This is a genomic window from Paenibacillus sp. 32O-W, from assembly GCF_007679495.1.
GTDB classification, from domain to species: Bacteria; Bacillota; Bacilli; order Paenibacillales; family NBRC-103111; genus Paenibacillus_L; species Paenibacillus_L residui.
The window spans coordinates 1-115,343 of sequence record NZ_VEGP01000008.1; the positions used below are offsets into that span (position 1 = coordinate 1).

A 115,343-nucleotide genomic window follows, 5' to 3' on the forward strand; every position below is an offset into this window, starting at 1 on the left:
TAGACGAAACGAACACAACCGAAGGTTTTGGCAAGGAGTTTCTCTTGTTCTTGCGTGGGATACAGACGGAACTTATATGCTTTGTTTGCCATATCGAATCACCTCACTTTACACCTTGATTTTCTATATATTTTTTTATCACTTCAATGGGAGCATCACCTGTTGTAAGCAAACAAAAACTCCTTGACCAAAAATTCTCTTTCCACAGTTTCTTTTTCACCTGTGGAAAATGCTTTTTGATAAGTCGTGAACTTGCACTTTTATAGGCATTGATGAACTTTGACATTTCAGTATTCGGATGTGCTTTGAACAAAATATGCACATGGTCAATATCGTGATTCCATTCGACTAAGGAAATATTGTAACGTTCGCCCAATCGAACAAACATATTTTTTGCATAGTCAGATATGGTATCATCCATCACTTTTCTGCGATATTTTATGACCAGAACAAGATGAAAATACAATAGGAATACTGAATGATTATTATTGTCTAATTTCATTTACATAACAGCCTTTCTTTCATCTAAGACTGATTATATCATGGTACAAAAAAAGAGACAACTTTAGGCTACGCCTAACCTGTAATTCATCTCCCACTTTCACTGGTGCTAAAAGCACCTTCACGTTTAGAAGTGGGAGACTTCTTTCGGAGGAAGGTTAAAATATAGTACCTGATAGATTCCCGGAACGCAACGAGCCGAATAGGGAGAAAACCCTCTGGTAAAGGAGAATAATCGGACCGAAAGCTGTTTTTTAGACAAATTTCGCAAAAAAAATAGCGCGGCAAAAGCGGCGCGTGGGCGGCATTCGTTTTCGTGCCGCTTATCCTTATTGGGGATGTGGATTCGTAGCTTCGTACCATGCTACCGGCTGTTCATCGCTTTAACGACGTCTACGTTCCTTCCGCGCAGCGTGTCCACAATCAATTCGATAAATTCCTTGGACGTGTTGGCTGCCACAGCCTGCCGGTAAATATTCAGCAATTCTTTGCTGTCCAGCGTTTCCAAAGCCGATGGCCTTGGAGAACGATTATAGTGATTCCTGATGACCTCCACCCAATCATATGACTTAACGGCATGGAAATGATTCGTTATATTTTTCCAAGATGCTTGTATCGTTTTCTTGGAGGCTTCGGCAACATCGGTCATGATGTCTTCCTCCCCGACGTTCCCTGCGGTCTCTCTCTCGTTATCCGGCGTCTGAACATACTTTCCACCAGACACTTAACCCCTCTCCCTTCGGGAAATTTCTTTCTGGTATCTTTTACTTAGTCCTAGCATAACATGAGCCCATCGTCCCGTCTTTACCGTTTCGCGCTCCAAAAAAACCTTTACATATTGTGGAAAATATGCAATAATATTTCCTTTGCTTTCGAAAAAAATCAAACAGCGCCAATGAGAAAAACTCGTATCGGAGTATTTCATGGATGAGCGACCGCGTTTAAAGGATGTTTTTATCGCCAAATAGAATTTGAAGTTATTCAGGACGCATAACTTATAAATTCTATTATGGTAAAAAAAGCTCCTAACGGAGCCTCTTCGAAGACGAATAACCCGGTTTTAAAGGAGACCTGAGGGAAAACCAACATCGCATCCGGGTCGGTAAAGACATCGCAAAGACGAGCAAAAATACATTAAAATCGTGCCCTTTTCCAAAAAGAAGGCGAAAGACGCTCAAATGTGCAGGTCTTTTTCAAAAAATGGGGCCATTTCGCAAAAAATCGCTCCAAAGACCTGCATTATCGCTTTAGAATCAGGTATGTGGCGACTTTTCTCCAAAAAGACGTGCATTATCGCTTTAGAATAGGGGGAAAATTCCGGTGCTAGCGGTGCTGAAAAATCGCAAACTGGATTTTGGGGCAGCCCCTTGATTGAAAGAAGAGCTATCCGCCAAAACGTTCGGTTTTAAATAAGGAACTAAATAAGCTCTCGAAACTTATACTTTCTTTTATTTTTAAAAAAGAGCCCGACCTGTTTCAGGTCGAGCTCTTCTTGTTTTCCTCCATATATCTTTTGATCCGCTTTTCATTCGATTCGGAAACGGTTGCGAAGGTACCGGCTCCCTCGAAGCTGACGATCTTTCGCTCGGAATCGTAACCGGACACATTCTTGAGATTAACGACGTTGGAGCGATCCAATCTCTCAAAACCGCTCGAATGATAGGCGGCATAAAGATCGGAGAGAGTGGTGGGGACGACAAATTCGCCTTCTTTAGTATGGACGTATATTGTATTTTTATGATTGGAGAAATACAATATTTCTTCCTCCTGGATTTCACAAGAAGAACCGTCATTTTTCAGAACACGCATGTACTCCCCACCTTACTATCCTTTACTGCTTTTTCATAAGCTCTTTAGGCGCTTGCGGGCTGTGAAACATCGGTTTAAGGATTGCTGCAAACACGACTGCGCAAGAAGCCAGGACGGAAGACGCGCACCGGGCTGCCATTTGTCTCATAGCGTTCCCCCCTTTCTCCATGGTATAACTGTTAAGGACTGGACCAGAAAGGCCAATCCAATAACATGCGAGCCAATAATGAAGTTGGAGCCGACCAAACCTATGGAAATCCATTTTAATAAAGGGTACATCTTGGCGGGAATAGCGACGTTAGCATCCGGACGCGGGGCAAAAGTGATCATAACGGTCAGATTCGTGAGATTAATCAGGAAGAGCAGCGTTTCCGGATAGACGGGCACATGCGGAATTCCGGCACACAGCAGCACCGAGACGATATTGCAAGCCCACACCGACTTGAAGTGGGTGCCGCCCGACGCCATTCTTAGACTGCCTAAACCGATCAGGACCAGCAGTGTAGATGCCAACTCGCCGGTAGACCATCCGATTAACAACGAAGTTGCGACAATCAATCCGGTATTAAGCAGAATGCCTAACGAATACTGCATGACCTCAATGGAGTGAGTGCGGTCCGGATCGGCCTTCTTGATCGCCACGGCAATTCTATATGCTAAAGTGTTCATCTTCGCCTCTATCCTTTTTATAAGAAACGTATAAGTACCCATATAGAATGACTGCATTGGCAGTTGGCACTAGAAAAAACAAACCCGATAGGTAGTTGGCAAAATACATCGTCAGCAGAACGATCACGACGGAAGGAATGTTCAATATTAACAAAACCTTTTCCCATGTCTTAACCGCTATTTTCCCGCTGGGCTTGTCCGGCACGAAATCGAAGCCTTTGCGCTTCACCGATAGGATATAACCCGCTCCGATAGCCGTGGCCGCAGAAAGCGCCTGCAAAATAAACGTGCTTATGCTTAAAATATAAGGAATAGTACCGCTATCAAACAGTCCGGCGCTATCCATAATGAAATAATAGAGTGTTTGAATCAGCATGTAAGCCTGATACGCCATTCCCGTCAAAATAACAGCATAAAAAACATGAATTTTAAAGAGCAGCCATATAAAAGAAAACATGAGAAGAACTTGCACGACAACATCCGCTTGCGGCAACTCATAAACTGTTCTTAATACGTAAGAAATGAACGACATAATGATACTCGCGAAGATCATTTCTTTAGGGAATAAATCAATTTTAAACAGTTTAAAAATCAGATAAAACATGGCATAAGTTTCCAGCATGGAGAAACCGATATACAGCCATAAGTCCATCAACCTGAAACACTCCCGCTGCCGACAAAGTTCGACTTTTTTCTATATCCAATATACTAGATGGAAGATGTTTCTACAATAGCCTTTCCCGTTCTTTCAGTGTAAAACCGCCTTTTTCTGCCTCTTTTCCGACATTTCGGTTAGTAGTATAATCCTATTATGCTATGGAGTGACGATTTTCCTATAAAAACCGTCTATGGAATGGATAGAAAGCGGGTAAAAAGATGACTTTGGATGAAGTTATGGATCAGCTCAAGCTTCTCGGAACCGAGCAAACCAAGAAGACATTCTCCCGGCATGGGGCGAAGGAACCTCTCTTCGGCGTTAAAATAGGGGATTTAAAGCCGTTGGTCAAGCAGGTCAAGAAAGATCAGGCTCTGGCCTTGGCCCTATACGATACTGGAAATCATGATGCTATGTATCTCGCAGGGCTTTCCGTCGATCCGAAAGCCATGACCCGGGAACAGCTGCAAAATTGGGTAGAGCGAGCATACTGGCATATGCTTGCCGAATGCACGGTGGCCAACGTAGCTGCCGAGAGCCATTATGCGCTGGATCTGGCCAGGGAATGGATGGCGTCAACGGAGGAAACCGTCGCCTCCTGCGGCTGGAGCACCTATACGTCTTACTTGTCCGTTACTCCTGACGAACAGCTTGATTTCGCTGAAATCCGCCGTCTATTAAAGCAGGTGGAGAAGACGATTCATCAGGAAAGGAACCGTGTCCGATATACGATGAACAACTTTGTCATTGCCGTCGGAAGCTTTGTGGCGGGGCTTCATGAAGAGGCTCTGGAGGTCTCCGGGAACATAGGGAAGGTTCATGTCGATGTCGGACAGACCGCGTGTAAAGTGCCTTTGGCTGCGGATTATATCGAAAAGGTGAAAGCCAAGGGAAGGATCGGAGTCAAGAAAAAAACCTGTATCTGTTAAACGGGACTTTGCTCAAAGGAAGGCCAGCCAACCTTAAACGGTCGGCCGGCCTTTATCAAATTGCTCGATCATCCGGTTGCCGGCCAGGGTGACTGTTCTGCGAGCATGTCATCCCCAGCCGAGGCATCGGCAAGATCCTCCAAATCTTATTTTACATAAGATTGCAGCGGCCGTTACTCCACCGCCAATTTTCCTCTGTTAATCAGTTCGAGCTGCTCCTCCGAATAGCGGCCGATTTTATTTTTGGCCTGCACTCCGCTTAAGGTAATATCATAATTCTTCTTGATATATTGATGAAGCTTCTCCATGTCCTTCTCCGAAAGCTCTGCCAGTTCGCTCTTGCCGTCGATCTGGCCGAGAATAATCCCGATCACTTCCCCGGCCAGCGAAGTATTCGGCTGGATTCGGGCGCTTCCATAAGCTACTGCGGATGCCCCGACATTCTTCCCGGCCGTGAGCACGTTGGAATAGCCTTTTAACTGGAATGCCCGCAGCGGCATCCCATATTTATCGGGCTTGCCCGTGCTTGTCCCCCATGGATTCGCCTGGTTGCCCTGAAGATCAATCGGATAGCCCGCTATGCTTACGTTATCCCAAAACATGGCTCCGCCCAACAGATCCGTCGCCTGCAGAACATATTCCGTTTCGTAGCGGGTCGAATCACGAATATAGAGGTAATCGGGATAGCCATTGACCTCGGCCTTCTCCCATCCCGGCAGCTGCTGCCGCAGGTGCTTGACCACCCGGTCCGTTTCGGTCTTCCCGGCTTCCAGCGCCTCCTGAATCCGCCGATCATCGGACGGGTCTACATTGAAAACAAGAAGGGCGTTAATCAGCGCTTCCCCATCCCGCTGATTAATGATGTTTAATCCGCGCAGGAACACATCCTTCTGGCTGGATGAATAGCTTTTCCCAATATTTCCGAATCCGTAAGCAAACGTCCCGGTGAGATAGGTGTTCGAACCGTAGATTTCTTCCTTCTTATCCTGGCTCAGACTATTTATTTCTCCGGCAAACTTCTCCCAATCCACCTGGCGGAATTTCATCATGATGGATGCGGCCATATAATCCGTCGCTTCCCCGCCGAACACCGTCTCGATTCCTGGAATCCGCGTCGTCTCCAATCGGCTGGACAGGGCGCCGAAATCCGTATTCTCCACCCAATACTTGGCAGACACCGTCCTCTCTTCCCCGCCTGCAGTCCGGTAGGTGAGCGATTTGATTGTTTGCTTGGAATGGGCATCCGGCTCGCTATCGATTTTCACAATCTGGATTCCCGATTCGATCGGTATCCCTTCGGCAATCGATTGGAAATAGTCCACGAACTCTTCTTTCTTGCGGATTTCCCCTTGTTTATAACGATCAAAGAGCTCCTTGACGCGCCCTTGCAGCAGCGATTGGCCGGCATCATCGAAGGGCTCGTCCAAATACAGCATCTCTCCCTGAATCAGCTGTCCGCCCGGCTGCTTCCGCGGATCGAGAACCATCACGTTAAGCCCTTCATCCGCAGCCGCCCGGGCCAGATACATCCCTTCTATTTCGGAACCGATCAGCACGATATCCGGGTCCGAGCCCCGGTCTTTGCCCCCAGGCTTCTTCTCTCCTTCACAACCGGCAACAAGCAGTACGACAAGCGACAACAGCCACACGACACGTTTCACTCCAAATCCCCTCTCCCTGTTCACTCTCTCTTGGTACAACTATGCAAAAGGATAGCAAATCCGGCGCCTGATTTCCAGCGAACGATCCGGCCTGGGCGAGCGGTCTCCCTCCCCGCCGTTTTCAACAGGGACCGCAATCCGGTTCCATTCGTTGTGCAAGCATATTCGAAGAATATTTTTTTCCACTTGAACAAGAACGTATATTCGCCATATAATAATCATAAAATAGAAACATATGTTCTGTAAAAGGGGAGAGTTTGTTATGGCCATTAACCCACCTGCGGGTCATTGTGACTTTTATCTCCTGACTTCTGTCCTAAGGAGGGTCCCTCGATGAATAAGGCGACTCTGGAGACAGAAGAAGAGCTTCAATTAATCAAAGAATACACCCTGCTGCCCATCCTTCTGGACGTACTGGAAAGGGACGTTGCCGTGCTGGAGAAGGCCCGGCTCAAGATGTCCCCTGTCTATGTCAGAAAGTTAAAGCAGGCCCAGGATCAGATATCGATCCATCTTGCGCACATCCGCAAGGCATTGCGCCGCCGGGGAATCAAAGTTTACGAGCTGCAGCGCACCCGCTTGGGAATCGAAGCCCATTACCTATGCAAAGGGTACAATCATACTTTTTCCATGCTTTGGAGCCTGGTGAAAGCCGAGCTGTACAAGGAGTTAAGCAGCCTTTTGGAGAGGAAACAAGGATAAACGGCTATCGCCGTCCTTTGGACAGGCGCGTTTACCGATGAAATATAAGAACAGGAGTATAAAGGGGGAATGAGACCGCGTTTTAAAGGAGGCTTTACCCACACTAGAAAGTACTTCGCTAAGCTATGGAAGTGATATCCTTATGCAACTGCTGTTTAGCCAGGCTTCGTGCAGAAGCTTGTGTTCTACTACCAGGTACAGACATCAAGAGATAAGGAGTATCCTATGAACAAACAAAACCGAGTCGTTATGTTGGCAGACTGTCAATCCTTCTACGCCAGCGTGGAGAAAGCGGCGCATCCCGAATACAAAGACCGGCCTGTCGTTGTGGCGGGGGACCCGGCACGCAGGTCCGGAATCATTCTGGCCGCGTGTCCGCTTGCCAAGCGGTACGGCGTCACTACGGCCGAACGGCTGGGAGAAGCCATCGGGAAGTGCCCCGATCTGGTGGTCATTCGCCCGCGAATGCAGGAATACATTGATACGTCGCTGATGATTACAAGGATTTATGAAGAGTTTACGGATCTGGTCGAGGTTTTTAGCATTGACGAGCAATTTCTCGACGTTACGGCGAGCCTCCCTCTCTTCGGAGACCCCGAGACCATCGCCAGGTCCATCCAACAGAAGGTTCTGAAGCAAACCGGAGTATGGGTCAGGATAGGAATCAGCTCCAATAAAATACTGGCCAAAATCGCCACCGATATCTGGGCGAAAAAAAATGAAAGTGGCATCTTCACTCTGCCTCGGGACCGCATTGAAGACAAGCTGTGGCCTCAGCCGGTTCACCAAATGTTCGGGGTCGGTTCGCGGATGACCGCTCACTTCGCCCGGCTCGGCATCCGGACTATCGGCCAGATTGCGCAGACCCCGCTGCCCAGGCTCCAGCAGATGTTCCGGGTCCGTTTCGGCAAGCAGTCGGATATCCATGCCGAGGTCTTGTGGCGAACCGCCAATGGGCTGGATGAGAGTCCGGTAACCCCGGGAACCTTCAACGCCGCTCCCAAGTCCGTAGGCCACATGATGACCTTGCCCAGAGACTACACGGATTCCTGGGAAGTGGATACCATCTTGCTGGAGTTGGCGGAGGAGGTGTGCCGCGACTGCCGCCGCAAGGGATACATGGGCTCCGTCGTCACGGTTAGCTGCATGTGCAGCCCTTACGAATCCCCGACCGGATTTTCCCGCCAGATGAAGATGCCGGACCCTACCAACCACACCAATACTGTATTTGAAATCGCCAAAAAGATTTTTTATAAATTTTGGAACACGATGCCGGTTCGCCGGGTCGGAGTCACCTTAAGCCAACTGACGGATGATCAGTCTTATCAGCTCACCTTTTTCGAGGACCAGGTCAAAAATAGAGCCTTAGAGTTAGCAACCGATCGCATTAAGGACCGGTACGGCAGTTCTGCCATCGTGAGAGCCTCCTCCCTGACAACGGCCGGGCAGGCGGCGGAGAGATCACTGAAAATCGGGGGCCATTATAAATGAGCAAGAAGCTGCAAGGAAACGGGTTGTTTGAATCCTCAAGAATGATGCTCCCGGAGCACAAGGAAGCCTACCTGCGGCAGCGGCAAGACTTAAGCAAAAAGACACGCCCCCAATTGGATGAGCAGGAAGTCGAACGAATTTCGATGATCCTCGCCGAATCCATGCAGCTCCGGAAAGAAGTGATACTGGTATTGTTCGGGGAATTGGATAGGCGGGAATTGTCAGGGAAAGTCACACGAATGGACCAACAGCAGAAAAGAGTGCAATTCACTCACGGGGATGATTCTGTGTGGGTCCAAGTAGCGGATATTGTAGATGTAATCTGTTAGTTTTCGTATTGACCATTCCCAAACAACAAATCCTCGAATTTGCGGTGGATTCCGATGGTGCCCTGAGCATCGTAGTTGGATAAAATCACCAATGTATAACCGCTAAGCATATACATGTTCAAAAGCGCGCTAACACCGGGAAATCCGCCGTTATGACCGACGATCCGCTCTCCGTGCTTCCGGATATCCATAAAGCCATACCCATAGTGCTTCTGCATATCCGGTCCGTAAGACTGAAATTTGTCTGTTATGGCCAGAGCGGTCCATTCCGGGCTCAGCAGCTTATTCCCGCGAAGGGCGATGTCGAACCGCAGCAAATCCTCCACAGTGGAATATCCCCCTCCGGCCGGGCCTCCCTTAACGGCATGGAGGAACCAGTTATTGCGCCGAGGCTCCCCCTCCTTCGTTCCTTCGCGAGTATAACCCGCAGCCAGATTGGGGACATCGTACTCCAGATCATAACAATCTGTATCGGGCATATTGGCCGGTCCATAAACGTTTTCTTTGACAAATGTAAAGTAATCCTTCCCTGAAACCGACTCAATGATGGCACCCAGAATGATATACCCTGAATTACTATAAAACCATTGGGTGCCCGGTTCGAACAACAGAGGATCTTCGATAAAAAGCGGAAGGTAATCCTCCACGGTTTTGAGTTTCGTGAAGCTGGCCTCATATTCATCATTCCAGTAAAGTCCGGTTCCCGACGTATGCGTCAGCAGATGGTGGATCGTAATTTTGTTAGCCGGCTCCGGCGGAAAATGAGGCAAATATTTTCCAATCAAATCATGGACATGCAGCAGGCCGTCTTCAGCCAGCCTCAGGATGGCAACGGCAGTAAACATCTTGTTCACCGAGCCGAGATTAAATTTGGTATCCGTTCGGTTGGGAATGCCGTATCCCTTGTTCGCCAGGCCGAAAGCATTTTTGTAAACCGGTTCTCCATGCTTTGCCACCAATACCGCCCCCGAGAATTGATCCTCGGCAACCAGGCTTTCAATATGAGCATTAAATTTGGCCAGGTCCATATCCGTTAATGTCATGGTCATCCATTGTTCCTCCCCTATGAGTTTGTCCGACAACGGTTCCCGGATTTACCTGCACATTCGCATGTCTTTGGCTCATTTTAATCAAAATCCCTGCAAAGACCTGCACAATCGCCGGTTCTTGCCGCTCTTTAACGAGGGGTTGGCTTTCTGTGATGCTTTATCGTTGGACAGGTAAATTATTACATTTTTCATTTTATCAAAAATTGCTTCCGCTGAAAACAAATGGTTTTCCTTTTTAAATGCTTTTTTACGACGGGCTGCTCCCATAAACAGAAGGCGGAGTTTCCTCTGCATCGGAAACTCCGCACTTGTATATTTCATCCTGCTTCTATAGTCAGGAGGTCACCTTCAATTGCATGTATCGGGCAAATTCCACCGCGGGTAGCGGCTTGCCGATCAAATATCCTTGAACCTCGTCACAATGATGCCTGGTTAGAAACTTAAGCTGCTCCTCCTCCTCTACGCCTTCCGCAATCACCCGCAAATTCAAGGCATGTGCCATATAGATGATCGCCTTGATGATCGCCGCATTATTCTCTTCTCCCAGTGACTGGATGAAGGATTGATCAATTTTCAGCGTATCAATCGGGAAACGGCGCAAATACCCTAATGAGGAGTAGCCTGTCCCGAAATCGTCAATGGAAATCGATATACCGAGCTGCTTGAGCTCCTTGAGCACATCCAGGGAATGCTTCGTATTCCGCAGCATAATGTTTTCCGTAATTTCCAGCTCCAAATACTTCGGCTCAAGCCCGGTTTCCTCCAGAATTTCCTTCACTTTTCGGGCAAAACCGGCTTGCTGGAAATGGATTGCGGAAATGTTCACCGCCACACGCATCGGCGGAAATCCCGCTTCCTGCCATTGCTTGTTCTGGCGACAGGCTGCCCTCAATGTCCAATAGCCCAGAATGGAGATTAGTCCCCGCTCCTCCGCCAAAGGAATAAACTGGCTGGGAGGAATGGAGCCGAGCTCGGGATCGGTCCAGCGTACAAGAGCCTCCATGCTGTAGATATTCTCCTGCAGCATGTCCATCTTCGGCTGATAATGGAGCTCCAGGCCTTCGGACTCGATAGCTTTGCGCAGCTTCGTTTCCATCAGCAGCAGGGATGCGTAGTCCTTATTCATGGCAGTCTGGTAAACGGTCACCATGCTTTCGCCATACTCCTTCGCCCGGTACATAGCAACGTCCGCATGCCGCACCAGTGAGTCCATATCATCGCCATGATCCGGATAGAAACTGACGCCGAGGCTGACCGTCACGAAAAATTCGTGGCCCTGAATAATAAAACTCCCTTCAAACAGCCTCAAAATATCGGCGCTCTTCTGTAGCGCCTCATCATTATTGTGCACCGGAAGCAAAATAGTGAACTCATCCCCGCCCCAACGAAACAGCCGCGAACGGACAAAAGACAGCGTCTCCAGCCGCTCTGCGACTTCGATTAACAGCATGTCTCCTACGGTATGCCCCAAGCTGTCGTTCAAGGTTTTGAACCGGTCTATATCCAAAAACAAGAGAGCCAATTTCTGGTCCTGTTCTTTAGCCTTATCGATCTCCTCGGTCAGACGCTCCTGAAACATTCTTCGGTTAGGCAGATTAGTAAGCGAATCATGATACGCCATATGCCGGATCGTCTCTTGAGCATGCTTCAATTCACTTATTTCGTTTCGGATAGCGATAAACTGATAGGGAATGCCTTTGTCATCAAGCAGAGGAACAATTGTTGTCTTTACCCAGTACAGGCTGCCATCCTTGGCCCGGTTGCAAATTTCTCCATGCCATACCCGACCGCTGCGGATCGTCCTCCACAGCTTAGTGAAGAACTCCTTGGGGTGATACCCCGAATTAACTATCCGATGGTCTTGTCCAAGCAGTTCCTCTTTAGAGTACTTGGAAATCAGGCAAAATTGATCGTTCACCGAAATAATTTTGCCCTTCCGGTCGGTCACCGCCAGAATAGACGATTGATCCAGAGCATATTTAATATCCTGCAGCTCTTTGACCGTTCTTTTTAATTCAAATTGATAGTCCTTCTGATTCTCTTGACTGTTCATGAGTTCCTCCCCCCTAACCTGCTTCAGGGAACGGGCATTCCCTTCATCTCCCTTTATATACGCAGCAAAGCTTTAATTGGTTTCGATGCAAAAAAATAATATACCCCCTTTTTTCTTATAGATTTTAAAGGATATTACGAAGACTTTATACTTTCTCCATGAATCTGTTGATTTGTTATATAAAAAAAGTGATAATAAACACGTAAGGCAAAATCAGAGATTACCAGTTAACCGCTGGTTCTCTTATAGCTAATACTACTTACCATTTTTTAAAAAGAGGAGGTTATTACATTGGCTTTCGTTATCACCTCTCCATGTATCGGAGAAAAAGCCGCAGACTGCGTGACATCCTGTCCGGTAGACTGCATTCATGAAGGCGAAGATCAATACTACATTGATCCGGATACCTGTATCGAATGCGGTGCTTGTGAAGCCGTTTGCCCAGTAGCCGCTATTTTCCATGAAGATGATGTACCGGATGACGAGAAGGAATTCATCGAGAAAAACCGACTATTTTTTCAAAATAATTAATAGTATCGTACACATAAACAAACTGCACAGATTCACAAGTCTGTGCAGTTTGTCATCTTACCCGTTAATGCGTTCCTCTGGATATGGCGGTCGCTCCGGTACAGGTCAGCTCGACAATGCCATATGGCCTCATTAGCTCCGTCATCGCCTGGACTTTGTCCGCATCTCCCACTATCTCGATAACCATCGTATCCGATGATACGTCGATAACGGAACCGCGGAACGTCTCGACAACCCCGAGGATCTCCGGACGGTCAGCCGGCTGCACGTTCACTTTGAGAAGAGCGAGCTCCCGCGACACCATCGGCTTCGCGCTAAGCAGCCTTACTTCCAGGACGTCAATCAGCTTCAGCAGCTGCTGCCTGATTTGCTCCAGCGTCCGTTCATCCCCTGTGGTCACCACAATCATCCGCGACAAACCGGGCTCTTCGGATGTGCCTACGGTAATGCTCTCGATGTTAAAACCTCTGCGCCCGAACAGTCCGGCCACGCGCTGCAGTACCCCTGGCAAATCATTGACTAGAATGGATACCGTATGCTTGTTCACTGTTCTCCCCCCAATATCATTTCGTTAATGGCTTTGCCCTGAGGAACCATCGGGAATACGAATTCTTCCTGGGAGACAACAAAGTCAATGAGCACCGGCCCCGGGATTTCCATCGCTTCCTGCCATGCCCTCCGCGCTTCCTCTTTGCTTGTCGCCCGCAGTCCCTTGATCCCATAAGCTTCCGCCAGCTTGACGAAGTCCGGACTTCCTGCCAGATCGCAATGGCTTAACCGGCCTTCATATACGATTTCCTGCCATTGCCGGATCATTCCCAGCACCCCATTGTTAATAACGACAATTTTAACAGGGATCTGATGAATCGCGCAGACTGCCAGCTCCTGGGCACACATCTGCATTCCTCCATCTCCGTTGATGGAGATGACCAGTTTATCCGGATTACCGATCTGGGCCCCCATGGCCGAAGGCAGGCCAAATCCCATAGTTCCAAGGCCTCCGGATGTAATCAGTGAGCGAGCTCTCCGAAACGGGAAATATTGAGCGGCCCACATTTGGTGCTGTCCAACATCGGTTGTGACAATCGCTTCTCCTCCGGTCATTTCTCCAATCATTTGAATCACATATTGAGGCTTCAGTTCTTGCTCCGAATCTTTGTAGACGAGAGGATATTCGATCTTCATCTGCTGGATGCGGCGGAGCCACGATTCCGCTCTTGCCGCCCGCTTCGCCTTCCGGTTCGCTAGGTTCAATACGGCCTTAATGTCGCCGACCACCGGATACTGCGTCTTTACATTCTTGCCGATTTCAGCCGGATCAATATCGATATGGGCAATCGCTGCGTGTGGTGCGAACCCGTCCAATTTCATCGTTACCCGGTCGTCGAACCGGGCTCCGATCGAAATGATCAAATCGGCCTCCGTCATTGCCATATTGGCGGTGTAAGTCCCATGCATCCCGGGCATTCCCATCGACAGCTCATGCCCGCTCGGGAAGCCTCCCAAGCCCAGGAGCGTCGTCGTCACCGGAATCTCCGTCCGGCTGACGAATTCCAGCAGCTCGGCGGAGGCGTCGGCGTATACTACCCCTCCGCCCGCGAGAATGACCGGGCGCTCCGCCTGTTCAATGGCATCCAGCAATGCATCGATCTGGGCCTCGTCCGCTTCTGCAACCGGCCGATAACCGCGGATGCTGACCGTCTCGGGATAGACAAATTCGGCAAGAGCGGCGGATACGTCCTTGGGAATATCAATGAGCACCGGTCCCTTCCGTCCTGTATTGGCAATGTAGAAGGCTTCCCGGACCGTCCGGGCCAGGTCCTCAACGTTCCGGACGAAATAGCTGTGCTTCGTAATAGGCATCGTAATACCCGTTATGTCCGCCTCCTGAAACGCATCCGAACCGATCAGCGGACTCGGAACATTACCCGTTATAACTACCAGAGGAACGGAGTCCATATAGGCCGTAGCGATTCCCGTGACCAGGTTGGTCGCCCCGGGGCCCGAAGTGGCGATGCAGACGCCCACCTTGCCGGTGGAACGGGCATAACCGTCAGCCGCATGGATCGCTCCTTGCTCATGCCGCGTCAGCAGATGCTTGAAATCCGGATTGCCGTGCATGGCATCATAAATGTAGAGAACGTTGCCCCCGGGATAGCCGAATACGCACTCGACCCCTTCAAGCAATAAAGACCTTAACAAAATTTCAGAACCGGAAATACGGTCGGGCTGCAGCAGCCGGTTGCGGAGATCCGCTGTCGAGCCTGCCTCGGAATAAACGATACTCATGAAACTCATCCTCCTCATTCATACTGTTTTTTATCGATAAAATGCCCCCACAAACATACACGACCTGTCGGTTAAATGTGGGACGTTGTGCCGAGAGGCGAAAGGGTGGCTTGATACGGAAATTGCTGTATTATCCCAGACTTTTCACTGGAGCGCTCGGGATCGATTCAAGATAGATGTATAATCGCAGGAATTTGTTCCCGCTTTAATACGTCTAAATCTTCCTCTGAGCGCTGCCGCTCTTGCCGACTTTCCAAATTATAAAAAAACCTTCCGTCCCCGCGCTCTAAAGCGCTGCGGGACGAAAGGATTGCTCGCTTCCGTGGTACCACCCGGATTTACCGGCACTTTCGCAAGTTCCGGCCTCCAAGGGTTGGAATCAGCCCCTGCCGGACGTCACGACAGGAATGAAGATTCCAACCCGGCACGGTAACGGGTGCCAACCGTCTTGCCCTACTACCTTCGGGCATGAAGCTCCGAGGTGACATCGTCGTAAAGGATTATGGCGCGGTCTCAGCTTCTCCGCCGCTCTCTGTACATAGAGCCTCTGCGACTTTATCCTCTTCACAGCTTGTTCTGCTATTCCTCTGTCCGGATCGAAATAAAGCCCCTCACAATGTGACATATGGCCATCTAAGCTTATTCCGTCCGACAACTGACAGGGCCGCCGTCTAAACTTCGGCCGCTCCTCCTGACATTACTTCGAAAGTGGTTTAATCGCTACATTGCAGGGAGCCCCCGGAATGGAATTACAAATTCTAAATGAATAAAAAAACCCTTCCGTCCGCACGCTTATTCAAGCGCAGCGGGACGAAAGGGGCTCTCTTCCGTGGTACCACCCGAATTCACCGTCATCTTGCGATGCCGGACTCGACAGGTCGAAGCTGCTCCCGGAGGTTAACCCGGTTTAAGCTTCTACCGATGCACGATAACGGGTGCCAATCGTTCCTTCCTACTGCACTTCGTTTCGGAAGGAAAGCTCCGAGGCGACATCGTCTAAAGGATTATGGCAGTGGTTTCAGCCGTTCCACCGCTCTCTGGCAACATAAGAGCCTTTAACACTATAACCTCTTCATAGCTGTCAATATGAATGAATAAAGCTATTATAAGAAAATTCCCTTAATTCGTCAATCCTATTCATTCCGCAAAGATCGTTAACGAAACATCCCCCATAATTTGATTAAATGAAAGGTGTTGTTGGGATCTATTTTCTGCGCCAGGACAAAATTAACAATTTGACTGGATTGTTTCTCGGACAAATTTTCGCCTAACACCTTGGCAATCCGGCTCAGCAGCCCTCTGACCTTCGCACGATCTTGAAGATCATGTTTATTAACTCCATGGAGCACGGCTTTAACACGCTCCTTGACCAACGGATTCTTCATCTTCATCTTGACGCGTTCCACCAATTCCCGGTCAATGCCATATTGCTGGTAGCTCATCTTCTCCCCTCCACAGAAAAGTCATTCTCTATTCTATGTCGGTTTTCCGTCGAATGTGCCTGTTACCCGCTATCTTGTTCGTCATTCTTCGCCCGCACTCCCGTTTTTCGACTGGCTAAGGAAGATGAACTTATATCATTACCATAAACAAACGTGCAACGACAACGGACACCAATAACTTTATTCTTTGGCCGCCAAGCTCATTTCGCTTGTTTTGACCCGAATAAGTGCATTGGTGTCCGTTAAATTGACGCATATTAGCTTCGGCCGAAAAAACAGATTTGACCTATACTTAGAGCCGGGAGCCGTCCCGCCGTTCTATCGAACCTGCCCTTCTAATCGAACGGGCGGCCGCCAAAGACCTGCTCCCGCTGCAAGTAATCGCGAAGCGGCAAGTAACGCGCAGCCGTCCAGAACTCCGACTGGGCGACAAGCTTGGCCGCGTCTTCTCGCGCATACTCCAGAATTTCATAGTCGCTCATCAGATCCGCCACCTTAAATTCGGGGAGGCCGCTTTGTTTCGTTCCGAAGAAATCGCCCGGCCCTCTGATTTCCAAATCCCGGTGCGCGATTTCGAAACCATCGTTAGTCTCCGTCATGACCTTGAGCCGTTCCCGGCTGACCTCGTTCTTCGGATCGGCAATCAGTATGCAATAAGACTGATGCTCGCCCCGCCCGACCCGGCCGCGGAGCTGGTGAAGCTGGGACAATCCGAACCTGACCGCATCGTATACCACCATCAGAGTGGCATTAGGGACATCGACTCCAACCTCTACGACCGTCGTAGATACCAGCACCTGAATCCGGTTATCGCTGAACTCAGCCATAACCTGTTCCTTCTCCTGATTGGACATTCTGCCGTGCAGAAGTCCAACCGACAAATCGGGAAAATGATAAGTAAGCTGTGCGTGAACATCAATCGCATTCTGCACGTCTAGCTTGTCCGATTCTTCGATTAATGGACAGATGACGTAGGCCTGACGGCCCGCGGCCGCTTCTTTCCGGATAAAGCGCAGTACGCGCTCCAGCATATCGTGGGGTACGGCGTAGGTTTTGATCGGCTTGCGGCCTTTGGGCAGCTCCTTGAGCGTAGATACGTCCATATCGCCAAAGGCAGTAATCGCCAGCGTGCGTGGGATAGGAGTTGCCGTCATCGTAAGAACATCTGGGTTCAGCCCCTTGCGGCGCAGAATGCTCCGCTGGTTGACCCCGAACCGGTGTTGCTCGTCGGTAATCACCAACCCGAGACGGCGAAAGACAACGTCCTCCTGAATCAGCGCATGGGTGCCAACGACAATGTCGGTCAGCCCCATCTGTATGGAGGCCAGTGCTTCCCGCCGCTGCTTCTCGGTAAGGCTTCCTGTAAGCAGCGTAACCTCGATGCCGTATGAGGCGAACATCTTCTCCAGCGACCGCTTATGCTGCTCGGCCAGGATTTCCGTCGGCACCATCAGCGCACCCTGAGCCCCCGCCTTCACCACGGCAAACAGAGCGACGGCCGCCACTACCGTTTTACCCGAGCCGACATCTCCCTGAAGAAGCCGGTTCATCGCATAGGATTGTTTAAGGTCCTGCAGGATTTCGGAAACTACCGTTTTCTGGGAATCGGTAAGCACGAAGGGCAGAGAGCGGACGAACTGCTTCACCGCCTGGGAATCTACTGGATGGGCGATCCCATCGGATTTCCCCCGGTTCAAGGCACGGAAAGCTTGCATTTTCAATTGAAAAAGAAACAACTCCTCATATACGATCCGTCTGCGCGCCTTCCTGCCCTCCTCCCAATCCTTCGGCTGGTGGATAAGAGAGAAGGCCTCACGGCGGGATATGAATCGATAGCGGGCGACCAGTTCCTCCGGCAAAATCTCCTCCACCCACTGCCCATATTCCGCCAAGACTTGACGGATAGCTTTGCGCAGCCAATTCTGGGTGATCGGCCCGGCCACCGAATAAACAGGCTGCAGCGTACCTGTTCGCGAAGCTCCGCCCCGATCTGGGAATTCGTGCTCCGAAACGGTTATCTGCAGCCTGGCCTGCTCCCACTTGCCGGTGAGAACAATCCTCGTACCGGACGTCAGCTGATCCTTGATAAAATGCCTGTTAAACCAGACCGCCGTAATCACCACCTGATCGACCAACACTTTACAGGCCAGGCGGGACTTCTTGCGGCCATACATCTGTAACAGGGGAACCCCATATACCGTCCCCTCAATCGTAATCTTCTCGCCGTCCTTGACCCCGGCCAAATCCCGGATATGGTAATCTTCATAGCGATAAGGAAAATATTCCAGAAGGTCGTATGCTGACTCTATGCCAAGCGCCTTAAGGTCTTCCGCTTTGCGGGGACCTACTCCACGTACTTGACGGACAGCCAATTCCCTGAGATCCATAACGGCTACACCGGCAGCATGAATACCGCTACCGTCCCCGGACCCGCATGCGTGCCAATGACCGGTCCAATCGACGTATAGGACAAATGCTTCACTTGGAAGTGGCTTTGAATGAGCGAGCTCAACTCCTCGGCCGCCGGCAGGGAGTTGGCATGAGCAATAATCGCCCGCACATCCTTCCCGGCAAATCCATTTTCCTTCAGCAGTTCGATAATCCGGGCCATCGCCTTCTTCTGTCCTCTGGCCTTCTCGATGGAAGTAACCTCGCCTTCGTCATCGATCGACAGAATCGGCTTGATATTTAATAGAGATCCCAGGAATGCCGCAGCTTTCCCGATTCGGCCGCCCTTCTGCAAATATTCCAGCGTATCGACCAGGAAGAACAAGCCCGTGCCTTCCCGCGTCTTGCGGATTAACTCCAGGCAGTCCTCCTTGCTCTTGCCGGCCTGAGCCGCTTCTGCCGCCGCAACAGCGAGCAGACCGAACCCGTAGGACGCGGACTTCGAATCGATAATCGTAATATCCGCCTGCTCCTCCAGCAGAGACTTGGCCAGAACCGCAGACTGGTAGGTTCCGCTCATTGCGGAAGACAGATGAATTGAAATAATCTGTGCTTCGGGGTCTTCGGCCAATATTTTCTTGTACATGTCGAGAAAATCGACGGGCGAAGGCTGGGAAGTCGTAGGCAGGGTATTCGATTGGGCCAGCAATTCATAAAACTGCTGCGATTGGATCGTTACCGCATCCACATAGGTATCATTCCCGAAATGCACTTTGAGAGGCACCATTTCTATTCCGAGTCTCTCCCGCTCCTCCACGGGAATATCCGCGGTGCTGTCTGTTACGATGCGAACTTTACTCAATCCGTTCACCTTCCCATTTATCGATATCAAACGTTCATTACTCTACGGAAAATAAATAGAAATAGAGCGGCTGTCCCCCGGAATGAATTTCAATCTCCACCTCCGGGTAGGCTTCCTCCAAGTAAGCTTGAATGGCGGATGTCAAATCGTCCGTTGCCTCTTCTCCGGCCAACAGCGTGACGATTTCTCCATCCTCGCTAAGCATCTCGTCCAACAGCTGCTTGCAGGTTTCCAGCAGATCGGGCTTGGAGCTGACAATTCTGCCATCGAGAATACCGAGGAAATCCCCTTCGTTAATCTCCATTCCGTCTATGGAGGAATTACGCACCGCATGGGTTACCTGGCCTGAGCGGACCCGACTCAAGGCATCTTCCATCGCCGCCGCGTTCGAATCGGCATCGGCTCTTTCCTGGAAGGCCAGCATCGCAGCCATTCCCTGCGGAATCGTCTTCGATGGTATCACAACGACTTGCTTGTCCTCCACCAGGTCTCTGGCCTGCTGGGCAGCCATCACAATATTGGAATTGTTGGGCAGAATAAATACCGTCTCCGCCGGCACCTTCCGGATAGCTTGAACGATATCCTCCGTACTCGGATTCATCGTCTGGCCGCCGGCAATAATCTCATCCGCCCCCAAGCTTTCGAAGATGTCGGATATTCCTTGCCCAACGGATACGGCGACGAAACCGTATGGACGGAGCTCTTCCGCCTCCACTTCTTCTTCCGCGGGTCTCTCCTCTTCTTCGGCTTTAGGCGAAGCATAGGTCGTGTCGGATTCGTCAGCGTGAAGGAGATGGGAATGCTGTTCGCGCATATTCTCAATTTTAATCCGGGTCAGATCGCCGTAATTCATGGCGTAATTCATTACTTCTCCCGGATATTCGGCATGAATATGAATTTTGACCAGATCGTCATCGGCCACAACGAGCAGGGAATCCCCGAATTTCTCCAGATCCCGGCGGAATTTGCTCTCCTCAAACTGATACCCGGGAACCTTCCCCGGCACAAGATTGACCATGAATTCGGTACAGTAACCAAACTCAATGTCTTCCGTGGCCAGCTTCGACTGGGCATTAGCCGCCTCGTGCAGCGATTGTCCTGCAGGCTGAACAGCCTTGTCCCTCGCTTCGGGTTCCGCATCGTAATCGAAATCCCCGGTAAGAGCGGCAAGCATTCCCTCATAGATCAAAACGAGACCTTTGCCCCCGGCATCTACAACTCCCACCTGTTTAAGCACCGGGAGCATGTCCGGAGTCCGGTTCAGCGTCTCCTCCGCCTTGTTCAGCACTTCTCGCATCAAATCTGCCAGATCATCGGTCCTCCGTGCATAAGACAAGGCATGTTTGGCTGCTTCACGGGCTACGGTCAGGACCGTGCCTTCCACAGGCTTGACCACCGCCTGATAAGCGGTATCCACCCCTTGCTGGAGAGCCTGGGCGAACTGCTGTGCGTTAACCGTGTCCAGATCGTGAACCGACTTGCCGAATCCGCGAAAAAGCTGGGAGAGGATGACGCCGGAATTCCCGCGCGCCCCCATCAGCAAGCCTTTGGAAAGGGCCTCGGCCGACTTGCCGACATGATCGCTCTTCCTTCTCTGCAGCTCTTCGATGCCCGATGACATCGTTAAATTCATATTGGTGCCGGTATCGCCGTCCGGCACAGGAAATACATTGAGTGCGTTTACCATGCTGACATTGCTCTGCAGCCGCGCAGCTCCGGACCTCATCATATGAATAAAATCCGTACCGTCTAGAAAATTAAAGCGCTTACTCAAACAAATTCTCCTTCCTGGGCTAGCGGGTTACACGAACTCCCTGTACAAATATATTAATATGATTAACCTGAAGCCCCACAATATCGTTCAGCACATACTTCACCCGGTTCTGGACGTTATGAGCGACTTCCGATATTTTAGTTCCATAGCTGACAATAATGTACAAGTCAATTTGCAGTTCGTCCTGATCCCGTCTCACTTCCACGCCTCGACTTAAATTCTCCTGGCCCAACAGCTCGGAGATACCATCCTTCAACTGCTTGCGGGAAGCCATGCCGACGAGACCATAGCAGTCCAGAGCAGCGGAACCCGCTATGACGGCAATTACTTGATCATCTACATTAATGCTGCCGTATTCGTTAGCTACTTTAATTGGCATGTGAACCACCCTTTTCCGAAAATATTAGGGACTAAGTCTCATTGTACTATAATAAATACAAGAAATAAATGCAAATCGGCGTTTTTCTGCCGTTGACTGACAACTTTCTGCTATGCTATCATATTGTAGTATGTTCATCTAACGAGATTGATGATTGTGGACGTTGTTTGAAGGCGTCAGAGGAGGTGGAATCATGGCTCGCAAATGCTTCATTACTGGTAAATCGCCGAAATCGGGACATCATGTATCCCATGCCAATAACAAAACCAAACGTACCTGGGGAGTTAACGTGCAGAAAGTAAGAATCCTCGTGGACGGCAAGCCGAAGCGTGTCTATGTCAGCACGCGCGCGTTGAAATCCGGCAAAGTTACCCGCGTATAATCAATAAGCTCTAATAGACAAAAAGCACCTTTTTACGAGGTGCTTTTTTTTCGCCCGAAAGAAGGTATGATTAATTTTTGCTGAAAGTATTCAGGATTGCTTTGACAAACCCTCCTAAAAACTTCGGGAGTTTGATCGTATAAAATTTCATTCCTACCCCTCCTAACCAGTTTGTCACCGAAACGGCTTCGAAACGATCCTTCTTACGGCACCGCCCGCTTCCATCCCCGTCTTCCTTGTGCCTAATCATTACTATTACTATATTCCGCCTACGACAAAAAGTGCCTGGCCGAACCTGAGTGCTCCAGTTTTTTTTGTGTCCCGCTGCGAGGATAACGGCTTCGCCGGGTATTCAATAGACGACAGCCCGTCGGTCAATCAAATTTCGGGGACCCCGGTCATACTCATGCTTTTTACAGCCATCCGAATAGAGACTCCTCTTCGCCCGCCATCAGCTTAGCTTCCGAATGGGCATAAAAAGGGGTTACAAAAGCCACCCGGCTTCTGTAACCCAGTATATTCCGCTATTCGACTCATGATTCCTGCTGTTTCACTGTACCCCTTCCAAAAATTGCGGCGGGACATACCATCCGTTGGCATAAGCAAATAATACGTAGGTAGGAGGCAGCAGGAAGGAAAATACCAATGTCAACAAAATAAAGGCTATCTTCGGTCCCTTCGTTTCATAGGATTTAAAGACATAAATCCCGATCAGGACAGCACCGAGCGAGAAAAAATGCTTATAAAACCCGGACATAAAGACAAAAACCGACATTAAGCAACCGGCAGCCAGACTGAGCAGAAACAGCAGCAATTTTCGCATCGTTAACGCTCCCCTGCCGAACGAATGCGGCGGATCGCCGCGGCGCGGTCCGGCATCCCGAATACCGCGCTGCCGGCCACCAGCACGTCGGCTCCCGCTTCAGTCACTAGCGGCGCCGTTTCCTCGTTGATCCCCCCGTCGACTTCGAGGGCGATCTCCCGTCCGGTCCGTTCAATCCTGCGGCGTAATTCACTGATTTTGGGCAGCATGGAATGAATAAAGCGCTGTCCGCCGAAGCCGGGGTTGACCGTCATAATCAATATAAGGTCCGCTTCCTCCAGAACATGGTCCAGAACAGACAGCGGAGTGGCCGGATTCAGCGCGATTCCCGCTTTGGCCCCTTCCTCCTTGATCATATGAAGAGTGCGGTGGAGGTGCGGACAGGTTTCGGCATGGACGGTTATGTAATCCGCCCCCGCTTTGGCGAAGGCGGAAATGTAGCGCTCCGGCTTCTCGATCATCAGATGGACGTCCAACGGCAGAGAGGTGCCCGGACGGATCGCTTCCACAATGAGGGGACCGAGCGTCAGATTAGGAACGAAGTGCCCGTCCATCACATCCACATGAATCCAGTCTGCCCCTCCCTTTTCCACTATGTCGATATCCTCTGCCAGCCGGCCGAAATCGGCGGAGAGAATGGATGGTGCAATTCGCAGCTTCCCCAACATCAATACCTCCGTTTTTTGTCCCTGATTTCCGTAAGGAAAGTCAGGTAATGATTGTATCGCGTAGAAGCGATTTCATCAGCATCGACCGCCTCGCGGACTTTGCAGCCCGGTTCATGCTGGTGCAAGCAGCCCCGGAACCGGCAGCCTTCGGAATAGCTGCGGAATTCCCGGAAGCAATCCGCCAATTGCTCCGCTTCCACATTCATGAAATCAAGCTGGCTGAAGCCGGGAGTATCCGCTACCCAGCCATCCGGCTCCAGTGCAATCAGCTCCACGTGGCGGGTAGTATGCCGGCCTCTTCCCAATCTGTGGCTGATTTCACTCGTCTCCAGACGAAGCTCCGGCACGAGCGCATTAAGCAGCGAGGACTTGCCCACACCCGACTGCCCGGCGAAGACGCTGATCCTCCCCTGCAGGCGGGTGCGGATCTCCTCCAGGCCGGACCCGGCCAGCGCGCTGGTCGTCACGATCGGATAGCCGATCGATTCGTACAGGCTTCGAATATCGCCGAAGCCCGAATCGGAATGAACCGTGCCGGCCGCAAGCAAATCGTGCTTGGTGAACACAAGCACCGTCTCCAGTCCGGCACTTTCCGTATGAACCAGAAATTTATCCAATAGCGGCAAGCTGATGGCGGGCTCGGCCACAGAGAAAACCAGAATGGCCAGTTCCACATTGGCTACCGGCGGCCGGATCAATTCCGTGGAACGGGGGAGGATTTCGTCTATCGTTCCTTCCCCGTTCTCCGTCAGCCCGTACACGACCCGATCCCCGACAAGAGGGCTTATATTCCTTTTCTTGAAGATCCCCCTTGCCCGGCATTGAATCCGGTCGCCCTCGCGGGCCGGACCGTCCGGCAGCACATAATAGTAGCCGCTCAGCGCCTTGACAATCATCCCTTGCGGCATCCTTATTGCCCCCCTTGTTCCGGCGGCTTGGCGGATTCGTTCGGCTGCGGTGTCGCCGCAGCGGATCGATCGCCGGCAGGGTCAGGCGTAGGAGTCGGGCTGGCCTCATTGGGCTTCATCCCTTCCTTCTGATGCAGATAGTCGTTATAAGTGACGGTTTTCGTGTCATAGTGCTCGTCGTTGCGGAACATCTTAATGACCGCATTTCGCTCCTTGGTCACGATCACCGGAACATTCAGCAACCCCGGCTTCGTTATATCGAAGGTCCGGTATTCGTAATTCTCATATTGGGCATCCGTAATAACGATCCTGAACGTGGAGGCAGTGCCCTCCTCAACCGGCTTGAGCTCCGGCAGGGTGACGAGCATCTGTCCCGCATCCTCCGGCGGGCCTGCGCTGACATAATAAATAATGTTGTTCGTTCCCGATTCGACCTCCTGCCCAGGCTTGTAGGGCCATTGATCGAATATTTTTCCCTTGGGCTGGAGGAAGGTATGCTGCTCGGTAATCCCTTCCTTCCCTTTCACCCTGCTCAGGTTCTTCTGGAGCAGAATGGCATCTGCCTCTTCTACTGTTTTTCCGGTTAAATCAGGCATCTTGTGCTTTTCCTTGCCCAAGCTGACTACGATCTTGACCTCTACCTTGGCCGGGTCGAATTCCTCGTCCGGCTTCGGGGACTGCTCCAGAATGGTGTCCTCCGGCTGATCGTCATACCTGGTGGTTACATCAATCTGCGAATCGTCAATCCCCATCTCCTTCAGCGTCTTCTGCACGTCCTTCCACTTCTTGCCGACGTAATCGTCCAAGGTTTTCAGTTCAACCCCGTGGCTTACGGTAAGCGTGACTTCACTTCCTTCGACCAGCTTGATATTTTTGTGGCTCTGGTCAATGACATGGTCCTTCTCTATCGTATCGCTATTTTCGTAAGTAATCTTTGGAGTGAGAGAGGCCTCTACTAACATTGCCTCGGCTTTTTCTACGTGCTCGCCTACTACATCCGGTACGAGAACTTCCTTGACGGCAAACTGACCCTTCACATAGTAAATCCCTGCCAGCAATCCCCCGACCACGACCAGGAAGACGATCGTCCATATCCAGGGGGCCGCCCTTCTGCGCTTCTTGCCCTCCGGCTCGGAATCCTCTTCGAAACGGTCGGAACGGATCGCCGGCACTACCTTGGTCTTCTCGTCATCGTCACCGTCATCCATGTCGGGATCGTCCAGCTTCGGTTCGTTCCTCCGCTCCGGAAGCAGGCATGTCTCGAGATCGCTCAGCATCTCCACCGCCGATTGATAGCGCTGCTCCGGCTTTTTGCGCATCGCCTTCAGAATGATATTCTCCACGCTTTGCGGAATGAGAGGATTCACCTTGCGCGGCTCTTCCACGTTCTCCTGCAGATGCTTGAGCGCCACGCTGATCGGACTGTCCGCGAGAAACGGAAGCTTCCCCGTCAGCATCTGGTACAATACTATGCCAAGCGAATACAAATCGGACTTCGCCCCGGCAGCTATCCCCTTGGCGTGCTCAGGAGAGAAATAATGAACTGATCCGACGACGGACCCGGTCTGGGTAATACTCGACGAAGTTCCTGCCTGGGCAATTCCGAAGTCGGTTACCTTCACCCGGCCGTTCTTTCCCATCAGAATGTTATGGGGTTTAATATCTCTATGAATAATTTCATTCGCATGAGCATGGTCCAGAGCATCGCAAATCTGGGAAGCGATGTGAACGGCTTCCTCAACCTGAAGCGGAGCTTTCTGCTTAATCAGATCGTTCAGCGTCATCCCTTCCACATATTCCATAACGATGTAGTGGACGTCCTCATCCTGCCCGACATCATAAATGCTGACGATGTTAGGATGAGACAGGGCCGCTGCCGACTGCGCTTCCCGGCCGAAGCGATGGATGAACTCTTCATCGTGAATATACTGCTGGCGAAGAACTTTAACGGCTACATGGCGATTGAGCAGCAGATCATGGGCTTTGTAGACGAGCGCCATTCCACCCCCGCCCACTCTCTCTAGGATTTCATATCTCCCACCGAGTATCTGACCTGTCACTTCTCAATCACCTCGCTTCCCCCGAAGGATTGGGGTCGTTGGCCATCAGAACCACGGTAATATTATCGTCTCCGCCGGCTTCCAGCGCCTTATGAACTAAGCGGTCAGCCTTCCCGTCCAAATCGGCATCCGATTTCAGAACGAGTTCAAGCTCCTCCTTGGGCACGGCTCCGCTCAATCCGTCCGTACAGATCAGGACAATATCTCCGTCGGACCATTCCGTCTGAATAATGTCCACATCCACCTCAAGCTCGGTCCCAAGCGCCCTCATCAAAATATTTCTGCGCGGATGCCGCTCGGCTTCCTCCTCCGTAATTTGGCCCGTTCTGATCAGGACGTTGACCAGCGAATGGTCCTCGGTCAATTGCCGGAAATGACCGCCCTGCAGCAAATACGCACGGCTGTCGCCGATATGCCCCAGAATCAGGCGCTCCCGGTCGGCCAGCGTAACGATGGCTGTCGTTCCCATACCGCTGTATTCCACCGTTCGCGATGCCGCTTCGAAAATCGTGCGATTGGCCTCAAGCACGGCTTTTTTGACCGTTTGCCCGCATTCCTCGGGGCCCGACCCCGGCTGCAGAGTACGGACGAGAGATTCCTGAATGGTCTCAATGGCCAACTGACTGGCGATATCTCCGGCTTTATGACCGCCCATGCCGTCAGCGACAACCGCCAGCGCATAACCGTTACAATCGGCCATCACCGCGGCGCGATCTTCATTCACCATCCGAATCCGGCCGACATCGCTTCGGTTAGCTATCCTCATTCTTCATCACCTCTTACTGGTCTCCAAATGCTTCGCGCGTAGCTGCCCGCAAGCGGCAGCAATATCGCTTCCCTGCTCCCTGCGAATCGTTGTGTTGATCTTATGCTTCTCCAGAATGCGCTGGAAAGCAAAGATGTCTTCCCGCGGCGTGCGGACAAATTTACGCTCCACGACATGGTTAACGGGAATGAGATTGACATGACAAAGCGGGATTTCCTGCAGAACCTGGGCCAATTCCTCCGCATGCTCCGGCTGGTCGTTGACACCGCCCATCAGAGCATATTCGAAAGTCAGCCTCCTGCCCGTTTTGTTCACATAATATTTGCAGGCCTCGATCAAATCTGCGAAAGGATACCGCCGATTGACGGGCATTAGCTTGGACCGCAGCGCATCATTCGGAGCGTGGATAGAGATTGCGAGACAGATTTGTGTCTCCTCATCGGCAAATCTGTAAATATGGGGGACAATGCCGCTGGTCGATACCGTAATATGTCGCTGTCCGATGTTCAAGCCTTTATTATGGGTCATGATGCGAAGGAAGGTCATCATCGCATCATAATTTTCGAACGGTTCCCCGATTCCCATAATGACGATGCTGCTCACTCTTTCTCCGACTGCATCCAGAAGCTGCTGAGCCTTGACGATTTGCGCCACGATCTCGCCCGGGGCGAGATTCCGCTTCAGTCCGCCCAGGGTGGAAGCACAGAAGGTACATCCGATCCGGCAGCCTACCTGCGTGGTCACACATACACTGTTGCCGTAACTATGCTTCATAATAACCGTCTCGATAGCATGCTTATCCCCAAGTTCGAACAGAAACTTGACCGTGCCATCTTTGGATTTCTGCTGGGCAATCTCCTTCAAGGTGACAAACTGGAATTCCTCTTCCAGCTTCTCCCGAAGGGCTTTGGGAAGATTGGTCATAGCCTCGAAGGACTCTACCCTCTTGACATACAGCCAGTCAAAAATTTGACCCGCACGAAAGGAAGGAAGCCCGTTCTCTTTCATCCACTGCTGCCAGCCTTCCCATGTTAAATCATATACAAATGGTTTCATTATAGGATCACAACCTGTTTTTTCAAATATTGTTGCTAATCCCGTCTATTTTATCATAAAAGTTGGGATGGAAACACTTTTGCTGTCTGATCTGTTCTTACAGCGATAAGGACCACCTTATCAAAGTCGGAACTGCGTCCGTCGGAATGCAATGGGGATGACACGGCGCAAGACATAGAGATAGAACAAGTGCACCTTTATTCAGGTACACTTGTATGAAGTGGTCAGGCCTTTTTTTGCAGTCGGGCAATAAAAAAACCGTCGCTGTTATAATCTTGGGGAAGCAATTGCAGCATGCCTTCCCGCCACCTGCTTTCCGGCAGGTGCAACGGCTCTTGGGAAGGCGTCCATGCCGCCACAGAAAATTTCGGATGACGCTCCAGGAAGGAACGGATCTGCCCTTCATTTTCATTATATTCGATCGTGCAGGTGCTGTAGACAAGAATTCCGCCCGGCTTCAAGAGCGGATGCACCGCCTCCAGCAGCTCCTTCTGAACCCGCGCTACAGCATCGGTCTCGGACTCGCTTTTGGCCCATTTCAGATCCGGCTTGCGGCGGATCACTCCCAGTCCCGAGCAGGGAGCGTCCAGCAGAATGCGGTCGAATGTGCCGGGCGGGAAACGTTCGCTCAGCTTTCTCGCATCCGTAACGACGGTATGAATGCAGGTAAGCTGCAGCCGCTCAGCCTGCTCACGAATCAGCTTTTCTTTATGCTCATGAACATCGCAGGCGATCACTTCCCCATCGTCGTTCATTCTTTCCGCCAGATGGGTCGTTTTGCCGCCGGGGGCTGCGCAGCAATCCAGCACCTTCATGCCCGGCGAAGGCGCCACCGCATCCGCCACGAGCATGGAGCTCTCGTCCTGGATGGTCAATTGGCCGCTTCTATACCATTCGGTATCGGCCATATTTCCGGCTTGCTCTACTACAATGCCGTCGCTGGCCAGCCGCGATGGCTCAGCCTTCACCCCGGCCTCCCTCAACCGCTCCACCATTTGGTCCCGGCTGCTGCGCAGGCTCTGGACGCGAACGCTGGAGCTGGGAGCGGAATTGTTGGCTTCACATATCCTCTCGGCGGTTTCTTCGCCATACTGCTTCACCCAGCGCGCCACCATCCATTCGGGATGGGAGGTCGTAAGCGCAATCCGCCGAACCGGGTCCTCCAGCTCAGGGAGAACAAGCCGGTCCGCCTGGCGCAGAACATTCCTCAATACGCCGTTAACCATCCCGGAAATGCCTCTGTGGCCTTTTTTCTTGGCTAGGTTGACCGCCTCGTTAACGACAGCATGCGATGGGACACGGTCCAGATAATACAGCTGATAGAAGCTGACTCTCAACAAATTCCGCACCCACGGCTCCAGCTTGTCCAGCCCTTTGCTGACAAATTGCCCGAGGAAGTAATCAATCGTAGACCGGTGCTGGATAGTCCCGTAGACGAGCTCTGTCGCAAAGGAAGCCTCCAGGCGGTCCGGCTTATGTTTGCGCAGCATCTGGTTGAGCAGCAGATTGCTGTAGGCCCTTTCCCGGTCTACGCGTGTAAGGATATCCAGAGCGAGCTCACGGGCGGTTGGCTTTGCATGGGCAGGATGGGTTGGTTTCACCCGCGACGCCTCCTTTTATTATCATTCGCCCAGAACGGTGCCGGGTAGCAGTTGTGTTCCCCTTAACACCTGAGCGACTTCCATCGCCTTCTTGCCTGCGGGCTGAATGACCGTCAGCCACAGGCTTCCCTGGCCGGTAGCCACCTCAATCCCTTCCGGAAGAGCCTGAAGTATAGTCCCGGGTGCGGCCGCCGATTGCTTCTCCTGCACATCAGAGGCAGGCTTGCGGCTGGCCCAGATCTTGAGCACCTCTCCGTTCCAGGTTGTGAACGCTCCGGGCATCGGATTCAGGCCGCGAATTTGATTGTACAATTCCGCAGCGGGACGGCTCCAATCGATCCGCTCATCCTCTCTGCGGATATTCGGGGCCAGAGTCGCCTGTCCATGATCCTGGGGCACAGCCTGAATGCGCCCGGCCAGCAAATCGGGAAGCGTGCGCTTCAGCAGATCGGCTCCGGCCAGACTAAGCTTATCGAATAACGTACCGGCGGTGTCCTCATCTTCTATCGGAACCTCCACCCGGCTGATCATATCCCCGGTATCCAGGCCCTCCGCCATATACATAATGGTGACCCCCGTTACCTTCTCTCCCCGCAGAATCGCATGCTGAATCGGCGCTCCCCCGCGATACTTGGGCAGCAAGGAGGCATGCACATTAATACAACCATGCCGCGGGAGCTCCAGCAGCGATTTGGGCACAATCTGTCCATAGGCCGCCGTTACAATCAGGTCCGGCTCGAGATCACGAATCTGCCCGACCGCCTCTGCCGCGCGGATTCGCTCCGGCTGCAGCACGGGAAGCCCATGGGCCAGGGCAACTTCCTTAACCGGAGGAGCGGTCAGCACCCGTTTGCGGCCCTTCGGCCGGTCCGGCTGGGTGACCACCGCCTTGACCGGATAATTATTTTCCAGCAGCATCTTTAAAGAAGGGACGGCGAAATCCGGCGTCCCCATAAATACGATATTCAAGTCAGCCTCAATCCCCCTCTTCCGATTCGCTGCGGTACGTCTTTTCAGCCAGATCGGTGAACAGGACCCCATTCAAATGATCGACCTCATGCTGGATGCAGCGGGCCAGCAAATCGGTTCCTTCCAGCTCGAATTCCTCTCCGTTCCGATTGAGCCCCTTCACCTTTACTCTCTGGGCGCGGCGAACATCGCCGGTCAGCCCCGGAATACTCAAGCACCCTTCCGGTCCGAACTGCTCTCCTTCTCTCTCAATAATTTCCGGATTGATCAGCTCGATCAAGCCGTTCTCATCCCCGACATCCATGACGATGACTCTCTTCAATATTCCGACCTGGGGAGCAGCCAGACCGACCCCTTGGGCGTCATACATCGTCTCGGCCATATCGTCCAGCAATTTGTGTATGTTCGGGGTTATTTTGGGAACCGGCTTAGCTTTTTCCCTCAGTACCGGATCCGGATCTTTAACTATGATGCGCAATGCCATAGGAGCACCATCCTTTATTCAAGTTCAAACATCGTATTCGCCCATCCGCCCGCTACATTAGTAAATACGGGTCGACATCCACGCTGATTTGCAGCCGTTCCTGCCTGACCAGATCGTCGAAGGAGGAGACCGCTTCGCGGACGCGTTCGGAAACAGACGTATCTTTCCGATATTTTATCAGACATTGAAACCGATATCTATCTTTGATGCGGGAAATGGGAGAGGCTACCGGCCCCAATACTTCCATATCCGACAGGACTCCGGTACGGGCCGCTTCCGCAGAGGCCATCTCCTTCACCCGGGCGGCGAACGTTTCCGCCGTTCTGACGAGCAGAGGAATCTGCTCATGCGACAATGTCACCAGGATCATCCGGCAGTACGGAGGATAATCCCTCAGCTTTCTCATCTCCAGCTCGGTGTGCACGAAGGAATGAAAGTCATGCCGACTGGCACATTGAACGCTGTAGTGCTCGGGAGTGTATGTCTGCACGAACACCTCTCCGGGCAGATGATGCCGGCCTGCCCTGCCCGCCACTTGAGTCATCAGCTGGAAGGTTCTTTCCGCCGCACGGAAATCCGGCAGATTGAGCATCGTATCCGCCGCAATCACTCCTACCAATGTCACGTTGGGGAAGTCAAGGCCTTTGGCTACCATCTGCGTGCCCAGTAGGACATCCGCCTGCTGGTTGGCAAATTGGGTCAGCCATTTCTCATGGGCTCCCTTCTCGCTGGTCGTATCAATATCCATCCGGATGACGCGGATTCCAGGGAACAGCTTGGCGAGCTCTTCCTCCACCCGCTGGGTTCCGGTCCCGAAGTAACGGATATGCTCGCTTGCGCAATTAGGGCAAACTTGGGCCTGCCTCTCGGCATAGCCGCAGTAATGGCAGCGAACCGCCTGCGAGCTTTGGTGATAGGTCAATGAAATATCGCAATGAGGGCAGCTTAGCGTATATCCGCAAGTGCGGCACATGACGAAAGTGGAATAACCTCTGCGGTTAAGCAGCAGAACCGTCTGTTCCTTGCGCTGCAGCCGCTGTTCGATAGCGTTGTATAACGGCCGGCTGAACATGGAACGATTGCCGTCCTTGAGTTCGCTTCTCATATCTACAATATGCACCGGAGGCAGGGGGCGTCCTTCCACCCGGTCCTTCATGACCAGCAGACGATACTTGCGGCTGGCCGCCAGGGCTTCCTCATCCGCATCCGGATGATCCGGCTTCTCTTCCGCCGCTCTCGCATAGCTCTCGAGCGAAGGGGTGGCGGAACCCAGCACCACCGCCGCACCGAAATAACGGGCCCTACGAATGGCCACTTCCCGTGCATGATACTTGGGACTGTCTTCCTGCTTATAGCTCGATTCGTGCTCCTCATCGAGAATGATCAAGCCAAGTCTGGTGAAAGGGGCAAAAACCGCAGAGCGCGCACCGATGGCCACCTTCACTTGACCAAGCGTAATTTTGCGCCACTCATCATATCTTTCTCCTTGTGACAGACGGCTGTGCAGAACGGCCACCTGATCGCCAAACCTTCCCTTGAACCTCTCCACCATCTGGGGAGTCAGAGAAATCTCCGGAACGAGCACGATGGCTTCCCTGCCGAGGTCAAGGCACTGCTGAATGGACTGCAAATAGACTTCCGTCTTGCCGCTTCCGGTAACCCCATGCAGCAGAAATACCCGGTGAACAGAGTTCGTCAGGGAACGCGAGATCGAGCCGAACACCTTCTCCTGTTCCGGTGTGAGAGGCAGCGGGGCCGTCCGCCGGAAGTCCCTGTCCGCATAGGGGTCGCGGAATACTTCCACCTCCCGGATCGAGATCCAGCCTTTATCCGCCAATCCTTTGACCGTGCCGGCCCCGACCCCGAGCTTCTTGGTCAATTCCGCGAGCGGCACCGGATGCGGGTTGCTTCGCAGATAGTCGAGCACATCCTTCTGCCGGGCCGCCCTGGCCGGAAGCTCTCCCGCATACTGCTCCAGCAGCTCCGGCGGTTCGGGAGGATATACTGTAAGCAGCTTCTTCCGGCCGACCCGGTCGCGAATCGAATTCGTCTCGCTGAACCGGCCTTTGCGTATCTGCTCCTTGATCCATTCTCCCTCTCCCGGATAGCGTTGGATGAGGTCATCCAGCGGCACACTGCCCTTCGCTTCCAAATACCGGATCAACTCGAGCTGCCGTGGAACAAGAAAAGCCAGCTCCGACTCCTCATACGGTTCCAGCCGTACCAGCCGCTCGTATTTCGCTTTCAGTGCACCCGGAATCATCGCTTGCAGCGCGGTAATTTCATGGCATAGATAGGTGCGGCTGATCCAGCGCCCCAGCTCCACCAGCTCCGGAGTCAGCGGAGGGTGGGCATCCAGAACACCCGCAATATCCTTCAGTTTGCCGGCGGCCACGTCGGGCCGTTTCGTCAAGTCGACGACAAAGCCCTGAACCGTGCGATTGCCGAATGGAACACCTACCCTGCTGCCTACTTCCACCCACGGAATCAGCGCAGGGGGAACGAAATAGTCATAAGGGCGGTTCGTCTGCCGGGAGGGCACATCGACAATAACCTTGGCATACATTTAACGCTTCCCTCCCGCAGATGGGAGGCGTTCCGCCGCGAGCTTCAGCAGATGCCGGGCGACCTCGCGCTTGGACAGAATCGGCAGCCGCTCCACATTCCCGTCCTTGTCCAGCAGAGTAACGATGTTCGTATCCGTACCGAAGCCGGCTCCTTCGAGAGTGACATCGTTGGCCACCATCAAATCGCAGTTTTTGCGACGCAGCTTGTCCAGACCGTTCGCCTCCAGATCATTCGTTTCCGCGGCGAAGCCGATGACGTACTGCTTGGTTTTCCGCTCTCCGATTTGTTGCAGAATATCCGGATTTTTGACCAGCCGGATGGTCATTTCCTCGTCTTTCTTCTTGATCTTGACGGGGGAGGCTTCAGCCGGACGATAATCGGCCACAGCGGCCGCCTTGATAACAATATCGACGTCTTTCAGCCTTTCCATAACAGCCGATAGCATATCCAATGCGGAAACAACCGGAACGAACTCCACTCCTTCCGGTCTGGGCAGAGAGGAAGGTGCGCTGATCAGAACGACCTCCGCCCCCATCCCCCGGGCCTCTTCGGCAACAGCATAGCCCATCTTGCCGGAGGAATCGTTCGACAGGTAACGAACCGGATCCAGCCTCTCCACTGTCCCGCCGGCCGTCACCAGCACCTTCTTGCCCTGCAGGGGAAGATCCGGCTGCAGCATAGCAACGATCGCTTCATAAATCTGCTCCGGCTCCGCCAAACGGCCTTTGCCCACATAGCCGCATGCTAACTGGCCTTCTCCGGGCTCGATAAAGCGTACCCCCCGTTCTCGAAGGGTTTCCATATTGTTAAGCACCGCCGGGTGCTCGTACATATGTACATTCATCGCGGGGGCGGCAAGAATGGGGGCCGTCGTAGCCAACAGTGTCGTGCTTAACATATCGTCCCCGATGCCCAGTGCCATCTTGGCTAATATATTGGCCGTAGCGGGAGCGATAACGACCAAATCCGCATGATCGGCCAAATCGATATGGGAAACAACGGACGGGTCCTTCTCCTCGAACGTATCCGTCATGACATGATGCCTGGAAAGAGTCTGAAACGTTAACGGCGCTACAAACTTCACAGCCGATTCGGTCATGATCACTCTGACATCGGCCCCAGCCTGCGCGAGCTTGCTGCACAGCGATACCGCTTTGTAGACAGCAATCCCGCCGCTTACGCCCAGCAGAATCGATTTCCCTTTCAAAATCATGCTTCTCATCCTTTCTCCACGTCCATTATAATCCGGCAAACCAGACAAGCTTCCTTCGTTATAAACATTATCTAGGCATTCCAGGCAGCAAGGATAAACGGCCGTCGCCGTCCTTAGGACAGGCGCGTTTACCGATGAAATATAAGAACAGGTATATGGCGAAACTTATACTTTTTTTAAATAAGCACCCAAAAAATGACGTGCCGCCTCCGAAGCATATTCTGTCCGCATCCTACCGGGGTTGGCGTTTAAACCATCCTCCAAGCTCCGTCACTTTATACAATTTCGACCTCACACCCATGCTTGCAGAAAAAAATAACAACCTCGAAGGGTTGTTCAAGCATTGCAGGCAGAAGATGCCGTTATTCGTTCTTATGATCTAGTTTCTCGTAATAAATATAATCGGCATATAATTCTTCCAGGGCGACTCCTACCGGCTTGTGTGATTTGGGATTCTCCAGCTCCGAGACGGCCCCCTCCCTCAGCATTCTGGCCCGCTTGGCCGCGGCCACCACCAGGGAATATTTACTGTCTACTTTGGTTAACAGCTTATCGATAGATGGATATAGCATTTACAGCACCTCTTCGATCCATTTTTTTATTTTGGGAAGATACCGCTCTTTCTTGCAGTGTTCGGCGACCATAATTGAGCGGATACGGTTGCAGGCAGCTTCGACCTTATCGTTGACAATGATGTAATCATAATGCTCGGATAAGCTGATCTCCTCCACTGCGGCCGTCATCCGCTTACGGATCGTCTCCTCCGATTCGGTGCCCCGGTTTGTAATGCGGTTCTGCAGTTCGTCTATCGAAGGAGGAAGCAGGAAGATAAAGACGCCTTCCGGGAACTTCTCTTTCACCTTAAGCGCTCCCTGTACCTCAATCTCCAGAATGATATCTTTGCCGGATGCCAAAGTCTGTTCTACAAATGCTTTAGGCGTTCCATAATAATTACCCACATATTCCGCCCACTCCAGAAGCTCCTCATTATCAATCATGGACAGAAATTGCTCCCGGGTCTTAAAAAAGTAATTGACCCCGTCGATTTCGCCTTCCCGAGGAAGCCTCGTGGTAGCGGAAACTGAATAAACGAGGTCTTTGGACATGGAGCGAAGAGCAGAGCAAACCGTCCCCTTCCCTACCCCGGAAGGTCCGGAAAGAACAATGAGAATCCCTCTTTCTTCGCCTCCCCACTGACATTCCTTATTCGTCATGATCATCTTCCTTGTTGGAGAGTCGGTGGGCCACCGTTTCCGGCTGAACTGCAGACAAGATGACGTGATCGCTATCCGTAATAATAACTGCCCGGGTACGCCTTCCATAAGTAGCGTCTATCAGCATATGACGGTCCCGCGCCTCCTGTATTATTCTTTTAATGGGTGCAGATTCCGGACTGACGATCGATATGATCCGGTTGGCGGAAACAATATTGCCGAACCCGATATTAATAAGTTTAATAGCCATTCTGTTCCTCCCAAAAGTTTTGCCCTGACATCGCCTTCTCAAACGTCTGTCTGGGTTCGTCAACAAGAAAACAAAGCATATCAACCGTTGAAAAAGCGGTTCGTGCCCCCTGCGCCGCAAGGATAAACGGCTATCGCCGTCCTTTGGACAGGCGCGTTTACCGATGAATTATAAGAACAGGTATAAGGTGAAACTTATATTTTCTTATATTTCAAGTAAACCCGGCAATGATAACCCTCTTATAAAGCTATTCCCTCTGCCGGGGGGGCCGGCTTTTCAATTATGCTAATCGCCATAAGCGCTATGCCTTCCGGATATCTATTTAAACGAGTGTGACAAGCAGCATATCTCTATTCTAAATTCTGAACCTGCTCGCGGATTTTCTCCATTTCCGCCTTCATTTCTACAACGAGTGCGGCAATTTCCGCCGAATTCGCTTTGGAGCCAATCGTATTGGCTTCCCTGTTCATTTCCTGCAGTAAGAAATCCAGCTTGCGGCCGGCAGGTTCCGACCCTTCTCCTATACGATCGAAATGATCGAAATGACTCTTCAATCTGGTGATTTCTTCCATAATATCGGCTTTATCCGCGATTAATGCCACTTCCAAAGCCAATCTTTGTTCATCTATCGAACGATCCTCTAATAAAGTGCTCAGTCGCTGCTTTAACTTGCGATGATAATCGTCAACGACTGCAGGCGCCAATTCCTCAAGAAGCGCAACCCGTCTTCTTAAGCTCAGTAATCGCTCTTTAATATCCGCATGCAAATGAGCCCCTTCTGTTTCTCTCATAGCAGCAAGCTGCTCCAGCGCTTCCTGAAGAGCATCCGTCATGGCCTCCTCGACCAGATGAATTTCGTCGGCGTCTTCCTTGAAAGCCAGCAGATCGGGAATGGACAGCAGGTCCTGGATCGCGAGCTTCCCATCCAGCGAATATTTGTCCGCCAATTGCCGCGATGCGGCCAAATAGGCATCTGCAAGAGGCCAGTTGATCTCCGCCTTCTGAACGGATGCGGAATCCCGCTCCATAAGAATGGACAATTCCAGCCGGCCGCGAGTAATCTTCCCCTGAATCAGCTTCTTCAAGCGCTCTTCCATATAGCTCCACTGCCGGGGAATACGGACTACAGTTTCCAGAAAACGATGGTTGACGGACTTGAGCTCCAACTGGATTCCGTACCCGCCCGCCTGACGCAAAGCTTGTCCGAATCCGGTCATACTGCGCAGCATCTGCATCACATCCATACCATATTTTAATTGATTTTACTTGCCGGTACAAGGGGGTGAGAACGATTGGTCTTGCTCCAGACGTACCTTGTCAGCTCCGCGGTCATTTCATAGTAAAGCATCGGCGTCATGAAGTAAAATCCTTTAAAATACTTTAACGCTGTATCGATAAGCTCCTTGGCTATTTCGACCCCTTCTCTTCTTCCTTCTTCCCGTTCCAGCCCCTTCATCCGCTGCCTTACCTCGTCGGAAATCCGGATTCCCGGCACCTCGTTATGCAGAAACTCGGCATTCCTTCCGCTGACGAGCGGCATAATTCCGATAAAGATCGGAACGCGGATGTGCTTCGTCGCTTCATACAGTCTTTCTATCATCTCGGGCTCATATACCGGCTGCGTCATGAAATAGTCGGCTCCGGCCTCGATTTTCTTCTCCATCCGCGCCACGGCTCTCTCGATATATTTCACATTCGGGTCGAATGCGGCGCCGATGACGAAATTGGATTTATGCTTGAGAGCCTTGCCGGAGTAGGCTATTCCTTCATTCAATTGCTTCGCCATCCGGATCAATCCGAACGAATTGAGATCATAGACGGAGCTTGAGCCCGGCAGGTCCCCGAATTTGGCCGGATCGCCGGTCAGACAGAGAATATGATCCATCCCCATGGCATGCAGACCCATCAAATGAGATTGCATTCCGATAGAGTTGCGGTCCCGGCAAGCTATATGAACAAGCGGCCGGATGCCCAGCTTCTCCTTGACCAAATACCCGGTAGACAGGTTGCTCATCCGGGTCATGGCCAGCGAGTTATCGGCCATCGTGATCGAATCGACCCCCGCTTCCGCAAGCGCCGCCGCTCCTTCCATAAATTTGTCAATGGACAGTCCTCTGGGCGGATCCAGCTCCACAATGATCGTATGCCGCTCGCGAACAAGATCGACGATCGTCGGTTCCGTCCCTCCCGGTTCTCCTGCGCTGACGGACGGATTCAGCCGATCTGCTGCCGGCTTGGCCTCCACCTTCAACCCGACCGCTTCAGGCCGTGCCCCTGTGCCTTCGGTCTCCAACGCTCCATCCTGGTTCCGGCCCAGCCGGTAACCGTCCAGCGCTTGGGCGATCGCGGCAATATGGTCCGGAGTCGTGCCGCAGCAACCTCCGATGATGCGCGCGCCGCGGTCCGCGAAGCGGAGCGCTGTGTCGGCCAGATATTGCGGAGTGGCGGTGTATGTGAACTGCCCGTCCACAAGCCCGGGCAATCCGGCATTGGGGAACACCGAGAACGGCAGTCCTTCTATCGGCCGCAGCTTATCCAGCGCGCGGAGAATGCCCATAGGCCCGCTGTGGCAATTGAATCCGACCACATCGGCTCCGGCTTCCTTGAGTTTGACGAAGGCCTCTTGCAGAGGTACGCCGTCCTTCGTTACGCCTCCGCCTTCGGTGGCGAATTGACAAATAACCGGAATCTGGCTCGCGCGGCGAATCCACTGCAGGGCCAGCAAGATTTCTTCCAACTCGTAGAAGGTTTCGAGCAGAATGCCGTCGACATTTTCCTCCAGCAAAGCTTCCAATTGTTCAACAAGGTCCGCTTCGATTTGCTCGCGGGTCAGGCTTTTGCGCTTGCCTCCCCGTACCGGGCCGACAGCCCCTACGACATATGCGTCTGTCCCGGCGGCCTGGCGTGCCAGAGCAACCCCTGCCCGGTTGATCGCCGACACTTCTTGCTCCAAACCGTATTTAGACAAATTTTCCCTATTCGCGGAGAAAGTATTCGTCTCTATCAAACGGGCACCGGCCTCGTAATACTTGCGGTGCACATCCTTAATAACCTCCGGCTTGGTCAGGTTGAACTCCTCGTAGGAGACACCAATGGGAAACCCAAGCTGATACAGATATGTCCCCATAGCCCCATCGCCGGTTATGATCTGCTCCTGAAGAGCCTGTTTTAAATTCGGCCTCATTCCTCATCCCACCCATTATGCATCTTATCCAGCAGTTTCTCTCTATCTGCATTGAACTCATTATAGCGAAGCCGATATCGGGGAACTCGATGGAGGCGGCTCCATCGGATTATAGCAGTCTATGTGCAAAGTTCTCCCTCCGATAAGGCACTGCCAAAACAACAGAACGGACCGGCGGCTTGCAGTCCGGACAACCGGGGACTGCTATCCGCCGGACCGGCCGGCTTGACTACTTCAATATTAAGACTAAATCCCGCTGGATACCGTGTTATTCACCGAAATTTATAGTTGTGCCACTATCATATCGTAAAAGATCGGGAATGCATAGCCTTTTCTGCCTAAAAGAATGGATCTCCCGGCATTAAAGCGGTTATTGCCGCTTCTGCCCGTTTCCTGCCCGCGATCCTAACGTTGCCGCGCCTTCCCGTGAAGTAATTATCTCGTAATCGGTCTCGAGGTGTAACGCGCTCCCTTCTTATTGGAACGACCGGACATAATGCTGCCGAGTCCCATCAGGAAGGTAGGTATGGAGGCCATAATCAGCACGAGCACCCAATCGGCGAAGTTCAGGCTGACCGTTTTGAAAATTGGCTGGAGTGCTTCAATATACACGACTCCGAGCAGCAGCACGATGGAGGATAGGACCGACAGCACCAGGTACTTGTTCTGCAGCGGATTGCGATGAAAGATTGAGCGGGAGCTGCGGCAGTCGAATACATGAATGAGCTGAGCCATCACCAGCGTGGCAAATGTAACGGTCTGCGCTTTCATCAGATGACCGGGATCACCGGGATTCTGGCGAAGCGTCAGCCAGAAGGCCGCAAGCGTACACAGACCGATCAATACTCCGCGGCTGATGATTTTCCATCCCAGCCGGCGTGCAAATATATTTTCTCTGGCCGGACGGGGCTTCTGCTGCATCAAATCCTTCTCGGCCTGATCGACGCCGAGCGCCATAGCCGGGAGCCCATCCGTAACCAGATTGACCCACAAGATTTGGATCGGCACGAGCGGCAGCGGCAGCCCTGCCATCATCGCCAGGAACATCGTCAAAATTTCCCCTACATTAGATGCAAGCAAATAGCGGATAAATTTCCGGATATTCTCATAAATTCCCCGTCCCTCTTCAATGGCGGCGACGATGGTGGCGAAATTGTCGTCGCTGAGAATAAGAGCAGAGGCTTCTTTGGAGACATCCGTGCCGGTAATGCCCATGGATATGCCGATATCGGCCGCCTTGATGGCCGGGGCATCGTTGACGCCATCTCCGGTCATGGCCACGACATGACCTTTCTTCTGCAGCGCTTTGACAATCCGCAGCTTATGCTCCGGAGATACCCTTGCATAAACGTAGATCTGCTCCACACTCTTATCAAGCTGCTGGTCCGACATAGAGCTGAGCTGCGCCCCGTTGACAACGAGTCCGTTGGCCGGAAGCATTCCCAATTGCTTGGCGATCGCCTCCGCCGTCGTTTGATGATCTCCCGTAATCATTACCGTGCGTATGCCGGCTTTCTTGCATTTATGAATCGCTTCACGCACTTCTTTGCGCGGCGGATCGATCATTCCCGCCAACCCGATAAAAACAAGATTCTTCTCGGCATCCTCTTCGCTCTGGCAAGAATCCGCGGACTTAAGCTCCCGGTATGCCATTCCCAGCACCCGCAGCGCAGACTTGGCCATTCCTTCGTTGGCGGCAAGCACCTTCTGCTTCATCGTATTGGTGAACGGGATGACCTTGTTGTCCCATAACACATAATTGCATCGCTCTATCAGCATATCCGGGGCACCCTTGGTGTAGATCACCCGGCCGCCTGAATCGCTGACCACGACGGACATCCGTTTGCGTTCGGAGTCGAAGGGAAATTCCTTAATCCGCTCCGTCTCCCCGGGCTCAGACGAGTTTAGTATTCCGGCCTTGGCACTCAGGACAACCAGCGCTCCTTCGGTGGGATCCCCGTTAATATTCCAAGTGGCGGCTTCCTCGCCCTTCGCTTTTTTGCCCTTGCTTTCCTGCGGGCGAATCTCTACCAGCCTGGCATTATTACAGTAGGCAGCCACTTTAAGAAAGCGGTCGAGCATCGGTTCCCGGGCCGCATCCAGCTTCTTGCCCTCATAGACGATTTCCCCCTTGGGCTCGTAGCCCTCTCCGGTCACCTCCAGCAGCCGCCCGCCAAGCCAAATGTGCGTGACGGTCATCTTGTTTTGGGTTAGCGTCCCTGTTTTGTCCGAGCAAATCACCGAGGCGCAGCCCAACGTTTCTACAGAGGGCAGCTTGCGTACGATCGCTTTGCGCTTGATCATCCTCTGCACTCCCATAGCGAGCGCTATCGTCACTATGGCTGGCAGGCCTTCGGGAATTGCCGCCACCGCGAGCGTAACTCCCGCCAGGAACATTCCGTAGGCAGGCTGGCCATGGGTCAACCCGGCAACGACCACCATAACGGTCAAGCCAAGGGCGACGAGAATGAGGATTTTCCCCAGCTGCTCCAGACGATACTGCAGAGGGGTCTGCATCTCCTCTGTATTCTGAATCAGGTCGGCAATTTTGCCCATTTCGGTCTCCATCCCGGTCCGGATGACGACTCCCCTGGCCGTGCCTCGGGTAATAAGCGTCCCCTTAAAGCCAAGATTACGCTGATCCCCTACCGGAAGCTCCTCGCCAACGAGCCGTTCCTCCATTTTGCTGACCGGAACGGATTCTCCTGTCAAGGCCGACTCTTCCACATATAATCCATTGGCGGCCAGCCAACGGACATCGGCCGGAACCCGGTCACCGCTTTCCAGCAGAACAATGTCGCCCGGAACCAATTCAACCGCCGCCAGATGCAGCAGGTTTCCATCCCGGATGACTTTGGCCGTCGGCGCCGAAAGCTCCTTCAATGCCTGAAGGGACCGTTCCGCTCTGAACTCCTGAATGAACCCCAGCACACCATTCATCAAAATAATGGCAATGATCGTGATGGCATCCAGGTATTCCCCCAGCAATCCGGAGATTAGCGTCGCCCCCATAAGCACAAGAACCATGAAATCTTTGAACTGGTTTAAGAATAACGTCACCGGCGATATTTTCTTCCCTTCCGCCAATACGTTATCCCCAACCGCCGCACGGCGTTTTTCCGCCTCGACTTGTGTCAGCCCTTGCCCGCTATCGGTCTCCAGCAGCTGCAGCGTTTCGTCCACGGACATCTGGTACCATTTTTTCTGACTCATCCGAATTTCCCTCCTACTGTTTTGCCCTGGCAAAGCTTCCTAGATCCTCTCGGACAGACTTCTAGAGTAAATCTATTCAGACGAGCTGCAAAATATCCCTGTTTGTCCCTTCTTAATAAGAATTTATAACTCAACTTTCGCAGTTTGAAATAGGCAAGTGAGCCTTGATATAGATGGGTAAACCAGCAATCCAATCGAGGAGTTGACGGATTACGTCTTGCTTGTTCCGTTTGGTTTTGGCTGCGGCAATCTCCATGAAAAATTGAAAAATGCCATCAGTTGCTGGAGCGCCGTAACTGAACGACTACCGGCTAAAGCCGGTAGTCGTTCAGTTCAATAGGCGTTTTCCGTAAAAAAAGATGCATGCTCTTTTGTGGTTTTGTGGGCAAAGGCCGGAGGTGGGCATGCATGGAGACGGACCAACCACCACGCGGGGGCCGGGAGCTTTCACATACAACGTACTATAACGCTTTCCTGGCGCTTTACGAAGAAAGCGGACAGAACCGGAGCGGGAGTGAGCTTTCCCGACACGTATTACGGAGAAAGCCCGACAGCCGGAGCAGATCGCGCTTTCCCGGCATGCATTGTAGTGAAGATATTTTTTGATTTCAGCTGTTCCAAGTAGGACTGGCGATAATGGCGCTTCTAACTGTATTTTGTATATTTTGTACAGTTAAATTCAAGCGAATGGGCGAAAATGATCAAACTACCTGAAAAAAACTACAGTTAAAATGGGCAACTTTGGGCGAAACGGCTGTTTTGGCGCAAACTAACTGTAGGTTTAAGGCTGTCGATGTGGAAAAGGTGTTCAACTGGATGATTGTAATAGTAAAAGCAAAATTGTGTAGCATCAATGAAACTAGTAATGGATAAAAGCGTAAACGGAACTGGGAGATCTTATTTCGTCAAAATAGGCGTTTTTTTTAGACTAACGGAACCAGACGCGCTTATTTCATAAAATTATCCTACTTTCGCCTGAATTTCTTGGGAATAAGGTCATCTAGTTCCGTTAAAATGACCGAAAGGCCCTCTTGGAGAGATTAAGGTCGTCTGGTTCCGTTAAAACCAAATCGTGCAGGTTTCCATGATCATAATCGTATACCATTAATCGACAGCCTCGGTTTTCCATTTAATATTTCTATTTCTCCCGAATGTAGAAATCTAACTGGATGAAAATGAAATCCATTTAGACCCCCATGCCTCTGGCAGCGACACCATCAGATGATGAAAAATAGACTGATTTTATAGGTAGTTGTGCCATTGCGCTTGCAACGTGCCAGCAGACGGTGAAATAGATGGATTTTCAAGGTAGTATTCAATTTTCACATAATGAAGGTAGCGTCAAGAAGTTTGTGTCAGCCGCAGGGTTATCCAGCCCCTGGACAGCCCGTCCGGAACGATGGATAAGAAATTTATTATGTTTAAGCTCGGTGGAGGACGCAGCCCAAGCGAAGGCGCGGGAAGCGGCTTTTTATTCTACTTTCGGGCCATCATCCATTTTTTTGGGATTTTCCTTTATCTATAAGGGATCCCGGTAATCTGAGTCTGCGAAAGTTGAATTATACGTTCCGGGGCTCCCCGAAAAGTAACCGGAATAAGCATCGAAAGCTATACGCCACACTCGGCGGTCTCATTACTGCAATAGGCGGGGGCGGTTGGTGGGTCGGGATCTCGCGAACGAGTACAATAAGTGAACGACCCTTAACCCGTTCATTTGGAGGGATTGCCGCTGGAGGAGTCGCGGTAAACGAAGTCGGCACAACGGTCACAATATCATCCCCGATGGTGACCGACAGGTCATGATGCTTGTGGGGTTATTTTAATTTGCAAGCCCGGGGCAAAAACAATATAATGATTCCCGGCCTTTCCTTCGGGGGCATAAGTGTGGCATCATTAGAGGTGCAGTCCGACATATTAATGGAGTGATAAATTATGGCATTAGACGGAATCGTCGTCCGCGCGATCGTTCACGAGCTGCAAGCCTGCGTCGGAGGCCGGATCGGGAAAATCCATCAGCCTTCCGCACATGACATCCTGCTGCATATCCGGTCGCACGGCAATAATTATAAATTGCTGCTGTCCGCCAACCCGACCTATCCCCGGGTACATCTGACGGAGGCCCCATTTACGAATCCGATGGAGGCCCCGATGTTCTGCATGTTGATGCGCAAATACTGCGAGAACGGAACGATCGAATCGATCACTCAGGACGATCTGGAAAGAGTGATCCGCATCCAAATCAAGCATCGGAACGAGTTAGGAGATTTGAGCTCCAAAACGATTCTGGTGGAGCTCATGGGCCGCCACAGCAACATTATTCTGCTCGATTCGGCGGCTGAAGTCATTCTGGACGGCATCCATCATGTCACGCCGGCCATAAGCAGTTACCGGGTTGTCCTGCCCGGCAGCAAATATACGGCCCCTCCCGCACAGAACAAAGCGAATCCGTTGAGGGAAAATGAAGCCTCCTTTCGCCTTAACATGGAGCGGATGGAAGCTAGCGGAGAGAAGCAGACTGACAAGCCCGAGCAGTTGCTGGTCCGTTCGTATAGCGGGCTCAGCCCGCTTCTGGCGAAAGAGATAGTCTACCGCGCAGGCGGCCGTCTCGATAGCGAGTCGCTGTGGGCGGAGTTCCACTCCTTGATGAGGAGCTTTAAGAAGAATGAGTACGAGCCTTCCATCGTGACGGAGGATTCCAGCGGCAAGCTGTTTTTCTCGGCTACCCGGCTCACTCATATTCAAGGGGAACGGCAAACATTCAGCTCCATCAGCCAATGCCTGGAGAGCTTCTATGGCAGCAAGGCGGAGCGGGATAACGTCCGTCAGAGAGCTTCCGATTTATTACGGTTTCTGCAGAATGAAAAAACGAAAAACGTCAAAAAGCTGGATAAGCTCCGGGAGACGCTGGAGGAGGCTAAAGAGGCCGACCGGTACCGGATTCTCGGAGAACTGCTGACGGCCTCCATGCACCTGTTTCAAAAAGGGGACAAAAAGGTCGAGGTTGTCAACTATTACGACGAAGAGCAAGGAACGGTCACCATCGAGCTCGATCCGATGCTTACCCCTTCGGAGAATGCCCAGAAATATTTTAGAAGATACACGAAGATGAAGAACAGCCTGACGGTCGTCCAGGAACAGATTGCCGGGACCCGAGAGGAAATCCGCTATCTGGACTCTTTGCTGCAGCAGCTGGATAACGCCGGATTGTCCGATATCGATGAAATCCGCGAGGAGCTCATGGAGCAAGGCTACATTCGGGATCGCGCCCGCAAAGCCCGCAAGAAGAAAAAAAACGGCAAGCCGGTGCTGACTTCATTCCTGTCCAGCGAAGGCGTACCGATTTATGTTGGCAAAAATAATACTCAGAACGAATATTTGACCAACCGCTTGGCGCATTCATCGGATACATGGCTGCATACGAAAGATATTCCCGGTTCGCACGTCGTCATCCGGGGACAATCCTTCGGGGAGGCGACGCTGCATGAAGCCGCAATGCTGGCTGCTTATTACAGCCAGGCAAGGGAATCGAGTCAGGTACCTGTCGATTATACACTCATACGGCATGTCCGTAAGCCGAACGGTGCCAAGCCGGGCTTTGTCATTTATGAACAGCAGAAGACCTTGTTTGTTACGCCGGATGAAGCTCTCATTAAGCAGCTTCCCAGCGGGCAGCAGCCCTAAGCCTGCACAGGGTAACCCGCCGACCTTCAAGCATGGCGTCTTGAAGGCCGGCCGGGGATCCCGGCAGTTACTCTTCTTCGGAATCCGTCTCCTCCAGATCCAAATTTAGGATAATGGTATAGTGGACAGAATCATGCTTGACAACCTGAACCACTTCCACATATTCCGACCCCAGCTCCTCCTCCGCCTGATTGACAAGCTGCTGAAGCCCATCGCTTAATGTTTCTCCTTCTCTCAGGGCCATCTCCGTAAAGTATTGTCTGAGCATCCTTTTTCCCTCCTTGTTTTTGAATTGCTGCTTCCGTCCGTTAATGTTTGCATTTTGCTGTTAAAACATCCAGTATCCCAATGGAATGAACCCTGTCAAATGAAAAAACGCCGGCACATGGCCAGCGCTGCTATGTTGTTTTCTTCTCCAGTTGATCGTTAAGCCATTGCTCTATTCGCTTGGTCGCTTGCTCGGGCGATTCCATATTGGCCCACAGCAAATTCAAATCTTGCCAGATGGCGTCCATCTCTTGCTGACTTAAGTTCAAGGAGCTCATCGGGACCGAGTATGGAAGGACTTCCCTGAACACGTTATAATTCCGGGGATGAATCCCGTCAGTCAACCACTGGTCGTCCTCCGCCACCGATCTCAGCATCGGAATCGTACAGCCCATCTGCTTGGCGGTCGTCTGTGCCTCCTTGGATGCCAGGAAATCAACAAATCGGCGGACCAAAGTCGGGTTGGCGCTGTGCCGGTTAATCCCTACGCCGCTTCCGAGCAGCAGAGAAACCTTCCTCCCTCCAGCCGGAACCGGCAGAACATTCCACGCAAAGTCCGATTGACGAAACTCATTCATATAATAGTAGGTAGTCAGCACCATCGCGACCCGGTCCATCAGAAATAAATGCTCCGCGCTGTTCCGGCTTCCGTGCAGATAGACGGGAGATACATGGTGCTTGTACATCAAATCCACACAAAATTTCAGCGCCTCCACCGTAGCAGGAGAAGAGAAGACCGAACGGCTCCGGTCCGGTTTCATGATGCTCCCGCCATTCTGCAGCATGAAAATCGGCCAACGGTTCGCGCTGGTGGAGAAGCAGAAGCCGAATCGATCGGTTTTACCGTCGTAATTCAGATCTTGCGTACAGCGCTTGGCCGTCTCCAGAAATGAATCCCAGCTTTCAACGGCCTGCCGCGGATCGAGGCCGGCCTCTTCAAACATTCTCTGGTTGTATGCGAGCACGACCGGTGAGAAAAACAGCGGAACGACCTTCTGCTCGCCGCCGTCCTTGAACATATCGAACAGAATCGGATAGCTGTCCCTCCCGGGATCAAGCGATTCCGGCAAATAAGGATCCAGCAAATCGGTTCGATTAAGTTGATGGAACTGCCGGAAATGGAAGTCGGAGACAACGAACAAATCGACGGGAAAGCCTTTGTCAATCATTTGAACTAGGGAGGAGGTATACTCCGATTGGGGCAGCAATGTCAGCTCCACTCGGATGAAAGGGTGAAGGGATTCGTATTGCCGGATCAAATGCTCGATAATCGGAATCTCGTAAGAGCCGGAAAACCAGTATAAATGAATAACGGTTCGCTCCACCTGATCCGACGGCGGCTTGACGCGGTTCCCCTTGCCCGCAATTTTTTCGATTAGCCCCTCTTCCACTAAAGCAGCCAGTACTTTTCGCACGGAAACCCTGCTTAGACCGTATTTCTGGCTTAGCGTATTTTCAGGCAGAATGAATTCGCCCGGCGGGATCGATCCGGTCAAGATCTCATTCCGCAGCTCGTTTTCAAATTTGGCGTAGCGCTCTTGAAACAGATTTCTTCTTCGTAGCAATATGAACCGCTCCTATTTCAACTTACTAATCAGCTCGCAGGTCAAACCGTACCTTCTTGGTTATGTATATATCTTTAATATCGTAAAAACAGGAGGAAGTGCGGATTTGCACGTCCCCCTGTTTATGATCACGTCAGAATTATCCGTATATTCTATTCTATACATATTTCACTTTGTTGACAAGACTAGCAGCCGCTTCCTTGATCCGCCCCTCCACGCAAGGGTGGAAGGCGGAGGGCAATCCGAAATAAACGGCGGACTCCCCGCCCTCATAGCCTCCCTCTTCGACCTGGATGGCTGTTGGAATGTAACCGATCATTCCATTGCAGTAGGCCAGAGGGAGTACTGTCCCGGAGGAAAATTGCTTAATGAATAAACCATATTCAACAACGATCTCCCCGTTCATCGTCAGGAAGGAAAGTCCGTCTGCGATCCTGACAATCTGGAGCGATAGCGGGATTGTCGGCTGATTCCGTCCGGGATGCTCCCTGAGCAGCCGGCTCCAATCGCCCCAGACTCCGCCCTCCGCCGCTTTGGCCGCCAGTTCTTCGGCATCCGGCAGCCGCCTGAACGGTAGTTCTACGATATGGGCGAAGCTCGCAAGGCTATATTGCTTAAGCGGGTTCATAGGTCTTCCGAGTACCCGGAAGACTTCATCGCTAAGCTGCCGGCCGAGCCTGCCTATATCCTCCTCGGTTCCCCTGTAGAACCTGTCTTCCTCGATCAGTGCGGGACGGATGTCCCCGCAGCAGCCCTGCAGGAAGGAGGCTATGGCGCCGTCCTCCAATTCTCTCTCGATATTTTCCATAGCGGCTCCCGGAAATTCGGAAGTCACCCGGTTATCTCCTGTTGTCGTTGAATGGCAAGTATAGTGGAACATGACGCCTTTAACCTTATTGTCCTCGGTCGTATAACGGATTACGGTTACCTCCGGATCGATAGGCCCTTGCGGATTGGGAGCCATAACTATCCTGCCGTCCACTTCTTTACGCCGATTGATCCCGATTCGGCAAGCTCCGCTGCCCTTTGCCGCCGTAACGGGCTCCAGGCCGGCATAGGCCTGCCCGATTCCAGCCAGCAACTGCTCCTCCATCCATTCCACATAGTCCGAATCCATTGGACCTAGCGCCGGAACAAAGAGCCGGGTCGTTTGCGGCCCTCCATGGGTATGACTTGCATGAAGAATGACCTCTTCGCGTTCGAGCCCCCAGCGTTCTTTCAGCTTGCGGTAAAGCGCGTCCATCCGTTCCGTACCCCACCAAATCAGATCGGCCTGGACCAGTAGGGATTGACGCTGCCGGCCTTCCCCGTCTGTCTGACGGAAAGCCCAAACTCTCAGGTATAAACGCCGCGCAATACCGTCAAAGTTCCCTTGACGGTGGGCAAAGCCGGATAGCGGAACCGGATGGGGCGGAGTGATGTCCGTCTTGGCTGTTCCCAGCAGAAGCTTCCCGGTCATATCCAGTCCTTGTCCCGGGTAATTTCTTTGCCCAGCCGGGAGGATTTGTAGATGGCTTCCACCAGCTCCACAGCTCTTAAGCCGTCCTTCCCGGGAACGGCCACCTCGCGGCCCGTCTCAAGCGCTTCAATGACATCGGTCAATTGTAATCGATGGTATAAGTTCGAAATGCTTTTCGGATCGGCTACCCCTCCGCCGGAGCCGGATTCCGTTATCTCCGACGGCTGATCCACCCCTTCTACGGTCCAATGCTTGATGGACGTTCCTTCGATTTGGATCGAGCCCCGATCGCCGTACAACGATAAGGCAGGCTGAAATCCAGGTTTGATGCTGGTGGATGCCATAATGGTGCCGAACGCCCCGTTCGCGAATTTGATGATGGCGAGACCCATGTCTTCCGCTTCCATTCGGTGCGTCTGGGTAGCTATCTGGCCGTAGACCGAGCTGACTTCACCCGCCATCCAAAGCATCAGGTCTATGGAATGAATTCCTTGGTTCATCAGCGCTCCGCCGTCCTCCGAGATCGTTCCCCGCCAATCCGCCGAATCGTAATATTCCTGAGTCCGGTAATAAGGGGCCGTAATTTGTACCAGGAGCAGTTTACCGAGTTTCCCTTCGGCCACTACCTGCTTCACCCATTGATGCTGAGGCTCGAACCGCCTCTGGGAAATGACTGACAATATTAACCCCTTGTCCTCCGCCAGCCGGACCAGTTCTTCGGCCTGTTGACTCGTCATCGCGATCGGCTTCTCCACGATCAGATGCTTGCCCGCCATCAGCACTTCCTTACCGATGGATGCATGGGTTCCGCTGCTTGTCGTCAAGCAGACTATGTCTACCCCCGGATGATCGAGGAGCTGTCTGTAATCGGTTGTCCAATCGCAGCCTTCCCGCTCCGCCACTTCCTTGGCCCGATGCTCCTTACGATCCGAAATAGCAATCAGTTCAGCTTGTTCGATCTCGCGTATGGCATTCATGTGAAAATCGGCGACACTTCCGCAGCCGATCAGTCCGAATCCCCAGCGTTTCAATCGATACCCGCCTCCTTCAAGAGCTTCTTAAGCGCTGCCAATGTCATCGCCGTGCCGTCCTTGGCCGTGCCTCCCTCGGGAACATAGTGTGTTTCGATAGTAAACAACCCGTCGTAGCCATCCCGCTGCAGAGCACGGAACTGCTCCAGGAAAGGAACCTTCCCCGATCCGATGGGAACACACTTCGATTGGCCTTCCGGAGTGATATAGGCATCCTTCAAATGAACATGCGCAAGCCCGTCCTTGACCGCATTATAGCCTTCCGGGAAAGATGGCCTGCCGCCGTATTCCTCATTCCCCGGATCCCATAGCACCTTCAAGCTGGGGGAATTAACCTTGGCCACGATGCTTCCAACCTCGCTGGCAAATCCTCCGTTACATGCCGGTTCGTTCTCCAGCAGCAGCATAATGCCTGCCTTGCCGGCAGTTTCCGCCGCTTTGCGCAGGTGGTCTACGATTTCCAGCTCGTAACGGGCAGGCTCCTCCTCCCGCCAGAAAGAGAAGATACGGATTTTATCGGTACCCAGCAGCCGGCAAATCTCGATCGCCCGATCCAGCTTGGCGAAATGGGCCTCCACTGTTTCCTCCTGCTGTCCGAAAGTGTCTCCGGATGCCACGGGCCGGGCCGGGTCCAGAGCACATTTGAAAAGGGGAGAGGCGATCGCAGATACGAACAGTCCGCGTTTCTCCACTTCCTCTTTAACTGTAGCCACTTGCTCGTCCGACAATTGGGAAACGTTCTTCCCGTCAACCATCCGGACCTCCACATGAACCAGCTTCTGCTCCGCTATCCAATCCAGAGCTTCGGTGAAATTAGCCGACACTTCGTCCGTCAATACTCCCAAACGGTTCAATACCATTGCTCTCACTCCTTATTCTCGGCGACCAGAAATCGTATCTGTGACCTATCGTATAGAGTCGCACGTTGTTCTAACCAAATAGTACCATGACCGTCAGCGCCTTGCCATATAAAGACTAAACAGACAGGCAGGACTGCATTACCTTCCGGACGCCATGGGCAATGTCCTGAATATCCTGTTCGTCACCGAGAAGCATATTCTGAACTATCCACAGCACTTCCTTCTCGCTGGCTTTCTCGCTGACCGGGCATGAGAACTCGCGCCGCTCTCCGGTCCACTTTTCAATTTCCGCCAGCACCGCTTTATTTTTGTTTAAAGGAACATAGCCGGCAGCTACCGGAATTCCTTCCGCATTAAGCTTGGCGATCACATCCTCTTTGGAGATGCGGTCGGTCAAGCCGGAAGCGATTTTGAACATATACAGATGGTGCGCATGGGTAGTGATCCTCGGGTCTCTCTTGAACACTTCCACACCTTCGATGTCCTGAAGCAGCTCCGTAAGCAGGGCGGCATTTTTCTCGCGGAGGGCAATTTGTTCATCCAATCGCGTCATCTGGCCCAGCAAAATCGCAGCCTGAAATTCGGTCATCCGCAAGTTCCAGCCGATATGCTCATGCTGATACCAGGCGCCATCGCGAACGCGCCCCACATTAGAGAGGGACCAGGCCATATCCGCAAGCTCCTCGCTATTGGTCAGAATAATACCGCCTTCGCCCGAATTGATATTTTTACTGGATTGGAAACTGAAGGTTCCCAAATCGCCGATCGCTCCTACCCCGACATTTTCCCATCGCGCTCCCACCGCCTGAGCGGCGTCCTCGATCAGCTTCAACCGATGCTTGTGCGCGATCTCCTTCAGCCGGGTCATGTTCGCCGGAGCTCCTGCAATATGAACCGCGATAATTGCTTTCGTCTTATCCGTAATCGCCTCTTCCACCTTATCGGGATCCAGCAGCAAGGTCTCCGGATCGACATCGACAAACACCGGAATTGCTCCGAACATCAATGCAGAGGAAGCGGTTGCAATAAAAGTGTACGGCGGCATGATGACCTCATCCCCCGGCTGCACCCCGGCCGCCTGCAGCGCCACAGTTATCGCTACGGTTCCGTTGACTACCGTAACCGCATGCTTGGCATCATGATAAGCCGCGAATTTCTCTTCCAGCTCGGGAAGCTTGATACGGCCGGTGCCCCCCCATTTGCCCGAGTGAAGCACCTCCAGCAGCAGCTGCTGTTCCAGCTCGCCATAAATAGGCCATTCGGCAAACGGCTTGGTTCTGACCGGAGTTCCTCCATCGATCGCTAATTTTTCCATTCCAATCCCTCTCTTCAGGAATTATAATAAGATATAGGTATGATACATGTAACTACATTAAAGCACAATAACATCCATATTTCCAGTATTTTTGTCGAAACGTTTCTAACATTTCTCCAAATGATCAACTTATCCAACCTGTATGTCATCTCATGCTATAATGAAGCCAAACCCATTTCTATAATAGAAGGAAGATCAGAGCGATGAGGAGAGAAAATGAATTTCTTTATTCGCAGTTAGCCAATATTTTACGGGAGCAGATTTGGTCGGGCTTCATTAAACCCGGACAATATCTGATGTCCGAGAACGAGCTGTGCAAATATTACGGAATGAGCCGCACTTCCGTGCGCAAATCGCTGGAGCAGCTCGCCAAGGAAGGGCTGGTTATCAAACGCGTCGGCCAGGGTACGATAGTGGCGCCCGACTTGAAAATTCCTGAGAGCAAGCAGAAGGTTCTGCGAATTTTAGCCACATCCCCTTCCCATTATATTGAGCACTGCATGCCCTATGTCCTAGAAGAATTCAAGAGACGCTACCCGAATGTGGAAGTCAAGCTGTTGAACTTCCCCACCCCCGATTTCTGGGAGTCGGTTCGTGCCAGCAGCGAGCTGGGAATGAAGCCCGATCTGTTTTTTGTCACCAACCGGCAATTGGCGGAGCTGGAAAACCCGGAGCTGGTCCTTGATCTGAGCGATGTGCTGAAGGACAGCCTGCCGTCCATTTATCCGAAGCTGATTGAAGCGTTCCGCACGGGAGACAGGCTGACGGCCGCGCCCGTCACTTTCTCAACGGTTTATTTGGCCTACAACCCGCAATTGTTCGAGCGTTACGGCGTCCCCGCACCCACCGCGAACTGGACCCGGGAAGACTTCATGCGGACAGCCCGACAACTGACGCTGGATACCGATGGAGACGGAATTGTCGATCAGTACGGCTTCTCTTTGTCTTCCTCCATAAGCCGTTGGCCGGTCATTGCCATGCAAAACGGGGTATTCTTCAACGAGGAAACCACTAAGGAAGGGCTCCTGCGGACACTCCAATTTCTGCACGATATCCTGTTCCGCAACCGTTCCGCTTCACTGTACCAGTTTTCCCGGCTGTTGAATTCCGAGGCTTTCGCCATGCAGAAAGCGGCAATGATTCTGGCCACCTCGATTGAACTGGCCGGGCTGCGCAGTCTTCCGCTCCCGTTCGAGCCGTTGGTCGCACCGCTGCCGTTCGGAGAATGCAAGTCTACGCTTCTGGTGTCCAACTCCCTGCTTATTCCGGCGGATGCCGGAGACAAGGAGCTTGCCGTCGAATTTTTGAAAACCGTTTATTCAGCCGAGCTTCAAGAGCAAGTAGGCCGCAGCACCGGATTTCTATCGGTCTTCGAGCCGGTTAATCGCAAGCTGTGGGACAAGTCCTATCTGGAATCTTTGAATATGACCGGTGACCAAATCAATCACTCATACTTTTTGCACGAGCTGTTCGCGGATTATAACCTGATTGAAGAGCTCGAAGCCGAGATGGAGATGTTCTGGGCGGGAATGGAATCCGCCTCCTCTTTCGCGGCAAGGCTGTATGAAATGATCAAAACCCGGGATCACGAGCTGTAGGGCTGCAGCAGACTAGCTCTGCCGCAGCCACCGGTCCAGAAAGCGGTAAGCCAGCAGGCGGATTTCGTCCGGGAAATCATGTCCGGAATTCCCCATTAACGAGACAAACCGCTCCTTCGCCCCCAGCCAAGTATAGAGCTGATCCAGCTCGCCCATCGCCTCCAGGATCGGCTTCCAGTGAGGGAAGATTCGGTCCTGCTGGGCACTCCAATTGAAGAACGGCACCGGGGCGGCCAATGCGGCAATTTCGTGAAATTCAAATGGCACTTGGCCCCGCTCCACCTCATCGGATATGACCGGCAGGTGGGAGAACCAGTCCCTCCGTCCCCAGCGATGCGTCTCCTCGTCCCCGGTGAACGTACTGAAGCCGCAGCTGCTGACGACCGCCTTCACCCGTCTATCGACCCCGGCGAGAAAAAAGGCATTGTAGCCTCCGAGCGAATGGCCGATAGCCCCGATGCGTTCCCCATCCACGAATTCCAATGATGTCAGTAAATCCAGGCCATATTGATGGTCCAGCATCATTTTGCCCACCGCGCTCCACTCGTTATGCCGCTCATAGAATGGCGCTGTTTGATAAGCCTGGCTTCCGGCATAGATCCGTTCCCCTGCTGTAATTGTATCGGGCGCAAGAACTACGTATCCCCGCGAAACCAGCTCCAGCCCGTAGCGTCTTCCCTCCCTGCCGCTCAAGGTCGCTACATCGTCCTTGCCTTCCGGCGCAGTGGGATGCAGGGCTAGCACGGCGGGATATCGTGCGCCGGGGCCGGGAGAAGACTGATGACCCGGAATTAGCAGATAGGCCGGCACCCGGTCGCCATCTGCCGTCCGATAGGTAAGATGCAGCCGGATATGATCCGGCTCCTTACTTTCGGACCGTATTTCATACTCTAAGCCCTCTCTGTTCGGCAGGCCTCCGACCACCTCCATCCAGCGGGTATAAATTTGGCTGCGCTTCTGCTGCCATTGTTCCGCCGTCTCGATCTGATCCAGCAAATGTGGAATGCCGGATGAATTCAATTCGGAAAGCTCGTATCCATGCTTCAAAATAAATCCCCCTTGTAAATAGGCTATGCGATCGTCTAGATGACAAGAAAAGGTGCCGTTCCGGACTTCTGTTTCCCGGATGAGAAATCTCTTTTATAGGAAAAGCCTCCAGGAGGACCTGAAGGCTTAACCCAAGTGTTGGGGATCACCGCTAATTGCTTTTTTGATAATGAAGGGCGACCTTGCGGATCCCCGCAATGATGTCCTCCACATCCTGATCGGTATAGAATTCATCCACGCTCAACCGGACGGCGGTATCCAGAATCTGTTCCGCTGTCGGGCACAGCCCCTTTTCATACGTTATTCCGGTTAAGTCAAACGGATAATGGCTTCCCGGATAGGCATGCCGTTCCTGGAACAAGCTCTGCAGGTACACAACCGTTTTAATATAGCCCGGTGTATTGGGAATTCCTTCGGCTTTCAGAGCCTCACAGAACTCTTCACGAGTACAGGTCAGTTCCTCTTCCTTAATTCGAAGCATATAGAACCAGTAACTGGATTCTCCGCCTTCAGTTATACGATGCGGGGAAATTCCCGGGAGACCTTGAATTCCGGCCGTAATCCGGTCGCCATACTCCTTGCGCCTGTTACAAATCCACTCCAGCTTCTTAAGCTGGGCAATTCCAACAGCACCCTGAAGCTCGGTCATCCGGTAGTTAGGGGCCAGATAAGCGAGGTCCCGGTTAAACAGATTTCCGAAACGATTATAATTTTTATCCGCAAAAGCATGAGTGACGTAATAATCCTCTTCCTCTCCCGAGTTGACCGTCACGATTCCTCCGTCCCCGGTGGAAATATGCTTGAAATCATTCGTGCTGAAGCAGCCGTAATCCCCGATGGTTCCGGCCAGCCGTCCTTTATAACGGCACATATAGCTCTGTGCGCAATCCTCAATCACCTTGATTCCATGCTTGCGGGCAACAGCCATGATCGGATCCATATCACAAGGGTTACCGGCAAGATGAACGACGACAATCGCCTTGGTGCGCTCCGTAATCCGCGCTTCGATCGACTCCGGAGTCATGTTATAGGTATGCGGGTCCAGGTCGGCAAATACCGGAATCGCGTTCTGATACAAAATGCCGATTAGCGTTCCCTGGTCGGTAATCGGGCTGGTAATCACCTCATCGCCAACCGTTACGCCAGCCGCTCCCAGAGCCACATGAATGGCTGCCGTTCCGGAGGATGCGGCTACGCTGTATTTGACCCCATACAATTCATTAAAATCATGGAGAAATTGCTTCACTTTATTGCCGAAATGGTAAAAAAGCGTATTCTGCTCCATAGCCTCAATCAGTTCCTTGACTTCCTCCAAGCCGAACCTCTTACCCGTTCCGAAGGGAGTCGTCTTTACGGGAGTTCCGCCCAATACCGCAAGTTTGTCACGTGTAGCCACTTTATCGCTCATTTTGTCATTCTCCTTTACAAGGTTCAATCAGTTTCCCCTTACCGGGATGCACAGGTTCGGGACAGAACCTGCTTCATGCAGGGAACCCCAAACTTGCTCTCGATCACGGCGCCGGTCTCCGCCTCACCCGTCACGGGAATCCAGACAACCAGCCGGTCCAAGGCTTCACCGTCCGCTATAACTTCGCCCCGGTCGTTCACTCCGCGGATAGACACCTTTCTCCTTGCCCGCTCCCAATCGTTAATTTCCTTACAGGTCCAGAAGACAAATCCCCTGCTCTTGGCTTCGCGAACCACCTTGCGCACGGCATCGGTCACTTTGGGCTGCTGCATAATATGAATTTGGTGGAACAGGAAATGGGCCACTCCCTGAACCTTCTTTGTCTGCTCCAGGAACGGAACCACTACGCTGGAATCCGCCAACGTTAGATGATCAAGGTCTTGAGTCAGAAACCCGATCTCCAATACATCGTACAGCCGGTTTCGTTCGTCTGCCCACGAAATAGGGAAGTACGGGTGGCAGGTTCCGAACAAAAAGCCGATGTTCCCCTTTTTGCTCGGTCCTCTCGTCTGTTCAGCGGCAATCCCGTTCTTCTCGCAGAAGCGGAACAGCTCACCCCAGCCCTCGAAGCGGGTGTAATGGTTTTTGTTGGATGTAATTTCGGATAGCCCCGCAGCCGATTTGAGCCAGGCCAGCTGGCGGTCAAATTCCTCTTCACCCCAATGCCCCCCTTGAATATCGAGAGCATTGTAATGGAAGGCAAGCTCATGTCCGGCCTCTTTAACCCGATCATAAATAGAGCTGCTGTAACCGGGCTCCAGCATACACCAGGTTGAACGGATGCCGCACTCCTCCAGCACTTCCAGTGTTGCTTCCGCATGTTCATCCTGATTAATGTCACTGTCATGAGAAATCATGGCGACGTGGGAGATGCCATCCGGCCAATACCCCAGAAAGGGCAGTGTCAGCCCCATCTCGACGCTCCTTCTCAATAAATGGCCAATCAGCACTTCTCTCCAAAGATCGGCATAGGGATGGGCGAAATAAGGGGCCCCGGTTTCCGTTGTGAGACGATCATACTCCCAATCCATTTCGCACTTGTCGTCAGCTTTTAAAATTCCTTCATCCACATTGCCGGTTCCGTCCTCCGCCGGAATTCCATCCTCGAATACCGGACCGGACCCTTGCTGCAGCGCTACGATTGTATAGGGAATATTGACCGACCACCGATCTATAAAGCCTGAGCCCGCTTTAAACCTGAGAAGCGCCGGAGCGGTTTCTGGCCCATCGGGCCTTTCGGCATGCAGACTTCCCCAGGCTTCCCCTTCCGCCTCGTTCGTAAGAATCCAGGGCCTGGAATAGAGATAGCGAAGCGGCCGCAGGTCTTCCCCTTCACCAGGCAGACGTGCGTATCCGGGAGACCACTCCCGGCGTTCCTTACATCCGAGCTTACCCGTCAAACGGTTAAGGCCGGCGTAAGATATGACGCCTCCTCCATCCTCCGCAAACCGAAGCAGCGTCGCCGCCTTCTTCTCCTCTTCTTCACATAAAGCGACAAGAAGAATATCCACATCGGCCCGGTCAATCGTCGCCGGATCATCCAGCCATTGATAGGGAATTCCGGCATGGGACAGCACTTCTCCCAAATAGGCTTCAAACACGTTCTGTCCGAATGCCCAACGTCTCTCTGCGGCCTGCTTATCCAGCAGGATACCTACTCTTGCCATTTTCATATGAGCAGCTCTCCTTCTTCCCCGGATTCAAATTAATTTATAACAGAACGGTTTTGCCTGTTTCGCGGCTTTCATTCGCTGCTTCAATAAACCGGATGATCTGCTCGGTTTCCTCCGGATCAATATCCGGCACTCCCGAGGCAAACATCTTCATCACTCGCTCCAGCATGCTGGCATAGTAAGGTTTCGGGTGGGCATAAACATCGACAAACTGTGTATCCTGCTCCCGATGTATCAGTGCGCCGAAACGGTTGTTGCCTTTACGATTCCCGCGAAGAGTGGCGATTCTGCCATCCTTCCACACCCCTACTACAAGATCATGATCTTCATTCTTGGTTGCCGTTACCGATAGACAGCCTTTGCCAAGCGTTCTAAACAGCATCTCGACCGTATGTATGCCATACCAGAACAATCCGGGCTGAGTCGGCTGAATGGCCATGGGACCATAGACATCCATACCGATAATCGCCCCTTTATCCTCAGCTGCCAGCACTTCGCTAAGCCCTTCGGCATATCGCAGCGCAGAACAGCTCATTAACGGAATATTATGCTGTCGGGCCAATTTGAACATTTCGGCGGCATCCTGGGAAGACAAAGTGAACGGCTTATCAATGAAAACCGGTTTTCCATAAGGCGCTATTCTGGCGAATTGTTCCCTGTGAACCCGGCCATCCACCGATTCCAGCAAAATCGCATCGCTTAATTCAGCCACCTCTTCCGGTGAATTCACAATCTGCACACCGTATTGATTACGCAAAGTTTCAGTATATCCCTCTACGCGGCTTATACTGAGCTCGAAATCTTCCGATCCGCCCGGGTAGGCTACGACTACTTTAGCTCCAGGCACATGATAGGCATGATTCGCATCATTTAACAATTCTGCAAAAGCCGGCACATGGGAAGTATCCAAGCCGATCATTCCTATTTTCATAATGTTGTTGTCCATCCCTCTCATCTCCCGTTTTAATCATTTTTCTGAAATCGGATACATTCGGACACGGGGCCGTTTTTCAGGAGTCCCTGAAGGGGCAGCCCTGAATCGTTCGAAGGATTCTCATCCTCGCAGCAAGCATCCATACATCCTGTATATAACCTGTATTCGAGTTAACCATAACCCTAACCGCGCTCTATGTCAATACAAAAAAATCGTCTATAAATCCATCGGGGGGACTGGCTGCAAAACCGGCTTCTTCGGTTCCCGGCAACGCTGCAGAATGTACCGGCGGAGCCCGGCGCCACGGATTGCTTGAAGCGGCCTGAACCTACAAAACCGTGAAAGCTATCGAAAAAAAGCGAGGAAGAGTATAACTTTCTACTCACATTCGCTCTTCTCTTTCATCATTGCCCATTGGAGCAAATGATGGGCAAGGGAAATCCACATATCGCATCCGGAAAGGTAAGGACGTCCAAAGACGAGCAAGAGTGCATTAAAATCCGACCTTTTTTCCAAAAAAGAGCGAAAGACGCTCAAATGTGCAGGTCTTTTTCACAAAATGGGGCCATTTCGCAAAATTCGCTCCAAAGACCTGCATTATCGCTTTAGAATAAGGCACCGCGCGGCTTTTTCCCAAAAAGACCTGCAGTTTTGTTTGTCTTTTACATATTCCGGCGGACGACCGGGCTGTCCCGAAAGAGTTCGCATAAAACAAGAGTCTCCGGTACTGTGCGGTGCTGAAAAATCGCAAGCCGGATATAGAGACAGCCCTCTGAGTAAAAGAGGCAGTATCAGCTAAAACGTTCGGTTTTAAATACGGAGCGGAATAAGCATGCAAAACTTATACTTTCTTATTTTCAAGGAAAAGACGGCCCCGGCTTGGGACCGTCTTACAGGCCTTCCTTCTATTTCAGACAGGATCGAAGGATAATGACCAGCAAAATATAGAGTACAAGGATAGATCCTATAGAAGTGAATGCCCCGGCTACCGGAGACGGGCAGCAATGGGAAGGACCACTCGGATAGCCGTAGAAGGGAGCTACACTCGGCTTCATGTTCGGATACACATTAGCAGCGTGAATATTGGCTAATCCGTGCATGCCATAGGCAGGCATCAGATTCGCATTGGCATTAATGTTCGGACCGATACTCGACATGGAATCAACTCCTCACTAGACTAATGAACACACTGTATACTATGTAGGTGGTGAGGAGCGGATTGGATGCCTGCCTAACGCCGCGGCAAAAAGGTGTCCGCCTATCCATGAGACCTGCTGCAATGAATAGGCCCCTTGTGGTTAGCCGGCCTCCGGGTTAGTCCCAGGAATCGGTCAGCCTTCTTAAATATTGCTTTAAATGCGGAGCCAGATCCTCCCTCTGCAGAGCGAGCTCGATGGTCGCCTCAATGTAGCCGAGTTTATCCCCAACATCATAACGTCTGCCTTGCTGCAGGAAGGCCAGCATCGGCTTCGATCGGTTCATGATCTGGAGAGCGTCGGTCAATTGGATCTCCCCGCCTCGGCCGGGCTTGCAAGTCTCCAGGATGGAGAATACTTCCGGCTCTATGACATAACGGCCGATCACCGCCAAATTGGACGGAGCCTGATCGCGGTCCGGCTTCTCGACCAGGTCGCGGATGGTGGCCACGGTAGCGCTTCTGGAGGAAGGCGAAATAATCCCGTACCGGTCAACCTCGTTCCAGGGCACCTCCTGAACGGCTATGACCGATGTCTTCGCTTCCTCATACAAATCAATCATCTGCCGGATGCATGGCGGCTGGGAATCGATCACATCGTCACCCAGAAGAAGGGCGAACGGCTCATCTCCAATAAATCTTCTGGCGCACAGCACCGCATGACCGAGTCCAAGAGGCTGTTTCTGCCGGATATAATGGACGTCCACCAAATTGGACACCTGCTGAACCACTGCAAGGAGCTCGTCATTCCCCTTCTCCTCCAGCAGCATTTCCAATTCAACCGATTTGTCGAAATGATCCTCGATCGCCCGCTTATTCCTTCCGGTGACGATGATGACATCTTCTATGCCCGATTCAATCGCTTCTTCCACTATGTATTGAATGGCCGGCTTATCAACAATCGGAAGCATTTCCTTCGGCTGGGCTTTGGTAGCGGGAAGGAATCTCGTGCCCAAGCCGGCCGCCGGTATAATCGCTTTACGTATAGTCATACTAATCCCCTCTTCGCTTTTGTAATCGTTCCAGTACAGACCTGTCGACCTTGCGGTTTCCGATCGGCCCGTGAAAAACCTCGCCGCGGCGCTCCCCGTGATAGTCGGACCCGGCGGTTACGACCAAGCCATAACGGGCAGCCAGCCGCTCGTATTTGTTCTCCTCTTCCCGCGAATGGTCGGAATGGAAGGCTTCTATTCCATCGAGCCCATATGGAATGATCTCCTCAACCAGTTCGTCATCGTGATAAATACCGGGATGGGCCAGTACGGCGGTCCCCCCGGCTTCGTGTATCCAGCCGATGGCCTCCTTCGGATGAATGCGCGGAGGATTGACGTAAGCAGCGCCCCCGCTGCCCAAATATTTATCAAACGCCTCTTCCATCGTTCCGACGTAGCCTTTACGGATTAATAATTCCGCAATGTGGGGACGCCCGACCGTTTGATCTTCACCGGACGCTTTACTCGCGAGGTCTGCCAATTCCCGCATCGAAATCTCCATTCCCAACTCCCGCAGCTTCGCAAGCATCAACTCATTCCGCTTCTCTCTGACCTGGCGCAATTGCTGCAATCGATCCAGAAATACAGGGCAATGAGTATCGATATAATAACCCAATACATGGATATCCCGGCCTTTGGCTACGGTACTGATTTCCACCCCGGGCACGACGATTACCCCCAGCCGCTTGCCCTCCTCCATAGCTTCCGCAATTCCTGCCACCGTGTCGTGATCCGTTACGGCTAATCCGGCCAAGCCCGCCTCCCGGGCCAGCCGAACGTTCTCCGCAGGGGACCGGGTGCCGTCCGAAGCGCTGGTATGCGTATGTAAATCCAAATAATGTCCGTTCATTGTATCATCCTTTCCAACATGCGGCCGAGCTACAAATACTGGCTCAAATCCCGTTCTCGAATGAAAGACAGGAAGGTGAGAGCCGAGATGGGCAGCAGGGCCGATTTCAAATAGACCGAGTAGAAGCTGCGGTGAAAAGTCATTCCTTCAATCCGTTTCACTATTAGAAGCCCCAGCGCCACTTCGTGCTTGACGGATGAAGGAGACAGGATGGACAATCCGAGATTAGCCTCTACGGCCGACTTGACCGCCCCGGTGCTCCCCAGCTCCATCCCGATGCGGATGGATTCCGACTGGACTCCTTGACGCTTGAACGCTTCCTCCATGACCTGACGGGTTCCCGATCCCTGCTCCCGCAATACAAACGGGTAGGATAAGGCATCTTTCAGCGTGATTGTCTGCTGATCGGCAAGAGGATGGCCCGCAGGCAGTATAAGCAGCAGTTCGTCATTCAGCACCTTTTCCGTGTGAACATCCGGATGCTTGACAGGCGCTTCGACCAATCCGAAATTGAGCTGATGGCTCAATATTTCTTCCACGATTTGCTGTGTATTCATGACTTTCATACGGACGGAAATGTTGGGATACTCCTGACCGAACGGCCCAAGCAATCTGGGCAAAATATATTCACCGACGGTCAGGCTGGCTCCAAGCTGCAGCCTTCCTTCCAAAGTATGAGCGAATTTGGCCATCGAGCTTTCCGTTTCCTTCATCAGCTCCATACTCCGTCTGGCAAATGGAAGCAAAGCTTTGCCCGCTTCGGTCAGCTCCATTTTTTTCGTTGTCCGATTGAACATCTTCGTTCCATAATAGTCTTCCAAGGATTGAATCTGCATAGTCACCGCGGGTTGAGTCATCCTTAGCGCCTGTGCGGCACCCGAGAAGCTCCCCTTTTCGGCGACCATATAGAAGATATGAAGCTGGTGAAAGTTAGGTGCCATGTTCTTCCACCTTTCTTATATTATATCAAACAGCCGGGAGAAAGCGATTATACCCATGAAGAGCCTCTAATTAACCATATTTAAAAAAACATCCAATGATGACTTTTCGGAGATGTTGTCGAGTAGTCCTTCCTTAAAGGTTGCTTTATGTGCGATTTAACAGAGCTTTGCCTTCGAAGCCGTTTTAATGGTCCCCAAAATCAAAAAACGCCCTCGAATCACTGTCAAAGCGATTCGGGGGCAATCGTTTACAAAATAGTTCTGCGGTTCATTTGCGCTTGCGGCTGTTCTTGATCAATGTCATTCTTCTTGAATGACGCAGCCAGGAATAATAGGACTTAAGATCTCTAAGCTCAATCGTCTCGGACATTCTTCCTAGGAAGGTAACCACAATCATTTTGTAAAGGGAATTCCCTGCAATATCCGTTTCATTCTCCAGGACGGCAAATTCAACAACCATGACCAGATCATCATCGATAAGAAAAACGTCCTGCTCATTCCGGTAATAGGGTTGGATCTGGCCTTGCTTTAATTTACTCCACAGAAATTCACATATGTCTTCAAAACCGGTTTTCCGGCTCTCGACCCGCGAGCTCCATCGGGTTCGGGCATGATGAGTAATGACAATATCGGCAATCTTCTTGTCTGACAGCACTACATAATATGGTTCATAAGTGCTCCAACGTTCCATTATCTTGTCTCTCATTTCCCGACTCCCTCCCTATCAAAAAACAGGTCTAAAAGACTATGTACAAAGATATCAACTCCCATTTTACTCTATTTTTGTCCGATTTCCAATCCATATATCCTAAAATCTGAAAAAAACTTAACCGGAGTACATGGAGATTGAGACTATTGCCTTAATAAGTATAGAAGCGGGTCTTATCAGGGACATTACGGTCATATTCGGTTTTAATTTCGCTGCGATAAGACCGTTCCACCTTTTTAACATACGGCAGCCCCTGGATATTACGCATCGTATCCTCCAGCTGCTCCTTATGAACATACATCACAACGTAGTGTAGCTTTTTGGACATATAGTACACCGTGCCGTATCTCTCCAAATTTCTGGCTGGCTTTAAATCCGATACCCAAACAATCAGACCGGCTCTTTCGGTAAACATGGTCATTCCTTCTTTCTTTATCATATATATCCACTAAGTTTTCGTTTGGTGCCCCATAGGAACAAAAGAGCTTCGATGAAATCCAATTATATGCCCAAGATCTCTGCAGCGCCCTGAATGGTGTTGTATTAGCTAGCGGGATTTCTTTAGAAATGATATTGATACAACAAAAAGGCGGACGCGATGCGTCCGCCTCTACGGTTAGCCGAAAACAGTCAACTGCTTCAGCCGCAATTTCCGCTGCACGAACCGCCTGATCCACAGCCTCCCGAACCACAGCCGCTTACCGGCAGCGGATTGTTGCTGGGAACCTTGATCGTCTCCGAAACCGAATAAGCAATCGTTTCCGATATGGAGAGCAGCAGTTGGTCAAGCTTAGCTTCCGCATCCTTGAAGGCGCGTATCGCTTCATTCTTATCCATCTGCTCCTGCGCTGCCTGAACTTCCTCCAAAGCCGCATGGTAGTCCGGGTGGAAATGACCGAAGCGTTCACATTCCTCGAACTTGCGCTTCTTCTCTTTAAACTGCCGAATTAACTGCTGCGCTTCGCTATCCTCCGCCAGGCGTTCTTTCCAATATAAATAGCCCGCCATATCTTCAGAGGCGTTAATCCAATCACCCAGTTCATAGGCTTGTATCAACAAGGCCGACATGTCCAAGGCTTCGGCTTCCAGAATGCTCATTTGACCATGTCACTCCTTTTTTTTAACGTCTTCAACTTCCATCATACCACGAACCGGGGGAAGACCGTTACAAAAAAGTTGCACTTTCCATTTTCTATGAAGAAGAGCCTTTAGAAATTTCCGGAAGAATAATTTGAATCTGCTCCCATTCTTGCGGATCTACTACGCATGCCGACGTCTGAGTTCTGCCCGCTACCCGCCACTTCCCCTCACTATCCAGAATACGTATGGGAACCAGCAGGACCTCTTCCGAAGACGAAGCCAAACGCAAAGCGGCTTTCCATTCCAATGCCCTGGAAATCATCTCCTTGCGGGTGGACAAGTGATAGGAATGACATTCCCGGAACCATTTCAGCGGAACCTCTCTCCAGCCTGGGTATAATTCATCTGCTGAAGGAATAGAACAATCTATCGGCCACCGGTCCCATGCGTAATCCGAAAGAATCAGCCCGGGCCCATTGACTGTCAGGAAGGAGAAGTAAGCCGCGCCCTCATTCCTCACACCGCCGTCGGATTCATTGACATATTCGGGGGAGACTGCAGAATGGGCCCCCGTTCCCTCCGATTCCTTATTTTCCATCTCTGTCCGAGCTTCCCGGGCCGTCCATTGCATGATCATTTGAGCAACGTTATCCGGTAATCCGTACAGGGATTCATCGCGAAGACAGCCCATGCATTGCTCCAAATCGTAACCCTCGGCCAAAGCCTTATTCATGCTTTCTTTGCTAAGGCGGTATACTGCCACCTGATCCGATTGCTGCCTTTCGCACATAGCCTCCAGCATCCAACGGGTGCGAAACGGCACCCCGGGAGGAACAACGATTTCGAAATCGGGTTGGACATAGCATTTGTCCGCTTCTGCTTTCCCGTTAGGACAAGCGGCTTCCAGATCCGGCGTGAAGGTCCAGCGAAAGCAGGTCTCCTCCGCATCTGTCCCGCATTCCGCCAAATCCACCAGCCCGAGTTCAGCAAGGGGCTTTAACCAGAGGGCCAGGACGGACTCTGCATGGAATTCCTGCTTTCTCTCCTCTTCACTTAGCGGACGGCAATCCCTTAGAACATCCAATATATCTCCTAATCTTCCCTGCCGATTCACCGGAATCCGCTCTATCAGCCAGATTACCTGATGCTGCCAAGAAGGGACATAAGGGAAACTGATGCGAACCCAGTATGCGTACAGTATGCGCCTCATACTTTCTGTGGAAAGCTTGAGCCAATCTGCCGCACGCTCCCGACACAGCTTTAGCTCCCCATCCTTCATAACGGCCAGCCCCAGACGCAATGAGGCATCCAGCACCAACACGAGACTCTCATTATATATATCACAATGGACATAAGGATAAGATAAGGGCCTCAGAGCGGCCGCATCAACCGTCAACAGCGAGTCTATCTTCTGCAGATGCCGCTTTGGAACAGTTCCCTTTTTGGTCAGGTGGATCTCGTTGGATGCCAAATACCGCAAAAAATAAAACAGGTCAAAGAGCAAACCGCGGCCGTAAGACGTCTCTGCAAGAGGAGCGCCGAAAGTATCCGAAGATAAAGGGACGGCACCCGGCCGGGCGATCTTCCGATGCCATAGTCTCGCCAATTCCCAAGGCAGGGCATAGATGTATTCCCCCCAAGCTTTGCGGAAGGCGAAGACCATCTGCTTCTCCTTAAGTCCGGAGAGGCCCCTGCGAATCTCCGCCCCGGCAATACCGATTTCTTCAGCCGCTTGTTCCAGCTTGACGGGATCGAAGGGGTGAGCCCCGAACCGGTCCAGAATAACTTGTAGCGTATGCTTTTCCCATTGGGCCAAATCCTCTCCCCATACCCGCTTGTCTATACTTAACTCGCCCGGGATGGTCCGCTCCGTTAAAGACCATTCCTCCAGCCGGTCACCTTCCCGCCATCCGATTAACCGGCCCGCTTCCGGCGCCGAAAGCTTTGCAGCCAGGTCAGCTAAACCAAGCATTGTTACTCTACCTCCTGAAACTCATGCTCCGCGTTCGCAAGGGTGTACCGGTAGCCCTGTTCTATAAGAAACAACTGCCGATTCAAGGCAAATTCCTGCTCCTTGGTCCCCCCGCTGACGAGGGAATAAAAATAGGAGCGGTTACTCCCCCGCTTGGGGCGTAAAATTCTGCCCAGCCTCTGGGCTTCCTCCTGTCGCGAGCCAAAGCTGCCCGAAACCTGAATAGCTACCGAAGCATCCGGGAGATCCACAGCAAAATTGGCCACCTTGGACACGATCAGAACAGGGATGGCCCCCTCCCGAAATTGCTGATACAGAATCTCACGTTCCTCATGCGGCATCGTTCCGCTAATCAACGGAGCCTGTAAATGGGCGGCAAACTTCCGAAGCTGGTCCAAGTATTGTCCGATAACGAGCGTCGGTTCCCCCTTATGCTGCTCCAACAGCTTCATCACAACATCGATTTTCCGGGGATTTTCAGCCGCTATTCTCATCTTCGCCCGTGATGCGGCCTCGTCATATTGTTTTCTTGTCTCCTCGGGAAGCTCGACAAGCAGTTCTTTGCATTCCACCTGAGCTATCCATCCCTGCTCCTCCAGCTGTTTCCACGGCATGTCATATCGCTTGGGTCCGATCAAGGAATAGACCTCCTTCTCACAGCCGTCCTCCCGCACCAGAGTAGCCGTCAGGCCTAACCGCCGGGTGGCTTGAATATCGGCGGTTACGCGGAAGATCGGGGCAGGAAGAAGATGCACCTCATCATAAATAATGAGTCCCCAATCCCGCTCGTTAAACAGCTTCATATGCCTGAATTCATCCTCTTTGCTCCGGCGATGCGTAAGAATTTGGTAGGTTGCTATCGTTACAGGCTTTACTTCCTTGGTAGAACCGTCATACTCCCCGATCATCGATTCGGACAAGGTGGTTTTGTCCAGTATTTCCCTCTTCCACTGCTTGACGGAGCTGACATTGGGCGTAAGGATAAGGGTTGCGCACTGCAGCTTGCATATCGAAGCTATTCCGATCACCGTCTTACCCGCTCCGCACGGGAGAATCAGAACGCCGCTTCCCCCATGCGCGCTTCCTTCGCGGTAGAAGGCTTCGACGGCTTCGATCTGATAATCTCTTAATTGGAAGCTTCGGCCGTCCTCCAAGGTGTCTCTCCAGTCCAGAACAAGAGCTTCCCCCTGATGAAATCCTGCACGGTCCTCTATCGGGTACCCAAGGCGAATAAGCTCCTGCTTGAGCTTTCCCCGGGCCGCTGCGTGTACTTCAACGGATTGCGGCCCTGTACGATTACCGAAGAAGTGCGATAGCGAACGATAGCTAATCAGCTCGTTTAATAAGGCAGGACTTTTGGATACAAGCATCAAACCGCCCTCTGTGCCTTCCAGCTGAAGCAATCCGAATTTATCGGTGATTTCCAGCATGTGATTGCGAACGGAGGACGGAATGCCAAATTTGCTGTAGGTTGTCAGAAAATCAATCATTTCCCCGGGGCGCCATCCGCAAGCCAGGGCATTCCACAGAGACAACGGAGTCATCTTGTAAGTATGGATATGGGGAGGGCTCTTGATCAGCTCGGCAAAGCGGCTCAAGCGATTTCGTACGGACTCGAACTCGGGATGCTCCGTTTCGAGCAGAATGGTAAAATCGTTCAATATAAATAAGGGCGGCTGAAGGCCATTATTCATAACGGCGGGCTCTCCTTCCATTATGTATGTACTATTAAGTATGAAGGAATGCCCCGTAATTTAAACATTCCGATAAATCGGGGCGCCCGGAAGCATAGAAAAAACCACGACAGCAACGGCTGATTAAAGGCCCCACAAGCCTTGTCAAACCGTATGCTTCGTGGCATGTTGATTACTTGACCGCGTTCGTCTTGTCGCTTTCGGATATTTCGCTCAGCGCTTCTCCCGCTTCGCTTTCAAATATGTGGCGCACGGCCATATCCCCGATCGAAACTACTCCGATTAACTCCCCGTTCTCGACAACGGGCAGACGGCGGATTTGCCCTCTGGCCATTATTTTGGCCGCTTCATCAACCGATGTTTCCGGCTCCACAGTCTTTATGTCACGGCTCATCAGCTGCTCTGCCGTAGCCGTGCCTTCCTTCTTCTCCGCCATTCCGCGAATGACCAGGTCACGGTCCGTCACAACGCCAAGCAGCTTCTTCCCCTCAACGACAGGCATGAACCCGGTGTCGTGCCGCTTCATTTTTAAAGCAATGTCATGAGCCGAATCCGTAGGCTTAACCGTTTCAATCTCGTCCGTCATGATATCTTTGATCTTTCTCACCAGACATTACCTCCAGAGCGAAGTTTTATGATGGGGGGACCCTTCATAGCTTTCTCTCGCCAAGGAGGATTCATCCTTGCAATTTGTGACAGGCTCCGGCCTATTTACGGGAGTGTTCTTCCAGGAAATCAATACTGAGACCGATCAGAAGTCGGGCGGCCTGCTTCATCGACAGCTCCTCTATGTCAAAAAGAGGATGATGGTGGGGAATCGGCGCGGCTTGTTCCGGGGCTCCTGCCCCGACAAAAACAAAGCATCCGGGAACCCTCTCCAAATAATAGGAAAAATCTTCTCCGGCCATAATCTGTGGACAAGTGCGAATCCGTTCCGGGCCGTACAGTTCCTTCCCAACACGGAAAAACCTCTCGGTTTCTGCTGCATCGTTCACTACAGCCGGATAGCCCTCCTTATACTCCCAGTGGAATTTAGCCCCATGCATGGCGCATGTTTGTTCGGTAATATCGGCTATCCGCCGCCGGATCTGCTCTCTTGTCGCGGGGTCGAAGGTTCGTACCGTGCCATGCAGAATACACTGATCGGCAATGACATTGAAGCCGCTTCCCGCCTGGAACGAACCGATGGAGACTACTGCGGGAACCGTCGGGTCAATATTCCGGCTCACCACCGTTTGCAGGTTGACGACCAGATGGGAACCTACGACGATACTGTCCACGGTTTCGTGGGGAAGTCCTCCGTGGCCGCCTCTCCCTGAAATTTCGATTGCGATTTCATCGGCGTTGGCCATCATCGGTCCGGCTTTGCAATAGGCATATCCAACGGGAAACGGCGACCACAGATGAACCCCGTAAATCACATCGACGTCCTCAAGCACCCTATCGGAAATCATAGGCAAGGCGCCACCCGGACTGATCTCCTCCGCCGGTTGGAAGATAAACCGGATGTTTCCCTTAAGGCTATCCCGGATTTCGCTTAATATCGTTGCGACCCCAAGCAGTTGGGCCGTATGAGCGTCATGACCGCAAGCGTGCATGACTCCCGGTACCTGCGAGGCATAATCAACCTTCTTCTCATCCTGGATAGGCAGAGCATCCATGTCGGCTCTCAGAGCAACGGTAGGCCCCGGACGGCCTCCCCGCAGCAAGGCGGTCACTCCATAGCCGCCGACATTTCGTCTGACCTCCAGGCCCAAGCCCTCCAGCCGGCCTGCCACAAATTCGGAAGTTTCCTTCTCCTGATATGACAATTCCGGATGCTGGTGTAAATGTCTTCTCCAGCGCACCATCTCCGGATAGATTCTCTCCAGTCTCTGCTCTACGTCCATCCTTCTCGCCTCCGTCAACAACTTCTTGCCTATATTTTATCAAACCATAATGTGCTTTCCTATCCATGGAACCGAATTAACCGTCATACCTGCCACAAAATAGCCACATTTAGCAAGATTTCGGACCGGGCTTTAGGGTTGCACAAGTTTGGGAAACATACTATCATGAAAATGATATACCTATACTGACTGGATGCCAAATAGATCGGAGGATATTACATGATAATCGAAAATACAGGCTTAAATGGAATGAAGAGCGATCTTGCTTATCTGGACAAGGTAACGTCTGAGGTTGGTTTTGTCCGTTGGCAATGGGAATATTATCGGGCAACTTACGATTACAAAATAGAAGACGCCAAATCGGGAGAGACCTACTTTCTGAGAATAAATACCCGTGTAGAAATCGGAAAGCTGGAGCGTCCGGACACCATTCTTAATATTGAACAAGTCTACATAGGCAGGGCTACCTTCCCGCACGGACTGGAATACACTTCTCCTATTCCGCAAGCCGTTCTGGACCTGGCTAAGCGCAAGCTTACGGAACTTAAGGCCAAGCTTGAACAATAAGAAGGCGAATCTATGAATCCCCCTCGAAGAGGAACGCCCGATTTCCTGCTGTTGTTTCTGACTTTCGCCCTGGCGGGTTTCGGTCTGCTAATGGTCTACAGTTCCAGCTCCGCAATTGCTTTGTCGGATGAGATCTATGGAGGAGATTCATTCTATTTTGCCAAACGCCAAGCCATCGCCATGATCCTTGGGTTGTTCGCTATGATTTTCGTAATGAATGTGCATTACAAGCTTCTTCGCAAGTGGACGCCGGTCATCTTTCTAATTACCCTTGTTCTGCTTGCGCTTGTGCCGTTCATCGGGAGTGGTCCCTTAGGCGTTCGAAGTTGGTTCAGGCTGGGGCCGTTCAACCTGCAGCCGACCGAATTTGCCAAGCTGTCCATCGTTCTATATTTGGCCAGCCTGATAACGAAGAAAGGGGATAAGTTCCAAGATTTCAAGAAGGGCCTGCTGCCCGCCCTGATTATTATCGGGCTCGTCGGCTTCATGATCATGCAGCAGCCGGATATGGGCTCATGTGCCATTCTTGTGCTTGGAGCAATGACCGTCGTTATTGCCGGGGGCGCCAATCTTAAGCATCTGGGGATTATAAGCGGAATCGGTGTTGGAATTGCCGGACTGGCCCTTGGGATCATGGCATTGGCCGGACACGGATTTGACAGCTACCGGTTCAACCGGTTTCGGGTATTTATGGATCCGTGGTCCGACCCGTTGGACACGGGCTTTCAAATTATCCAATCCCTGTACGCCTTCGGACACGGTGGATTTACCGGGGCGGGCTTCGGACAGAGTATTCAGAAGCTTCATTACCTGCCCGAGGCGCATAATGACTTTATTTTTGCGATCATCGGTGAGGAGCTTGGTTTTCTCGGAACCTCCCTGTTTCTGCTGGTCTACGTCTTATTTATCTGGCGGGGGATTATCATCTCGCTGCGCTGCCCGGATACGTTCGGAATGCTGGTCGGTATCGGGATTATGAGCACCATTGGCATTCAAGCTCTTGTTAATATCGGGGGCGTAACGAACAGCATACCGATGACGGGGATAACGCTGCCCTTCATCAGCTACGGAGGATCATCCATATTGGCTACTTTGATCGGAATGGGAATTGTCCTCGGGATATCCAGATATACCAATAATCAGACAGCAAATAAGTAGCCTCCTAGATAATCTATGGTAACAATATATAGAAGGTACGATCGTTACGGCTAAATTAGCTGACGAAAAACACGCGGAGAATTCGACTTCTCCGCGTGTTTTGCTGCCCAGTTATTGGGCTCTCTTCTATCGTGATTACGGCCATGCGATTGAGCCACCTCTGCCATGTTTTGAGCCAGCTGCTGTATACACACATCTTTTCGGAGAAAAGTCGCCACGTACCTGATTCTAGAGCAATAGTGCACGTCTTTTTGGAGAAAAGTCACCACGTACCTGATTCTAGAGCGATAGTGCACGTCTTTGGAGCGATTTTAGCGAAATAGCCCCATTTTGTGAATAAGACCTGCACATTTGATCGTCTTTCGCCTTCTTTTTGGGAAAGGGCACGATTTTAATGTATTTTTGCTCGTCTTTGCGATGTCTTCACCGATGTCCCAACGGATTCCGTAAATCCGGATGATCTCTGGCAGCGTGAGATTGGTGCATAAAATGGCGAAGCCGGTTTTCGCTCTGCGAAAGTGGATTACTTAGTTCTCGCTCGATTAATTTGCGTCTAAAACCTTTCTCTAATTGCTGCCAGACATTACTTGCGAGGAGCCCTGTAAATCCCCCACAAGCCTCGAACTTATAGAACGTTACTATTCAAGGATAAACGGCTATCGCCGTCCTTAGGAGGGACGCGTTTACCGATGAAATATAAAAAAGCTCCTAACGGAGCCTCTTCGAAGAAGAATAACCCGGTATTAGAGGAAGCTTTTTATGCCAATTAGAAAGTTGTTCCATTTTAATGCTTTAATGAACTTAAACTTTCTAATGTGGTCAAAAAGGGACAGCTTGCGCCGCCCCTGACTTATACGCTATGTAACATTACCGGCTTACTTCACCCGGTTCGGTTCCTCGCTCTCTTCTTCCTTCTCTCTGAAAGCGACCCCTTCTACCTTAACATTCACTTCCACTACATGCAGCCCGGTCATGTTCTCAACCGAGTCACGCACATTCTGCTGCAGCTCGCGGCAGACTACCTGAATTTGGGAGCCGTAATGAACGATAACCCTTAAGTCGATGGCCGCTTCCAATTCCCCTACTTCTACGGAAACTCCTCTTTGCAGGTTTTTACCGCTCAGTCTCTTGGCCCATCCTTCCGAAATACCGCCGGACATACCCGCGATTCCGGGAGTATCCAGAGCAGCCAACCCCGCAATTGTAGCTACGACATCATTAGAAATACGAATGTTACCTGTACGGTCCAGTTCAGTCATACCGCTCACTCCTTGCCTTTTTATTCATTATAATGATTTCACCATTCCCCCGTCAACGAAGAACGAGGAACCCGTCATATAACTGTTTCGCGGGGATAACAGGAAGGCGGCCAAATCGGCCAATTCTTCAGGACGCCCGTATCGGCCCAGCGGAATATCCCGAACCATTTCCTCCTGAATTTCTTCGATGGACCTTTGCTCGCGGGCCGCTCTCGCACCATCAAGCTCCGTTAACCGATCCGTCGCTATCCTTCCGGGACAAACCGTATTCAGCAGGATCCCGTCTGCCGCCAGTTCGATGGACAAAGTCTTCATCAAACCGGCCACTCCGGCGCGAAACGTATTGGAAAGCACCAAGCCGGGGATCGGAACCTTGACCGAGCTTGAGGCAATCGTAACGATTCTGCCCCCACGCTCTTTCATATGCGGGTAGAAGCCTCTAACTAATCTAACTACACTCATCAAATTCGTCTGAAAAGCCTTCTCCCAATCCTCATCCGTCATGGATAAGAAGCTTCCTCCGGGAGGACCTCCCGCATTACAGACAAGCGCGTCTATCGTGCCGCAGCAAGCGGCGGATTTCTCTATAAACCCGGCCACCGATTCCGGGTCGGCAACGTTGACCGCGAACCCGTGCGCTTCGATTCCGTAGCGGGAAGCAAGCTCCTCCGCCACGCCGGCAATCTTCTTCTCATCCCTGCTTCCTAGGATCACCTTGGCTCCTTCCTCGGCCAGCTTGGAGGCTACGGCTAGCCCAAGTCCCTTGCTGGAAGCCGTTATAACCGCTGTCTTGCCCTTCAATTGCAAATCCATTTCCCATCTCTCCTTATGTAACTATTGATACGGTCCCGGGGAACCTGCTCCTTTAAGATTTATAGCTATATTAGCTTCCGCCCCATTCTATTGGAATTAATCATAGGAAGCAATAAAAAATAACAGCTTGCTGTCACCTATTGCATCAGAATTCAATAATTTGGAATGCTAAGACAGAAGAGGTGATCTGATTTGAACAACCGCTTGATGTTTATTTGCCTGATTGCCACCTTTGTTATCAGCGGAATTACACATTATGCAGGGATGAACAACACAGTACAATTTATAGCCTCCTGCGTTGCTATATTGTTCGTTGCCGGATTTCTCGGCAAAGCTACCGAGAATGTGGCGCATTATGCCGGTGAGCGTATCGGAGGCTTTCTTAACGCTACTTTTGGCAATGCCGCAGAATTAATTATCTCCATCATTCTAATCAAAGAAGCGGCTAATGGCAATCCGCAATTATTCGATATGGTCAAGGCAAGCATAACCGGCTCTATTATCGGAAATATGCTGCTTGTCCTGGGTTTAAGCCTACTGCTGGGAGGTATCAAATACAAGACCCAGAGCTTCAATCCCGTCCTGGCCACTTATAATGCCTCGCTCATGCAGCTTTCGGTTGTCGCTCTGTTCATTCCCGCCATGTTCGCCTACTCGCTAAACGATCGCAAGACGGAGCAGCTCAGTCTGACGGTTGCAGCTATACTCATAGTTTGTTATTTGCTGTGGCTTTATTTCTCGATGGTGACCCATAAGGATCAAGTGACAGAAGTAAAAGGGGCGAACGGAAAAGCGGAATGGTCCAGAGGATTGTCTATTATATTCTTGATCGCAGCGACCGTCATGGTTGCCTTCGTCAGTGAATGGCTGGTCGGGACGCTGGAGGAGATTTCACATCGTTTTGGTCTATCGGAGCTATTTATTGGTGCGTTCGTCATTGCGATCATCGGCAATGCCGCAGAGCATTCCGCTGCCGTTATGCTGGCGCTGAAGAATAAAATCGGGGCTTCGGTGGAAATTGCTATTGGAAGCAGCCTGCAAATTGCTTTATTCGTAGCCCCGGTGCTTGTCTTCATCAGCTTTTTTATGGGGGAGCCGATGAATATCGTCTTTACCCTTCATGAGCTGCTTGCCATTGCAGTGGCCGTCATCATTGCCGTAGCGATTTCCAGAGACGGAAGCACCAGTTGGTACGAGGGTGTTCTGCTGATTGCCGTCTACCTGATTCTGGGGATTGCCTTCTTCCTGCTATAAAATACAGGCTTGAACCGTTCGAAGCAGCTTAAGCATTGGCGCAAAACTGTCCTTGATCCCCTTGCCGGATCAATCCAAAATAAAAGAGTAACCGCAGCAAACGAGTTACTCCTTAGCGTTCAAAGCTTCATACAGCTGAGCCAGATTCCGTTCCAGTTCGCTCAACAGCTGTTTACCCATCGCTTCGCTGACCAGACCGGCACGAATGGCGAAGTCGACCTCCCGGGAAAGCCCATACATTTGGGTATCCAGTACTTCTTCGTACAGAGGGCATTTACGGGTCGTTAAATTTTCCATTTGCACTTCAATTAATTTCTGTATCTTCAAGGCGTCTTCCTGGAGAAGCTGGAAGGCCCGCTGGTTTAAACTCAACATCATTTCGGATGAAGACATTAAACTTCCCCCTTGTAGTAGAATAACAACTTGCTAATTCCGTTGTTCTCATATATAGCGGCCCTGTTATTCTTCTGCAGATAGATGCGAAGAATCGATAAAGCTCCTAAGCACTATATTAGACGAAAACATAACAAGTTACAAGAGATTCAGCGCCTTCTTAAGTCATGCATCCCCGAACAAAATATTCCTTCCGCTCTACAGCCTGCCTGCCTATGAAAAAAAGTATTCCCCGGTTCAGGGAATACTTTTGGCACGGACGAACCTTATTCTTCGGCTATTTGAACCGCAAGGTTATGCTTTGCGAATACTTCCTGCATACTCTTCAAGGCTTCGTCCGCATCGGGACCATGTACATGAAGCGTATATTTTCCCGAAGAGGTCAGGGTAGTAAACAGACCTAATATACTTTTAACGTCGATGTATTTGTTCTCATATTGCAGAACGATGGAAGAGCGAAACTTGTTAGCCGTCTGGGAAATATCGACGACAGCGGCATTGCTCGAATTAGCCATTGCTATCCCTCCAAATATAGTATCATCATTGCTTTCATTGTAATGATACATTGGAAACAAGTAGGGTGCAAGGTTCTTTTTTACTCATTTAAAAACGTTTTCATCAGGCGGTCATTTCAGATTTTCCGGATTAAGCCCTTCGAGCTCCTTGATGACAAACCTTCCGTCCTTGCGAATAAGCACATCATCGAAATAAATTTCCCCTCCGCCGTATTCCGGCCGCTGGATAAGCACAATATCCCAATGGATGGAGGAACGATTTCCGTTATCCGCTTCCTTATAAGCCTGGCCCGGGGTAAAATGAAGGCTTCCCGCGATTTTCTCGTCAAACAGGGTATCCTTCATCGGATGAAGTATGTAGGGATTGAAGCCCAGGCTGAACTCGCCAATGTATCTGGCTCCCTCATCCGTATCCAATATATCGTTAATTTTGCGGGTATCGCTGCTTGTCGCCTCTACAATCCGGCCATTCTCGAAGACAAAACGGATATTCTCGAAGGTCGTTCCTTGATAAACCGACGGAGTGTTATAGCTGATAACACCGTTGACCGAATCATGGACCGGTGCTGTATACAGTTCTCCGTCAGGAATGTTGCGGTGCCCGGAGCACTTGACGGAAGGAATGCCCTTGATCGAGAAAGTCAGATCCGTACCGGGAGCAACGATCCTGACCTTGTCGGTCCGGTCCATGAGCTTCTGCAGCGGGTCCATCGCCCGGTCCATTTTCGAATAATCCAGATTGCAGACGTTGAAATAGAAATTTTCGAAGGCCTCGGTGCTCGTATTCGCCAACTGAGCCATGGATTCGTTGGGATAACGCAAGACGACCCAGCGCGTATGCTTCACCCGCTGCTCCAGATGAACCGGCTTCCGGTAGTACCGGTCATATAGCCTCATCTTATCATCGGGAACATCGGCCAGCTCGTTCACATTCTCTCCGGAGCGGATGGCGACATAGCACTGCATCTCCGACATACGTTTCAGATCCATCTGTCCCCACAGCTCCATCTGTTCCTGTGTGGCGGACATTAGTAGAGACCTGAGCACCCGTCTGTCATTCAGCTCCACGAACGGAAACCCTCCACTTTTGTAAACCTCTTCGATCAGGCAGTTTACAATCTCTCTTTCAGAGCCCTGCATATCGATCAGTACCTTGTCCCCGGGCTGCACCTGCATGGAATAGTTCACCAAATTGCGGGCCAGCGTCTGTAATCGTGGGTCTCTCATTCATCATTCCTCCTTAAGTTGCCGATTTATGAGCTATCCTCTTTTTAAGCCAGCCGCCAATAATCAGCAGGATTACAAAAATCCCTACCAATATAAGCAGTCTTCCCTTATTCTGCCGGAAATGCATGACATCGTGGCCTATATAGCTTTCCAGCAGGATCATCGGCAATTTGCCGACAATTGTCGCCGCCAGGAAATGGCTGGCCTTGACTCCCATCGCTCCCGCTCCGATATTGATCAAGGTGGAGGGTACGACAGGAAGAAGACGCCCGATGAAGATGTAAAAGTATCCGTTGCTTTCCAGCCGCTTGTTGAAGGCCGCTGCCGCCGGATACTTCTCCAGTCTGTCCAGAACCTTCTGCTGTCCTACGGACCGGGCGAACCAGAAGGTAAGCGCCGCTCCGACAATGGACATGACATAATTGATGACAAATCCCCACCATAATCCGAAAATAAGGACATTGGCGCCCGCGATCAGCACGAACGGGACAACGGGAATGACCGTTTGCAGCAGCACAGCGAGCATCCCGAATATAAACGCCCATGCCCCGAAGGAAAGGATATACTGCGACAACTGCTCTACGGTAATTTCCGGCAGCTTGCCCCTCCAATACGGATAGCTTAACAACAGGACGAGCGCCAGTATAATAACGGCGATAAGGGTATATTTGATCCAACCGGCAGGCTTCGTTGTTTTTTTCAATGGGGGAACTCCTCTCGCAGCTTCCTTATCATTGTATCATGTTAGATTACGGAGGAAAATCCATTCCGCCCGAATCCATTCGGCTTCTTCTACCCGTTTTCCTAAACAGGATCAAGACAAATTTAATCGGCCGCGCTCTCCAGCCGAACTTAAGCATCAGTCAAGAGGCGTGCTGAAAATATAATGCGACCGCACGGTCTCCTCCTGTCCGGCCCCTTGTGCCGAATAGTTTAGACGGGTCTTAACCTCCAACTCCTTGGCCCGTTGGCTCGGAAGATCAATCCAGATCCGGCAGTTGCCCTGGGCGGACAGCGATGATGATAATTGCTCCAGTCTGGCCTTCTCTTCCTGGATGCGTCCGGCAATTTCCTTATCCAATTGTGCCGCTTTCTCTACCCCTATCACCTGACGGTATTGAGCGGACCGGCCGGCCTGCTGTTCTATAATCTCGGCGAGACGCTTCTCCCATTGCTGACGAATCAATCGGGTCCATTGCTCGGCATCCGTCTCTACCACAAGAGCCGGCCCCCTTCCTGTCGCCATTTCCAAGCGCACGTTCTTGCGTGCTTTGCCCAGCCCGTCAATAAGGTCCACAGGGTCTAACGCGCGTCCTCCCCCCTGCGCGTTCACTGCAAGACGACCGCTGCCGTCGGCGGATTGAGAGAAGGTGCTTACGGCTACCGACATCCCCGCTATTTGGACCTCGGACCTTCCCTCATAGGCAAGCCCTGCGAGCCCCTCCATATTCGCCAGCACATTATCAAGCAGAGCCTCCGGCTCCGGGGTCGCCCAGTTGCTGCAGGACGCCAGCATCGCCGCCAGACACCATAAAATTAGAATATGCCCCATTCGTTTCATCAATGAAATGCGCAAGGAGATTCATGACCCGAACGAATTCTTTGTATCTACGTATAGACTGGCTTAACCAGCCTTCAGGCCATGCTTCCCGGCTCCCTCCTTTAGTTGTATTGATGACTTTAGGGTTCTCCCCTGCGAGTCAGTTTATGCCGTGCGTGGCATTCTCTGAGTTTATGAGATCGGAGCCGTCATATCCTGGTTTCTAGTCGATTGGACTCTTAATCTGAAACACTTAACAACAACACTTAATAATAGCACTTGACATAGAATTGCCAATTCCTATAGAATTAGAAGTTGAGTGGATGTTGTCCTCTCTTCGTACCGACAGATTCAAGTTATGAACACCCTCACTGGTTTTGTTGCTGACAGGACAGCGGCTGAACTTTTCGTGTCAGAGCGGCCGGCTTAAGCCCCGCGACAAACAAAGCCAGGCATAACGTCAATCTGTAGACCGGACGATCCAACAACTAGACTTTGATTTTTGATGAATAATTTAATTAACATTAAAGGAGCAATCTAATACATGGCACGTTACACAGGTCCTAAGTTTAAATTGAGCCGCCGTCTTGGCATCTCCCTTAGCGGCACAGGCAAGGAATTAAGCAAGCGTCCTTTTCCTCCGGGACAGCATGGTCCGGGAATGAGAAGAAAGATCAGCGGTTACGGAATGCAGCTTCAAGAGAAGCAGAAGCTTCGTCACATGTACGGACTGAGCGAGAAGCAATTCCGCAATCTGTTCGATAAAGCTACCAAGATGAAGGGGATTTCCGGTGAGAACTTCATGATCCTGCTGGAAAGCCGTCTGGATAACCTGGTTTATCGTCTTGGATTCGCCAATTCCCGTGCAGGCGCACGTCAATTGGTATCCCACGGCCACATCACAGTTGACGGCAAGAAAGTCGACATTCCTTCCTACATGGTGAGCGTAGGTCAAGTCATCGGCCTTCGTGAAAGAAGCCGCGGCCTCTCCTCCATCAAGGGAGCTCTCGAGAACCGCAACCATGTTCCTGCTTACCTCGAATTCAACGAGCAGGCTCTGGAAGGTAAATACATCCGTTTGCCTGAGCGTTCCGAGCTGTCCCAGGACGTTGACGAGAAGCAAATCGTCGAGTTCTACAGCCGTTAATCACTTGAATCCACAATCCCGGACACATGTCCGGGATTTTTATTTGAAATCGCGCCCGCTGCGTAAACTTGGACTCAAATATATGCTAAACCTGCACGGTTTTGGTTTTAACGGACCTCTGCTGGTAGCCGATTGATGGCGTACATCCAAAGATCATGCGATAACCAACACGGTTTGGTTTAACGGACCCTGGAGACCTTATTTGCTCCAGAAGGGCCTTTCTGTAAATTTTAACGGACTCGGATGACCTTATTCTAAGAAATGCTTGCGAAAGTATGAGAATTCCAAGCAATAAGCGCAACTGTGTCCGTCTAGTCTAAAAAAATCGCCTATTTAGACGAAATAGAGTCTCCCAGGTCCGTTACATTTTCGCTGTTAGACTTTCCACAAGTACAACATCCTGTTGTACATCTTTCCCATAATGAATCGACAGCCTCCTCGTGTCCGTAACATTTTCATGGATACTATACAAAGTATTAGACCTTACCGCCGACACCATCATCCTTTCCACAATTCAACGACTGCTGGATGTCGACCGGACTCGAATGTCCCCCTGCGGAATACCGCTGCCGATTACATTCTTCCCTCCCCTGCCTTCGGGATTTAGCCTCTAATCGACAATTTGTATCGGTCTCACTGCACTTTTCGTGCTTTTCTGCCACGATACGAACAATTATGATATAATAGTTATGTTTATTTTACATATGGGAACGGGGTTGTTGTGCTTTTATGCTTAAGCGATTGCAATCATTCTTCAGTCATAAGGTAGTCAGAAATATAGGCCGCTATACTTGGCTAACCTTCAAATGGACCTTCATCACCATTCTGGTTTGTGGCTTTCTGGCTGCGGGCGCCATTTTTGGCTACACATCCGCCCTTGTGAAGGACGATCCTGTCCGAAGCAAGGAAGAAATATTGGCCAAGATGGAAGAAAATGCGATGACTGGCTTTGTCTATTTTAACGATGATATGGAGCTGGGGCAGCTGCGGTCGGATGAAGATCGCAGAATGGCCACCTATGACGAAATCCCCAAGCTGGTCATGGAAGCATTAGTCGCTGTAGAGGATTCCAATTTTTACGAACATATGGGCTTCGATGTCAAGGGTGTCTTCCGCGCCGTCAAACAGAAAGTGTTTAACGAGCCTATCCAAACCGGAGGAAGCACTATTACCCAGCAGTTGGCCAGACGGGTGTTCCTCAGCATGGACCGCGAATTGAGCCGTAAGGTCAAGGAAATTTTGCTGTCCGTCCGAATCGAACGAATAATGACGAAGGAACAGATCATCACCGCCTATTTGAACAAAGTACCGTTCGGAACAGGGGCCAACGGGTATAACGTTCACGGCATCAAAGCGGCGGCTAAAGGAATTTTCGGCATCGATAATCTGAATGAACTGAATTTGGCTCAGTCCGCCTATTTGGCAGGCCTCCCTCAGCTCCCCAGCAGCTACTCCGCCTTCAAGGGGAACGGAGAATTTGACGAACCCGGCTTCAACCGGGCGGTCGAGCGTCAGCATTGGGTGCTGAAGCGGATGTTGGAAACGGAGAAAATTACCGAGGAGGAATATCAGGAGGCTCTGAGCTTCAACCTGCGGGACAGCTTGTCTGAGCCTCAGGAGAAAGCTTATACCACTTATCCTAACCTGATGATCGAGGTCGAGAAAAAAGCGACGGAAGCTCTCCTCTCTGTAAAGTATCCTGAAGTGCTGGAGAAGAAGGAGGAAAATAAAGAAGCGTATCAGGAAGCGTATAAAGAAACCCAGCAGGAGCTGTTCCGCGGGGGATATAAAGTTTATACGACGATCGACAAGACGTTATATGATGCCATGCAGGCGATTGCCAATGAACCGTCTCACTTCCTGCCCGATCATCCGGAGGCCGGAGTGGAGCAAATCGGCGCCATTATGATCAATAATGAGGACGGAGCGATTCTCGGTATGATCGAAGGCCGGTCAGGCTCCTTCAACCATGCTACGCAAGCTTACCGGCAGCCGGGATCGACGATGAAGCCGATCGCCGCTTACCTGCCCGCATTGGAGAAGGGAGCCATTCAGCCGGGCGGTATCATAGATGACTCTCCCATCGTTCTGAAGAACGGAAACAGCGGGTGGCATATTCCGGAGAACTGGAACCACCGCTTCCAAGGCTTGATTACGGCCAGAGAAGCATTGAATCAATCTTATAACATCCCGGCTATCAAGCTGTTCCTGAATGAAGTGGGAATTGAGGAAGCGTGGAATTTCGCCAGACAGCTCGGCATCACCTCCATTACGGAGGAGGATAACTACTCTCAGACCGGAGTCATCGGCGGTATGTACAAAGGAGTATCCGTAGAGGAAATGACGAACGCCTATACGGCTATTCCCAACAAAGGCGCCTTCAATGACGCCTACATGATTCGCAAGATTGAAAGTGCCGACGGCAAAATCATCTACGAGCACAAGCATGAACCGACGCAGGTATTCTCGGAGCAGACCGCTTATTTAATGACCGACATGCTGCGTACCGTCATCACTTCCGGAACCGGGAAGAACATCAAAACGTATCTTAAAAACTACGGGAAATTCCCGATTTCCGGTAAAACCGGTTCGACGAATGAGGATGGAGATGCCTGGTTTGTCGGATATTCTCCCGATATAACCGTCGGAGTCTGGGCCGGATACAGCGAGCCCAAATATAAGCTCAGCAGCAAGAACGGAAGCACGATGCATGCCATGAAAGTATGGTCTCTTGTCATGGATGCTGCTTACGAGAAGAAGCCCGAGCTGTTCAAAACCGACAAATTCGAGCGGCCCGATGACATAGTGGAGATGACGGTCTCCAATCTGTCCGGCAAGCTGCCAAGCGATTTGACGAGAAGCACCGGACATCTGGTTACCGATCTGTTCAATCGCAAGTATGTTCCTACGGAAGTGGACGATGTTCTGGTCAAAATGAAATATATTACGTATAACGGGGTGAACTATCTGCCCAACCCGGCTACGCCGGATGACATGCTGAAGGAACAAGTGGTTATCAAGCGGCCCGAATCGATCGCTTCGATCTTGAACCGGATCAAGGAAGTCAGCTCTTCCCTGCCGGCAAACAAGCGCAAGTCGCTTAGTGCCTACATTCCTAAAGATGCCGGTATGGACGCTCCGACCGAAACCGATCCGCGTGCAGGCGACGGCAAGGCACCTGAGCCTCCGACGAATCTGGTCTTTACGCGAAGCGGCGATACAAACACTCTATCCTTCGCTCCTAGTGCCAGCAGCGATGTCGTAGGCTACAGAATATACCGGACGGATGGGGTTAAATCGTTCGAACGGATGAACGGCAAGGTCGTTATCGCCGGCGAGGAAAATGTATTTAGCGGACTGCCCTATTCCTTCGGCAGCGGATATTACGTCACGGCAGTGGATGTCGAAGGAAAAGAGTCCGCTCCAAGCAGAATCGTGTTCAACGACAGCATCAATCCCGATCTGATTCTGCCCGGCGGCGATTCAGGCCAGAATAACAGCGAGGTCAAAGGAAATTCCAACGGAGGGGAAGAGCCTGGCCCCCCTTCCGGGGTTAAGGCCAAGATGAACGGAAAGGCGCTGCAAATTACCTGGAAAGGCAATAAAGCCAGCCAATATAATGTCTATTACAGCGAGAAGGAAGATGGGCCTTTCCAAAAGATAGGTTCGACGAAGGGCGATACGGAGTTTAACTATTACGCTTCCGAACTCGAAGGTTATTATCGGGTCACCGCTTCGAACGGCAGCAAAGAATCGTCTCCTTCCGCAGCGGTTCACTTCGAGTCTTAATCCATCATAGCCTGTCGGCACAGTCCGGCCAGCCTGCGCAAGACGCGCAAGACCGGCCCAAAGTAAAATCACGGCGTTTTCCCACCAGGGGAACGCCGTGATTTATTTATTGCCGCAATTATTGGCAAGCTTTATTACTTCGAGCGAATCTCCTGCCGCATGAATAAAGCATAGGCAATGCCAAAGCAAACCATCGTGGCCGCGATCAGGCCGGTCACCTGCGGCCATACCAGAAGCAGGCTCTGCCCCAGCGGCAGCGGGCTCGGAATGGCCCCTATTTGCTGTTCAGGAGTTAACAAACCGAGCGAACGGATCGAAGGAACCAGCATGGTCATTGTAGCTTCATCGAATAATTGACTTGGAGAAAGACGCATAAGAAGCTGCATAGATCGTGCATAGCTTAGAATATCGTCTATTCTCGCGCTTCCGGCCGGAGCCAAGGCCCGCCCCACAAGCTGGACAATCATATTAAAGAATACACTGAAGAAAATCCATACCGCGATGCTGCTGATGGCCGATGTTGCCGCCTGACGCAATCGGGTAGAGAATAAAATCGACAGATTCAGCCAGAAACCGACGTAAACAATCCCGATCAACATAAAGATAACGATGCGCCAGAACTCTTCCGGCGTCGGCGGAATGCCAAGAGCAAGCAGGCCTGTGCCGACCATGGTTAATCCCAGAGACATAAAGAGAATGGCAATCAAGGCAAAGCCGGCTGTAAATTTGGCAAGCAGCAAATCATCCCGGTATATCGGCTGCGAAATCATTCGTCCTAACGTGCCCTTGCTCCGCTCCGAGTTCACCGCATCGAAGCCCAGCCCGATGCCCAGAAGCGGTCCGAGGAAGCTGACGAATGTAATGAAATTGGGTAGGGTTCCGTTATGCTCGGTAAACAGCTTCAGGAACAAGAAGGACGCGTCTGCCTCCGAGCGGGCGATAGAGCGGACTTCATCCAGTGCGGCATATAAGGAGCCTATGCAGGTAAGGATCATTAGGGAAAGCAGGATGACCACCCGCCAGCTGCGAATGTGATCGCCAATTTCCTTATGCACTATGACCCAGAACGGATGCGCGGCTGAAGAATGCCCCTTGGAAGCTTGTTCTCCTTCAGGGAGGCCCCTCCCGCTTTCCACGGATGATGCCTCCGTACGGAGTTGCGGCCTTCTCCATTCAAGTGCCTTGGCGTGCAGCTTTTGCTTTAAGTCCTGCCAGCTTGGAACCTTCCCTGTCATTCGAATCACTCCCTTCGAAATAGCGGTGATAAATTTCGTCCAGCCCGTACTGCTTTTTGGTTAGACCGGTGAGAGCCGCTCCTTGCTCCACAAGGGTACGGGCCACTTGCGGACTGACATCCTGCGCACAACCGAGCCGAAGCCTCCGTTCTTCTCGCTCCACCCTCAGAACATGCTCAATGCCCCGCACGGCCTCCACCATATCGTCGGTCAATGCATCCGCTTCTACTTCAATTAGCAGCGGTTCACCCGCGAACAGCTCTCGGGACAAGCTCTCTACCGTTCCCTCAGCAATTAATCGCCCCTGTACGAACAAACCGACACGGTCACAAATTTGCTGCACTTGATGAAGATGATGCGAAGACAGCAGCACGGTCAATCCTTCATCACGGCTGAGCGTGCGGATTAAATCCAGAAATTCCCTGACACCCTCGGGGTCGATTCCCAAGGTCGGCTCATCCAATATAATGATCTCCGGCTGCTTGATCAGAACGTCCGCCAGCCCGAGCCTCTGCCTCATTCCTCGCGAGAAGGTTCCCGCCTTCTGCCGCTTGGCATGACTAAGGCCGACCCGTTCCAGAAGGCTATCCGCCCGGACGGCGGCTTCCGCGGCGGAAACTCTGTTCAGCCTGGCGGTATAAATTAAATTTTCCCTTGCGGAAAGATCATCATAGAACCCCACATCGTCCGGCAAATAGCCGACTCTCTTCTTGACCATCATCGGCTGCCGGGTTGAGTTGAAGCCGCATACCTTCACCGTGCCCGAGGTTGGCTCCGACAAACCGATCATCATCAATATCGTTGTCGATTTGCCCGCCCCGTTCGGGCCGAGAAGCCCAAATATTTCTCCTTTGTTAATGGACAGGTTCAACTGGTTAACCGCTGTTTTCTCACCGTATTTCTTCGTCAAATCCACCAGTTCGATAATGGCTTCACTCATCGGCTACCGCCTCCCGTAAGTGCGGAACAAATAATAAATCCCCGCAATAACCGCAGCGATAATCAGCACCCCTATCCATCCCCAGAGCACGGAGGCTTTAACGGCTACACGGAAACTCGCATCCGAGGATGCCTCCGGAGCGGTTACCTTCATGTTGGTGACATAGTCCCCGGCAACAGCTTTCTTGTCGGCCTTGAGCTCGGCCGTTACGGTAGTGGACTGCCCCGCCTCCAATTTCGTAATCGTCTTGGGCTCGAACGTCACTTCCCAATTCACCGGCGCTTGGGCGCTGAGCTGCAGATCCGTTAAATCCGCCGTCCCTTCGTTGGTTACCTTGAGCTCGAGCTTTCTGCTGCTGCCGGCCGTCACTTCAGTGCTTAACAACCCGCTTTCCGTACTCAAGCTCACTTTATAAGTGCCGGTAATGACGACTTCCATCTCGGATTTGGCCTCCGTATTGCCGTTAGCCGCCGAAATCGGAATTTTATAGCTTCCCTCCTGCACGTTGGCCGGCGGTTTTACTTCAACGGTTAAAGACTTGGACTCCCCGGGCTCGACCGTTACCGATGTCACGCTCTTGCCATCCGCGTTAAATTGCACATTCCACCCGCGCGGCGCTTGGGTAGTAAGAGCGTAATCCTGTTTCTCCGCTGTACGGTTTCTTAAAGTGTAACTGAAGCTGAACGAAGACTCGGCGTGCCCCTCCATATTAGGCTGCTCTGTAGTCAGCTCTGTCTGGTAGGTTCCCTGCTCGGACACGCGGACGGTCAACGGCAAGCTGGCGAGGCCATCCGCCGTCAGGACGAACTGATAGTCCCCTTTATCAATTTGCAGCGGAACATTCAGCTCCATATTGACCTGCTGGGAATCGTTAGGCTTCACCGAGATTTGCCCGATCTTCCAGCCTCCGGAGGTCAATCCGTATTCCCAGCCTGCGCCGTTATCCTCCAGACGCAGCGCGACATTCTGCACACTGCCGCTGTCATTGATGACATCGATGGTGTACTTGATCGTCGTTCCCGGAGTTACCGAAATATCCGTATAGGGAGTATACAGCGTCACCCCTCCCGCCGCCGACAGCTCTCCGGCACCGAAGCCCAGACAAACTACCGCCGCCATTAAGATAATGCTGACCCAACGCATCTTCCTCATACAACTATAAAGCATGAAATCTTCCCCCTTTATTCTTGTATCAATCTTCCTACGAATGAACTTCGCAATCGGATTTATGAAAAGAAGATAAAAATTTCATTAAAAGGAGCTTAAAATCCAATCAAGCTCTTCCCCTTCCGCGTCATTTTTGCTACATAAATAATTAAGGACGCTGTTTGGAAAGAAATGCCGTGCTTTTATTGAAAACGGTTACGATATGTCCTTCAGAACGATTAAACATGGCGACGGAAAGGTGATTAACGTGTCTTTGTCCAATGAAGAGGCTCATCTTCTGCTGAAGGAAATGAGTAAAGGTTCTATTGAGGCCTTTGAACTTTTCTATGAAAGCTACGTTCCGCTAATCTACCAGATCGCTCTGAAAATAACGGGAAACCGGATGGATGCGGAGGATGTATGTCAAGATTTGTTTCTGGAAATTGTGAACAAAGCGGAGCAATACGACCCCGAGCGAGGCAGTATGGAGGCATGGCTCGCCGTCAGGACCAAGAGCCGATGCCTGGATCGTATTCGCCGCAATCAGCGGGGAATCGCAGCGGAAAGCTCCTCTCCCTGGTTTCCGGCGGAGCGGTCGGCCGAGGAATACGTCATTCGCAAATGGCAGATGGAATCGCTTCATAAAGCTATAAGGCAGGTTCCTGAAGCTCAGAGGGCCGCTGTGATCGGAATGTACTTTCATGAACAAAGTCAAAAACAGCTTGCCGCTGCTATGCAGAAGCCTCACGGAACAGTCAAATCGCTGATTCGCTACGGTGTTGCCAGCCTGCGTAAGCAATTGACAAAAATGGGCTGGCTGGAGCCGCCGGGAGGTGTCGGGGATGGAAAATAAACGAGGGAAAAACTGTGTAGAAGAAGAGCTTATGGTAGATTTACTGCAAGGAAGGCAGGATGAGCAGACCGGACGGGAAGCCCTGCAGCATATTCATTCCTGCGAAAGCTGCCGCAAGCTGTATAACGAGTGGTTCTCCTTGCTGCAGCCTTCCGGAGCGAAACAGCCGCGTTCCATAACCAAGACGAGAATCAAGCGAAGATTGCGTTGGCACTGGTTTGTAGGCATGGTGCGCTCCAATCTCCTTCGCAAGAGATGGGGTGCGGGAATGTTGGCGGCGGTTGCGGTCATTCTGCTGTATATCGGCATCTTCCGGCCGCATTCGGACCCATGGCTGCAGAACCGGGATATGCCTGCCACTCTGCCTGAGCTGAAGCTTGTCTCCCATCCGGGAACTATTCTCTATTATGTGCCATTGGCCGCCCAAGACGCTGTGACCGGATATGTCTGGATCAACTCGGAGTCCGGAGAGATGTTCATCCAGGTGGAGGGCTTGCCTCCCCTGCCGGAGCACGACTACCAGGTGTGGATCGTCAAGGCGGACGATCGCCGTAACGGCGGCCTGCTCCAGTTGGCTAACGGAAGGGCCTCCTTATACTATACGGCGCGAACAAATCAGGTTCGTGAAGCCGAGGGGATCTGGATCAGCATTGAACCCAAGGGAGGAAGCCTCCAGCCGAGCGGTCCTGATCGTGTCCTGGTCAATCTTAGGGAGAACCGATCCTCCCCCCGCTAATCCGGTTTAATTGCGCGAGCTTAAAGGCGCCATTTTTCCAATTGCTTAATGGGTAGGAAACAACCGGGAAGGCTTTCCTTCCGGTCTAAGTACAAGCAAAGCACCCCATGGATCATTATCCGTGGGGTGCTTTTGTTTAAGCCGAAGCCAGCGTGCCTCGGTACCTTTTTCATTGCGCAGGGGAAAATATTCTTCCCTCCTTGGCATTAATCCTCGATGGTGGATAAATCGCCTGTCGGCAAATTAAGCTCCCAAGCTTTGAGGACCCGGCGCATAATTTTACCGCTTCTTGTTTTCGGCAGCTTATCTTTAAATTCAATTTCCCGAGGCGCCGCGTGGGCGGCCAGACCTTCTTTGACAAACTTGGCAATGTCCTGCTTAAGCTCATCGGAAGGCTCATAGCCGTCTCTCAACGAGATGAAGGCTTTGATGATCTCTCCACGGACCGGGTCCGGCTTGCCGATGACGCCGGCTTCCGCAACCGCCGGATGCTCGACCAGCTTGCTCTCGACCTCGAACGGCCCGACGCGTTCACCGGCTGTCATGATGACGTCATCCACCCTGCCCTGGAACCAGAAGTAACCGTCTTCATCGACAAATGCGGAATCTCCTGAAATATACCAGCCAGGGAAGCGGAAATATTCTTCGAATTTGGCCGGATTGTTCCAGATCTTCCTCATCATCGAAGGCCATGGGGTCTTGATCGCCAGATTACCCATGCGATTCGGAGGAAGCAAATTACCCGAGTCGTCCAGAATTCCCGCTTCGACACCCGGAATCGGACGTCCCATCGAGCCCGGCTTGATATCCATGGAAGGATAGTTACAAATCAGATGGGCTCCCGTTTCTGTCATCCACCAAGTATCATGAATGCGCTGCTTGTACGTCTTCATTCCCCACCGGACCACTTCCGGATTCAGAGGCTCCCCGACGCTTAGCACATGGCGCAAAGCGGACAGATCGTATTGGGAAACGATTTCATCACCGGCACCCATCAGCATGCGGAAGGCGGTCGGAGCGCTGTACCATACCGTGACCTTGTACTTCTGAAGCGTATTGTACCAATTCTGCGGACTGAACCGGCCGCCGCGAATGACGTTGGTCACTCCGTTAAGCCAAGGGGCAAAAATTCCATAGGAAGTCCCCGTTACCCATCCCGGGTCGGCTGTACACCAGTAGACATCATCCTCACGCAAATCAAGAACGATCTTGCCGGTATAATAATGCTGAATCATGGCGTTATGAACATGAAATACGCCCTTCGGCTTTCCAGTAGAACCAGATGTATAATGTATGAGCGTTCCATCCTCGCGGTCTACCCACTCGATTTCCAATTCTTCCGATGCAGCAGCCATTTCCTTATGGAAATCAATCTGGCCGGGCTCCAGCTCCAGATCGTCGCCCACGATAATCACATGCTTTAATTCCGGGAGGTCTTTAACCGGTACACGCGGAAGCTGCGAAGGCGTTGTCACAATGGCCACTCCGCCGCTGTCCTCCATCCGGTCTCTCACAGCCTGCTCCATGAAGGCTTCGAAGAGCGGTCCGACGATCGCCCCGATCTTGATGGAGCCAAGCAAGGCAAAGTACAGCTCAGGAGTTCTCGGCATGAAGACGAATACCCTGTCGCCCTTCTTGATTCCATATTTGCGAAGCACGTTCCCGAATTGATTACTCTTTCTCTTCATCTCATCGAAGGTGTAGGACTCTTCCCGCTGATCGTCGCTATAAATTAAAGCCACCTTATCCTTCCTGGAGGATTCGGCATGACGATCTATCGCTTCATAAGCTATATTGACTTTTCCAGTTTCATGCCAGGTAAAATACTTCTCTACTTCTTCCCAACTGAAGTTTTCCCTGGCTTTCTCATAGTCTCCCAGATTGGAATGTTCAGCGGTTGCCTTCAAAACTTCTTGGCGGTCTTCCATATGGTCTCCTTGCCTCCCTTAACAAAATGTAACGCTTTCATATGTAGATTATGAAAACTTAATGACATTTCCATTATAACATAACCTGTCATCATGGTGTATTCCTTTTCACAAACTGTAAAATTTGTTATAAGTAAAGAGAGGCCACGAAAAGGAGCTGCAAGCCCTATGGAGCATATCAAAAATTACCATTCGGTTACTTTGGACCGTGACGGGAAGCAGATTGTCATTGAAGGACCTGTTGCCCCGGAAATCATTTCCCAATATACGATGCACTCGGATCTCGATGCCTTCCGCCGCCCGAAGGATCAGCAGGAAGCACTGGTGGAAATCGCCTCCCTTCCGGAAGGCAGAATTATTCTGGCCCGGGACGGAATGACGATCGTCGGTTACGTGACCTTCCACTATCCGGATGAAATGGAGCGTTGGTCGGAAGGAAACATGGAAGATCTGATCGAGCTCGGCGCTATCGAAGTAGCTAATGACTACCGGGGATTAGGCTTGGGAAAAAGCCTTATCCGGCTTGCTTTTCAAGACGGCCAATTGGAAAATGTAATCGTCTTTACGACCGAATATTACTGGCATTGGGATCTCCAGCGCAGCGGTCTTAATGTATGGCAATACAGGCAAATGATGGAAGATTTAATGAAATCGGTAGATATGGTATGGTATGCTACGGACGATCCCGAAATATGTTCGCATCCCGCCAACTGCCTGATGGTACGCGTTGGGAAAGACGTCAGTCTGGAGTCAATCGAGAAATTCGATCATCTCCGTTTCCGTCAAAGATTCATGTACTAGGCGTTAGGGGGAACTATTGTGAGTTGTCGAGCAAAATTTATTTTTGGCAATGAGGAATTGCAATACCGGTTTAACGATGATCATCCGTTCAATCCGAAGCGGCTGGAATTGACGGTTGATCTGCTTATAAAAACGGGAGCGCTTTCGTCAGCCTCCATCGTCCCTCCCAGACAGGCTACCATCGAGGAACTTGAACGGGTGCATCTTTCCGAGTATATCCAAGCGGTCCAGGCTCTAAGCCGACCGGATCCGGATGAACACGCAATCCGAGAGGCCGACCGCTGGGGCTTGATGGATGAGGATACCCCTTACTTCCCCGGGATGCATGAGATCACTTCGCTGCTGGTCGGCGGCTCGCTGGAGGCGGTGGACACGGTAATGTCGGGTCAATCCGATCATGCCCTGCATCTGGGCGGAGGACTGCATCATGCAATGCCGAACAAGGGTGGCGGCTTCTGCGTTTATAACGACGCCTCCGTAGCTATTGCGCATCTGCGCAGCAAGTACAACGCCCGCGTCATGTACATCGACACGGACGTGCATCATGGCGACGGTGTGCAGTGGTCCTTCTATACGGACCCTGATGTGTGTACATTCTCCATTCACGAGACCGGCAAATATCTATATCCGGGTACCGGACCTGTGGAGGAACGCGGCGATGGCGACGGATTCGGCACCAATATCAATCTGCCGGTGGAGCCCTATACCGAGGACGAGTCGTGGATGGACAGTTTCCGGGAAGTGCTTGGCAAGGCGGTGGCGAGCTTTCGTCCTGACGTGATCATTTCACAGCATGGCTGTGACGCCCATGCCTTCGATCCGCAGGCCCATATCCATTGCAGTATGAGTATCTATCTGCAGATGCCGCAATTTATCCACGAGCTCGCCCATAAATATTGCGGAGGCCGATGGATTGCTTTGGGCGGCGGCGGATATGATATTTGGCGCGTTGTTCCCAGGGCCTGGGCTTTGCTCTGGCTGACCATGACCGATCATCCGTTGGCAAGCGCCCTATCTTCGAAACCGCTTACTCCTCTTGCTCCGGAATGGTTGGCCCGGTGGCAGCCGGAGAGCCCTCTCCCGCTCCCGGATACTTGGCTGGACCCGGTCGAAACCTGGGAGCCCATTCCAAGGCGTAAGGAAATTAGCGAAAAGAACAGGCAGACGAAAGAAATCGCCATGCTTTACTTGCCCGATCGTCCGGTTGAGCAATGATCTCCCCCTGAAGGGGGGAGATCATCCGACCGGTGTTTTGCTACTTTTCTTTTTTGACCATGACCTCCACGCTTGCGCTCAAAGTTTGGTAACGGGCTGTAATTTGGGTCTTCCCCTTGGCTTTCCCCGTCAGAACCCCATTCGTATCGATCTCCGCGACTTCGGGAGAAGGATTGACAAATTCGACTTTGTCCGTAATCTCCAATCGACTGCCATCCGAATATACGGCGATCACCTCTGCCCTCTGCTGCTCTCCTACTCTCAGTTTATACTTCTTGGCTTGGAACTCCATCGAACGGAGTACAGGCTCCGGATTCGGCCCGCCCGATTCGGTGACGGTCACTGTGGCAGCCGTCTCCAGTTCCCCATGGCGGGCGGTAATCTGCGCCGTTCCGGCAGAATAAGCGGTCACCACCCCATTCTCATCTACATCGGCAACGGTCGGCCGGCTGGATTTAAATTGACTTAGCCCGGTTACCTCGATTTCCCGGCCATCCCCATAGACTGCATAAACCACAGTGGAGTGCTTCTCTCCTACCCGAAGCCGGTAAGTATCGGCGTCCAATCGCAATCCGGCCGCGTTGGCGGAAGACAGATGCAGCCGGTATATTTTCTCATGAAGTCCGTCTGCGGATTGGACATGAATTTCCGCCGTCCCCGGCAATTGTCCGACCGGCGTTAGTGTAATCCGGGCGGCGTCCCCTGCTTTGGCCACCGGCTCCAGCACCACCGATTCCGTTCCCCCTGTACTGATTGTAATCGAGTATTCCAACTGATCCGGATCGAAGCCTTCAATAAATTCGCCGTTGACTTTAACGTTTATCAGATCGGCGCTGGACGCCATACTGCTTGCCACCTGCAGCAGATGCTGCCCTTCCCCCATCATGAACAAGTTCCCCCGGTTATCCTGGGTCAAGTATCTTTTCCCCCGCGGATCTATCAGGTAAACGTTCTTGGACTCGGGATCAATCATAAATAACCGGCCCGAAATGGTGCCGTATATATTGCCGTCCGGACCTATTTCCAGGAAGGCATCCCTGAAGGTGATCGAGGAATAAGCAATGTCAAACTTCGGTTCATTATAAACCACCTCTCCTCGCTCAATGTCATAGATGAACAGATTCCCTTCCGCAAATCCCCATATGTTTCCGTCCGGTCCCACTATGAGCTTGGTAACGGCTTTCTTACCGGGAACTGGCACGAACTCTTTGACTTTGACGTTTTGCTCTACATCCCAAATAAACATTTTAGCTTCGGGTTCGTTTTCCTCCGTATCGCCGTAGCTGTTCCATACGGATGAGCCGCCATAGATCATCCCGTCTTTATAAGCCATGGATACCAGACTCTGATTCAGAATGGGCTGATACCTCTCTACATTCTTGGTGGCGGTGGTATAGAAAACGAGTTGTCCGGTACGGGTATCCCTGGCCGGGGTAGTGACAATCGCCAAGGTTTCATTGCCGTTCCTTGTTATCACCTCTCCCCCATAGGCCCGCTCCTGTTTGTCCGGTCCTGCCTGATCCAGACCGAACAGCCGAACCGGATTGAGCGGCTGCGACGTATCCTTCAAATTCCATGGCTTCTTGGGATCGAATTGATGCATAATGACCCCGGGATATACCGGGATCAATACTTGATCCTCCCCGTAAGGAATGAACATTTCCCCTTGATAAAGATAATTGCCGGCCCCTACGGTTCTGGACGTAAATTGCGTCAGTTTGCGCTCTGCCGGATCAAACATGGCGTAGCCTGTTGATGTGTAGCCGGACATATAAATCGTGCCATTGTTGGCGCTTCCGGTGGAATGAATCGTTCCCGCTTCCGCGAGGACCGGCAGCAGTTTCGTTTCGGTTCGGCCTGTTTCAAAATTGTACGTAAACAGGACTCCTTCCGCACTTAACCCCACGAACGTATCGCCGGGATATTCTTCCCTGTTCAGGGAAAGGATGCTGAATTCATTGTACTGTCCTTCCATTCTAACGGGTTCAGGATTCTGCACCAAATGAACCTGCAGATCTTCCAGGTCATAATAAGCCAGCCAGCGGCCGTTCACCCCATTGTAATTAGTGTAATATTGAAAATACACTTTGCCGTCACGAGAGGGAGAAACCTCACGGGCCTGGTTATTCGGGAACGTGCCTATGACCTCATCGTTGCTGGCCGAATCGAGGACAAGATCTACCACGCTTGTACCCGCTCCAGGAATTTTCAACTGGGATAATCGGGCATAAACCAGACCGTCTATGGCATCCAGATCAAAAGTGTATTTATACAGATCGGTAAAATTTTTACCGTCATACAGAAGCGGGATAAATTCTCCCGACCATTGCCCCTGCTTTCGGTCATATTTTCGGATATAAGCATCGGTAGCCAGTCCGAAATAAACGGCATCATGCACTTCATCGTATGCTATAGAATGAATATACTTCATTCCATTCCGGACAACCCCTAAATCGGTAAATTTCCCGGTATAAATATCGTATTCGAAAGCCCGTCCGAAATCGTCCTCCAATCGGGAATAGGTACCGCCATACAGCTTGCCGTCAGGAGTGGCCACCATGTCAAAGGCATTATGCCCCGCCATGATATTGGTTAAAACCTCTACTGTAGAGCTCTGCACATCATATTTCATCAGCTTGCCCGAACTATATCCCACTATATAGACATTCCCGTCCGCCCCCAGTGCCAATGCCCGGATCAACGTGTCCGGAAGGACTACCTGATCCAGCAGTGTAAGGGAGTCCAAATCAATTTTAGCCAGGTGTGCGGAGGAGCCGTTTAAATTCATGTACATGATGTTCCTGCCGTTTTCCTGAGTAAATACGGCACGGGAATTGACAACCGTTTCAATCGGCGGGCCCCAATCCGTCATGTCAAAAGATACACCCGCGTCAACGTTCATTTGGTCAACGTAGGCTTCCGCACTCTCTCCGGGAACCGTTCCCAGGACAACCCGAATATATTCTGCCCCCTCGGGAACGGTCATGGACAGTTCGGATTGCAGCCATTCGTTATGGCCGTCACTTTCCAAGGTTTGAATGCTCTGCTTGGCAAACAACTCCGGCGCCTGATCCGCTGATGAATACGCCTGAATAGCGTAATGGAGCTTACCCTGCCGCACCTGGAAATGCCCCGACGCCTTGATCAGTTGACCGGATGTTACCCGGACGGGCTTGCTGTAAAGCCACGAGGCTTGCTCCCCGCCGGAGCCGCTGATTCTCAAGCTGCGCTTGCCCTCCATGAACGTTCCTTCTGCTGACGATAGACCAAAGCTTTTATCTCCGCCTTCTCCTATCATCCACCCCGGAATCGTTCCATCCGACGAGGGCACTTCAAACCCGGCGTTTTCCAGCATATTCGCATGCAGTGTTCCGGTTTGGACCGGCTCCAGAATGGTGGTTCCAGCCGGCAGCTCATCCTCGAGGACCGCCGGTTCCCCCGCACTCTGGGCCAGCAAGGACGGCATCGGAAACGCCAAAGAACAGAAAAGCATCAACACCCAGCAAACAAGAAGCACTTTCTTCATTAACTTACCTCCTTCAAAAGATAATAAGTATAGAAAAAATGAAGCGCTTACAAAGCTGTTCGTGTTCATTCTAAAATTTTAAACGGTCATTGAATAGCATACATTTTTTAGAATTTGTAGAATAATTATGTTTTTTCAATTGGAATATCGTTCACTAATTAGAATTTCTTTCTGAATAATGCACTAGAAGACGCCTAACCTCATTCCGAACCAAACGACAAAACAGCCGAGAGAAAGTCTCGACTGTTTTATCACAAACACCGTATTAGGGTGCGGCTCGCGCCGCGAACATTAGCCCACTTAGAGGCTAAGTAATCATAAGATTAGTTAGCCTTGGCAGGAATGACGATACGGCTTGCTTCGTTTTCTTTAAGCTTTTGCAGGAAGGAGATCCTGCTGCCGCCTCCTTTTCTGATATCGGGACGTGCTGGAACCATGGACAATCACCTCCTTTCATGAGATGGACGGAACGCTATAGTCGAAAATACTGAAGCAGCTGCTCCATGCTCTGAACGTACCGGTTTTCATCAACGTCTCGGTGACTGCTCTGACGGACACCGCAAGGCCTGGCAAACTTGCTGTATAACCGGTTAAGGTAACGATGATCAGCCAGAGCGTAAAACTGGACAAGCTTGACGTCCGGCTTCTCCCGCAGGATCAGTTCGAGGAATTCACGAAATCCTGCAAAAAACACTCTCGACCCCCGGTAAGCCGACGCCAGGATGGCGGCATCGATCGTTAACGTCACTCCGGCCGAATCGGGGTCCTCGCCATATTGGTACTGGATGAATCCGATCAACTCTCCCTCGTCATTATCAAACAGCATAATGTGAGAGTCCGGCAATGTATGCATCAGGTTCAGCAAAGCGTCATGCAGTGTGTAGTCCCTATCCAGTTCCTCGCTGTTGCTCAAATAAAATCGGGTAAACCGGGCGTAATCGGCATCCTCCATGCACCGACTGGCATGTGCCCTCCGCATAATGGCCGCGCCTCCTTCTGATAAGCCCGCGCTTTTACTGCAGCGCTGTTTCCTTTACTTTGATGTGACTGCTTTTATTTGGATTGCCTTTTCAAAAGGTGTTTCTGTTAAACCACGTATTTACGAGACTCCGTTCCCTCGGTTTGCCGGGCCCACATCGAAGCATACAGCTTGTTTCTCTCAAGCAGCTCCTCATGCCGCCCTCTCTCGACGATTTGACCGTTCTCGAGCACAAAAATTTGATCCGCCCCGGCAATCGTGGCCAGCCGGTGGGATACGATGACCATCGTTTGCTGGCCAGCCAGCTTTCGTATAGTTTTCAATACAGCCGCTTCGGCTAAAGGATCAAGCGAGGCGGTCATTTCATCCAGCAGTAGCAGGGACGGCTTCCTTATCAGTGCGCGGGCCAAGGCTATACGCTGCTTTTGGCCCCCGGAGAAGTTGCCGCCGTCCTCTTCCACCACGGTCTCATATCCATGCGGCAGTTGGGCGATAAACTCGTGGATGTCCGCTTGTCGTGCCGCCTCGATCACTTCATCAAGGGATGCGTCCGGCTTGCCGAGCTTCAAATTGTAGAGCAGCGTACCGCGAAAAAGGAAGCTGTCCTGAAACACGACTCCGATGCTTTGGCGGAAGAGTTCCTCGTCGATGCAGCTCAGCCTCTCCCGGTCCATAGTCAAGCTTCCGCTTTGGGCACGCAGCAGGCCCAGGAGCAGCAGCAGTACGGTGCTCTTGCCGGAGCCGCTCGGGCCGACGAAAGCAGCGGTCGTTCCCGCCGGGATGGCGAAGCTGATGCCATCTATCACGGTCTTGCCGGGATTGTAGGCGTACCGGAGCTGATCCGCCTTGATGGACGGGCTGCGAAGGAATCCCCCCCGTTGAGCACCTGCCCGACAATCAGCGCCTGGATCAACCACGTTCGAAGCGTACCTCGTGCGGGCTTCAGCTTCCGTATTTACCGTGGAAGCTGCCACTGCGGATGCCGCTGCGAGCTGTTCCCCGGCAGTATAGGCTGCTGCCCGGCCTTCCCGGTTAAGCCCGTTCCCGCTGTTTCCGCTGCCGCCAACTTCTGTTCCGCGTACATCTTCCTCTTCCAGCAGCAAAGCGGATAACCGGTCAAGGCTTACCCGGGCACTGGCGAAGGAAGGCAGGATGGCGGTCAGATTATATACCGAGTTGCCCATCGATGTGTAAATGGTGAAGAAGGCAACCAAAGCGCCAAGACTGATGTGCCCATTAAGCGCCAGATAGGAGCCAAAGCCGATAATTGTAAAATTGACTGCCAGTAAGCTTGCGATCGGCAGACGATCGAGCGAGGCCGCCATCTTATTTTTATGGTAGTGGCTGACAAACAGCGATTTAAGCCGTGCCTCGAACCTGCCGATGAACGTGGCTTGCAGACCAAAGCCTTGAATGATCATGCGTCCGTTCAGGCTTTCCTGGACATCCCCTGCCATTCCGTCCAGTCCTTTACGATAGTCGGCAAAAGCCGCCCGCGCCCTCCCGCCAAGCAGATAAGGCGCCAGATAGATTACACTGGCTCCCGCCAGAATAATCAGTGCCATGCTCCATTGCAGGGTGAACAAAATAGCTGCGCTAATGGTAATGACCGCCAACGACTGCAGGCCAATCGTAAGAATAGACATCATCGCTCCATCGATCGCAGGCAAGTCCAGCGTGAATCGGGAGACGATTTCATTTTTGTGACCGGCAGCCTCCGATCGGGTGTCCAGGCGCTGGATTTGTTTGAACATCTTGAGCCGCAGCTCCCGTTGAACGATGGCGCTCATTTTGGCCAGCAGCCGGTCGCTGAGGAAGCCGCAGCCGACACCAACGATTCCGCCGATTCCAAGAACTGCGAGAATGAGCCAGAAGGCACTGGCATTGTTCGGGTCAATCGCTTCATCGATCATGAATTTGAAGCTGAGTGGCGCCAGGGCAAGAACGGTCAGTTCGACGGATGCGGTTAGAAAAAACAGAACAAACCGCCAACCGCATGGGCGTAAGAAACCGGCCAACTGGCGAATAACTCCCCACATGCTTGTTCCTCCTTGCTGTCTCGGATAATGAGTGTTCTGTCCATCAATTAGGAGCAGTCTCTTCACTAAGGGGGGGGACGCTCCGAATGAAGGATCAGCGCTGGCTGAAAGTGGACTTCTGAATGCAGCGTAAGCTTCAGCTGAAGATGCGCTGCTTGAACTTCGCCAGGTAAGTCCTCAGTTCTTCGGGAGATAGGCGGTATTCTGATACCGGCACCGATTCACTGTGTCTGCCTGCAACCAGGGTGGCGAATTTGGAAAACAGTTTATGGGAATCCGGCTGGTTGGGCGCCCAAAAGCGCAATTCTTCAACAGCAGTTGGCTGCATGCTCACATGTTCGAGCAAAAATTGCAGCCCCTGAACGAACAAACCGGTACCACGATAGGCTTTAGTAATATAAACCGACTGAATTTGGATGATCTGCACATCCCTGTAATCCTTCTCTCCGGTCCCGTGGATATATCCGAACGCACCCACGACCTGATCCTCATCATTAAAGGCCAGGACCGCTTCATTGCCCATTAACAGCGGGCTGGCGATATAGCCAAGCGTCACGGCGAAAGGATAGGGCAGCTGCAGCTCGGTATAATGCTCTAGCAGAAAATCGATATATTTGGAGTGGTAATTATAAGTTGAACAGACGGAAAAATAGAAGCTCATTCTGTCAAGGTCTCCTCCACGTTCAGATAATGACTTTCCAAGGCCAAGGGTATCGTATCAAGCGTAGTTTAAGTTTTGTTTAATTCTCTGAAAAAAAAGTCGCGGAAATTTACCAAGGCTAGCCAGTGCTCTGCTATAATGAAGCCGAAGATAGCCGATAGGTCAGCTAGGGAAGGCGGATGGAATGCAGTGTCGATCAATTCAAATAATCCTGTAGTGGAGCAACCATCCAATTTTGAAAAGAGGGTGTTACGTGCCCTGCTCGTACTTGCGGTCTTGGCGATTTTCCTCCTGCCTGCTTTTAACGCAAATGCTTTCTCAGATGAAGCGGGAATACAAGCCTCATCGGTTGAACCCGGCACCGCTTTCAATGAAGCGAAGCGGGGCGAGATGTTTTTTTTCGCTTGGCCGTACGAGGGCAAACGGACGGCGGCAGCTTTAGATGGCGAATGGGAGTTTTATTGGAACGCCCTGCTCGGGCCGGATGATTTCCGCAGCTCGGCGGCCACATTGCCCGAGCCCCAAATGGTGACGGTGCCCGGCCCATGGACGGATTACATGCTGAAAGATGCCGGAGAGCCTGTGCCCCACGAAGGTTATGCCACGTTTCGCTTGAGGGTCTATCTTGACGAGACGCTTACCCGTGACCGGCAGACATTGGGAATCTATCCGAAAAGCATAGCATCAAGCTACAGAATCTGGATTAATGGCAGCCATAAGGGCGGAAACGGCATAGTGGGGAACGATCGCTCCGGCGAAGAGCCCGGCAGTTTCCCGAAGACGATCTATTTTGAGCCCCAGGTTGGATGGAACGAAATCATTATTCAGATATCCAACTTTTCACAGAGAAATGCAGGCATTTGGCAATCTATAGAGTTTGGCACGGCTGAGGCAATTTCCTGGATTCGCGTTGCGCGGGTAGCCGCACAGGTTTTTATCGTAGGCATTTTTTTCGTTATGGGCCTGTACTACTTATTTGTTTACTTTAATCGGAGGCAGGAGTTATCCGCCTTGTTATTCGGCTTGTTATGTCTCTCTGTAGGTGTCCGCACCATCGTGCTGGGGGAATCGACAGCGTTGTTCCTGCTCCCCGGCCTGCCTTGGGAGTGGGCGGTGAAGACCGAGTATCTGTCCATTAGCATGACAGCGCTGACGCTGCTCTTGTTCGTGCATCGGGAATACCCGCAGGAATCGTTTAGCTGGGCACCCCGGATAGGGGGCGCGGTGCTGCTTGGGTGTATGATCCTTGTATTGGCACTTCCGGCACGCGTGTACACGCATTATTTGACTGCTTTCATATGGGGCGTCCTGCTGCCGGTCCTGCTGTACGCCATTTACATCTACGGGCTGTCGGCGATTCGGCGGCGCAAGGGCTCGCTGACCAATGCGGTCGGATTTTTGTTTTTTACCGTCTTTGCTTTGAATGATATGCTGTTTTACAGCGGCTTTTTGGCTACCGATGATTTGCTGTCGATTGGTTTGTTTGCTTTTTTATTGACGCAGGCGCTCAATCTTTCGGCCCGTTTCTCGCGGGCGATGCTGGAAACAGAGCGATTAACGGCTGAACTGCAGGAAACCAACCGTTCATTGGAGCGCACCGTGGAAGAGCGCACCTTTTCCTTGCGGGAAAGCAACGACAAACTCCAAAAAGCCTACGAACGCATGGCGGAAATGGAACAATTCCGGCTTCGCCTTCTGTCCAACATTTCACATGAGCTGAAAACTCCGATCACATCGATCAAAGGGTTCGCCAAAGCGCTGCGGGATGCGGTCATTACTTCGGAAGCTCCGAAATATGCGAATCGCATCTATGAACGCAGTCTTCTTCTCGAGCGGCTTATTTATGATTTGATAGAACTGACCAAGCTGGAGACGAAACAAGCGCAGTTTCATATGATGGAAACCAGCCCGATAACTTATTTCAAAGAGCTGTTTGTGAAGTATGAATGGGAGCTGCTGGAGAAAGGGATACACAGTCAAATAGTGCTGCCGCAGGAGCAAAATGCCGATAAAAGATATATAGTCCTGATAGATAGAATCCGCATAGAGCAGGTACTCGCCAATCTCGTTTCAAATGCGATCAGGCATACTCCGTCAGAAAGCTTCTCAAATGTGGGCAGAGCGGAAGCCTGTCCTGATCATATGTGATATTATGCTGCCCGACGGAGAAGGGACCGAGTGGATACAGGGGATCAAGCCGGAAAGCGCGGTGCCTGTAATTTTTCTCAGCAGCCGCAGCGAAAGGGAGAACATTATTCGCGGTTTGGAGCTGGGCGGAGACGATTACATCACCAAGCCTTTCGACCCGGATATTATGGTCGCTCGGGTGAAGGCACGCCTGCGCAGCTTTCCTCATAGAGAACAGCAGCATAACCAAGCTGCGGAAGATCGAAAAACGTGGAGCGACGGTCGTCTCAAACTTTCCTTTGACGGTTGGGAGGTGCTCTTGAATGGGCAGCCGGTGACTTTGTCTACGAAAGAACGGCAGCTGTTGTTTTTGTTGGCGGCACATCCCGGACAGGTGTTCAGCGTCGAGCAGCTTTATGAACACATTTGGGGATTGGATGGCTGGAGCGATCCGCGCACGGTTATGGTCCACATCCACAATCTAAGGCGTAAGATTGAGGAAGATGGCGGACACCATCGGTATATCGTTACGGTTCGCGGAATCGGCTATTTCAGCGCTAAATAAAACAAGACTTCCCCCGAAGGGAAGTCTTGTCGTTATCATAATTATATAGAACCAAAATAGTCAGCTATTACCCAACCAGCCTCGATACCAGCTTCTCTACTATTTGGTACGAATGATCCGCCGCCAACCGGGTAAATTCCGTAAAATTAACATGTGCCGAGCCATCTGCCTTATCCGACATGGAGCGGATAACGACGAACGGAATCTTGTTCATCTCGCATACTTGAGCGACAGAGGCTCCTTCCATTTCCGTACATGCTCCGTCCATGGTTTCGTGCAGTTCTCTAACCAAGCTCCGGTCAGCGATAAACTGATCGCCGGACAGAATCCGGCCGCTGACCGTCCGACCGGGAAACAGCTCATTCGCACAATCCAAAGCAAGCTGACGCAGCTTCTCATCGGCTTGATAGATGGAATTGTCCTGATAAGGAATTATCCCGCGTTCAAACCCTAGAGCGGTCACATCGATATCATGTTGGATGCACTCGGTGGATACGACGATATCCCCAATATTGAGAGCCGGATTAACTGCCCCGGCGACTCCGGTGAAGACAACGGCGTCCACTTCATAACGGTCGATCAAGATCTGTGTGCAGACCGCGGCATTAACCTTGCCCACCCCGGACTTGCAGACAACGACCGGCATTCCCGCGAACAGTCCGGAGGCGAAACGGATCCCCGCCCTCTCCTCCGTGGCGACGTTCTCCATTCCCCCATGAAATCGTTCAATCTCTTCTTCCATCGCTCCGATAAGTCCTAGTTTCCGATATCCCATTGTATTCTTCCTTCCGATCTAGTGATATCATGATGCCTTGTGCCGGTCGTATCGATCACCCATCCCGGGATTATACCTGACCAACCGTCTGGCGCTCGATCACCTTGTGCGGAAGCACGTATTTGGTCTGATCGGTCGTCTCTTTATTCATTAATTTGGTCAGCAGTCTCATGGATACCGCCCCGATATCATACATCGGCTGAGCTACAGTGGTCAATTGAGGCCGTACCATGGAAGCCATACGGCTGTTGTCGACACTGATTACCGAAATATCTTCGGGCACCTTCAATCCCGCATCCTGGATGGCGTGGATAGCCCCGATCGCCATCTCGTCCGTAGCCGCAAACACGGCGGTAGGCCGGTCTTCCAAGGCGTGGAAATATTTCATCGCTTCGATTCCCGACTCGTATTTGTAATTGCCGACACGAACGTAATTTTCATTGAACGGAATAGCCGATTCCTCCAAAGCTTGCTTATATCCCTGGTAACGGGCAAATCCAAGCGAAGGATCCTGCAGCGTGCCGCTGATCATCCCGATCTTGCGATGGCCGCTATCGACAAGAAGCTTGACCGCATCGTAAGCGGCCTGCTGATGATCGATATCCACAGCCGGAATGGTATTATTATCGTCTGTTGTCGCACACAGCACGATCGGCACGGACGATGTCTTGAAAGCTTGAATATGCTCGTCCGTCACCGTTCCGCCCATGAAGAGGAGTCCGTCCACCTGCTTCTCCAGCAGCGTGTTAATGACGCGGATTTCCTTATCCTTCTTCTTGTCGGCATTACAGAGGATGATATTGTAGTGATACATGGTGGCAATATCTTCAATTCCCCGAGCGATTTCCGCCAAATTCATGTTGGAAATGTCGGGAATGACGACTCCGACAGTCGTCGTCTTCTTGCTCGCCAGCCCACGGGCAACGGCGTTGGGACGGTAGCCCAACCGCTCAATCGCTTCAAAAACCTTCTTGCGGGTCTGCGGCTTTACATTAGGGTTGTTATTAACAACCCTGGAAACAGTTGCCATGGAAACTCCGGCTTCTCGTGCTACATCATATATGGTTACGGTCACTTTGATTCGCTCCATCTATATAAAATTAATTTACTAGCATATCCGATTAGCTTAATAATACGATAATTTAATACATTTTACAAATTTTCCGTTCCATTGTTTTCCATAAGGGCGATCATCCGCTTCATTCGGATATCCAGGGAAACGGATTTCATTTGACTAGCGGGTCAGCTATTTCAAATTCTCCTTCAGGGACTCCTTCGTGATTCTCCAGTGAGAAGTATGCCAGGCTACCTTCCCGTCCTTAATCAATATAGCCTGCGGAGATTCGTGCTTCAATGAAAGGGCTTCAGAGATGGCATTGGATACGGGTCTGGATTCGACTACGTGAACAAGACAGTATTCCACCTCCGGATTGGGCTCACGGTTCATATAGATCATATACTGATCATAAGCATCGGCGCTGACCGGGCAGCGGGTGCTGTGCTTAAACACAAACACGGGCTTGTCCGAGGACGACCGGAGCTTCGACTGCCAATCCTCCACCGTATTCAATTGGACTACGTTTCCCATTGGAATCCTCTCCTCATTCGAAAAGATTACTATTGGATTTATACTAACAAAAATGAAAGAAAAAAGCCAATTTTCATTGACTTTTTTCAAAAGGTTGTCCGCGCGGAAGGCAGGACGTTATGTAAAGTTAACCGTTTGGGAATAACTGGCGATCTGCCCGAGCTTCTTCCTTACCTGCTCCGCCCAGTGGTTATCCTCCAGTGATTGGGCCAATAACAGCATATCGAGCAGTTCGTTGATCCGCCCGTCGATGATCTGTTGAACCGGTTCGTTCCAATATTCGCGGTCGGCCGCTTTCTTAATAAGATAAGCCAGTTCACTGGTTTCTTCAAAGTTAAGGCGGAGCCGGCCGGGATAAGCGTCATAGGCCGAGATCAAGTCGGTAAGGTCGTTCTTGACATCCGGATAAACCTCGCTCGCTGAGCAGCCGGGGCAAGTATAGACCGGCACATGGTCAATTTCAATTTTTTTCTGATAAATTACGGTTCGCAGATGAACGGCCATCGTCTCTCCGCAAATACACAGCTTTTGCAATTGGTTCACTCCTCTGGTGCGGCACCATCTGTTTCTACTTCCCTTGGGTATTCTATCTTCAAGGTTCAAATCCTTCTCCCGCGGGGCTAGCACTTTTTGGAATGAGGCAGTTTGGCGTATTGGCGGTAGACCGGCTTAATAGAGATCAGCAGCATTGCAATGGCAGCCCCGATCCCGTCATTGCGGATATCCTTCCAATCGGACTGGCGTCCGTCCACAAAAAGCTGATGAAACTCATCAGTGGCTCCATACAAAACGCATAAGCCGATGACGGCCGCTTTAATTTTCCAGGAGGGCCTGCCGTCATCCAGAGCCCACAAATACGTCAGCGCCAGTATGAAGTAAGCGATAAAATGCCCCCAATCGAAACTTTGCATGGAAGGAATAAATTTCTGAAAAAAAGGGAGCAGCTTGTTCATGCTGCTTCCCGTCCTGGAAGATGAATAGAAAATGACAGCCATCCAAATGATTGCCGGCGTCCACCGGATCCAAAATTGTCTGTTCACTTCTTTGTATATTCGTCCAGAACGCGAATGTATTCTTTGACAAAAGCAGGCAGATCCGGCGGACGGCGTCCGGACACAATATTGCGGTCGACGACGACTTCCTCATCCACCCAGGTGGCGCCGGCATTTTCCAGATCATCACGAATTCCAGGAGTGGAGGTCATCGTATAGCCGTCCACAATTTTCGCGGAGATAAGCACCCAGCCGGCATGGCAGATTTGGGCAATCGGCTTGCCCGCCTCATGAAATTCCCTCGTAAGCTGCAGCACGGAGGAATACCTTCTCAGTTTATCCGGTGCCCAGCCGCCCGGCACGTACAGCCCTATGTAGTCGGAGGATTTCACTTCCTCAAACGAGCAATTCGTCTCCAAAGGAACTCCGTACTTCCCCTTGTAAACCCGTCCCGCCTCGGGACCGGCCAGATCTACCTCTGCCCCGGTCTCCCTTAACCTTAAAACCGGATACCACATCTCCAAATCTTCGAATTCCTCATCGACGAAAGCAAGAATCTTATAGCCCGATAAATTCATAACGGTTTTCTCCTCCCGGTTTAATCTATTTGCTTCGGATGACTATTATTATAACATTGTTCGAGCAGCCGGCGAATTTCATCGCTGCCCGTGCAATGTCGGATGTCTTCCACCACTCTTCTGCTGTGCTCCACCGAGCTCTTCAGAAGCCGTTCCTTGAGCGGAAGAAGAGTCTTGACGGACATGCTCAGCTCCTCAATGCCAAAGCCGAGCCACATTGGCAGAACCTTGGGATCTCCTGCCAGCTCTCCACACACGCTGACGGGGATTCCGCATTGTTGGGCCGCTTCAATCGTCTGCCTCAGCAGTCTTATAACCGCCGGATGGAACGGATCGTACAGGTGGGCGATATGCTCGTTCATCCGGTCGACAGCCAACAAATATTGAACGAGATCATTGGTACCGATGCTGAAGAAATCCGCTTCCCTCGCCAACAGATCGGCAGTCATCGCTGCGGCCGGCACCTCGATCATGATACCGACTTTAATCTCTTCGTCAAACGGTACATTCCGTTCTCTCAATTCCTGCTTGGCCTGTTCGAGAAGACGGTTGGCCTCCCGGAATTCCTGAACCGAGCTGATGAACGGATACATAATTTTTACATGGCCGTAATGGCTGGCGCGCAGAATGGCTCTCAACTGGGTCTTGAACAGCTCCTCGCGGTCCAGAGAAATTCGTATGGCCCGATAGCCGAGGAACGGATTTTCCTCCTCCGGAAGATCGATATAGTGAATATCCTTGTCTCCGCCGGCGTCTAAAGTCCGAATCACCAGGGATTGGCCATCCAGCATTTCGGCCACCTGCTTGTAAACCTCAAACTGCTCTTCCTCCGGCGGAAGGGAATTGCGGTCCATATATAAAAATTCCGTCCGAAAGAGCCCCACTCCCCGGGCGCCTGTCTTCAGAGCTTGCTCCAGCTCCTTCACCGAGCTGATGTTGGCCTTGAGCTCGATCTCTTTGCCATCCAGCGTAACTGAAGGCACATCGACCAATTGCTGCAGGCTTTCCAGATGGGCCAGAATCATCTCCTTGCGCTTACGGTAGTGATTCGTCGTTTCTTCATCGGGATTGACAAAGACCAGCCCTTCTTCCCCGTCCAGAATAATCATATCTCCGGTTTGAATCGGCTTCTTCAGCTTTCCGTCCAGTCCAAGGACGAACGGGATACCGATCGCCCTTGCCATAATGGCCGCATGGGAATTCATCCCCCCGACCATCGTAACGATCCCCAAAATTTTGGAAGGGTCCAGGTGAGTCCATTGGGAGGGGGTAAGCTCCCGAGTCACGAGCACATAAGGGCTGTCTTGCTCCGGAAGGGTATCTTCGAACCCGCCCAGCAAATGCTTCAGCAGACGGTTCCCGACATCGCGGATATCGGCCGCCCGTTCCTTCATATACTCGTCATCCAGCAAATCAAACATGCCGACGAATTTGTCTATCGTTTCCTTGACGGCCACTTCCGCCGCCTTGTACTGCCTCTGCATAATGGCCTGAACTTCGTTCATAAAGACGGGATCTTCCAGAATGGCCAAATGGGCATTAAAAATATTGGATTCTTCTTCGCCGATCAGCTCGGCGATATCCTGTTTGATCGTCTCCAATTCTACCTTCGATATCTGAATTCCTTCGTACAGCTTTTCAAATTCGTAAGCCAAGTCGCCCACATCCACCAGTTTATCGGGCAGATTCCATTCCCAACTGGGCAGGACAATCGCTTTTCCTATCGCGATACCGGCAGACGCTCCAATTCCTTTAATCATCAGAATGACCTCCAACTGCTGCGGCTTGTTCTTTTAACACGACGGACATGACGGCCCCTTGACCTTTCTTAACCGATTTAAAGGGAGCAAAGCTCCAGGACTTGATTCTCTCCGTATTCGTGATCAGCATAGGTGTAGCCAATGATTTGGCGTTCTGTTTCACTTTGGCCAGATTGAATTTAATCAATAATTGTCCCGGAAGAACTTCGTCTCCTTCCTGCACAGCGGCGGTAAACCAATTACCGTCAAGCTGTACGGTATCGATTCCGATATGAAGCAGGACATCCAGGCCATGCTCTGTCTCCAGACCAATCGCATGCATGGTCGGATGAATATGAACTACCTTGCCTGCAACCGGAGACACCAGTTCTCCCCGCTCAGGAATAAATGCGACGCCGTTGCCGACAATTTTTCTGGAGAAAACCTGGTCGGGAACCTCCTCCAGCGGAATCATCTTGCCTTGGACCGGAGAATTGAACAACACCTGTTTCAGATCCGTCCGCGTCACCTTGATGATTTCCTCACGGATCAATTCCGAGAACGTACCGAACACCACCTGGACGTTTCCGCCACCCAGACGGATGACTCCGGCGGCCCCCAAATGCTTTAATGCAGTGGTGTCGATCAATTTATCGTCCTGCAAAGTAAGGCGCAGACGCGTAATGCAGGCTTCTATAGTCTTTATATTATTTTTGCCGCCCAGAGCCTGCAAAATAAGCGGAGAGCGATAACGGATATCCCCTGCCCATTCTTCCAATGGAGAGCCTTCCTCCCTGCCCGGCGTCGGCAGTTGAAAGCGGCGGATGGCCCAGCGGAAGAGCACATAATAGGCTATTCCGAACAACAGCCCGATAGGAATTAACCACAGCCCTTTGGTGGACAGGTGCCCGTTAATAATATATTCCAGCAATCCGGCCGAGAACGAGAAGCCGTGTCGGATCTCCAGCTCGTAGGCAATCCACATCGACAGCCCGGACAGGATAGCATGGATGAAAAACAAGAACGGCGCCACAAATAAAAAGGCAAATTCAATCGGTTCCGTTACTCCAGTCAGAAAGCAGGCAAGCGCCGCTGTCAAGAAGGTTTTGCGGATGTTCGGCTTCAGATCCTCGCGGGCCTCTTGAATGATAGCCAAGGCAATGGCCGGAAGAGCGAACATCATAATCGGGTACAGTCCCGCCATGAAGACTCCCGCTTCCGGATCTCCGGCGAAGAAGCGGGGGAGATCCCCGAATACCGTCGTTCCGTCCGCGCGCTCGAACGTTCCGATCTGGAACCAGTATACGTTATTAAGAATGTGATGAAGCCCCGATGGAACCAACAGGCGGTAAGCGGCACCGTATATAAAGGCTCCGAACCCTCCCAAGCTTAACAGCATATCTCCGAGAGATTGTATCGTCTGCTCGACGACCGGACCGACCGCGATGATGACCATCGACAGAAAAATAGTCGCCGTTCCGACAAAGATCGGTACGAATCTGGGCCCTCCGAAATATTGAATGTATTCGGGCAATTCGATATTTTTGAACCGATGGTAGGACAAAGCGGTCAATATGCCGATAACAATGCCGCCGGTGACCCCCATTTGCAGTTCAGGTTCCATATACTTTTGAGTAATTTGCGTTAATAGAAAATAGCTCAGAAGAGCGGACATTCCCGCAATGCCTGCGCTGCCGGTAAGACCCAGAGCAACCCCTACTGCAAACAAAAACGGCAAATAGGTGAAGATCATATCGCCGGAGAAAATAAATAAATCCCCCAGCTTGCCAAGCCCCGCCGAATCCCATGGCAGCGCTCCCAGGCACAGAAAGACCGCCGCAACGGGCAAAGCAATGGTCGGAATCATTAAGGACCGGCCCAATTGCTGCAAAGTTCCCATCCAGTTCATTTCCGCTTCCTGCCCTCCTTTCCCGGGCTGGTTGTATTCATTCATTAAATTGCTTGTTCCTTGTACTCCATTATTAGATGGTAAAGCTTGCGGCTTCATTTGTAAAGTTTATATCTTCCCATTATTGTTATGAAAATGCTTACAACTTAGATGTTAGAGGCAAAGCCCGCTCAATGGGCAGGCTTTGCTTTATCGGTTATTGAAAGTTGGGGAATTGGGTACTGTAGCCGCTGAACTGGGTATGAGCCTGGCTGATTTCCTGTTGATCCGCAGCTTTCATTTTGTACCAGCCGCGCTGGAACATCTGGTCGAACACCTGATACTGCATTTGATGATACTCGTGCAAAATTTGGCCTACCGTTTGGTGGAGCTTCGGATTCTGCATTTCGTTCAAACCGATATTGTACCCGACGGTCATATATTTTATCGAGGATAATACTTCATTAATCCGGTCCCGGTCATTCATCTCCGGCCCCTTGACCTGAGGCTCCTGCGGAGATTTAGGCATGGCAATTTGTACGCTCATTGTAAGCCGCCTCCTTCTTCTTAACGGATTATTGCAGATGAGCTAATATCGACTGATAGTGCTGCTTATGCTTCTCTCCCACCTGCTTGATAAGCTGCTTTAGCTGAGGATCCGTACAGGCATTCGCCGTTTCGTTGCATTTCTTCATAGCCAGCAGTTCCCAGGACATAAAATCCTTCAAGTAGAGAAGTTCCTTCTCCGAAATCAGATTGCGGTCCGATGTCATCTGTTCGTTACCGGTCGGCATCGTTCGTAACACCTCCATGTCTGGATGTAGAAAGAAGCGGACCTAAGTTAGGCCCGCATAATGGCAGTTAGGTTAGAAACGAATCCCGCTCTGGGAAGGATTTTGCGAATCGGAACGAAGGTAGTTGTCATGACCCGCTTGGTTTCCACGATAGTTTGCCGTGTGGAAAGATTGAGGGCTGGTCTGGCTTCCGTAACTTTGGAAGCTTTGGCTAACTCCTTGACCGATGCTGCTTTGGCTGATTCCTTGGCTTACGCCACCGAACGAAGCACTTTGCGACGGATTCTGGGAATCGGAGCGCAAGTAGTTGTCGTGACCGGCTTGGTTTCCGCGGTAGTTGGCCGTGTGGAAGGATTGAGGGCTGGTCTGGCTTCCGTAACTTTGGAAGCTTTGGCTAACTCCTTGACCGAAGCTGTTTTGGCTGATTCCTTGGCTCACGCCGCCGAACGAAGCACTTTGCGACGGATTCTGGGAATCGGAGCGCAAATAGTTGTCGTGACCGGCTTGGTTTCCGCGGTAGTTGGCCGTGTGGAAGGATTGCGTTCCGACGGAAGAAGAGAAACCGGCTTGGTTTTGCTTGTTTTGGTATTGCGATTGAACTAAACCGGTTGGCTGAAACTTCTGGGAAAATCCAGCCGTGGCCTGCCCTCTAGAGAAAGAGCTTTGAGAAGGCTGCTGCGAGTCGGAGCGCAGATAATTGTCATGACCCGGTTGGTTTCCGCGGTAGTTTGCCGAATGGAAAGTGTTTTGGTTATACACGCCATTGTCCTCCTTGAATAATGTGAGGTCTTCCCTGCCGTTTCCGGAGGAAGCCTTTAATAGTGTCCGCCAAGTCCCGGCCTTTTATTTATGGATACTACTGGTGAAAATGAAGAAACCGCCCTGAATTCGGGCGGTTCACTGCTTAGCGGTTGGGGCGCAGAATGGAGTCCTCCACTTTGATGCATCGGTCCATAATAACCTCCAGACCGCCTTCGCGGGCGATCTGTGCCGCTTCTTCATTAATAATTCCAAGCTGGAGCCAGAATACTTTAGCCCCGATGCTTACTGCCTCCCGGGCCACGGGCACCGTATGCTCACTTCTTCTGAAGACATTGACGATATCTACCGGCTCCGGAATGTCGGATAGTGAAGCATAGCACTTCTCGCCCAAGATTTGGTCGGCGTTCGGGTTGACAGGAATGATGCGGTAGCCTCTCTTCTGCATCGCCTGAGAAACCATATGCGAAGTCCGATCCGGATTGTCGGACAGACCGACGACAGCAATATTTGCCGCTTTCTCCAGAATGGATTTGATTTCTTCCCGAGACGGGTTATTGAACGACATGGCAAACACCTCCGAGGATGGTTGTGAAGCAAGACAATATCTTATAATAGGCTGCCCTAATTTGTGTAAGTGATAGCTTGTTTGCCCATCAGCTCCCAGGTTTCGATAAATCTGGCTTTATCCACCTTAACCTGGGCCTTCCCTGAATAAGGATCGTTGACGTAAACATAGTTTTCATCATAGCCGACAACCAGCACCGCATGCTCAATAAATGTTGTCTTAATGGGGCCGATGGGGGTATCCCATACCACCCATTTATCCGGTATTCTGAACGTAATCGTCGTCCAGGCGATAACCGGAATTCCGCCGGCGATATGTCTTTCGATGTCTTCAAATTCCCCGCCGGTCAAATCGACCGCCGACGGGATGTAGCTCTCCAATTGCTTGATCAGAGCCGTATGAAAAATACCGAACCCTTTGGCCTTGCCGGTCACTTCCCCGACGAAGCCCAAATTCGGATTCCCCCAATAAGCGATGGAGCCATCCTCGTTATATCGGATCGGAGTAGGGTCCTTGGGCATCTCTTCGGCAAGCTCCATCTTGTCCTTGTCAAATCCGGCGAACTGCAGCAGCATGGCCAGGCTCGTCACTTCGCATCCGGAGTAGAGCTCCGGATATTGGCGAATAGCCGGGGCCGTCAGCATGGCGGATGAAGGATAAGGTTCGGGAGCGGCCTCACCGTCCTCCGTACTCTCTTCATCTCCTGCGTTCTGGTCATCCTGCCTGTGATTGTCGTCCGCCGCTACGAACGCAGCAGAGAATGCCCATGGTTTGCCCGTGATTTTGGCATAGAGAGCCAGAGTTAATCCTCCGCTGGATATAGCCAATGAGATGATCAGCAAAAGACTCAATGTTACTTTAAGCACATTGCCAACACCGCTCATTCGCAATCACTCTTTTTCTAATATTCTCGAAACAACCCTTTAATCCTGCAGCTCAATATTTGCTCCAAGGGAAAGCAAATGTTCAAAATAATGTGGATAAGATTTCGCCACATGGTGCGCATCCCGAATGACAAGCCCCTGCTTGGAACGTAATCCGACGACCGTCAGCGCCATAATCACCCTGTGATCATAATGCGCGTCGATCTCTACGCCGCCTTCCACGCCCTCCGGCTTCCCGTGAACGATAATTTCACTTTGCCTCTCTTCCACCGAAGCCCCTGCCTTATTCAATTCGGTAACAAAATCGGTAATCCGGTCGCACTCTTTATAACGCAGGTTCTCCACATTGTAGAATCGCGAAGTACCTTCGGCAAAGACGGAAGCGGCTACCATTGCCAATACGGCGTCGGTAAAATGATCCCCGTCAAACTCTCCGGCCTTAAGCAAGCCCGTCCCCCGAACATGGACAATTCCATCACGATGGGTAAGCGGAACGCCCATCGCCCGCAGGACATCGACAACAGCCCTCTCACCTTGTCTGCTGTTCTCTTCCAATCGATGAACGGCAACATCGGAAGAAGTGACCGCTGCAGCAGCCAGAATGGCGGCGGACCCGGGATAATCTCCCTGAATTTTATATTCCTGGGCCTGGTATCGCTGCCTGCCGGGGATCCGGTAACGCATCAGATCGTCATCCGCTTCTATACGGATTCCCGCCTGTTCCAATACTTCCAGCGTCTGCCCAACGATAATTTTCGATTTCAGGTCGTGCAGCACTTCGATTTCACTGTCCTCCTCAAGAAGAGGGGTCATGAAAAGCAAGGAGCTTAAAAATTGGGAGCTTACGTTACCGGAGACCTTAATTTTCCCGCCCTTGGGCTGCCCGCCGTATATCGTTATCGGCAGCTTGCCGCCGTTGTGATCGATGCGGACATTCATCTGCTTCAGAGCGTCAATCAAATCGTTGTGCGGTCTCTTGCCAAGCGACTCGGGATACGTATTGACGAAGGTCAGCTCCGGGCAGAAGGCGGCGACCGACATCAGGAATCTCAACACCGCACCGGCGTTGCCGACATTCAATTCCGGCACGGGCTTAGGATGACGGCCGAAGCCGGTGATGGTCATTTTCTCATCGTCTTCTTCGACAATGGCACCAAGGTCGCGAATACAGCGGCGCATGGCATCACTGTCCTCGCTGTGGGCAGGATAATACAAGGTGCTCGTCCCTTCCGCAAGAGCACCGACGAGCATATACCGGGTCGTATAATTTTTG

The 115,343-nt window shown here is 51.6% G+C and carries 105 protein-coding genes (1 of these 105 running past the window's edge); 20 read left to right on the top strand and 85 right to left on the bottom strand.

Annotation, left to right across the window (positions count from 1 at the left end):
- The 7 genes from FS806_RS04955 to FS806_RS04985 all read right to left on the bottom strand — a co-directional run.
- A partial coding sequence (locus tag FS806_RS04955) for a helix-turn-helix domain-containing protein (protein ID WP_144933516.1) occupies positions 1–92 on the bottom strand: 92 nt, incomplete at its 3' end.
- 11 nt (positions 93–103) lie between these two features.
- A complete protein-coding gene (gene tnpA, locus FS806_RS04960; RefSeq protein WP_144933517.1) occupies positions 104–502 on the bottom strand; it encodes an IS200/IS605 family transposase in 399 nt (132 codons plus the stop codon).
- A gap of 363 nt (positions 503–865) precedes the next feature.
- Complete coding sequence (locus tag FS806_RS04965; protein ID WP_144933518.1) at positions 866–1,225, bottom strand: sporulation histidine kinase inhibitor Sda; 360 nt, start codon at positions 1,223–1,225, stop codon at positions 866–868.
- A gap of 752 nt (positions 1,226–1,977) precedes the next feature.
- Positions 1,978–2,310, bottom strand: coding sequence for a LytTR family DNA-binding domain-containing protein (locus FS806_RS04970; RefSeq protein ID WP_144933519.1), 333 nt, complete (start codon positions 2,308–2,310; stop codon positions 1,978–1,980).
- A 22-nt stretch (positions 2,311–2,332) separates the two neighbouring features.
- The gene (locus FS806_RS04975; RefSeq protein ID WP_144933520.1) at positions 2,333–2,458 is read right to left on the bottom strand and encodes a cyclic lactone autoinducer peptide; all 126 of its coding nucleotides are present in this window, start codon (positions 2,456–2,458) and stop codon (positions 2,333–2,335) included.
- Positions 2,455–2,979 (bottom strand): accessory gene regulator ArgB-like protein, encoded by a 525-nt coding sequence (locus FS806_RS04980; protein ID WP_186328216.1) that lies wholly within the window; start codon positions 2,977–2,979, stop codon positions 2,455–2,457. The genes FS806_RS04975 and FS806_RS04980 overlap by 4 nt, the downstream gene beginning before the upstream one ends.
- Positions 2,960–3,634 (bottom strand): hypothetical protein, encoded by a 675-nt coding sequence (locus FS806_RS04985; protein WP_144933522.1) that lies wholly within the window; start codon positions 3,632–3,634, stop codon positions 2,960–2,962. The genes FS806_RS04980 and FS806_RS04985 overlap by 20 nt, the downstream gene beginning before the upstream one ends.
- Before the next feature lie 221 nt (positions 3,635–3,855).
- On the opposite strand from FS806_RS04985, the gene FS806_RS04990 reads away from it, so the two are divergent.
- The gene (locus tag FS806_RS04990) at positions 3,856–4,563 is read left to right on the top strand and encodes a DNA alkylation repair protein (protein WP_144933523.1); all 708 of its coding nucleotides are present in this window, start codon (positions 3,856–3,858) and stop codon (positions 4,561–4,563) included.
- Between the two features lie 173 nt (positions 4,564–4,736).
- Here the strand turns inward: FS806_RS04990 and FS806_RS04995 are convergent, their stop codons facing one another.
- A complete protein-coding gene (locus FS806_RS04995; protein WP_144933524.1) occupies positions 4,737–6,224 on the bottom strand; it encodes an FAD-dependent oxidoreductase in 1,488 nt (495 codons plus the stop codon).
- A gap of 333 nt (positions 6,225–6,557) precedes the next feature.
- Between FS806_RS04995 and FS806_RS05000 the strand changes: the two genes are divergently transcribed.
- From FS806_RS05000 to FS806_RS05010, 3 genes are all read left to right on the top strand, one after another.
- Positions 6,558–6,926 carry a YhjD family protein gene (locus tag FS806_RS05000; protein ID WP_144933525.1) on the top strand — a complete coding sequence of 123 codons (369 nt, stop codon included), beginning with the start codon at positions 6,558–6,560 and terminating at the stop codon, positions 6,924–6,926.
- Positions 6,927–7,151: 225 nt separating this feature from the next.
- Positions 7,152–8,417: a DNA polymerase IV gene (locus FS806_RS05005; protein WP_144933526.1), complete on the top strand. Its 1,266-nt coding sequence runs from the start codon at positions 7,152–7,154 to the stop codon at positions 8,415–8,417.
- The gene (locus FS806_RS05010; RefSeq protein WP_144933527.1) at positions 8,414–8,746 is read left to right on the top strand and encodes a YolD-like family protein; all 333 of its coding nucleotides are present in this window, start codon (positions 8,414–8,416) and stop codon (positions 8,744–8,746) included. Before FS806_RS05005 ends, FS806_RS05010 begins: the two co-directional genes overlap by 4 nt.
- On the opposite strand, the gene FS806_RS05015 is transcribed toward FS806_RS05010, so the two are convergent.
- The 3 genes from FS806_RS05015 to FS806_RS05025 form a co-directional block, all read right to left on the bottom strand.
- Positions 8,743–9,795 carry a serine hydrolase domain-containing protein gene (locus FS806_RS05015; protein ID WP_144933528.1) on the bottom strand — a complete coding sequence of 351 codons (1,053 nt, stop codon included), beginning with the start codon at positions 9,793–9,795 and terminating at the stop codon, positions 8,743–8,745. The genes FS806_RS05010 and FS806_RS05015 overlap by 4 nt on opposite strands.
- A gap of 81 nt (positions 9,796–9,876) precedes the next feature.
- On the bottom strand, positions 9,877–10,062 hold the full coding sequence (locus FS806_RS26055) for a hypothetical protein (protein ID WP_222126587.1): 186 nt from the start codon (positions 10,060–10,062) through the stop codon (positions 9,877–9,879).
- A gap of 67 nt (positions 10,063–10,129) precedes the next feature.
- Complete coding sequence (locus FS806_RS05025) at positions 10,130–11,848, bottom strand: putative bifunctional diguanylate cyclase/phosphodiesterase (RefSeq protein ID WP_144933530.1); 1,719 nt, start codon at positions 11,846–11,848, stop codon at positions 10,130–10,132.
- Positions 11,849–12,139: 291 nt separating this feature from the next.
- On the opposite strand from FS806_RS05025, the gene FS806_RS05030 reads away from it, so the two are divergent.
- Positions 12,140–12,379, top strand: coding sequence for a ferredoxin family protein (locus tag FS806_RS05030; RefSeq protein WP_144933531.1), 240 nt, complete (start codon positions 12,140–12,142; stop codon positions 12,377–12,379).
- Between the two features lie 64 nt (positions 12,380–12,443).
- Here the strand turns inward: FS806_RS05030 and ilvN are convergent, their stop codons facing one another.
- The 7 genes from ilvN to FS806_RS05065 form a co-directional block, all read right to left on the bottom strand.
- Positions 12,444–12,926, bottom strand: coding sequence for an acetolactate synthase small subunit (gene ilvN, locus FS806_RS05035; protein ID WP_144933532.1), 483 nt, complete (start codon positions 12,924–12,926; stop codon positions 12,444–12,446).
- Positions 12,923–14,668 carry a biosynthetic-type acetolactate synthase large subunit gene (gene ilvB, locus FS806_RS05040; protein ID WP_144933533.1) on the bottom strand — a complete coding sequence of 582 codons (1,746 nt, stop codon included), beginning with the start codon at positions 14,666–14,668 and terminating at the stop codon, positions 12,923–12,925. Before ilvB ends, ilvN begins: the two co-directional genes overlap by 4 nt.
- A gap of 1,154 nt (positions 14,669–15,822) precedes the next feature.
- The gene (locus FS806_RS05045; RefSeq protein WP_144933534.1) at positions 15,823–16,110 is read right to left on the bottom strand and encodes a stage VI sporulation protein F; all 288 of its coding nucleotides are present in this window, start codon (positions 16,108–16,110) and stop codon (positions 15,823–15,825) included.
- Between the two features lie 335 nt (positions 16,111–16,445).
- The gene (gene recG / locus FS806_RS05050) at positions 16,446–18,497 is read right to left on the bottom strand and encodes an ATP-dependent DNA helicase RecG (protein WP_144933535.1); all 2,052 of its coding nucleotides are present in this window, start codon (positions 18,495–18,497) and stop codon (positions 16,446–16,448) included.
- Positions 18,498–18,502: 5 nt separating this feature from the next.
- A complete protein-coding gene (locus FS806_RS05055) occupies positions 18,503–19,360 on the bottom strand; it encodes a DegV family protein (protein ID WP_144933536.1) in 858 nt (285 codons plus the stop codon).
- A gap of 37 nt (positions 19,361–19,397) precedes the next feature.
- Positions 19,398–21,134, bottom strand: coding sequence for a DAK2 domain-containing protein (locus FS806_RS05060; protein WP_144933537.1), 1,737 nt, complete (start codon positions 21,132–21,134; stop codon positions 19,398–19,400).
- 19 nt (positions 21,135–21,153) lie between these two features.
- On the bottom strand, positions 21,154–21,513 hold the full coding sequence (locus tag FS806_RS05065; RefSeq protein ID WP_144933538.1) for an Asp23/Gls24 family envelope stress response protein: 360 nt from the start codon (positions 21,511–21,513) through the stop codon (positions 21,154–21,156).
- Positions 21,514–21,706: 193 nt separating this feature from the next.
- Between FS806_RS05065 and rpmB the strand changes: the two genes are divergently transcribed.
- The gene (gene rpmB, locus FS806_RS05070; protein ID WP_144933539.1) at positions 21,707–21,895 is read left to right on the top strand and encodes a 50S ribosomal protein L28; all 189 of its coding nucleotides are present in this window, start codon (positions 21,707–21,709) and stop codon (positions 21,893–21,895) included.
- A 70-nt stretch (positions 21,896–21,965) separates the two neighbouring features.
- Here the strand turns inward: rpmB and spoVM are convergent, their stop codons facing one another.
- The 18 genes from spoVM to FS806_RS05160 form a co-directional block, all read right to left on the bottom strand.
- A complete protein-coding gene (gene spoVM, locus FS806_RS05075) occupies positions 21,966–22,046 on the bottom strand; it encodes a stage V sporulation protein SpoVM (RefSeq protein WP_010269764.1) in 81 nt (26 codons plus the stop codon).
- 399 nt (positions 22,047–22,445) lie between these two features.
- Positions 22,446–22,718, bottom strand: coding sequence for a hypothetical protein (locus FS806_RS05080; RefSeq protein WP_144933540.1), 273 nt, complete (start codon positions 22,716–22,718; stop codon positions 22,446–22,448).
- 2 nt (positions 22,719–22,720) lie between these two features.
- Positions 22,721–23,386 (bottom strand): ribulose-phosphate 3-epimerase, encoded by a 666-nt coding sequence (gene rpe, locus FS806_RS05085; protein WP_144933541.1) that lies wholly within the window; start codon positions 23,384–23,386, stop codon positions 22,721–22,723.
- Entirely contained in the window at positions 23,386–24,294 is a 909-nt protein-coding gene (gene rsgA, locus FS806_RS05090) for a ribosome small subunit-dependent GTPase A (RefSeq protein WP_144933542.1), read from the bottom strand. Before rsgA ends, rpe begins: the two co-directional genes overlap by 1 nt.
- Before the next feature lie 2 nt (positions 24,295–24,296).
- Positions 24,297–26,354, bottom strand: coding sequence for a Stk1 family PASTA domain-containing Ser/Thr kinase (gene pknB, locus FS806_RS05095; protein WP_144933543.1), 2,058 nt, complete (start codon positions 26,352–26,354; stop codon positions 24,297–24,299).
- Positions 26,355–26,361: 7 nt separating this feature from the next.
- Positions 26,362–27,120, bottom strand: coding sequence for a Stp1/IreP family PP2C-type Ser/Thr phosphatase (locus tag FS806_RS05100; protein WP_144933544.1), 759 nt, complete (start codon positions 27,118–27,120; stop codon positions 26,362–26,364).
- Between the two features lie 6 nt (positions 27,121–27,126).
- A complete protein-coding gene (rlmN, locus tag FS806_RS05105; RefSeq protein WP_144933545.1) occupies positions 27,127–28,176 on the bottom strand; it encodes a dual-specificity RNA methyltransferase RlmN in 1,050 nt (349 codons plus the stop codon).
- 224 nt (positions 28,177–28,400) lie between these two features.
- Entirely contained in the window at positions 28,401–29,777 is a 1,377-nt protein-coding gene (gene rsmB, locus FS806_RS05110) for a 16S rRNA (cytosine(967)-C(5))-methyltransferase RsmB (RefSeq protein ID WP_144933546.1), read from the bottom strand.
- Positions 29,778–29,798: 21 nt separating this feature from the next.
- Positions 29,799–30,746, bottom strand: coding sequence for a methionyl-tRNA formyltransferase (fmt, locus tag FS806_RS05115; protein WP_144933547.1), 948 nt, complete (start codon positions 30,744–30,746; stop codon positions 29,799–29,801).
- Between the two features lie 7 nt (positions 30,747–30,753).
- Positions 30,754–31,230, bottom strand: coding sequence for a peptide deformylase (def, locus tag FS806_RS05120; protein WP_144933548.1), 477 nt, complete (start codon positions 31,228–31,230; stop codon positions 30,754–30,756).
- A gap of 52 nt (positions 31,231–31,282) precedes the next feature.
- A complete protein-coding gene (priA, locus tag FS806_RS05125) occupies positions 31,283–33,796 on the bottom strand; it encodes a primosomal protein N' (RefSeq protein WP_144933549.1) in 2,514 nt (837 codons plus the stop codon).
- On the bottom strand, positions 33,797–35,008 hold the full coding sequence (gene coaBC, locus FS806_RS05130) for a bifunctional phosphopantothenoylcysteine decarboxylase/phosphopantothenate--cysteine ligase CoaBC (RefSeq protein ID WP_144933622.1): 1,212 nt from the start codon (positions 35,006–35,008) through the stop codon (positions 33,797–33,799). It abuts the gene before it with no gap.
- Between the two features lie 365 nt (positions 35,009–35,373).
- Positions 35,374–35,583: a DNA-directed RNA polymerase subunit omega gene (gene rpoZ / locus FS806_RS05135; RefSeq protein ID WP_144933550.1), complete on the bottom strand. Its 210-nt coding sequence runs from the start codon at positions 35,581–35,583 to the stop codon at positions 35,374–35,376.
- Positions 35,584–36,225: a guanylate kinase gene (gene gmk / locus FS806_RS05140; RefSeq protein ID WP_144933551.1), complete on the bottom strand. Its 642-nt coding sequence runs from the start codon at positions 36,223–36,225 to the stop codon at positions 35,584–35,586.
- The gene (remA, locus tag FS806_RS05145) at positions 36,215–36,475 is read right to left on the bottom strand and encodes an extracellular matrix/biofilm regulator RemA (protein WP_023483007.1); all 261 of its coding nucleotides are present in this window, start codon (positions 36,473–36,475) and stop codon (positions 36,215–36,217) included. Before remA ends, gmk begins: the two co-directional genes overlap by 11 nt.
- Before the next feature lie 350 nt (positions 36,476–36,825).
- Complete coding sequence (locus FS806_RS05150; RefSeq protein WP_144933552.1) at positions 36,826–37,719, bottom strand: YicC/YloC family endoribonuclease; 894 nt, start codon at positions 37,717–37,719, stop codon at positions 36,826–36,828.
- Between the two features lie 8 nt (positions 37,720–37,727).
- Positions 37,728–39,659 (bottom strand): bifunctional homocysteine S-methyltransferase/methylenetetrahydrofolate reductase, encoded by a 1,932-nt coding sequence (locus tag FS806_RS05155; RefSeq protein WP_144933553.1) that lies wholly within the window; start codon positions 39,657–39,659, stop codon positions 37,728–37,730.
- A gap of 435 nt (positions 39,660–40,094) precedes the next feature.
- Positions 40,095–42,872, bottom strand: coding sequence for a calcium-translocating P-type ATPase, SERCA-type (locus FS806_RS05160; protein ID WP_144933554.1), 2,778 nt, complete (start codon positions 42,870–42,872; stop codon positions 40,095–40,097).
- Between the two features lie 1,932 nt (positions 42,873–44,804).
- Between FS806_RS05160 and FS806_RS05165 the strand changes: the two genes are divergently transcribed.
- Complete coding sequence (locus FS806_RS05165; protein WP_144933555.1) at positions 44,805–46,553, top strand: Rqc2 family fibronectin-binding protein; 1,749 nt, start codon at positions 44,805–44,807, stop codon at positions 46,551–46,553.
- Between the two features lie 67 nt (positions 46,554–46,620).
- Here FS806_RS05165 and FS806_RS05170 read toward each other — a convergent pair whose 3' ends face one another.
- From FS806_RS05170 to FS806_RS05195, 6 genes are all read right to left on the bottom strand, one after another.
- Entirely contained in the window at positions 46,621–46,821 is a 201-nt protein-coding gene (locus tag FS806_RS05170; RefSeq protein WP_144933556.1) for a hypothetical protein, read from the bottom strand.
- Between the two features lie 130 nt (positions 46,822–46,951).
- Complete coding sequence (locus tag FS806_RS05175) at positions 46,952–48,385, bottom strand: extracellular solute-binding protein (protein WP_144933557.1); 1,434 nt, start codon at positions 48,383–48,385, stop codon at positions 46,952–46,954.
- A 157-nt stretch (positions 48,386–48,542) separates the two neighbouring features.
- Entirely contained in the window at positions 48,543–49,844 is a 1,302-nt protein-coding gene (locus tag FS806_RS05180) for a neutral/alkaline non-lysosomal ceramidase N-terminal domain-containing protein (RefSeq protein ID WP_144933558.1), read from the bottom strand.
- Positions 49,841–50,875, bottom strand: a complete 1,035-nt coding sequence (locus FS806_RS05185; RefSeq protein ID WP_144933559.1) for a Gfo/Idh/MocA family protein — start codon at positions 50,873–50,875, stop codon at positions 49,841–49,843. Before FS806_RS05185 ends, FS806_RS05180 begins: the two co-directional genes overlap by 4 nt.
- The gene (locus tag FS806_RS05190) at positions 50,872–51,735 is read right to left on the bottom strand and encodes a sugar phosphate isomerase/epimerase family protein (protein WP_144933560.1); all 864 of its coding nucleotides are present in this window, start codon (positions 51,733–51,735) and stop codon (positions 50,872–50,874) included. Before FS806_RS05190 ends, FS806_RS05185 begins: the two co-directional genes overlap by 4 nt.
- A 115-nt stretch (positions 51,736–51,850) precedes the next feature.
- Positions 51,851–53,050, bottom strand: a complete 1,200-nt coding sequence (locus FS806_RS05195) for a DegT/DnrJ/EryC1/StrS family aminotransferase (protein WP_144933561.1) — start codon at positions 53,048–53,050, stop codon at positions 51,851–51,853.
- A 203-nt stretch (positions 53,051–53,253) separates the two neighbouring features.
- On the opposite strand from FS806_RS05195, the gene FS806_RS05200 reads away from it, so the two are divergent.
- Positions 53,254–54,648: an extracellular solute-binding protein gene (locus tag FS806_RS05200; protein WP_144933562.1), complete on the top strand. Its 1,395-nt coding sequence runs from the start codon at positions 53,254–53,256 to the stop codon at positions 54,646–54,648.
- A 12-nt stretch (positions 54,649–54,660) separates the two neighbouring features.
- Here the strand turns inward: FS806_RS05200 and FS806_RS05205 are convergent, their stop codons facing one another.
- From FS806_RS05205 to FS806_RS05275, 15 genes are all read right to left on the bottom strand, one after another.
- Positions 54,661–55,695 (bottom strand): alpha/beta hydrolase family protein, encoded by a 1,035-nt coding sequence (locus FS806_RS05205; protein WP_225312629.1) that lies wholly within the window; start codon positions 55,693–55,695, stop codon positions 54,661–54,663.
- 151 nt (positions 55,696–55,846) lie between these two features.
- Positions 55,847–57,103, bottom strand: a complete 1,257-nt coding sequence (locus tag FS806_RS05210; protein WP_144933563.1) for a DegT/DnrJ/EryC1/StrS family aminotransferase — start codon at positions 57,101–57,103, stop codon at positions 55,847–55,849.
- Between the two features lie 38 nt (positions 57,104–57,141).
- Entirely contained in the window at positions 57,142–58,836 is a 1,695-nt protein-coding gene (locus FS806_RS05215; RefSeq protein ID WP_144933564.1) for a polysaccharide deacetylase family protein, read from the bottom strand.
- Positions 58,837–58,873: 37 nt separating this feature from the next.
- Positions 58,874–59,782: a Gfo/Idh/MocA family protein gene (locus FS806_RS05220; RefSeq protein ID WP_144933565.1), complete on the bottom strand. Its 909-nt coding sequence runs from the start codon at positions 59,780–59,782 to the stop codon at positions 58,874–58,876.
- Positions 59,783–60,675: 893 nt separating this feature from the next.
- Entirely contained in the window at positions 60,676–60,927 is a 252-nt protein-coding gene (locus tag FS806_RS05225) for a hypothetical protein (protein ID WP_144933566.1), read from the bottom strand.
- Positions 60,928–61,084: 157 nt separating this feature from the next.
- Entirely contained in the window at positions 61,085–61,957 is an 873-nt protein-coding gene (galU, locus tag FS806_RS05230) for a UTP--glucose-1-phosphate uridylyltransferase GalU (RefSeq protein ID WP_144933567.1), read from the bottom strand.
- Position 61,958: 1 nt separating this feature from the next.
- Positions 61,959–62,807: a PHP domain-containing protein gene (locus FS806_RS05235; RefSeq protein WP_144933568.1), complete on the bottom strand. Its 849-nt coding sequence runs from the start codon at positions 62,805–62,807 to the stop codon at positions 61,959–61,961.
- A gap of 29 nt (positions 62,808–62,836) precedes the next feature.
- Complete coding sequence (locus tag FS806_RS05240) at positions 62,837–63,748, bottom strand: selenium metabolism-associated LysR family transcriptional regulator (RefSeq protein ID WP_144933569.1); 912 nt, start codon at positions 63,746–63,748, stop codon at positions 62,837–62,839.
- A 268-nt stretch (positions 63,749–64,016) separates the two neighbouring features.
- Entirely contained in the window at positions 64,017–64,454 is a 438-nt protein-coding gene (locus tag FS806_RS05245; protein WP_144933570.1) for a hypothetical protein, read from the bottom strand.
- Between the two features lie 154 nt (positions 64,455–64,608).
- Positions 64,609–64,872, bottom strand: a complete 264-nt coding sequence (locus tag FS806_RS05250) for a YlbG family protein (protein WP_144933571.1) — start codon at positions 64,870–64,872, stop codon at positions 64,609–64,611.
- A 224-nt stretch (positions 64,873–65,096) separates the two neighbouring features.
- Positions 65,097–65,555, bottom strand: a complete 459-nt coding sequence (locus FS806_RS05255) for a YlbF/YmcA family competence regulator (protein ID WP_144933572.1) — start codon at positions 65,553–65,555, stop codon at positions 65,097–65,099.
- 94 nt (positions 65,556–65,649) lie between these two features.
- Positions 65,650–67,509 (bottom strand): helicase-associated domain-containing protein, encoded by a 1,860-nt coding sequence (locus tag FS806_RS05260; RefSeq protein WP_144933573.1) that lies wholly within the window; start codon positions 67,507–67,509, stop codon positions 65,650–65,652.
- Positions 67,510–67,511: 2 nt separating this feature from the next.
- Positions 67,512–69,203: a DNA repair helicase XPB gene (locus FS806_RS05265; RefSeq protein WP_144933574.1), complete on the bottom strand. Its 1,692-nt coding sequence runs from the start codon at positions 69,201–69,203 to the stop codon at positions 67,512–67,514.
- Positions 69,204–69,375: 172 nt separating this feature from the next.
- Positions 69,376–69,813, bottom strand: a complete 438-nt coding sequence (locus FS806_RS05270) for a CBS domain-containing protein (protein WP_144933575.1) — start codon at positions 69,811–69,813, stop codon at positions 69,376–69,378.
- A gap of 97 nt (positions 69,814–69,910) precedes the next feature.
- Positions 69,911–71,092, bottom strand: a complete 1,182-nt coding sequence (locus FS806_RS05275) for a M20 family metallopeptidase (protein WP_144933576.1) — start codon at positions 71,090–71,092, stop codon at positions 69,911–69,913.
- A 219-nt stretch (positions 71,093–71,311) separates the two neighbouring features.
- Between FS806_RS05275 and FS806_RS05280 the strand changes: the two genes are divergently transcribed.
- The gene (locus FS806_RS05280; RefSeq protein ID WP_144933577.1) at positions 71,312–71,659 is read left to right on the top strand and encodes a YugN family protein; all 348 of its coding nucleotides are present in this window, start codon (positions 71,312–71,314) and stop codon (positions 71,657–71,659) included.
- Between the two features lie 12 nt (positions 71,660–71,671).
- Entirely contained in the window at positions 71,672–72,817 is a 1,146-nt protein-coding gene (ftsW, locus tag FS806_RS05285; RefSeq protein ID WP_144933578.1) for a putative lipid II flippase FtsW, read from the top strand.
- A gap of 875 nt (positions 72,818–73,692) precedes the next feature.
- Here the strand turns inward: ftsW and FS806_RS05290 are convergent.
- Together FS806_RS05290 and FS806_RS05295 are read right to left on the bottom strand one after the other, a co-directional pair.
- Positions 73,693–74,076, bottom strand: coding sequence for an Asp23/Gls24 family envelope stress response protein (locus FS806_RS05290; RefSeq protein WP_144933579.1), 384 nt, complete (start codon positions 74,074–74,076; stop codon positions 73,693–73,695).
- Positions 74,077–74,103: 27 nt separating this feature from the next.
- Positions 74,104–74,889, bottom strand: coding sequence for an SDR family oxidoreductase (locus FS806_RS05295; RefSeq protein ID WP_144933580.1), 786 nt, complete (start codon positions 74,887–74,889; stop codon positions 74,104–74,106).
- 192 nt (positions 74,890–75,081) lie between these two features.
- On the opposite strand from FS806_RS05295, the gene cax reads away from it, so the two are divergent.
- The gene (gene cax, locus FS806_RS05300) at positions 75,082–76,143 is read left to right on the top strand and encodes a calcium/proton exchanger (RefSeq protein ID WP_370451750.1); all 1,062 of its coding nucleotides are present in this window, start codon (positions 75,082–75,084) and stop codon (positions 76,141–76,143) included.
- A 105-nt stretch (positions 76,144–76,248) separates the two neighbouring features.
- On the opposite strand, the gene FS806_RS05305 is transcribed toward cax, so the two are convergent.
- The 5 genes from FS806_RS05305 to FS806_RS05325 form a co-directional block, all read right to left on the bottom strand.
- Positions 76,249–76,536, bottom strand: coding sequence for an Fpa/YlaN family protein (locus FS806_RS05305; RefSeq protein ID WP_144933581.1), 288 nt, complete (start codon positions 76,534–76,536; stop codon positions 76,249–76,251).
- Between the two features lie 266 nt (positions 76,537–76,802).
- Positions 76,803–77,051: an HPr family phosphocarrier protein gene (locus FS806_RS05310; RefSeq protein WP_144933582.1), complete on the bottom strand. Its 249-nt coding sequence runs from the start codon at positions 77,049–77,051 to the stop codon at positions 76,803–76,805.
- 111 nt (positions 77,052–77,162) lie between these two features.
- Positions 77,163–78,278, bottom strand: a complete 1,116-nt coding sequence (locus FS806_RS05315) for an aminopeptidase (protein WP_144933583.1) — start codon at positions 78,276–78,278, stop codon at positions 77,163–77,165.
- 13 nt (positions 78,279–78,291) lie between these two features.
- Complete coding sequence (locus FS806_RS05320; RefSeq protein WP_144933584.1) at positions 78,292–78,981, bottom strand: TVP38/TMEM64 family protein; 690 nt, start codon at positions 78,979–78,981, stop codon at positions 78,292–78,294.
- 156 nt (positions 78,982–79,137) lie between these two features.
- Positions 79,138–79,839, bottom strand: coding sequence for a hypothetical protein (locus FS806_RS05325; RefSeq protein WP_222126588.1), 702 nt, complete (start codon positions 79,837–79,839; stop codon positions 79,138–79,140).
- Between the two features lie 523 nt (positions 79,840–80,362).
- Between FS806_RS05325 and rpsD the strand changes: the two genes are divergently transcribed.
- Entirely contained in the window at positions 80,363–80,965 is a 603-nt protein-coding gene (gene rpsD / locus FS806_RS05330) for a 30S ribosomal protein S4 (protein ID WP_144933586.1), read from the top strand.
- 729 nt (positions 80,966–81,694) lie between these two features.
- Entirely contained in the window at positions 81,695–84,754 is a 3,060-nt protein-coding gene (locus tag FS806_RS05335; RefSeq protein ID WP_144933587.1) for a penicillin-binding protein 1A, read from the top strand.
- Positions 84,755–84,888: 134 nt separating this feature from the next.
- Here FS806_RS05335 and FS806_RS05340 read toward each other — a convergent pair whose 3' ends face one another.
- From FS806_RS05340 to FS806_RS05350, 3 genes are read right to left on the bottom strand one after another with little or no spacing between them, the layout of a single operon-like run.
- Positions 84,889–85,989, bottom strand: coding sequence for an ABC transporter permease (locus FS806_RS05340; protein ID WP_144933588.1), 1,101 nt, complete (start codon positions 85,987–85,989; stop codon positions 84,889–84,891).
- A complete protein-coding gene (locus FS806_RS05345; protein ID WP_144933589.1) occupies positions 85,928–86,929 on the bottom strand; it encodes an ABC transporter ATP-binding protein in 1,002 nt (333 codons plus the stop codon). The genes FS806_RS05340 and FS806_RS05345 overlap by 62 nt, the downstream gene beginning before the upstream one ends.
- 3 nt (positions 86,930–86,932) lie before the next feature.
- Positions 86,933–88,096, bottom strand: a complete 1,164-nt coding sequence (locus tag FS806_RS05350) for a COG1470 family protein (RefSeq protein WP_144933590.1) — start codon at positions 88,094–88,096, stop codon at positions 86,933–86,935.
- Positions 88,097–88,298: 202 nt separating this feature from the next.
- On the opposite strand from FS806_RS05350, the gene FS806_RS05355 reads away from it, so the two are divergent.
- Positions 88,299–88,928 (top strand): RNA polymerase sigma factor, encoded by a 630-nt coding sequence (locus FS806_RS05355; protein WP_144933591.1) that lies wholly within the window; start codon positions 88,299–88,301, stop codon positions 88,926–88,928.
- Positions 88,918–89,664 (top strand): anti-sigma factor, encoded by a 747-nt coding sequence (locus FS806_RS05360; RefSeq protein WP_144933592.1) that lies wholly within the window; start codon positions 88,918–88,920, stop codon positions 89,662–89,664. The genes FS806_RS05355 and FS806_RS05360 overlap by 11 nt, the downstream gene beginning before the upstream one ends.
- Positions 89,665–89,870: 206 nt before the next feature.
- Here FS806_RS05360 and acsA read toward each other — a convergent pair whose 3' ends face one another.
- Positions 89,871–91,592: an acetate--CoA ligase gene (gene acsA, locus FS806_RS05365; RefSeq protein ID WP_144933593.1), complete on the bottom strand. Its 1,722-nt coding sequence runs from the start codon at positions 91,590–91,592 to the stop codon at positions 89,871–89,873.
- 168 nt (positions 91,593–91,760) lie between these two features.
- Between acsA and FS806_RS05370 the strand changes: the two genes are divergently transcribed.
- Entirely contained in the window at positions 91,761–92,393 is a 633-nt protein-coding gene (locus FS806_RS05370) for a GNAT family N-acetyltransferase (RefSeq protein ID WP_144933594.1), read from the top strand.
- An 18-nt stretch (positions 92,394–92,411) separates the two neighbouring features.
- A complete protein-coding gene (locus FS806_RS05375; protein ID WP_144933595.1) occupies positions 92,412–93,608 on the top strand; it encodes an acetoin utilization protein AcuC in 1,197 nt (398 codons plus the stop codon).
- Between the two features lie 40 nt (positions 93,609–93,648).
- Here the strand turns inward: FS806_RS05375 and FS806_RS05380 are convergent, their stop codons facing one another.
- The 4 genes from FS806_RS05380 to FS806_RS05395 form a co-directional block, all read right to left on the bottom strand.
- Positions 93,649–97,134 (bottom strand): Ig-like domain-containing protein, encoded by a 3,486-nt coding sequence (locus FS806_RS05380; protein WP_186328218.1) that lies wholly within the window; start codon positions 97,132–97,134, stop codon positions 93,649–93,651.
- 472 nt (positions 97,135–97,606) lie between these two features.
- Positions 97,607–98,113, bottom strand: coding sequence for a GNAT family N-acetyltransferase (locus tag FS806_RS05385; RefSeq protein WP_144933597.1), 507 nt, complete (start codon positions 98,111–98,113; stop codon positions 97,607–97,609).
- 107 nt (positions 98,114–98,220) lie between these two features.
- On the bottom strand, positions 98,221–100,152 hold the full coding sequence (locus FS806_RS05390) for an ABC transporter ATP-binding protein (RefSeq protein ID WP_144933598.1): 1,932 nt from the start codon (positions 100,150–100,152) through the stop codon (positions 98,221–98,223).
- 136 nt (positions 100,153–100,288) lie between these two features.
- Complete coding sequence (locus tag FS806_RS05395; protein WP_144933599.1) at positions 100,289–100,813, bottom strand: hypothetical protein; 525 nt, start codon at positions 100,811–100,813, stop codon at positions 100,289–100,291.
- A gap of 138 nt (positions 100,814–100,951) precedes the next feature.
- Here FS806_RS05395 and FS806_RS05400 point away from each other — a divergent pair, with 138 nt between their 5' ends.
- Positions 100,952–102,961: a 7TM diverse intracellular signaling domain-containing protein gene (locus tag FS806_RS05400; protein ID WP_260981984.1), complete on the top strand. Its 2,010-nt coding sequence runs from the start codon at positions 100,952–100,954 to the stop codon at positions 102,959–102,961.
- The gene (locus FS806_RS05405; protein ID WP_225312637.1) at positions 102,924–103,505 is read left to right on the top strand and encodes a response regulator transcription factor; all 582 of its coding nucleotides are present in this window, start codon (positions 102,924–102,926) and stop codon (positions 103,503–103,505) included. Before FS806_RS05400 ends, FS806_RS05405 begins: the two co-directional genes overlap by 38 nt.
- 67 nt (positions 103,506–103,572) lie before the next feature.
- Here the strand turns inward: FS806_RS05405 and FS806_RS05410 are convergent, their stop codons facing one another.
- The 10 genes from FS806_RS05410 to FS806_RS05455 form a co-directional block, all read right to left on the bottom strand.
- Positions 103,573–104,280: a 5'-methylthioadenosine/adenosylhomocysteine nucleosidase gene (locus FS806_RS05410; protein WP_144933601.1), complete on the bottom strand. Its 708-nt coding sequence runs from the start codon at positions 104,278–104,280 to the stop codon at positions 103,573–103,575.
- A 70-nt stretch (positions 104,281–104,350) separates the two neighbouring features.
- Positions 104,351–105,355 carry a catabolite control protein A gene (gene ccpA / locus FS806_RS05415; RefSeq protein WP_144933602.1) on the bottom strand — a complete coding sequence of 335 codons (1,005 nt, stop codon included), beginning with the start codon at positions 105,353–105,355 and terminating at the stop codon, positions 104,351–104,353.
- 171 nt (positions 105,356–105,526) lie between these two features.
- Positions 105,527–105,868 (bottom strand): bacillithiol system redox-active protein YtxJ, encoded by a 342-nt coding sequence (gene ytxJ, locus FS806_RS05420; RefSeq protein ID WP_144933603.1) that lies wholly within the window; start codon positions 105,866–105,868, stop codon positions 105,527–105,529.
- Between the two features lie 117 nt (positions 105,869–105,985).
- On the bottom strand, positions 105,986–106,411 hold the full coding sequence (locus FS806_RS05425; protein ID WP_260981985.1) for a hypothetical protein: 426 nt from the start codon (positions 106,409–106,411) through the stop codon (positions 105,986–105,988).
- 77 nt (positions 106,412–106,488) lie between these two features.
- On the bottom strand, positions 106,489–106,908 hold the full coding sequence (locus FS806_RS05430; RefSeq protein WP_255453000.1) for a VanZ family protein: 420 nt from the start codon (positions 106,906–106,908) through the stop codon (positions 106,489–106,491).
- Positions 106,905–107,438, bottom strand: coding sequence for a type 1 glutamine amidotransferase domain-containing protein (locus FS806_RS05435; protein WP_144933605.1), 534 nt, complete (start codon positions 107,436–107,438; stop codon positions 106,905–106,907). The genes FS806_RS05430 and FS806_RS05435 overlap by 4 nt, the downstream gene beginning before the upstream one ends.
- A gap of 20 nt (positions 107,439–107,458) precedes the next feature.
- A complete protein-coding gene (gene ptsP, locus FS806_RS05440; RefSeq protein ID WP_144933606.1) occupies positions 107,459–109,198 on the bottom strand; it encodes a phosphoenolpyruvate--protein phosphotransferase in 1,740 nt (579 codons plus the stop codon).
- Positions 109,191–111,086, bottom strand: a complete 1,896-nt coding sequence (locus FS806_RS05445) for a glucose PTS transporter subunit IIA (RefSeq protein WP_144933626.1) — start codon at positions 111,084–111,086, stop codon at positions 109,191–109,193. The genes ptsP and FS806_RS05445 overlap by 8 nt, the downstream gene beginning before the upstream one ends.
- A 196-nt stretch (positions 111,087–111,282) precedes the next feature.
- On the bottom strand, positions 111,283–111,612 hold the full coding sequence (locus FS806_RS05450; protein WP_144933607.1) for a spore coat protein: 330 nt from the start codon (positions 111,610–111,612) through the stop codon (positions 111,283–111,285).
- Between the two features lie 28 nt (positions 111,613–111,640).
- A complete protein-coding gene (locus FS806_RS05455; RefSeq protein ID WP_144933608.1) occupies positions 111,641–111,859 on the bottom strand; it encodes a hypothetical protein in 219 nt (72 codons plus the stop codon).
- A 60-nt stretch (positions 111,860–111,919) separates the two neighbouring features.
- On the opposite strand from FS806_RS05455, the gene FS806_RS25645 reads away from it, so the two are divergent.
- On the top strand, positions 111,920–112,462 hold the full coding sequence (locus FS806_RS25645; protein WP_186328219.1) for a hypothetical protein: 543 nt from the start codon (positions 111,920–111,922) through the stop codon (positions 112,460–112,462).
- A gap of 301 nt (positions 112,463–112,763) precedes the next feature.
- Here FS806_RS25645 and FS806_RS05465 read toward each other — a convergent pair whose 3' ends face one another.
- The 3 genes in view from FS806_RS05465 to aroA are tightly spaced (at most 56 nt apart) and all read right to left on the bottom strand, a layout consistent with a single transcriptional unit that may run on beyond the window.
- Positions 112,764–113,186, bottom strand: coding sequence for a CoA-binding protein (locus tag FS806_RS05465; RefSeq protein ID WP_144933609.1), 423 nt, complete (start codon positions 113,184–113,186; stop codon positions 112,764–112,766).
- Positions 113,187–113,242: 56 nt separating this feature from the next.
- Entirely contained in the window at positions 113,243–114,070 is an 828-nt protein-coding gene (locus FS806_RS05470) for a C39 family peptidase (RefSeq protein ID WP_144933610.1), read from the bottom strand.
- A gap of 39 nt (positions 114,071–114,109) precedes the next feature.
- Positions 114,110–115,343, bottom strand: partial view of a 3-phosphoshikimate 1-carboxyvinyltransferase gene (aroA, locus tag FS806_RS05475; RefSeq protein WP_144933611.1) — the 3' portion only. It continues 59 nt past the right edge of the window; 1,234 of the gene's 1,293 nt are visible here — the last part of the coding sequence; the start codon falls outside the window, past its right edge; the stop codon is at positions 114,110–114,112.

What these genes read in the sequence shown, in the direction of transcription:
- tnpA (WP_144933517.1), bottom strand. Translation starts at nt 502, where the DNA reads ATGAAATTAGACAATAATAATCATTCAGTATTCCTATTGTATTTTCAT.
- FS806_RS04970 (WP_144933519.1), bottom strand. Translation starts at nt 2,310, where the DNA reads ATGCGTGTTCTGAAAAATGACGGTTCTTCTTGTGAAATCCAGGAGGAA.
- FS806_RS04975 (WP_144933520.1), bottom strand. Translation starts at nt 2,458, where the DNA reads ATGAGACAAATGGCAGCCCGGTGCGCGTCTTCCGTCCTGGCTTCTTGC.
- FS806_RS04980 (WP_186328216.1), bottom strand. Translation starts at nt 2,979, where the DNA reads ATGAACACTTTAGCATATAGAATTGCCGTGGCGATCAAGAAGGCCGAT.
- FS806_RS04990 (WP_144933523.1), top strand. Translation starts at nt 3,856, where the DNA reads ATGACTTTGGATGAAGTTATGGATCAGCTCAAGCTTCTCGGAACCGAG.
- FS806_RS05000 (WP_144933525.1), top strand. Translation starts at nt 6,558, where the DNA reads ATGAATAAGGCGACTCTGGAGACAGAAGAAGAGCTTCAATTAATCAAA.
- FS806_RS05005 (WP_144933526.1), top strand. Translation starts at nt 7,152, where the DNA reads ATGAACAAACAAAACCGAGTCGTTATGTTGGCAGACTGTCAATCCTTC.
- FS806_RS05010 (WP_144933527.1), top strand. Translation starts at nt 8,414, where the DNA reads ATGAGCAAGAAGCTGCAAGGAAACGGGTTGTTTGAATCCTCAAGAATG.
- FS806_RS05015 (WP_144933528.1), bottom strand. Translation starts at nt 9,795, where the DNA reads ATGACCATGACATTAACGGATATGGACCTGGCCAAATTTAATGCTCAT.
- FS806_RS26055 (WP_222126587.1), bottom strand. Translation starts at nt 10,062, where the DNA reads ATGGGAGCAGCCCGTCGTAAAAAAGCATTTAAAAAGGAAAACCATTTG.
- FS806_RS05025 (WP_144933530.1), bottom strand. Translation starts at nt 11,848, where the DNA reads ATGAACAGTCAAGAGAATCAGAAGGACTATCAATTTGAATTAAAAAGA.
- ilvB (WP_144933533.1), bottom strand. Translation starts at nt 14,668, where the DNA reads ATGAGTATCGTTTATTCCGAGGCAGGCTCGACAGCGGATCTCCGCAAC.
- FS806_RS05045 (WP_144933534.1), bottom strand. Translation starts at nt 16,110, where the DNA reads ATGAGCTACCAGCAATATGGCATTGACCGGGAATTGGTGGAACGCGTC.
- recG (WP_144933535.1), bottom strand. Translation starts at nt 18,497, where the DNA reads ATGGATCTCAGGGAATTGGCTGTCCGTCAAGTACGTGGAGTAGGTCCC.
- FS806_RS05065 (WP_144933538.1), bottom strand. Translation starts at nt 21,513, where the DNA reads ATGCCAATTAAAGTAGCTAACGAATACGGCAGCATTAATGTAGATGAT.
- rpmB (WP_144933539.1), top strand. Translation starts at nt 21,707, where the DNA reads ATGGCTCGCAAATGCTTCATTACTGGTAAATCGCCGAAATCGGGACAT.
- spoVM (WP_010269764.1), bottom strand. Translation starts at nt 22,046, where the DNA reads ATGAAATTTTATACGATCAAACTCCCGAAGTTTTTAGGAGGGTTTGTC.
- FS806_RS05080 (WP_144933540.1), bottom strand. Translation starts at nt 22,718, where the DNA reads ATGCGAAAATTGCTGCTGTTTCTGCTCAGTCTGGCTGCCGGTTGCTTA.
- rpe (WP_144933541.1), bottom strand. Translation starts at nt 23,386, where the DNA reads ATGTTGGGGAAGCTGCGAATTGCACCATCCATTCTCTCCGCCGATTTC.
- rsgA (WP_144933542.1), bottom strand. Translation starts at nt 24,294, where the DNA reads ATGCCGCAAGGGATGATTGTCAAGGCGCTGAGCGGCTACTATTATGTG.
- FS806_RS05100 (WP_144933544.1), bottom strand. Translation starts at nt 27,120, where the DNA reads ATGAGGATAGCTAACCGAAGCGATGTCGGCCGGATTCGGATGGTGAAT.
- rlmN (WP_144933545.1), bottom strand. Translation starts at nt 28,176, where the DNA reads ATGAAACCATTTGTATATGATTTAACATGGGAAGGCTGGCAGCAGTGG.
- def (WP_144933548.1), bottom strand. Translation starts at nt 31,230, where the DNA reads ATGGCATTGCGCATCATAGTTAAAGATCCGGATCCGGTACTGAGGGAA.
- priA (WP_144933549.1), bottom strand. Translation starts at nt 33,796, where the DNA reads ATGTATGCCAAGGTTATTGTCGATGTGCCCTCCCGGCAGACGAACCGC.
- rpoZ (WP_144933550.1), bottom strand. Translation starts at nt 35,583, where the DNA reads ATGCTATATCCATCTATCGATAAGCTGTTAACCAAAGTAGACAGTAAA.
- gmk (WP_144933551.1), bottom strand. Translation starts at nt 36,225, where the DNA reads ATGACGAATAAGGAATGTCAGTGGGGAGGCGAAGAAAGAGGGATTCTC.
- remA (WP_023483007.1), bottom strand. Translation starts at nt 36,475, where the DNA reads ATGGCTATTAAACTTATTAATATCGGGTTCGGCAATATTGTTTCCGCC.
- FS806_RS05150 (WP_144933552.1), bottom strand. Translation starts at nt 37,719, where the DNA reads ATGGATGTGATGCAGATGCTGCGCAGTATGACCGGATTCGGACAAGCT.
- FS806_RS05155 (WP_144933553.1), bottom strand. Translation starts at nt 39,659, where the DNA reads ATGAGGCCGAATTTAAAACAGGCTCTTCAGGAGCAGATCATAACCGGC.
- FS806_RS05160 (WP_144933554.1), bottom strand. Translation starts at nt 42,872, where the DNA reads ATGAGTCAGAAAAAATGGTACCAGATGTCCGTGGACGAAACGCTGCAG.
- FS806_RS05165 (WP_144933555.1), top strand. Translation starts at nt 44,805, where the DNA reads ATGGCATTAGACGGAATCGTCGTCCGCGCGATCGTTCACGAGCTGCAA.
- FS806_RS05170 (WP_144933556.1), bottom strand. Translation starts at nt 46,821, where the DNA reads ATGCTCAGACAATACTTTACGGAGATGGCCCTGAGAGAAGGAGAAACA.
- FS806_RS05180 (WP_144933558.1), bottom strand. Translation starts at nt 49,844, where the DNA reads ATGACCGGGAAGCTTCTGCTGGGAACAGCCAAGACGGACATCACTCCG.
- FS806_RS05190 (WP_144933560.1), bottom strand. Translation starts at nt 51,735, where the DNA reads ATGGTATTGAACCGTTTGGGAGTATTGACGGACGAAGTGTCGGCTAAT.
- FS806_RS05195 (WP_144933561.1), bottom strand. Translation starts at nt 53,050, where the DNA reads ATGGAAAAATTAGCGATCGATGGAGGAACTCCGGTCAGAACCAAGCCG.
- FS806_RS05200 (WP_144933562.1), top strand. Translation starts at nt 53,254, where the DNA reads ATGAGGAGAGAAAATGAATTTCTTTATTCGCAGTTAGCCAATATTTTA.
- FS806_RS05210 (WP_144933563.1), bottom strand. Translation starts at nt 57,103, where the DNA reads ATGAGCGATAAAGTGGCTACACGTGACAAACTTGCGGTATTGGGCGGA.
- FS806_RS05215 (WP_144933564.1), bottom strand. Translation starts at nt 58,836, where the DNA reads ATGAAAATGGCAAGAGTAGGTATCCTGCTGGATAAGCAGGCCGCAGAG.
- FS806_RS05220 (WP_144933565.1), bottom strand. Translation starts at nt 59,782, where the DNA reads ATGGACAACAACATTATGAAAATAGGAATGATCGGCTTGGATACTTCC.
- FS806_RS05225 (WP_144933566.1), bottom strand. Translation starts at nt 60,927, where the DNA reads ATGTCGAGTATCGGTCCGAACATTAATGCCAATGCGAATCTGATGCCT.
- galU (WP_144933567.1), bottom strand. Translation starts at nt 61,957, where the DNA reads ATGACTATACGTAAAGCGATTATACCGGCGGCCGGCTTGGGCACGAGA.
- FS806_RS05235 (WP_144933568.1), bottom strand. Translation starts at nt 62,807, where the DNA reads ATGAACGGACATTATTTGGATTTACATACGCATACCAGCGCTTCGGAC.
- FS806_RS05240 (WP_144933569.1), bottom strand. Translation starts at nt 63,748, where the DNA reads ATGGCACCTAACTTTCACCAGCTTCATATCTTCTATATGGTCGCCGAA.
- FS806_RS05245 (WP_144933570.1), bottom strand. Translation starts at nt 64,454, where the DNA reads ATGAGAGACAAGATAATGGAACGTTGGAGCACTTATGAACCATATTAT.
- FS806_RS05250 (WP_144933571.1), bottom strand. Translation starts at nt 64,872, where the DNA reads ATGTTTACCGAAAGAGCCGGTCTGATTGTTTGGGTATCGGATTTAAAG.
- FS806_RS05255 (WP_144933572.1), bottom strand. Translation starts at nt 65,555, where the DNA reads ATGAGCATTCTGGAAGCCGAAGCCTTGGACATGTCGGCCTTGTTGATA.
- FS806_RS05260 (WP_144933573.1), bottom strand. Translation starts at nt 67,509, where the DNA reads ATGCTTGGTTTAGCTGACCTGGCTGCAAAGCTTTCGGCGCCGGAAGCG.
- FS806_RS05265 (WP_144933574.1), bottom strand. Translation starts at nt 69,203, where the DNA reads ATGAATAATGGCCTTCAGCCGCCCTTATTTATATTGAACGATTTTACC.
- FS806_RS05275 (WP_144933576.1), bottom strand. Translation starts at nt 71,092, where the DNA reads ATGGACGTAGAGCAGAGACTGGAGAGAATCTATCCGGAGATGGTGCGC.
- FS806_RS05280 (WP_144933577.1), top strand. Translation starts at nt 71,312, where the DNA reads ATGATAATCGAAAATACAGGCTTAAATGGAATGAAGAGCGATCTTGCT.
- ftsW (WP_144933578.1), top strand. Translation starts at nt 71,672, where the DNA reads ATGAATCCCCCTCGAAGAGGAACGCCCGATTTCCTGCTGTTGTTTCTG.
- FS806_RS05290 (WP_144933579.1), bottom strand. Translation starts at nt 74,076, where the DNA reads ATGACTGAACTGGACCGTACAGGTAACATTCGTATTTCTAATGATGTC.
- FS806_RS05295 (WP_144933580.1), bottom strand. Translation starts at nt 74,889, where the DNA reads ATGGATTTGCAATTGAAGGGCAAGACAGCGGTTATAACGGCTTCCAGC.
- FS806_RS05305 (WP_144933581.1), bottom strand. Translation starts at nt 76,536, where the DNA reads ATGTCTTCATCCGAAATGATGTTGAGTTTAAACCAGCGGGCCTTCCAG.
- FS806_RS05310 (WP_144933582.1), bottom strand. Translation starts at nt 77,051, where the DNA reads ATGGCTAATTCGAGCAATGCCGCTGTCGTCGATATTTCCCAGACGGCT.
- FS806_RS05315 (WP_144933583.1), bottom strand. Translation starts at nt 78,278, where the DNA reads ATGAGAGACCCACGATTACAGACGCTGGCCCGCAATTTGGTGAACTAT.
- FS806_RS05325 (WP_222126588.1), bottom strand. Translation starts at nt 79,839, where the DNA reads ATGAAACGAATGGGGCATATTCTAATTTTATGGTGTCTGGCGGCGATG.
- rpsD (WP_144933586.1), top strand. Translation starts at nt 80,363, where the DNA reads ATGGCACGTTACACAGGTCCTAAGTTTAAATTGAGCCGCCGTCTTGGC.
- FS806_RS05335 (WP_144933587.1), top strand. Translation starts at nt 81,695, where the DNA reads ATGCTTAAGCGATTGCAATCATTCTTCAGTCATAAGGTAGTCAGAAAT.
- FS806_RS05340 (WP_144933588.1), bottom strand. Translation starts at nt 85,989, where the DNA reads ATGACAGGGAAGGTTCCAAGCTGGCAGGACTTAAAGCAAAAGCTGCAC.
- FS806_RS05345 (WP_144933589.1), bottom strand. Translation starts at nt 86,929, where the DNA reads ATGAGTGAAGCCATTATCGAACTGGTGGATTTGACGAAGAAATACGGT.
- FS806_RS05350 (WP_144933590.1), bottom strand. Translation starts at nt 88,096, where the DNA reads ATGCTTTATAGTTGTATGAGGAAGATGCGTTGGGTCAGCATTATCTTA.
- FS806_RS05355 (WP_144933591.1), top strand. Translation starts at nt 88,299, where the DNA reads ATGTCCTTCAGAACGATTAAACATGGCGACGGAAAGGTGATTAACGTG.
- FS806_RS05360 (WP_144933592.1), top strand. Translation starts at nt 88,918, where the DNA reads ATGGAAAATAAACGAGGGAAAAACTGTGTAGAAGAAGAGCTTATGGTA.
- acsA (WP_144933593.1), bottom strand. Translation starts at nt 91,592, where the DNA reads ATGGAAGACCGCCAAGAAGTTTTGAAGGCAACCGCTGAACATTCCAAT.
- FS806_RS05370 (WP_144933594.1), top strand. Translation starts at nt 91,761, where the DNA reads ATGGAGCATATCAAAAATTACCATTCGGTTACTTTGGACCGTGACGGG.
- FS806_RS05380 (WP_186328218.1), bottom strand. Translation starts at nt 97,134, where the DNA reads ATGAAGAAAGTGCTTCTTGTTTGCTGGGTGTTGATGCTTTTCTGTTCT.
- FS806_RS05385 (WP_144933597.1), bottom strand. Translation starts at nt 98,113, where the DNA reads ATGCGGAGGGCACATGCCAGTCGGTGCATGGAGGATGCCGATTACGCC.
- FS806_RS05390 (WP_144933598.1), bottom strand. Translation starts at nt 100,152, where the DNA reads ATGTGGGGAGTTATTCGCCAGTTGGCCGGTTTCTTACGCCCATGCGGT.
- FS806_RS05395 (WP_144933599.1), bottom strand. Translation starts at nt 100,813, where the DNA reads ATGAGCTTCTATTTTTCCGTCTGTTCAACTTATAATTACCACTCCAAA.
- FS806_RS05400 (WP_260981984.1), top strand. Translation starts at nt 100,952, where the DNA reads ATGAAGCCGAAGATAGCCGATAGGTCAGCTAGGGAAGGCGGATGGAAT.
- FS806_RS05405 (WP_225312637.1), top strand. Translation starts at nt 102,924, where the DNA reads ATGTGGGCAGAGCGGAAGCCTGTCCTGATCATATGTGATATTATGCTG.
- FS806_RS05410 (WP_144933601.1), bottom strand. Translation starts at nt 104,280, where the DNA reads ATGGGATATCGGAAACTAGGACTTATCGGAGCGATGGAAGAAGAGATT.
- ytxJ (WP_144933603.1), bottom strand. Translation starts at nt 105,868, where the DNA reads ATGGGAAACGTAGTCCAATTGAATACGGTGGAGGATTGGCAGTCGAAG.
- FS806_RS05435 (WP_144933605.1), bottom strand. Translation starts at nt 107,438, where the DNA reads ATGAATTTATCGGGCTATAAGATTCTTGCTTTCGTCGATGAGGAATTC.
- ptsP (WP_144933606.1), bottom strand. Translation starts at nt 109,198, where the DNA reads ATGATTAAAGGAATTGGAGCGTCTGCCGGTATCGCGATAGGAAAAGCG.
- FS806_RS05445 (WP_144933626.1), bottom strand. Translation starts at nt 111,086, where the DNA reads ATGAACTGGATGGGAACTTTGCAGCAATTGGGCCGGTCCTTAATGATT.
- FS806_RS05450 (WP_144933607.1), bottom strand. Translation starts at nt 111,612, where the DNA reads ATGAGCGTACAAATTGCCATGCCTAAATCTCCGCAGGAGCCTCAGGTC.
- FS806_RS05455 (WP_144933608.1), bottom strand. Translation starts at nt 111,859, where the DNA reads ATGCCGACCGGTAACGAACAGATGACATCGGACCGCAATCTGATTTCG.
- FS806_RS25645 (WP_186328219.1), top strand. Translation starts at nt 111,920, where the DNA reads ATGGCAGTTAGGTTAGAAACGAATCCCGCTCTGGGAAGGATTTTGCGA.
- FS806_RS05465 (WP_144933609.1), bottom strand. Translation starts at nt 113,186, where the DNA reads ATGTCGTTCAATAACCCGTCTCGGGAAGAAATCAAATCCATTCTGGAG.
- FS806_RS05470 (WP_144933610.1), bottom strand. Translation starts at nt 114,070, where the DNA reads ATGAGCGGTGTTGGCAATGTGCTTAAAGTAACATTGAGTCTTTTGCTG.